The organism is Amycolatopsis bartoniae (assembly GCF_014191255.1).
Lineage (GTDB): Bacteria > Actinomycetota > Actinomycetes > Mycobacteriales > Pseudonocardiaceae > Amycolatopsis_E > Amycolatopsis_E bartoniae.
Genome location: NZ_JACHWH010000002.1, coordinates 228081 through 337633, shown reverse-complemented (window position 1 = coordinate 337633; position 109553 = coordinate 228081). Strand labels below are relative to the sequence as shown.

111 protein-coding genes, 2 pseudogenes and 1 riboswitch (2 of these 114 cut by a window edge) are annotated in these 109553 nt (G+C 71.5%); of the genes and pseudogenes, 67 read left to right on the top strand and 46 right to left on the bottom strand.

Features of this window, described 5'->3' with window-relative positions; translation table 11 throughout:
• On the top strand, positions 1-473 hold the 3' portion of the coding sequence (locus tag FHX82_RS13430; protein WP_145937642.1) for a class I SAM-dependent methyltransferase. 379 nt of this gene lie to the left of the window's left edge; only the last 473 of its 852 coding nucleotides appear in the window; its start codon lies off the left edge, out of view; it ends in the stop codon at positions 471-473.
• A 19-nt stretch (positions 474-492) separates the two neighbouring features.
• Here the strand turns inward: FHX82_RS13430 and FHX82_RS13425 are convergent, their stop codons facing one another.
• Positions 493-1902 (bottom strand): amino acid permease, encoded by a 1410-nt coding sequence (locus FHX82_RS13425; RefSeq protein ID WP_145937643.1) that lies wholly within the window; start codon positions 1900-1902, stop codon positions 493-495.
• 121 nt (positions 1903-2023) lie between these two features.
• On the opposite strand from FHX82_RS13425, the gene FHX82_RS13420 reads away from it, so the two are divergent.
• Positions 2024-2698: a response regulator transcription factor gene (locus tag FHX82_RS13420; RefSeq protein WP_145937644.1), complete on the top strand. Its 675-nt coding sequence runs from the start codon at positions 2024-2026 to the stop codon at positions 2696-2698.
• Between the two features lie 9 nt (positions 2699-2707).
• The gene (locus tag FHX82_RS13415) at positions 2708-4096 is read left to right on the top strand and encodes a sensor histidine kinase (protein ID WP_145937645.1); all 1389 of its coding nucleotides are present in this window, start codon (positions 2708-2710) and stop codon (positions 4094-4096) included.
• Here the strand turns inward: FHX82_RS13415 and FHX82_RS13410 are convergent.
• Positions 4084-5034, bottom strand: a complete 951-nt coding sequence (locus FHX82_RS13410) for a TAXI family TRAP transporter solute-binding subunit (RefSeq protein WP_229880866.1) — start codon at positions 5032-5034, stop codon at positions 4084-4086. The two genes, FHX82_RS13415 and FHX82_RS13410, sit on opposite strands and share 13 nt — an antisense overlap.
• Before the next feature lie 180 nt (positions 5035-5214).
• Between FHX82_RS13410 and FHX82_RS13405 the strand changes: the two genes are divergently transcribed.
• The 6 genes from FHX82_RS13405 to FHX82_RS13380 all read left to right on the top strand — a co-directional run bounded on the left by FHX82_RS13405 (position 5215) and on the right by FHX82_RS13380 (position 11287).
• On the top strand, positions 5215-6372 hold the full coding sequence (locus FHX82_RS13405; RefSeq protein ID WP_229880864.1) for a 4-hydroxybenzoate 3-monooxygenase: 1158 nt from the start codon (positions 5215-5217) through the stop codon (positions 6370-6372).
• A 72-nt stretch (positions 6373-6444) separates the two neighbouring features.
• Positions 6445-7425 (top strand): Gfo/Idh/MocA family protein, encoded by a 981-nt coding sequence (locus FHX82_RS13400; RefSeq protein WP_145937647.1) that lies wholly within the window; start codon positions 6445-6447, stop codon positions 7423-7425.
• The gene (locus tag FHX82_RS13395; RefSeq protein ID WP_145937648.1) at positions 7422-8432 is read left to right on the top strand and encodes a zinc-dependent alcohol dehydrogenase; all 1011 of its coding nucleotides are present in this window, start codon (positions 7422-7424) and stop codon (positions 8430-8432) included. The genes FHX82_RS13400 and FHX82_RS13395 overlap by 4 nt, the downstream gene beginning before the upstream one ends.
• Entirely contained in the window at positions 8429-9535 is a 1107-nt protein-coding gene (locus tag FHX82_RS13390) for a Gfo/Idh/MocA family protein (RefSeq protein ID WP_229880861.1), read from the top strand. Before FHX82_RS13395 ends, FHX82_RS13390 begins: the two co-directional genes overlap by 4 nt.
• The gene (locus FHX82_RS13385; RefSeq protein ID WP_145937649.1) at positions 9535-10563 is read left to right on the top strand and encodes a T6SS phospholipase effector Tle1-like catalytic domain-containing protein; all 1029 of its coding nucleotides are present in this window, start codon (positions 9535-9537) and stop codon (positions 10561-10563) included. The genes FHX82_RS13390 and FHX82_RS13385 overlap by 1 nt, the downstream gene beginning before the upstream one ends.
• On the top strand, positions 10538-11287 hold the full coding sequence (locus tag FHX82_RS13380; RefSeq protein ID WP_145937650.1) for an enoyl-CoA hydratase-related protein: 750 nt from the start codon (positions 10538-10540) through the stop codon (positions 11285-11287). The genes FHX82_RS13385 and FHX82_RS13380 overlap by 26 nt, the downstream gene beginning before the upstream one ends.
• 188 nt (positions 11288-11475) lie before the next feature.
• Here the strand turns inward: FHX82_RS13380 and FHX82_RS13375 are convergent.
• Positions 11476-11928, bottom strand: a pseudogene (locus FHX82_RS13375) (2'-5' RNA ligase family protein); the annotation flags it as partial.
• A gap of 780 nt (positions 11929-12708) precedes the next feature.
• Between FHX82_RS13375 and FHX82_RS13370 the strand changes: the two are divergent.
• Positions 12709-13332, top strand: a complete 624-nt coding sequence (locus FHX82_RS13370) for a TetR family transcriptional regulator (protein WP_145937744.1) — start codon at positions 12709-12711, stop codon at positions 13330-13332.
• Positions 13333-13372: 40 nt separating this feature from the next.
• Here FHX82_RS13370 and FHX82_RS13365 read toward each other — a convergent pair whose 3' ends face one another.
• The 3 genes from FHX82_RS13365 to FHX82_RS13355 are packed head-to-tail and all read right to left on the bottom strand — an operon-like array spanning position 13373 to position 15681.
• Positions 13373-14254: an NAD-dependent protein deacetylase gene (locus FHX82_RS13365; protein ID WP_145937743.1), complete on the bottom strand. Its 882-nt coding sequence runs from the start codon at positions 14252-14254 to the stop codon at positions 13373-13375.
• Positions 14255-14272: 18 nt separating this feature from the next.
• Positions 14273-15223: a phage baseplate protein gene (locus FHX82_RS13360; protein WP_145937742.1), complete on the bottom strand. Its 951-nt coding sequence runs from the start codon at positions 15221-15223 to the stop codon at positions 14273-14275.
• 41 nt (positions 15224-15264) lie between these two features.
• A complete protein-coding gene (locus FHX82_RS13355) occupies positions 15265-15681 on the bottom strand; it encodes a hypothetical protein (protein ID WP_145937741.1) in 417 nt (138 codons plus the stop codon).
• 149 nt (positions 15682-15830) lie between these two features.
• Here FHX82_RS13355 and FHX82_RS13350 point away from each other — a divergent pair, with 149 nt between their 5' ends.
• Complete coding sequence (locus FHX82_RS13350; RefSeq protein ID WP_183176624.1) at positions 15831-15977, top strand: hypothetical protein; 147 nt, start codon at positions 15831-15833, stop codon at positions 15975-15977.
• 153 nt (positions 15978-16130) lie between these two features.
• On the opposite strand, the gene FHX82_RS13345 is transcribed toward FHX82_RS13350, so the two are convergent.
• On the bottom strand, positions 16131-16589 hold the full coding sequence (locus FHX82_RS13345; protein WP_145937740.1) for a hypothetical protein: 459 nt from the start codon (positions 16587-16589) through the stop codon (positions 16131-16133).
• A gap of 92 nt (positions 16590-16681) precedes the next feature.
• Between FHX82_RS13345 and FHX82_RS13340 the strand changes: the two genes are divergently transcribed.
• Together FHX82_RS13340 and FHX82_RS13335 are read left to right on the top strand one after the other, a co-directional pair.
• Positions 16682-17416 (top strand): TetR family transcriptional regulator, encoded by a 735-nt coding sequence (locus FHX82_RS13340; protein WP_145937739.1) that lies wholly within the window; start codon positions 16682-16684, stop codon positions 17414-17416.
• Positions 17417-17453: 37 nt separating this feature from the next.
• Positions 17454-19052 carry an amidohydrolase gene (locus FHX82_RS13335; protein WP_229880858.1) on the top strand — a complete coding sequence of 533 codons (1599 nt, stop codon included), beginning with the start codon at positions 17454-17456 and terminating at the stop codon, positions 19050-19052.
• On the opposite strand, the gene FHX82_RS13330 is transcribed toward FHX82_RS13335, so the two are convergent.
• Entirely contained in the window at positions 19037-19840 is an 804-nt protein-coding gene (locus FHX82_RS13330) for a DUF1295 domain-containing protein (protein ID WP_145937738.1), read from the bottom strand. The two genes, FHX82_RS13335 and FHX82_RS13330, sit on opposite strands and share 16 nt — an antisense overlap.
• A gap of 49 nt (positions 19841-19889) precedes the next feature.
• Here FHX82_RS13330 and FHX82_RS13325 point away from each other — a divergent pair, with 49 nt between their 5' ends.
• Positions 19890-20687, top strand: coding sequence for an MEDS and STAS domain-containing protein (locus tag FHX82_RS13325; RefSeq protein ID WP_229880855.1), 798 nt, complete (start codon positions 19890-19892; stop codon positions 20685-20687).
• Positions 20684-21643, top strand: coding sequence for an anti-sigma factor RsbA family regulatory protein (locus tag FHX82_RS13320; protein ID WP_145937737.1), 960 nt, complete (start codon positions 20684-20686; stop codon positions 21641-21643). Before FHX82_RS13325 ends, FHX82_RS13320 begins: the two co-directional genes overlap by 4 nt.
• A 12-nt stretch (positions 21644-21655) precedes the next feature.
• Here FHX82_RS13320 and FHX82_RS13315 read toward each other — a convergent pair whose 3' ends face one another.
• Positions 21656-23713 (bottom strand): DUF6351 family protein, encoded by a 2058-nt coding sequence (locus tag FHX82_RS13315; RefSeq protein WP_145937736.1) that lies wholly within the window; start codon positions 23711-23713, stop codon positions 21656-21658.
• Positions 23714-23840: 127 nt separating this feature from the next.
• Between FHX82_RS13315 and FHX82_RS13310 the strand changes: the two genes are divergently transcribed.
• A complete protein-coding gene (locus tag FHX82_RS13310; RefSeq protein WP_229880853.1) occupies positions 23841-25052 on the top strand; it encodes a HEAT repeat domain-containing protein in 1212 nt (403 codons plus the stop codon).
• Here the strand turns inward: FHX82_RS13310 and FHX82_RS13305 are convergent.
• Positions 25049-25246: a hypothetical protein gene (locus FHX82_RS13305; protein WP_221216129.1), complete on the bottom strand. Its 198-nt coding sequence runs from the start codon at positions 25244-25246 to the stop codon at positions 25049-25051. The genes FHX82_RS13310 and FHX82_RS13305 overlap by 4 nt on opposite strands.
• Positions 25247-25369: 123 nt before the next feature.
• The gene (locus FHX82_RS13300; protein WP_145937735.1) at positions 25370-25738 is read right to left on the bottom strand and encodes an STAS domain-containing protein; all 369 of its coding nucleotides are present in this window, start codon (positions 25736-25738) and stop codon (positions 25370-25372) included.
• 343 nt (positions 25739-26081) lie between these two features.
• Between FHX82_RS13300 and FHX82_RS13295 the strand changes: the two genes are divergently transcribed.
• Positions 26082-26516, top strand: a complete 435-nt coding sequence (locus tag FHX82_RS13295) for a hypothetical protein (protein WP_145937734.1) — start codon at positions 26082-26084, stop codon at positions 26514-26516.
• A gap of 746 nt (positions 26517-27262) precedes the next feature.
• On the opposite strand, the gene FHX82_RS13290 is transcribed toward FHX82_RS13295, so the two are convergent.
• The gene (locus FHX82_RS13290; protein WP_145937733.1) at positions 27263-28156 is read right to left on the bottom strand and encodes an isocitrate lyase/PEP mutase family protein; all 894 of its coding nucleotides are present in this window, start codon (positions 28154-28156) and stop codon (positions 27263-27265) included.
• Between the two features lie 123 nt (positions 28157-28279).
• On the opposite strand from FHX82_RS13290, the gene FHX82_RS13285 reads away from it, so the two are divergent.
• The 3 genes and pseudogenes from FHX82_RS13285 (at position 28280) to FHX82_RS13280 (ending at position 29970) form a co-directional block, all read left to right on the top strand.
• Positions 28280-28552 carry a hypothetical protein gene (locus FHX82_RS13285; protein ID WP_229880851.1) on the top strand — a complete coding sequence of 91 codons (273 nt, stop codon included), beginning with the start codon at positions 28280-28282 and terminating at the stop codon, positions 28550-28552.
• Positions 28553-28866: 314 nt separating this feature from the next.
• A pseudogene (locus tag FHX82_RS36955) lies at positions 28867-29079 on the top strand (universal stress protein); the annotation flags it as partial.
• 120 nt (positions 29080-29199) lie between these two features.
• Positions 29200-29970 (top strand): universal stress protein, encoded by a 771-nt coding sequence (locus FHX82_RS13280; RefSeq protein ID WP_229880937.1) that lies wholly within the window; start codon positions 29200-29202, stop codon positions 29968-29970.
• Between the two features lie 62 nt (positions 29971-30032).
• Here the strand turns inward: FHX82_RS13280 and FHX82_RS13275 are convergent, their stop codons facing one another.
• Genes FHX82_RS13275 through FHX82_RS13265 form a run of 3 tightly spaced genes read right to left on the bottom strand, consistent with a single transcriptional unit; the run spans position 30033 to position 33573 of the window.
• Positions 30033-32111 carry a xanthine dehydrogenase family protein molybdopterin-binding subunit gene (locus FHX82_RS13275; RefSeq protein WP_145937731.1) on the bottom strand — a complete coding sequence of 693 codons (2079 nt, stop codon included), beginning with the start codon at positions 32109-32111 and terminating at the stop codon, positions 30033-30035.
• The gene (locus FHX82_RS13270) at positions 32108-33082 is read right to left on the bottom strand and encodes an FAD binding domain-containing protein (protein WP_145937730.1); all 975 of its coding nucleotides are present in this window, start codon (positions 33080-33082) and stop codon (positions 32108-32110) included. Before FHX82_RS13270 ends, FHX82_RS13275 begins: the two co-directional genes overlap by 4 nt.
• A complete protein-coding gene (locus tag FHX82_RS13265) occupies positions 33079-33573 on the bottom strand; it encodes a 2Fe-2S iron-sulfur cluster-binding protein (protein ID WP_145937729.1) in 495 nt (164 codons plus the stop codon). The genes FHX82_RS13270 and FHX82_RS13265 overlap by 4 nt, the downstream gene beginning before the upstream one ends.
• A gap of 48 nt (positions 33574-33621) precedes the next feature.
• On the opposite strand from FHX82_RS13265, the gene FHX82_RS13260 reads away from it, so the two are divergent.
• The 5 genes from FHX82_RS13260 to FHX82_RS13240 all read left to right on the top strand — a co-directional run bounded on the left by FHX82_RS13260 (position 33622) and on the right by FHX82_RS13240 (position 37782).
• A complete protein-coding gene (locus FHX82_RS13260) occupies positions 33622-34392 on the top strand; it encodes an enoyl-CoA hydratase/isomerase family protein (RefSeq protein ID WP_145937728.1) in 771 nt (256 codons plus the stop codon).
• A gap of 76 nt (positions 34393-34468) precedes the next feature.
• Positions 34469-34837 carry a YciI family protein gene (locus FHX82_RS13255; protein ID WP_145937727.1) on the top strand — a complete coding sequence of 123 codons (369 nt, stop codon included), beginning with the start codon at positions 34469-34471 and terminating at the stop codon, positions 34835-34837.
• A complete protein-coding gene (locus tag FHX82_RS13250; RefSeq protein WP_145937726.1) occupies positions 34834-36033 on the top strand; it encodes an RNA polymerase sigma factor in 1200 nt (399 codons plus the stop codon). Before FHX82_RS13255 ends, FHX82_RS13250 begins: the two co-directional genes overlap by 4 nt.
• Before the next feature lie 73 nt (positions 36034-36106).
• Entirely contained in the window at positions 36107-36352 is a 246-nt protein-coding gene (locus tag FHX82_RS13245; RefSeq protein ID WP_145937725.1) for a hypothetical protein, read from the top strand.
• Positions 36352-37782, top strand: a complete 1431-nt coding sequence (locus FHX82_RS13240; protein ID WP_145937724.1) for an MFS transporter — start codon at positions 36352-36354, stop codon at positions 37780-37782. The genes FHX82_RS13245 and FHX82_RS13240 overlap by 1 nt, the downstream gene beginning before the upstream one ends.
• On the opposite strand, the gene FHX82_RS13235 is transcribed toward FHX82_RS13240, so the two are convergent.
• The gene (locus FHX82_RS13235) at positions 37769-38596 is read right to left on the bottom strand and encodes an MBL fold metallo-hydrolase (RefSeq protein WP_145937723.1); all 828 of its coding nucleotides are present in this window, start codon (positions 38594-38596) and stop codon (positions 37769-37771) included. The genes FHX82_RS13240 and FHX82_RS13235 overlap by 14 nt on opposite strands.
• Before the next feature lie 31 nt (positions 38597-38627).
• Here FHX82_RS13235 and FHX82_RS13230 point away from each other — a divergent pair, with 31 nt between their 5' ends.
• The gene (locus FHX82_RS13230) at positions 38628-39263 is read left to right on the top strand and encodes a hypothetical protein (RefSeq protein ID WP_145937722.1); all 636 of its coding nucleotides are present in this window, start codon (positions 38628-38630) and stop codon (positions 39261-39263) included.
• On the opposite strand, the gene FHX82_RS36950 is transcribed toward FHX82_RS13230, so the two are convergent.
• Positions 39260-39607, bottom strand: a complete 348-nt coding sequence (locus tag FHX82_RS36950; RefSeq protein ID WP_145937721.1) for a VOC family protein — start codon at positions 39605-39607, stop codon at positions 39260-39262. The genes FHX82_RS13230 and FHX82_RS36950 overlap by 4 nt on opposite strands.
• 81 nt (positions 39608-39688) lie before the next feature.
• Here FHX82_RS36950 and FHX82_RS13220 point away from each other — a divergent pair, with 81 nt between their 5' ends.
• The gene (locus FHX82_RS13220; RefSeq protein ID WP_145937720.1) at positions 39689-40162 is read left to right on the top strand and encodes a hypothetical protein; all 474 of its coding nucleotides are present in this window, start codon (positions 39689-39691) and stop codon (positions 40160-40162) included.
• Positions 40159-40473 carry a winged helix-turn-helix domain-containing protein gene (locus FHX82_RS13215; RefSeq protein WP_145937719.1) on the top strand — a complete coding sequence of 105 codons (315 nt, stop codon included), beginning with the start codon at positions 40159-40161 and terminating at the stop codon, positions 40471-40473. The genes FHX82_RS13220 and FHX82_RS13215 overlap by 4 nt, the downstream gene beginning before the upstream one ends.
• A gap of 188 nt (positions 40474-40661) precedes the next feature.
• Here the strand turns inward: FHX82_RS13215 and FHX82_RS13210 are convergent, their stop codons facing one another.
• Together FHX82_RS13210 and FHX82_RS13205 are read right to left on the bottom strand one after the other, a co-directional pair.
• Positions 40662-41204 carry a hemerythrin domain-containing protein gene (locus FHX82_RS13210; protein ID WP_145937718.1) on the bottom strand — a complete coding sequence of 181 codons (543 nt, stop codon included), beginning with the start codon at positions 41202-41204 and terminating at the stop codon, positions 40662-40664.
• A gap of 56 nt (positions 41205-41260) precedes the next feature.
• Positions 41261-43906: a helix-turn-helix domain-containing protein gene (locus FHX82_RS13205; RefSeq protein WP_145937717.1), complete on the bottom strand. Its 2646-nt coding sequence runs from the start codon at positions 43904-43906 to the stop codon at positions 41261-41263.
• A gap of 141 nt (positions 43907-44047) precedes the next feature.
• On the opposite strand from FHX82_RS13205, the gene FHX82_RS13200 reads away from it, so the two are divergent.
• Together FHX82_RS13200 and FHX82_RS13195 are read left to right on the top strand one after the other, a co-directional pair.
• Entirely contained in the window at positions 44048-45262 is a 1215-nt protein-coding gene (locus FHX82_RS13200) for a PucR family transcriptional regulator (protein ID WP_229880849.1), read from the top strand.
• A complete protein-coding gene (locus FHX82_RS13195) occupies positions 45252-46283 on the top strand; it encodes a PucR family transcriptional regulator (protein ID WP_145937716.1) in 1032 nt (343 codons plus the stop codon). The genes FHX82_RS13200 and FHX82_RS13195 overlap by 11 nt, the downstream gene beginning before the upstream one ends.
• Here FHX82_RS13195 and FHX82_RS13190 read toward each other — a convergent pair whose 3' ends face one another.
• Entirely contained in the window at positions 46284-46937 is a 654-nt protein-coding gene (locus FHX82_RS13190) for a cutinase family protein (RefSeq protein WP_145937715.1), read from the bottom strand. It abuts the gene before it with no gap.
• A 135-nt stretch (positions 46938-47072) separates the two neighbouring features.
• On the opposite strand from FHX82_RS13190, the gene FHX82_RS13185 reads away from it, so the two are divergent.
• Complete coding sequence (locus FHX82_RS13185) at positions 47073-47444, top strand: YidH family protein (protein WP_145937714.1); 372 nt, start codon at positions 47073-47075, stop codon at positions 47442-47444.
• Positions 47441-47719 carry a DUF202 domain-containing protein gene (locus FHX82_RS13180; RefSeq protein ID WP_145937713.1) on the top strand — a complete coding sequence of 93 codons (279 nt, stop codon included), beginning with the start codon at positions 47441-47443 and terminating at the stop codon, positions 47717-47719. Before FHX82_RS13185 ends, FHX82_RS13180 begins: the two co-directional genes overlap by 4 nt.
• A gap of 191 nt (positions 47720-47910) precedes the next feature.
• Here FHX82_RS13180 and FHX82_RS13175 read toward each other — a convergent pair whose 3' ends face one another.
• Positions 47911-48648: a GntR family transcriptional regulator gene (locus tag FHX82_RS13175; protein WP_222425987.1), complete on the bottom strand. Its 738-nt coding sequence runs from the start codon at positions 48646-48648 to the stop codon at positions 47911-47913.
• Positions 48649-48770: 122 nt separating this feature from the next.
• Here FHX82_RS13175 and FHX82_RS13170 point away from each other — a divergent pair, with 122 nt between their 5' ends.
• Genes FHX82_RS13170 through FHX82_RS13160 form a run of 3 tightly spaced genes read left to right on the top strand, consistent with a single transcriptional unit; the run spans position 48771 to position 51582 of the window.
• Positions 48771-49604 (top strand): HTD2 family dehydratase, encoded by an 834-nt coding sequence (locus tag FHX82_RS13170; RefSeq protein WP_145937712.1) that lies wholly within the window; start codon positions 48771-48773, stop codon positions 49602-49604.
• 8 nt (positions 49605-49612) lie between these two features.
• The gene (locus FHX82_RS13165; protein WP_183176623.1) at positions 49613-50395 is read left to right on the top strand and encodes an HpcH/HpaI aldolase/citrate lyase family protein; all 783 of its coding nucleotides are present in this window, start codon (positions 49613-49615) and stop codon (positions 50393-50395) included.
• Positions 50392-51582: a CaiB/BaiF CoA transferase family protein gene (locus FHX82_RS13160; RefSeq protein ID WP_145937710.1), complete on the top strand. Its 1191-nt coding sequence runs from the start codon at positions 50392-50394 to the stop codon at positions 51580-51582. Before FHX82_RS13165 ends, FHX82_RS13160 begins: the two co-directional genes overlap by 4 nt.
• Positions 51583-51648: 66 nt before the next feature.
• Here FHX82_RS13160 and FHX82_RS13155 read toward each other — a convergent pair whose 3' ends face one another.
• Both FHX82_RS13155 and FHX82_RS13150 read right to left on the bottom strand, forming a co-directional pair.
• Complete coding sequence (locus FHX82_RS13155; protein ID WP_145937709.1) at positions 51649-52179, bottom strand: DUF6069 family protein; 531 nt, start codon at positions 52177-52179, stop codon at positions 51649-51651.
• 66 nt (positions 52180-52245) lie between these two features.
• On the bottom strand, positions 52246-53817 hold the full coding sequence (locus FHX82_RS13150) for a PucR family transcriptional regulator (RefSeq protein WP_145937708.1): 1572 nt from the start codon (positions 53815-53817) through the stop codon (positions 52246-52248).
• 61 nt (positions 53818-53878) lie between these two features.
• On the opposite strand from FHX82_RS13150, the gene pruA reads away from it, so the two are divergent.
• The 4 genes from pruA to FHX82_RS13130 all read left to right on the top strand — a co-directional run bounded on the left by pruA (position 53879) and on the right by FHX82_RS13130 (position 59891).
• A complete protein-coding gene (gene pruA / locus FHX82_RS13145; protein ID WP_145937707.1) occupies positions 53879-55504 on the top strand; it encodes an L-glutamate gamma-semialdehyde dehydrogenase in 1626 nt (541 codons plus the stop codon).
• Positions 55505-55517: 13 nt separating this feature from the next.
• Positions 55518-56438, top strand: coding sequence for a proline dehydrogenase family protein (locus FHX82_RS13140; protein WP_145937706.1), 921 nt, complete (start codon positions 55518-55520; stop codon positions 56436-56438).
• A 661-nt stretch (positions 56439-57099) separates the two neighbouring features.
• The gene (locus FHX82_RS13135) at positions 57100-58128 is read left to right on the top strand and encodes an IS110 family RNA-guided transposase (RefSeq protein ID WP_183176622.1); all 1029 of its coding nucleotides are present in this window, start codon (positions 57100-57102) and stop codon (positions 58126-58128) included.
• Positions 58129-58502: 374 nt separating this feature from the next.
• A complete protein-coding gene (locus FHX82_RS13130) occupies positions 58503-59891 on the top strand; it encodes an OFA family MFS transporter (RefSeq protein ID WP_145936759.1) in 1389 nt (462 codons plus the stop codon).
• A 20-nt stretch (positions 59892-59911) separates the two neighbouring features.
• Here FHX82_RS13130 and FHX82_RS13125 read toward each other — a convergent pair whose 3' ends face one another.
• The gene (locus FHX82_RS13125) at positions 59912-61342 is read right to left on the bottom strand and encodes a bifunctional phosphatase PAP2/diacylglycerol kinase family protein (protein ID WP_145936760.1); all 1431 of its coding nucleotides are present in this window, start codon (positions 61340-61342) and stop codon (positions 59912-59914) included.
• Between the two features lie 95 nt (positions 61343-61437).
• Between FHX82_RS13125 and FHX82_RS13120 the strand changes: the two genes are divergently transcribed.
• On the top strand, positions 61438-61674 hold the full coding sequence (locus FHX82_RS13120; RefSeq protein WP_145936761.1) for a KTSC domain-containing protein: 237 nt from the start codon (positions 61438-61440) through the stop codon (positions 61672-61674).
• Between the two features lie 263 nt (positions 61675-61937).
• Entirely contained in the window at positions 61938-63131 is a 1194-nt protein-coding gene (locus FHX82_RS13115) for a CoA transferase (protein ID WP_145936762.1), read from the top strand.
• On the opposite strand, the gene FHX82_RS13110 is transcribed toward FHX82_RS13115, so the two are convergent.
• Positions 63103-64593, bottom strand: coding sequence for an MDR family MFS transporter (locus tag FHX82_RS13110; protein ID WP_145936763.1), 1491 nt, complete (start codon positions 64591-64593; stop codon positions 63103-63105). The two genes, FHX82_RS13115 and FHX82_RS13110, sit on opposite strands and share 29 nt — an antisense overlap.
• A gap of 76 nt (positions 64594-64669) precedes the next feature.
• On the opposite strand from FHX82_RS13110, the gene FHX82_RS13105 reads away from it, so the two are divergent.
• From FHX82_RS13105 to FHX82_RS13095, 3 genes are read left to right on the top strand one after another with little or no spacing between them, the layout of a single operon-like run.
• On the top strand, positions 64670-65179 hold the full coding sequence (locus FHX82_RS13105) for a winged helix-turn-helix transcriptional regulator (RefSeq protein ID WP_145936764.1): 510 nt from the start codon (positions 64670-64672) through the stop codon (positions 65177-65179).
• Between the two features lie 32 nt (positions 65180-65211).
• Positions 65212-65721: an SRPBCC family protein gene (locus FHX82_RS13100; protein WP_145936765.1), complete on the top strand. Its 510-nt coding sequence runs from the start codon at positions 65212-65214 to the stop codon at positions 65719-65721.
• On the top strand, positions 65721-66761 hold the full coding sequence (locus tag FHX82_RS13095; protein WP_145936766.1) for an LLM class flavin-dependent oxidoreductase: 1041 nt from the start codon (positions 65721-65723) through the stop codon (positions 66759-66761). The genes FHX82_RS13100 and FHX82_RS13095 overlap by 1 nt, the downstream gene beginning before the upstream one ends.
• Here FHX82_RS13095 and FHX82_RS13090 read toward each other — a convergent pair whose 3' ends face one another.
• On the bottom strand, positions 66762-67400 hold the full coding sequence (locus FHX82_RS13090) for an HD domain-containing protein (RefSeq protein WP_145936767.1): 639 nt from the start codon (positions 67398-67400) through the stop codon (positions 66762-66764). It lies immediately after the preceding gene.
• Positions 67401-67481: 81 nt separating this feature from the next.
• Between FHX82_RS13090 and FHX82_RS13085 the strand changes: the two genes are divergently transcribed.
• From FHX82_RS13085 to FHX82_RS37680, 3 genes are read left to right on the top strand one after another with little or no spacing between them, the layout of a single operon-like run.
• Positions 67482-68438 (top strand): GlxA family transcriptional regulator, encoded by a 957-nt coding sequence (locus tag FHX82_RS13085; RefSeq protein ID WP_145936768.1) that lies wholly within the window; start codon positions 67482-67484, stop codon positions 68436-68438.
• A gap of 35 nt (positions 68439-68473) precedes the next feature.
• Positions 68474-68770, top strand: coding sequence for a hypothetical protein (locus tag FHX82_RS37685; RefSeq protein ID WP_308431611.1), 297 nt, complete (start codon positions 68474-68476; stop codon positions 68768-68770).
• Positions 68743-68994 (top strand): hypothetical protein, encoded by a 252-nt coding sequence (locus FHX82_RS37680; protein ID WP_308431610.1) that lies wholly within the window; start codon positions 68743-68745, stop codon positions 68992-68994. Before FHX82_RS37685 ends, FHX82_RS37680 begins: the two co-directional genes overlap by 28 nt.
• Before the next feature lie 9 nt (positions 68995-69003).
• Here FHX82_RS37680 and FHX82_RS13075 read toward each other — a convergent pair whose 3' ends face one another.
• The 4 genes from FHX82_RS13075 to FHX82_RS13060 form a co-directional block, all read right to left on the bottom strand.
• Positions 69004-69498, bottom strand: a complete 495-nt coding sequence (locus FHX82_RS13075) for a hypothetical protein (RefSeq protein WP_145936769.1) — start codon at positions 69496-69498, stop codon at positions 69004-69006.
• Between the two features lie 32 nt (positions 69499-69530).
• Positions 69531-70007, bottom strand: coding sequence for a hypothetical protein (locus tag FHX82_RS13070; RefSeq protein ID WP_145936770.1), 477 nt, complete (start codon positions 70005-70007; stop codon positions 69531-69533).
• A 231-nt stretch (positions 70008-70238) separates the two neighbouring features.
• On the bottom strand, positions 70239-71780 hold the full coding sequence (locus tag FHX82_RS13065; protein WP_145936771.1) for a purple acid phosphatase family protein: 1542 nt from the start codon (positions 71778-71780) through the stop codon (positions 70239-70241).
• A gap of 243 nt (positions 71781-72023) precedes the next feature.
• Positions 72024-72737, bottom strand: coding sequence for a GntR family transcriptional regulator (locus tag FHX82_RS13060; protein WP_145936772.1), 714 nt, complete (start codon positions 72735-72737; stop codon positions 72024-72026).
• A gap of 100 nt (positions 72738-72837) precedes the next feature.
• On the opposite strand from FHX82_RS13060, the gene FHX82_RS13055 reads away from it, so the two are divergent.
• From FHX82_RS13055 to FHX82_RS13010, 10 genes are read left to right on the top strand one after another with little or no spacing between them, the layout of a single operon-like run.
• Positions 72838-74163, top strand: coding sequence for an MFS transporter (locus FHX82_RS13055; RefSeq protein WP_145936773.1), 1326 nt, complete (start codon positions 72838-72840; stop codon positions 74161-74163).
• A complete protein-coding gene (gene manD, locus FHX82_RS13050) occupies positions 74160-75374 on the top strand; it encodes a D-mannonate dehydratase ManD (RefSeq protein ID WP_145936774.1) in 1215 nt (404 codons plus the stop codon). The genes FHX82_RS13055 and manD overlap by 4 nt, the downstream gene beginning before the upstream one ends.
• Complete coding sequence (locus FHX82_RS13045) at positions 75371-76297, top strand: PfkB family carbohydrate kinase (protein WP_229881304.1); 927 nt, start codon at positions 75371-75373, stop codon at positions 76295-76297. The genes manD and FHX82_RS13045 overlap by 4 nt, the downstream gene beginning before the upstream one ends.
• On the top strand, positions 76297-77607 hold the full coding sequence (locus tag FHX82_RS13040; RefSeq protein ID WP_145936775.1) for a mannitol dehydrogenase family protein: 1311 nt from the start codon (positions 76297-76299) through the stop codon (positions 77605-77607). The genes FHX82_RS13045 and FHX82_RS13040 overlap by 1 nt, the downstream gene beginning before the upstream one ends.
• The gene (gene eda, locus FHX82_RS13035) at positions 77594-78157 is read left to right on the top strand and encodes a bifunctional 4-hydroxy-2-oxoglutarate aldolase/2-dehydro-3-deoxy-phosphogluconate aldolase (RefSeq protein ID WP_145936776.1); all 564 of its coding nucleotides are present in this window, start codon (positions 77594-77596) and stop codon (positions 78155-78157) included. Before FHX82_RS13040 ends, eda begins: the two co-directional genes overlap by 14 nt.
• The gene (locus FHX82_RS13030; RefSeq protein ID WP_145936777.1) at positions 78154-79437 is read left to right on the top strand and encodes an MFS transporter; all 1284 of its coding nucleotides are present in this window, start codon (positions 78154-78156) and stop codon (positions 79435-79437) included. Before eda ends, FHX82_RS13030 begins: the two co-directional genes overlap by 4 nt.
• A complete protein-coding gene (locus FHX82_RS13025) occupies positions 79434-80423 on the top strand; it encodes an alcohol dehydrogenase catalytic domain-containing protein (RefSeq protein ID WP_145936778.1) in 990 nt (329 codons plus the stop codon). Before FHX82_RS13030 ends, FHX82_RS13025 begins: the two co-directional genes overlap by 4 nt.
• A 20-nt stretch (positions 80424-80443) precedes the next feature.
• Entirely contained in the window at positions 80444-81721 is a 1278-nt protein-coding gene (locus FHX82_RS13020) for an MFS transporter (RefSeq protein WP_145936779.1), read from the top strand.
• A complete protein-coding gene (locus FHX82_RS13015) occupies positions 81718-82341 on the top strand; it encodes a cyclase family protein (RefSeq protein ID WP_145936780.1) in 624 nt (207 codons plus the stop codon). The genes FHX82_RS13020 and FHX82_RS13015 overlap by 4 nt, the downstream gene beginning before the upstream one ends.
• Positions 82338-83105 (top strand): alpha/beta fold hydrolase, encoded by a 768-nt coding sequence (locus FHX82_RS13010; protein ID WP_183176621.1) that lies wholly within the window; start codon positions 82338-82340, stop codon positions 83103-83105. The genes FHX82_RS13015 and FHX82_RS13010 overlap by 4 nt, the downstream gene beginning before the upstream one ends.
• Positions 83106-83139: 34 nt before the next feature.
• On the opposite strand, the gene FHX82_RS13005 is transcribed toward FHX82_RS13010, so the two are convergent.
• The 10 genes from FHX82_RS13005 to FHX82_RS12960 all read right to left on the bottom strand — a co-directional run bounded on the left by FHX82_RS13005 (position 83140) and on the right by FHX82_RS12960 (position 93225).
• Complete coding sequence (locus FHX82_RS13005) at positions 83140-83421, bottom strand: virginiamycin B lyase family protein (RefSeq protein WP_186382249.1); 282 nt, start codon at positions 83419-83421, stop codon at positions 83140-83142.
• Between the two features lie 72 nt (positions 83422-83493).
• On the bottom strand, positions 83494-85911 hold the full coding sequence (locus FHX82_RS13000; protein ID WP_145936783.1) for an alpha-L-rhamnosidase-related protein: 2418 nt from the start codon (positions 85909-85911) through the stop codon (positions 83494-83496).
• 134 nt (positions 85912-86045) lie between these two features.
• Positions 86046-87254, bottom strand: a complete 1209-nt coding sequence (locus tag FHX82_RS12995) for a cytochrome P450 (RefSeq protein ID WP_145936784.1) — start codon at positions 87252-87254, stop codon at positions 86046-86048.
• Positions 87251-88423: an NAD(P)/FAD-dependent oxidoreductase gene (locus FHX82_RS12990; RefSeq protein ID WP_145936785.1), complete on the bottom strand. Its 1173-nt coding sequence runs from the start codon at positions 88421-88423 to the stop codon at positions 87251-87253. Before FHX82_RS12990 ends, FHX82_RS12995 begins: the two co-directional genes overlap by 4 nt.
• The gene (locus FHX82_RS12985) at positions 88420-88614 is read right to left on the bottom strand and encodes a ferredoxin (RefSeq protein WP_145936786.1); all 195 of its coding nucleotides are present in this window, start codon (positions 88612-88614) and stop codon (positions 88420-88422) included. Before FHX82_RS12985 ends, FHX82_RS12990 begins: the two co-directional genes overlap by 4 nt.
• Entirely contained in the window at positions 88611-89267 is a 657-nt protein-coding gene (locus tag FHX82_RS12980; protein ID WP_145936787.1) for a TetR/AcrR family transcriptional regulator, read from the bottom strand. The genes FHX82_RS12985 and FHX82_RS12980 overlap by 4 nt, the downstream gene beginning before the upstream one ends.
• A gap of 2 nt (positions 89268-89269) precedes the next feature.
• Entirely contained in the window at positions 89270-90475 is a 1206-nt protein-coding gene (locus FHX82_RS12975; protein ID WP_145936788.1) for a cytochrome P450, read from the bottom strand.
• A gap of 256 nt (positions 90476-90731) precedes the next feature.
• A riboswitch (cobalamin riboswitch) is annotated at positions 90732-90850 on the bottom strand.
• 39 nt (positions 90851-90889) lie between these two features.
• A complete protein-coding gene (gene idi / locus FHX82_RS12970; RefSeq protein WP_145936789.1) occupies positions 90890-91486 on the bottom strand; it encodes an isopentenyl-diphosphate Delta-isomerase in 597 nt (198 codons plus the stop codon).
• Between the two features lie 83 nt (positions 91487-91569).
• Complete coding sequence (locus FHX82_RS12965; RefSeq protein ID WP_145936790.1) at positions 91570-92316, bottom strand: hypothetical protein; 747 nt, start codon at positions 92314-92316, stop codon at positions 91570-91572.
• 165 nt (positions 92317-92481) lie between these two features.
• Entirely contained in the window at positions 92482-93225 is a 744-nt protein-coding gene (locus tag FHX82_RS12960; protein WP_145936791.1) for an IclR family transcriptional regulator, read from the bottom strand.
• 154 nt (positions 93226-93379) lie between these two features.
• Between FHX82_RS12960 and FHX82_RS12955 the strand changes: the two genes are divergently transcribed.
• The 6 genes from FHX82_RS12955 to FHX82_RS12930 are packed head-to-tail and all read left to right on the top strand — an operon-like array spanning position 93380 to position 98740.
• Complete coding sequence (locus FHX82_RS12955; protein WP_145936792.1) at positions 93380-94162, top strand: ABC transporter ATP-binding protein; 783 nt, start codon at positions 93380-93382, stop codon at positions 94160-94162.
• Complete coding sequence (locus FHX82_RS12950; RefSeq protein WP_145936793.1) at positions 94149-94859, top strand: ABC transporter ATP-binding protein; 711 nt, start codon at positions 94149-94151, stop codon at positions 94857-94859. The genes FHX82_RS12955 and FHX82_RS12950 overlap by 14 nt, the downstream gene beginning before the upstream one ends.
• Positions 94860-94862: 3 nt before the next feature.
• Complete coding sequence (locus FHX82_RS12945; RefSeq protein WP_145936794.1) at positions 94863-95744, top strand: branched-chain amino acid ABC transporter permease; 882 nt, start codon at positions 94863-94865, stop codon at positions 95742-95744.
• Positions 95744-96763: a branched-chain amino acid ABC transporter permease gene (locus tag FHX82_RS12940; protein WP_145936795.1), complete on the top strand. Its 1020-nt coding sequence runs from the start codon at positions 95744-95746 to the stop codon at positions 96761-96763. The genes FHX82_RS12945 and FHX82_RS12940 overlap by 1 nt, the downstream gene beginning before the upstream one ends.
• Entirely contained in the window at positions 96760-98001 is a 1242-nt protein-coding gene (locus tag FHX82_RS12935; protein WP_145936796.1) for an ABC transporter substrate-binding protein, read from the top strand. The genes FHX82_RS12940 and FHX82_RS12935 overlap by 4 nt, the downstream gene beginning before the upstream one ends.
• Positions 98002-98056: 55 nt before the next feature.
• Entirely contained in the window at positions 98057-98740 is a 684-nt protein-coding gene (locus tag FHX82_RS12930; protein ID WP_145936797.1) for a DUF6218 family protein, read from the top strand.
• Here the strand turns inward: FHX82_RS12930 and FHX82_RS12925 are convergent.
• The gene (locus FHX82_RS12925; RefSeq protein ID WP_229881302.1) at positions 98721-99878 is read right to left on the bottom strand and encodes a YbfB/YjiJ family MFS transporter; all 1158 of its coding nucleotides are present in this window, start codon (positions 99876-99878) and stop codon (positions 98721-98723) included. The genes FHX82_RS12930 and FHX82_RS12925 overlap by 20 nt on opposite strands.
• 126 nt (positions 99879-100004) lie before the next feature.
• Between FHX82_RS12925 and FHX82_RS12920 the strand changes: the two genes are divergently transcribed.
• Together FHX82_RS12920 and FHX82_RS12915 are read left to right on the top strand one after the other, a co-directional pair.
• Positions 100005-100937 (top strand): LysR family transcriptional regulator, encoded by a 933-nt coding sequence (locus FHX82_RS12920; RefSeq protein ID WP_145936798.1) that lies wholly within the window; start codon positions 100005-100007, stop codon positions 100935-100937.
• 10 nt (positions 100938-100947) lie between these two features.
• Positions 100948-101913, top strand: coding sequence for a DUF2332 domain-containing protein (locus FHX82_RS12915; RefSeq protein WP_145936799.1), 966 nt, complete (start codon positions 100948-100950; stop codon positions 101911-101913).
• A gap of 259 nt (positions 101914-102172) precedes the next feature.
• On the opposite strand, the gene FHX82_RS12910 is transcribed toward FHX82_RS12915, so the two are convergent.
• The 3 genes from FHX82_RS12910 to FHX82_RS12900 form a co-directional block, all read right to left on the bottom strand.
• The gene (locus FHX82_RS12910; protein ID WP_145936800.1) at positions 102173-103873 is read right to left on the bottom strand and encodes a tannase/feruloyl esterase family alpha/beta hydrolase; all 1701 of its coding nucleotides are present in this window, start codon (positions 103871-103873) and stop codon (positions 102173-102175) included.
• A 102-nt stretch (positions 103874-103975) separates the two neighbouring features.
• Positions 103976-105592: an MOSC and FAD-binding oxidoreductase domain-containing protein gene (locus tag FHX82_RS12905; RefSeq protein ID WP_229881314.1), complete on the bottom strand. Its 1617-nt coding sequence runs from the start codon at positions 105590-105592 to the stop codon at positions 103976-103978.
• 44 nt (positions 105593-105636) lie between these two features.
• On the bottom strand, positions 105637-106134 hold the full coding sequence (locus FHX82_RS12900) for a CGNR zinc finger domain-containing protein (protein ID WP_145936801.1): 498 nt from the start codon (positions 106132-106134) through the stop codon (positions 105637-105639).
• 80 nt (positions 106135-106214) lie between these two features.
• Here FHX82_RS12900 and FHX82_RS12895 point away from each other — a divergent pair, with 80 nt between their 5' ends.
• A complete protein-coding gene (locus FHX82_RS12895) occupies positions 106215-107075 on the top strand; it encodes an alpha/beta fold hydrolase (protein WP_373308664.1) in 861 nt (286 codons plus the stop codon).
• 67 nt (positions 107076-107142) lie between these two features.
• Entirely contained in the window at positions 107143-108090 is a 948-nt protein-coding gene (locus tag FHX82_RS12890; RefSeq protein ID WP_145936803.1) for an AurF N-oxygenase family protein, read from the top strand.
• Here the strand turns inward: FHX82_RS12890 and FHX82_RS12885 are convergent.
• Complete coding sequence (locus FHX82_RS12885) at positions 108028-108897, bottom strand: class I SAM-dependent methyltransferase (RefSeq protein ID WP_145936804.1); 870 nt, start codon at positions 108895-108897, stop codon at positions 108028-108030. The genes FHX82_RS12890 and FHX82_RS12885 overlap by 63 nt on opposite strands.
• A protein-coding gene (locus FHX82_RS12880) for an AfsR/SARP family transcriptional regulator (RefSeq protein ID WP_183176619.1) crosses the window boundary here: on the bottom strand, positions 108894-109553 show its end. 2196 nt of this gene lie beyond the right edge of the window; 660 of the gene's 2856 nt are visible here — the last part of the coding sequence; its start codon lies off the right edge, out of view — the gene reads right to left on this strand; it ends in the stop codon at positions 108894-108896. Before FHX82_RS12880 ends, FHX82_RS12885 begins: the two co-directional genes overlap by 4 nt.

Here is a 109553-nt window from a genome sequence, read left to right as displayed (position 1 = left end):
TCCCCGCCCGGCTCACCTTCGTGCCGGTCGACTTCGAGACCGACCTCTGGTGGGAGAAGCTCGCCGCGGCGGGCTTCGACGCCACCGAACCCGCCGTCGTCGTATCCGCCGGGGTCAGCATGTACCTGACCAGGGCCGCCACCGAGGCCACCCTGCGCCGGGTCGCCGCCTTCGCCCCGGGGTCCACACTGGTCATGACGTTCCTGCTGCCCGCGGACCTGCTCGACGAGGCCGACCGCCCCGGTCTCGAAATGGCGATGCGCGGGGCGCGAGCGGCGGGCACGCCGTTCCTCAGCTTCTACCGGCCCGAGGAAATGCTCGCGCTGGCAAGGGAAACCGGTTTCCCGACGGCCGAGCACGTGTCCCTCGCCGAGCGCTACTTCGCAGGCCGGCCGGACGGTCTCGCACCGTCCACAGGGGAGGGTCTGCTGGTCGCCGGGACAGCGGGGCGGCAGGGGACAGCCACCCGGTGAATCCCCTGCCGCCCCGCCGTCACTCCGCCAGCGCGCGCACGCGGCGGCGGACGCCGAACCAGCCGGCGACCAGGACCAGCGCCAGCACCGGCAGGCTGTAGATCAGGATCCGGCCCGTGCTTCCGTTGAACCAGCTCATCGCGAGCACGAACAACAGGAACCCGAGCGTCACGTAGTTCGTGTACGGCGCGCCCGGCAGCCGGTACGACGGCCGCTCCAGCTCACCCCGCCGCGCCTTGCGGGTCATCGCCAGGTGGCAGATCACGATCATCGACCACATGCCGATGATGCCCAGCGCCGAGAACTCCAGCGCCACCTCGAACGCCTCGCCGGGCACCACGAGGTTCAGCACCACGCCCAGCGCGTAGACCGAGGCGGTCAGCAGCACGCCACCGTAGGGCACGCCGCTCCGGCTCATCCGCGCGGTGAACTTCGGCGCGGAACCGGCGACCGCCAGCGAGCGCAGGATCCGGCCGGTCGAGTACAGCCCGGAGTTCACACTGGACAGTGCGGCGGTGAGCACGATGAGGTCCATGATGCCGCCTGCGGCGGGCACGCCCAGCTTCGAGAAGAACGTGACGAACGGGCTTTCCCCGCTCTTGTACGAGGTCCACGGCAGCAGCATCACCAGCAGCACCACCGAACCCACGTAGAAGAGGCCGATCCGCCACGCCACGGAGTTCACGGCCTTCGGGATCACCTTGCGCGGTTCCGCCGTCTCGCCCGCGGTCACGCCGACCATCTCCAGGCCGGCGTAGGCGAACACGACACCCTGCAGGATCAGCAACGCGGGCAGCACGCCGGTCGGGAAGATGCCGCCGTGGTCGAACACGAGGCTCGGGCCCGTCGCCACCCCGTCGACGGGGTGACGGGTCACCAGCACCACGATGCCGACCACCATGAACGCCACCAGCGCCAGCACCTTGATGGCCGCGAACCAGAACTCCATCTCGCCGAACAGCTTCACCGACACCATGTTCACCGCGAGGATCGCGACCAGTGCGATCAGCGCGGGGATCCACTGCTGCAGGTTCGGCCAGAAGAACTGCGTGTACTTCGCGACCGCGGTGACGTCCGCGATGCCCGACGTGGCCCAGTTCAGGAAGTACATCCAGCCCGCGAAGAACGCCGCCTTCTCGCCCAGGAACTCCCGGGAGTACGAGACGAACGAGCCCGACGTCGGCCGGTGCATCACCAGCTCGCCCATGGCGCGCACCACGAAGAACGCGAACACCCCCGCCACCGCGTAGACGACCGCGAGCGCCGGGCCCGAGCTGTGCAGCCGGGAACCGGCGCCCAGGAACAGGCCGGTGCCGATGGCACCGCCGATCGCGATCATCTGCACCTGGCGGTTCTTGAGGCCGTGGTGGTATCCATCGTCCTCGCGGGCGAACCGGTTCGAGGCCGGTGCCGGAAGTTGAGTGACCATGGACAGCCATGGTGTGGGCGCGGTCACCGCGTTACAACGCCCTTGAGCAGGACTTGAGGTGGAGTTGATAGCTGCTTGATCGCCCGCCATAGTATGAGGCGTCACTTGAGGAGGACCGCCCGTGCGCTTTCTGTTGGTGGAGGACGACGGGCGGGTGGCCACCGCGGTGCGGTCGGCGCTGCACCGCCGCGGCGTCGAGGTCGAGTGGGCCGCCACGGGGCTCGAAGCCAAGGCTAAGTACTCCCACGCCGACGTGGTGCTGCTGGACCTCGGGCTGCCCGACCTGGACGGGATCGAGCTGTGCGAGCTGATCCGCCGGGGCAGCGACGCCGCGATCATCGTGGTTTCCGCGCGTGGTCAGGTGGACGACCGGATCGCGGGACTGCGCGCGGGCGCCGACGACTACCTCGTCAAACCGTTCCACGTGGACGAACTGCTCGCGCGGGTGCAGGCGGTGCTGCGGCGGCGCACGGCCCCCGCGCCGGAGCGGCCACGGACCATCCTCGTCGAGGACGTGCGCATCGACCCCGCCCGGTTCGAGGTCTCCGCGGGAGGGGAGGCGGTCGCCTTGTCCCGCAAGGAGTTCCAGCTGCTGTACAAGGTCGCGGTGGCGGCGGGTGACGTGTGCACGCGGCAGTCGCTGATCGCCGACATCTGGGGTGAGCCGTGGCCGGGGGCGAACCGGACCCTCGACGTCCACGTCGCGACGCTGCGGACCAAACTGGACCGTCCCGGGCTCATCGAAACCGTGCGCGGCGTGGGTTACCGGCTCGGCGGCCGGTTGCGCGAGGAGTGAGCCACTCCCGTGCGTTCCCGTTTGCTGCCCGTTGTCCTCGTGCTCGTCGTGCTCGTCCTGCTGGGGCTCGGCGTGCCGCTCGCGTCGAGTCTTTCGAGCAGTGCGCACCAGCAGATGTACCTCGACCGGCTCACGCTCACCGCGCGCCTGGCGTCCCTGGGGCAGCGCGCGCTGCTCGACGGCAGCGGCGGTGAGCTGGCCGCGACCCTCGACCGGTACCGCGAGGTCTACGACTTCACCTCCGCGGTGGTGAACCAGGACGGCCGTGCGCTGGCGCAGTCCTCGGTGCCCGTCTCGTTGCAGGACGACGACGTGCGCAACAGCGTCGCGGTCGCGCTCTCGGGGCGGGAACCGTTGCCCTCGGGCACGGTTTCGCCGTGGAACACCGCGCCGCTCGTGCTCGCCGAGCCCGTGCTGGTCGACGGCGAGGTGCGTGGCGCGGTGGTCACGGTGTCGCCGACGGACGGCCTGCGCTCGCACGTGCTGCTGCTGTGGGCGCTCGTCGCGGCGGGCGGACTGGCCGCGCTCGCGTTGGCGGTGCTGCTGTCCTTGCCTTTGGTGCGCTGGATCCTGCGCCCGATCGACCGTCTCGAACGCGCGGCGGAGGGGATGGCCGCGACGGCCACGGCAGGGGCGCCGTACGTGCCCGTGGCGGCGGAGGACAGTGGGCCGCCCGAGCTGCGCCGGCTGGCGCGGTCGTTCGACGAGATGGCGACCACGGTCAGCGAAGTCCTTGCGGCGCAACGCGCCTTCGTCGCCGACGCCTCGCACCAGCTGCGGAACCCGTTGACCGCCCTGTATGTCCGGTTGACCAGTTTGGACGGCACGGTGAGCGAGGAGGGCGCCGAGGACTACGCCGCCAGCGTCGACGAAGCGCGCCGCCTCAACGACGTCCTGGAGGAGCTGCTCACTCTCGCCAGAACGGAGGCGAGCCCGGTCAGCCCCGTGCCGACGGACGCCACCGCGGTGCTCGAAGACCGGGCCAGGGCGTGGGAAGCGGTCGCGGCGTCACGCGACATCGAGCTGCGGGCCGAGATCGAGCCCGGGCTGGTGGCCTCCGCGGTGCCGCGCGCGTTCGAGACCGTCATGGACGCCTTGCTGGACAACGCGGTCAAGTTCACCACCGGTCATGGGTCCACAGTGGAGCTTTCGGCCTGGAGCGAGGGCGAACAGGTGGTGCTGACGGTGCGCGACCACGGTCTCGGACTCGATCCGGCCGAGCTGGACCGTGCCACGAACCGGTTCTGGCGCAGCCCGCGGCACCAGAACGTGACGGGGTCCGGGCTGGGGCTGGCGATCGTGCACCGGGTGGTGGCGAGGTCGGGCGGCACCGTGCGACTGGACCTGCCGTCGGGCGGCGGGCTGCGGGTGACCGTCGAGTTCCCTCAGCTCGCGTAGTGCGCCGAGCGGTAGTAGTCGAGGGCGCCGGGGTGCAGGGGCACCGGCACGGTTTCGATCGCGGACCGCAGGTCGAGCGAGCGGGCGGACGGGTTGGCGGCGGCCAGGTCGGCCTGCGCCTCGAAGATGCCCCGCGCGAGCTCGTGGGCGACCTCGGCGGAGAGCCGGTCGGTGACCAGCAGGAAGTTCGGCAGCAGCAGGGTGACCACCGGTGAGGGCAGGCCGTAGCTGGACGCGGGCAGCGTGACCAGCCCGTACTCCGGGTACCGCGCGGACAGCCCGGGGAAGGTGTCGGACAGGTCGAGCAGGCGGACCGGGAGCTGCCGGGACAGCTGGGCCACCTGTTCGGTGGGCACGCCGCCGGACCAGAAGAACGCGTCGATCTCGCCGCGGGCGAGCGCGGCGGCGGACTGGTCGACCGAGAGGCGTTCGCGCCGCACGTCGGAGCCGCCGCCGAGGCCGGCGACGTCGAGCAGCCGGTCGGCGACGAGCTGCACGCCGGAGTCCGGCGGGCCGACGGACACGCGGAGCCCCCGCAGGTCGGCGAGGTGGACGGCGGGTGCGGACGCGGGGACGACCACCTGGATGTAGTCGTCGTGCATCCGGGCGAGCGCGCGCAGCCGGTTGCCGCCGGGCTGCGTGATGCGGTCCGCGGCCGCGTCGGCGGCGGAGAAACCGATGTCGGCGCGGCCGGTGAGCAACCGGTCGAGGTTCTCGACGGAGCCCGCGCTGGTGAGCACGGTGGGGGTGGGCATCCCGAGCTCGCGGGCCCACGACCGGGCGAGCGCGAGGCCGAGCTGGTGGTAGACGGCGCCCGCGCTGCCGGTGGTGAGGGTCAGCTTGGCGTCGGGCAGGTCGCTGCTGCAGGCGGTCAGCGCGCCCAGGGCCGCGAGCAGGCCGCCGCCCAGTACGAGCCGCCGTGTCAGGTCGACCTGCACCCGCCCTCCCGTCCTTTGACCGGACAGGGTAAGGGCATCGGCGCGGGAAGCCGGGAACCGGGGCCGTAATTGCCTGTTCTCCCCACGCTTTGCGCACGGAGGTCTCTGCCGGAAGGTTGGGCGGAATGTCTTTGTGATCCGGTTGCCGCTGGGCCAGGATGGGGGGCTGTGGAGACACGGGTGGCCGTCATCGGGGCCGGGCCCGCCGGGCTGGCTGTGGCGAACGTGCTGCTGCACCGGGGGATCGGCTGCGTGCTGCTGGAGGCGGAGAGCCGGGAGTTCATCGAGCAGCGGCCGCGCGCCGGGTTCGTTGAGGAGTGGGCCGTGCGCGGGCTGGAGGCGCGGGGGCTGGCGGACAAGCTGCTCGCCGTCGCCCCGCGGCATTCCACGTTCGAGTTCCGGTTCGAGGGCACGCGTCACCCGTTCGACTACACGGAACTGTCCGGGCAGCACCACTTCGTGTACCCGCAGCAAATACTGGTGACCGACCTGCTCGCCCAGTACCTCGACGGCGGCGGCGAGGCGGTGTTCGGCGTGCGGGACGTGGCGCTCGACGGGATCGAGTCGGAGCGCCCGGTGGTCACCTACCGCGACGCCGCCGGACTGCACGAGCTGGGGTGCGACTTCGTCGCGGGGTGCGACGGGGCGCAGGGCGTGACGCGGAAGTACGTCGGCGGAAGGACGTTCCGGCACGACTACGGCATCGGCTGGCTGGCGTTGCTCGCCGAGGCGCCCCCGAGCGCGGACGGTGTGCTGTTCGGCATCCACCCGCGCGGGTTCGCCGCGCACATGGCGCGCACGCCCGCGGTCACGCGGTTCTACCTGCAGGTTCCGCCCGGTGACGACGTGGACAACTGGTCACACGAACGCGTGTGGCACGAGTTGCACGCGCGGCTCGGCGTGCCCGGCGGGGCGATCACGGAGGGGCCGCTGGTCGAGAAGCGCGTGCTGGACATGCACAACTACGTGACCGAGCCGATGTCGCGGGGGCGGCTGTACCTGGCGGGGGAGTCGGCGCACCTGGTGGCGCCCATCGCGGCGAAGGGGCTGAACCTGGCGCTGAACGACGCGTTCCTCCTGACCGCGGCGATCGAGGCGCACTACGGTGGGGACGGCGAGCCGCTGGCGGCGTACTCGGCGACGTGCCTGAAGCGGGTGTGGCAGTACCAGGAGTTCTCGCAGTGGCTGTCGGACATCTTCCACAGCTCGACGCTGGACCCGCCGTCGGACCCGTTCCGCGCGCGCCTCGCGCAGGCCCGCCTGCGCCGCCTGCTGCACTCCCGCCCGGCGGCCACGGCGTTCGCCGAGATCTACATCGGCAAGGCGGCGGATTTCTGAGCACGCCGATTCCCTCGGCGTCCCGTTTTGTCGGACCCTGCCGGTAGTCTCCCCACGAACGGAAGGAGGCGCATGGTCCTGCGCATCGGGGTGCTGGGAGCCGCGACGATCGCGCCCGCGGCGGTGGTCCGGCCTGCGGTCCGCGAGGCGGACGTGGAGGTCACCGCGGTCGCCGCGCGGGATGTCGCGCGGGCGCGCGCCTTCGCGGGCAAGCACGGCATCCCCACCGTTCACGGCAGCTACGCCGCGCTCCTCTCGGACCCGGACGTCGACGCCGTCTACAACCCGCTCCCCAACGGGCTCCACGGCCGCTGGACGCTCGCCGCCCTCGAAGCCGGCAAGCACGTCCTCTGCGAGAAACCCTTCGCCGCCAACGCCGAAGAGGCCGAGGCCATCGCGGCGCGCACCAACGGACTCGTGGTCATGGAGGCGTTCCACTACCGCTATCACCCGCTCGTGGGACGGATGCTGCGTCTCCTCCCCGAACTGGGCGAGATCCGCCGCATCGACACGTGGTTCTCGTTCCCCCTGCTGCCGAAGAACAACATCCGCTGGGACCTGCGCCTCGCGGGCGGCGCCACGATGGACGCCGGCTGCTACGCCGTCCACCTCCTGCGCACGCTCGCCGGCGCCGAGCCCGAAGTGCGGCAGGCGAAGGCGAAGCTCCGGTTCCCCGGCGTGGACCGCTCGATGCACGCCGAGTTCCTGTTTCCAGACGGGCGCGAGGGGTCCATCAGCGTTTCCTTGCTCTCACACCGCCTGCTGACCGCCGGCGCGCGCGTGCTCGGTTCCCGCGGCGAGATGCGCGTGCTCAACCCCTTCATGCCCCAGGTCGCGCACAGACTCACGGTGCGCACCGGTGGCACGCGTCGCGTGGAATCGGTGCCACGACAGCCTTCCACGTACACCGCGCAGCTCCGCGCGTTCGCCGGAGCCGTGCTGCGTGGCGAGCCGTATCCCACCGGAGTGGACGACGCGGTGGCCAACATGCGTGTGCTCGACGCCTGTTACGCGGCCGCCGGGCTGCCCCGTCGGGAGCCGACGCCGGCATGAAAGCGTTCGTGGTCACCGCCCCCGGCGAAGCGGGCGTGCAGGAGGTCGAGCCGCCCGTCGCGCGGCCGGGCGAGGTCGTCGTCGACATCGCCCGCGTCGGCGTCTGCGGCACGGACGTCGAGTTCTTCACGGGCGAAATGCAGTACCTGCACGACGGCCACGCCCGCTACCCGCTGCGGCTCGGGCACGAGTGGGCCGGCACGGTGAGCGCGGCCGGCGACGGCGTCGACCAGGCCTGGCTCGGCAGGCGCGTCACGGGCGACACCATGCTGGGGTGCGGAAACTGCCTTCGCTGCGGTCGGGGGCAGCACCACGTGTGCGAGTTCCGCGAAGAGATCGGCATTCGCGGCGGACGGCCCGGCGCGCTGGCCGAACAACTGGCCGTACCCGTCACGGCGCTGCACGCCCTGCCCGACGACGTCGACGACACGCAGGGCGCGCTGGTCGAGCCGGGCGGCAACGCGCTGCGAGCCGTGCGGGCCGCGGCGCTCGCGCCCGGTGACCGGGTGCTGATCCTCGGCCCCGGCACCATCGGCCTGCTCGCCGCCCTGTTCGCCCGCGCCGCCGGCGCCGAGGTGCACTTGGCCGGCCTGCCGGGCGCGGAGAACTTCCCGCGCGCACTGGGTTTCCAGCACGTCTGGACAGCGGATTCGGTTCCGCCGCTGCCGTTCGACGCCGTCATCGACGCCTCCAACTCGCCCGGGCTGCCCGCGAAAGCCGTGGAGCTCGTCGAACCGGGCAAGCGTGTCGTCTACATCGGACTCTCCGGCAGCCCGAGTCTCGTCGACACGCGGAAACTGGCGCTGAAGGACGTCACCGCGGTCGGGGTGCTGAGCGGCTCACCGGGCCTGAGCGGAGCGATCGAGCAGTACGCGTCGGGGGCGGTCGACCCGCGCCCGCTGGTGGCCGCCACCGTGGGGCTCCACGAGGTTTCCGAGGTACTGGCCGGGGTGCGGATCGGCCCCGGCCCGAAGATCCACGTCGATCCACGCGAGGGGGACCAGTGATCAAGACGGCGATCGTCGGCACGGGCATGATCGCGGGCGTGCACCGCCGTGCCGCACTGCTCAATGGCGCGACCGTGACGGGCGTGCTCGGCTCACGGCCGGAACGGTCCGGGCAGGTGGCGGCGGAGTGGGGTGTGCGGGCCTTCCGGTCCTGTCAGGAGCTGGTGGAGTCCGATGTGGACGTTGTGCACGTCTGTTCGCCCAACGCGACGCACGCCGAGTATGCGATCGCGGCGCTGGAGGCGGGCAAGCACGTGGTGTGCGAGAAACCGCTGGGGCTCACGGTCGAGGAGGCCGAGCGGATGCTCGCGGCGGCCCGCGATTCGGGCCGGGTCGCCACCGTGCCGTTCGTCTACCGCTTCCACCCCGTCGTGCGGGAGATCCGCGCGCGCCGGATCGCGGGCGAGTTCGGTGACTGGAACCTGCTGCACGGCAGCTACCTGCAGGACTGGCTGCTCTCGCCGGACGCCGCCAACTGGCGCGTCGACGCGGCCGCGGGCGGGCGGTCGCGTGCGTTCGCCGACGTCGGTTCGCACTGGTGCGACCTCGTGGAGTGGGTGAGCGGGGAGCGCCTGGCGGAGCTGACCGCCACCACGTCGATCGCGTACCCCGAGCGGCCCACGGGTTCCGTCGCCGCGTTCGCGCAGGGCGGCGCCACCGGTCCGCTGGCCCCGGTCGGCACGGAGGACAGCGCGCTGCTGCTGTTCCGCACCGAGCGCGGAGTTTCCGGCAGCGCAACGATTTCCCAGGTGGCCGCGGGTCGCAAGAACCGGTTGTGGTTCGAGCTCGACGGTTCGCTCGGTAGCGCGGTGTTCGACCAGGAGCAGCCGGAACAGGCGTGGCTCGGCCGGGAAAGCGGGTCCCAGCTGGTCGTGCGCGACCCGCGGACGCCGTATCCCGACGCGGCCCGGCTGTCGTCACTGCCCGCCGGGCACGCGCAGGGGTACGCGCAGTGCTTCGAAAGTTTCGTCGCCGACACGTATGCCGCGATGCGCGGGGAGGAGCCCGAGGGGTTGCCCACGTTCGCCGACGGGCTGCGCTCGGTGCGGATCGTCGACGCGGTGCTGCGGTCGGCGAAAAGCAGGCGATGGGAGGACGTGTGATGGGCAAACGCGTTGTGATCTGCTGCGACGGCACGTGGAACTCGCTGAAGCAGCCCGCGACCACCAACGTCGTGAAGATCGCCCAGGGCGTCGCGAAGCGCGACGACCAGCTCGTCCACTACCACGAGGGCGTCGGCACCAGGCCCTTCGAGCGCGTGCTCGGCGGCGCGTTCGGGTTCGGGCTGTCGCGCAACGTCCGTGACGCGTACCGGTTTCTCGTCGAGCACTACGAGCCGGGGGACGAGCTGTTCTTCTTCGGGTTCAGCCGCGGCGCGTACACCGCCCGCAGCACGGTCGGTTTCGTGCGCAACTGCGGAATCCTGCGGCGGGACGAGATCGGCCGCGTCGACGAGGCGTACCGGCTGTACCGCGACTCGGACCCGCGCACGCACCCCGTCGCCACGCGGGCGGCGGAGTTCCGCCGGGCGTACGCGTGCGAGGAAGTGACGCCGGTCCGGTTCGTCGGAGTGTGGGACACGGTCGGCGCGCTGGGCATCCCGCTCAGCGGGTTCCGGTTCCTCAACCGGCGGTGCCAGTTCCACGACACGAAGCTCACCGGCACGGTCGCCGCGGCGTGCCAGGCACTCGCGGTCGACGAGCGGCGCGGCCCGTTCCGCCCGACGATCTGGGAGTCCGACGACGCGCCGCACCAGCTGCGCGAGCAGACGTGGTTCGTGGGCTCGCATTCCGACGTCGGCGGTGGTTACCCGGACCCGTGCCTGGCGTCGATCAGTCTACTGTGGATGGCCGAGCGGGCGCGCCGGAGCGGGCTGGTGTTCGAGCCGGACGCGTTCGCCGGGCTGGAGGTGGTCGAGGCTCCGGTGCACGACTCGCGCACGTCCTTCTACAAGCTCCTGCGTGCGTACGAGCGGCAGCTCGGCGTCGTCGACCCGGGGCACGAGGAGGTCGCGCCGGAGGCGGTGGCCCGGCTGGGCAGCGATCCGTCGTACGCGCCACGGAACCTCAAGGAGTTCCTGGCGAAGCGGGCAGAGGGGAGTGGGCATGTCGGTGCGCCAGGAGGTGCGTGACCGGATCCTGGTGGTGCACATCGAAAGGGAGGCGAAGCGCAACGCGATCGACGTCGAGACGGCGCTGGGCATCGACGCGGCGCTGAACCGGCTCGACGACGACCCGGAGCTGTGGGTCGGCGTGCTCACCGGCACGCGCACGGTGTTCTCCGCGGGCACGGATCTCAAGGACGGCCTGGACTTCCGCACCGAACGCGGCGGCGAGTACGGCGTGATCCGGCGCCGGCGCGTCAAACCGCTCGTCGCGGCGGTGGAGGGGGTGGCGTTCGGCGGCGGGTTCGAGATCGCGCTGGCGTGCGACCTCGTCGTGGCGTCGGCCGGCGCGCGGTTCGCGTTGCCGGAGACGTTGCGTGGTCTGGTGCCGACCAGCGGGGCACTGTTCCGGGTCATCCGGGCGCTGCCGTTGCACGTGGCGAAAGAGCTGTTGATCACCGGTGCCGAGCTGAGCGCGGAACAGGCGCGGCAGTTCGGATTCGTCAACCGCGTCACCGAGGCCGGTCAGGCGCTGGAGGGCGCGCTCGCGGTCGCCGAGGAGATCTGCGCGTCCTCGCCGGTCGCAGTGCGGGCGGTGCTCGACGCCGTGGCCGCGCAGCTGGCCGACGACGACCGGAGGGGGTGGGAGGAGACCGCGCGGGCGATGGAGACCATCCGCGGCTCGGCGGACAGCCGGGAGGGCATCGCCGCCTTCTTCGAGCGGCGGGAGCCGCGCTGGACGGGACGGTAGGCGCTCACACCCTCGGGTGAAACGGGACCGTGGTGCGGAACGACCACGGGCCACCCTCGTAGTGCCACACATCCACTCCGGTCGCGATCGCCTCCCACGGTTCGAAGGCTTCTTCGAGGAGGGCCAGTGTGCGGCACCTTGTTCTGGACGGTCACGTGGGCGTGCAGGGGCTGGTTGTCCTGCGGGGTGAGCCAGGGTCGCCAGCGGCGGCGCAGGCGGTCGTGGAGGCGGTCGAGGCGGGGCGCGTGCACGCGGAGGGCGACGCCGCGGCCGAGGAACCGCGGGCCGTCGACGTGCAGCGGAAAGGGCGGAATGCCCGCCGCGGCGCGGATGTGGGCCACCACGGCGTCCTCGTGGGCGCCGGGCAGGGCGTGGAAGAGCGTGAGGTGCGCCCCGACGACCAGCCGGCCGGGCGGGAACCAGCGTTCCCGCAGCTCGTCCCACGCCGCCTGACTACGATCGTCGACGGCGAGCGTGAGCACGACAGGTGACACGGCCCCAGTATCAGCCCCGGGACGGCGGATGGCAGGGGTTCCGCGGCCGGAGGTGGCTGCCGTCCGGGGTGGCGCGAGGAGTTGAACCCGGGGTGGTGGGCTGGAGTGCCGGAGCCGGTGGCCGAGGGGCTGCGGCCGAGATGTCATCGCCGAGATGCCTGGGACCGGGTGCCGCAGCCGGGAAGCCGCCGTCGGGGCGCCGTCGAGGTGCCGCGACCGCATGCCGTCGGCGAGGTGCCCACCGCTGAAGGCGGCCGTCGAGGTACGGCCACCGAGGTGCCGCCGCTGAAGCTGGTCGTGGAGGTGCGGCCGTCGAGATGGCCGGGATCGGATGCCGCTGCCGAGGTGCCTGCCGCTGAAGGCGGCCGTGGAGGTGCGGCCGCCGAGATGGCCGGGGCCGGATGCCGCTGCCGAGGTGCCTGCCGCTGAAGGCGGCCGTGGAGGTGCGGCCGCCGAGATGGCCGGGGCCGGATGCCGCTGCCGAGGAACCTGCCGCTGAAGCCAGCCGTCGAGAAGCCGCCGTCGAGACGCTCGGATCGGAGCCGCTGCCGAGGTGTCGCGGTCGGACACCGCGGCCGGATGCTGCCGCCGACATGCCACTGCGGGAGTCGGTCACCGGAGTCCGCGCGACCCTGCCCTGCCGCCGTGCTCCGCCCCGAAGCCCGCCACCGAAGCCCCCGTCGTGCCCCCCGAAGCGCGCCGCCGAAGCCCGCCACCGAAGGCCGCCCCCGAAGCGCGCCCCCGAAGCGCCGCCGGGCCTCGCCACCGAAGCCCGCCGCCGAAGCCCGCCCCGAAGCCCGCCGCCGTGTCCCGCCGCCGTGTCCCGCCGCCGTGTCCCGCCGCCGAAGCCCGCCACTGTGCCCCGCCCCGAAGCCCGCCTCCGGAAATCCACTTGCCTCCCTTACCCACCCGAGTTACTTTCAACTCATGCGAGTATCCGTCGATCTCCAGCCCGAGCTCGGGCTCAGTGTCACCGAGGCGGCGCGGCGGGCGCAGATCGTCTCCACGACCATCGCCACCATCGCCGAGCTGGGGTACCGCAAGGCGACGTTCGCCCGGATCAAGGAGCGCGCCGGGCTGAGCAGTACGCGCATCATCGGCTACCACTTCGGCACCAAGGCCGGTCTGATCCAGGCCGTGGTCACCACCGTGCTCGGCATCAAGGAGAAGTTCCTCCTGGAACGCGCCGCCGGCACCACCGACCGCGCCGAGATGCTGCGCGCCCACATCGAGACCGAGGTCGCGTTCCTGCGTGACTGCCCCGAGTGCGTCCGCGTGCTGCGCGAGGTCACGGCCAACGCCGGCGACCCCGACGGCTGGCACCCCGCCGGGCCGATGCTCAAGGACCTCCAGGCCGGCCAGTTCGAACGCCTCCTGCGCCAGGGCCAGCAGGAGGGCGCCTTCGGCACCTTCTCGCCTCCCGTCATGGCCCGCACGATCGCCCAGGCCATCGACGGCGCCGCCGAGGCCTACGCCGCCGATCCGTCCCTCGACCTCGACGCCTACGCCGCCGAGCTGGTGACCCTGTTCGTGCGCGCCACCGCGCGTTGACGTGCTTTCCTCACGGTAACCAGCCGGCCATGCTGACGGCTCAGGCCGCGCAGCCCAGCTGTGCGGTCACCGCCGTGAGCGCCTGGCCCAGCGGCAGGTCCACCCGGACGGCGGCGTGCGCGTCCCCACGGGTGTGGCCCTGGTTGACGATCAGCACGGGCTTGCCGGACTTCGCCGCGTGGCGCACGAACCTCAGGCCCGACATGACGGTCAGCGAGGAACCGAGCACCAGCACCGCGTTCGCCTCGTCCACCAGGCGGTAACACTCCTCGACGCGCGGGCGCGGCACGTTCTCGCCGAAGAACACCACGTCCGGCTTCAACACGCCGCCGCAGCCCACGCACGGAACCAGCCGGAACTCGCGCACCACCTCGTCGGGCAGTTCGACGTCACCGTCCGGGTTGATCCGCGTGACCTCCGCGGTGAACGACGGGTTCGCCTCCCGCAGCCGCCGGTCGAGGACCTCGCGGGCACTCGTGCCGCGGCAGCCCAGGCACACCACGCGGTCGAGACTGCCGTGCAGCTCCACGACGTCCGGCGCGCCCGCGGCCTGGTGCAGCCCGTCGACGTTCTGCGTGATGATCCCCGACAAATGCCCGTTCGCGTGCAGCGCCGCGACCGCGTGGTGCCCCGCGTTCGGCCTCGCCCGTGCGATCGTCCGCCAGCCCACGTGGCTGCGGGCCCAGTACCGGCGCCTGCCCGCCTCGCTGCCGGCGAACTCCTGGTACGTCATCGGCGTGTGCCGTCGCAGGCTGCCTTCGGCGCCGCGGTAGTCCGGAATCCCGGACTCCGTGGACAGCCCGGCGCCGCTGAGCACCACGACCCCGCCTTCGCCCAGCACGCGCACGACCTCGCTCAGGTCGGTGGTGCGCGGCGCGGGCTCGCCGGCGGGCGTCCAGGTCAGGGTCGGTCTCGTCCGCACCCGTCCAGCTTACGGCGCTCAGCCGAGCAGAACGTTCTTGTAGAAGACGTTCGCGTACCGGTCGACGCCGTCTCGCGAGCCGAAGCCGAGGAACAGCCGCGTCTCACCCGCGGCGGTCCGGTAGATCGCCATCCCTTCGGGCTCCCGGTAGGTCAGCGTCGAACCGGCCTTCGTCAGCGCGCGGCCGGCGACCGTGCCGGTGTTCAGGTCGATCCGCGTCACGTACGAGTCGATGTCGGCCGGGTCGTCGTGGCCGGTGCCGTCGAGGGTGTAGAGGTACTGGCCGAACACCGTGTAGCCCTGGAACGTCGGAGCCGGGTCGCTCAGCGCCGGCTGCGGGAAGTGGGCCAGCGGCGCCGAGAAGTCGCCCGCCGCCGCGTCGGCCAGTGAGTACAGGCTGAACCACATCCTGCCGCCCTCGTTGCGGCGCACCAGGATCCGCTCGTACACCGGGTCGGTGGCGCAGGTGATGGTCTTGCTGCCGGTGAGGAACTTCCTGACCGACGGCGTGCCGCCGCTGGCGAACTTGAACCGCGCGAGCGCCGTGCCGCGCCCGTCGGTGCCCGTGCTGTCCGAGTCGCACTCCATCCAGATGTAGGACGCCGTGCCGACGGGTTCGACGCCGATGGACACGCCGTGACCCGCGCCGTCGAGGTGCATCCAGCCTTCGAGCTCGCCGGAGAAGCTGACCTGGTTGACGCACAGGTCGTCGCCGGACGTGCCGTTCTGCGCCTGCACGATGAACAGCCTGCGGTTGACGTTGTCGAAGGCGAAGCCCTGCATCACGTGGTGCGACTCGTGCAGCATCGCGCCGCGGAACAGGTCGTACGAGGGCTGCGTGAGGTCGAAGTACGAGGAGGCCGGAACGGTCGCGGCGGCCGTGCCGGTGGCCAGCACGCCCGCGCCCAGCAGGACCGCGGTGGTGGCGCCGGCCCGCAGGAGCGTACGGCGGGAGAGGGGTTCGGACATGCCCCCAGCGTGCGCCGCGCCCGTACAAGGGCCGTACAAGCTCAGCCGTGCACGGGCATGGACTCGCCGGTGACGCGAGGACGTTCGGGTGGCGGCGGCAGGACGATGTCGGCCCAGACGAGCGCACCTTCGGTGCGACGGCGCACGCCCCAGTTCCCGGCCAGCGCGCTGAGCAGCTTGCCGGACTTGCCCAGGTCTTCGGCGAGCGCGGCCGGGCTTTCGGCCTCGGCGCGCAGGGTTCCGTCGCTCATTCGCACCAGCCGCACCCGGAACGCCCGCCGGTCCGCGAGCCACGCGATGGTGGCGACCTCGTTGACCACGAGCAGGGCGTCGACCAGGTCCTTCTCGGGCGCGCCCGTGAGCAGGGCCTGGGTGTGCCTGCGCAGCACGGCGAGGTCCTGCGGGCCGGCCAGCACGATCGCGACCTGCCGCGGAGGGCTGGAGAATGTTGTTGCCATGGAGCTGCCTCCGCTGGGTGCTCAACGTAGGAGCCTGGGGAGTACCCCCGCTCGTTCCGGTGAAACCACCAGGTGAAGCCCGTCACCGCACGTCCACTGTGGATCTTGTTCGCCGTGCGCCGGCCGCGGGTACGGGGGACAATATCGACATGGCAGTTGGGGAGAAGTCCGCGCAGGAGCCGACGCCCGTCTTCGACGCGGTGCTGGCGAGCGTGCAGGCGGCCGTCCAAGCGCAGGGGCAGGTCGACGGCGAGGCCGAGAGCCTGGGCCACACCGAGGTCGCGGCAACGGTCTGACCTGGGCCGACGGGGGTCGGGTCCAGTCGGCGAGGGGGCGCGCGGCTGCTTTTCGGCGCAGTCGCGGCCGCGGTGTGCCGTGCCCGCGAAACGTCAGTGACGCCGTCAGCGAGTACTCGACGCACAGGACAGGAAGCGCCGGACGGGAAGTGCTCAGGCCGCCGGGACCCGGGGCGGGGCGACGGAACGGATGCTGGCCAGCACGGATGTCAGGCTGGGGAGCCAGCGCTGGCGCGGGTCCGGCGGCACGATCCAGTGGGTCAGGTCGCGCGGGCTGCGCTCGTCGGGCAGCCGGATCGGCGTGCCCGCGGTCAGGACGCGGACTCCGCCGGGCAGGGACTCCTCGCCGGGGGCGAGCATGTCCGCCTCCACGAGGAGCACGACGACGCTGCCGCGCTTGGTCAGCACACACACCGCGGGGCCCTCGCAGCCCTGCCGCGCCACCGCCGCCAGCACGCGGTCGGCCAGCGCGCGCGGCACCGCCACGGCACCGATGCCGGAGCCGGTCACAAGTTGGAGTGCGTTCTCGTGCCAGCGGACCGGCCAGCCGAACACCCGCCGGTACTCCACGCCGTGGCCCGCGCCGGGCTCGAGTTCCTGCTGCACGCTCATCAGATACCTCCCGGCCCGCGACGCTGGATCGACCTGTTCACATCGTAACGGCACTGAGTGCCCTTAGCAACAGCGCCTGCTAGTTTCGAGGCATGTCCGTCGAGTCCCGGCAGCCGCCGCGAACCCGGGCCGGCCGCACCACGGCCGGCCGTCGCCGCCTGCGGCACGCGCTGACCGTCGCGGCCATCGACCTGTTCCTCGCGCAGGGCTACGACACCACGACGGTCGACGAGATCGCGGCCGCGGCCGGGGTCGGCCGCCGCACGTTCTTCCGCTACTTCCGGTCCAAGGAGGACGCGATCTTCCCGGACCACGAGGAGGTGCTGCGCGACATCGAGCGCTCGCTCGCCACCGCCGTGCCGGCGCAGGACCCCGTCGCGGTCGCGTGCACGGCCGTCGGCCTCGTGCTCGACCAGTACCTCGCCGACCCCGACGTGTCGGTGAAACGCTTTGCGCTCACCAGAACCGTGGCCTCGCTGCGCGACCGCGAGGTCGCCACCGTCGACCGGTACCAGCGAGTGTTCGCCCGGTACCTGCGCGAGCGGTTCGAGGCCGCCGGGGACCCGATGGCGGGGCTGCGCGCGTCCGTCGCGGCCGCGGCCGTCGCCGCCGCGCACAACCACGTGCTGCGCCAGTGGCTGCGCAGCGGCGGCCAGGACGACGTGCACGCCCACGCCAGGGAGGCCTTCCAGCTCGTGGTCGAGGCGTTCTCCGCGCCCGCCCGGCCCGGCGGCGAGGCCAAGACGGTGGTCGCGGTGCTGGACGCGTCCGCGCCCATGTCGGAGGTCGTGCGGCAGCTGTCGGAGGCGCTGCGCCCGGCCGACTGAGCAGTGGCACTGAGTGCCCTTAGCGGAAGGAACGCCTGTGCTCGACCTGCTCCTCGAGAACGCGACCGTGCTCACGATGGACCCCGCGCGCCCGCTCGCCTCGCGGATCGGCGTGTGGGGCGGCCGCGTCGTCGGCGTCGACGAGGAGGTCGACGGGCTGTCCGCCCGGCGCACGCTGAACGCCGGGGGCGCGACCGTGCTGCCGGGTTTCGTCGACGCGCACACGCACATGGTCTGGGCCGGGATGACCCTCGGCGGTACCGACCTCACCGGGCTGCGGGACCGCGCGCAGGTGCTCGAAATCCTGCGGCGCGCGTGCGAGAGCGCGGAGCCCGGCGACTGGGTCGAAGTCACCGGATACGACCAGCGCCCTCTCGGCGGGCACCTCAAGCGAGCCGAACTGGACGCCGTCTCGGGTGGGCGAAGGCTATGGCTGCAGCACACCTCCGGGCACGCCGCGGTGGTCAACAGTGCGGTGCTGCAAGGGATTGCGCTCGCCGAACTGGGCGCCGACGTCGGCTACGACGACGGTGAGCCGAACGGCCTGATGCTCGAACGCGCGCAGATCGCGGTGCGCCGGGCGCGGCTGCCGTACCGGCTGGACGAGCTCGTCGCGGCCATCGAGCGCGCCGGAAAGGCGTGCCTGGCGCAGGGCGTCACCGCGTGCGCGGAGGCCGGCATCGGGGGTGGTCTGATCGCGACCCCGCCCGTGGAGGTGGCGGCGTACCAGGCGGCGCGCGAGTCGGGGCGGTTGCCGGTGCGGATGCAGCTGATGGTCGCCTCCGACGCGCTGCGTGACCTGGCGGGACATCCGGAAGACGGCATCACCCGGGGCGTCGACCTCGGCCTGCGGTCGGGTTTCGGCGACGAGACGCTGTCGATCGGCGCGCTGAAACTGTGGCTCGACGGCGGCATGATGGCGCGCACCGCCGCGCTCACCGCGCCCTATGTGGACAGTGCCGAATCCGGTGAGCTGCAGGAGGATCCCGCGTTGCTGCGGCGGATCATCCTCGACGGGCACACCGCGGGCTGGCAGCTCGCGGTGCACGCGATCGGCGACCGCGCACTGGATCTGGCGCTCGACGCGATCGGCGAGGCACAGGCGAAGGCGCCGCGACCGGACGCGCGCCACCGGATCGAGCACTGTGGACTCGTGCGGCCGGACCAGCTGCCGCGACTGGCCGAGCTCGGGCTCACCGCCGTGCTCCAGCCGGAGTTCCTGTGGGACAACGGTGACGACTACTCCGACATCCTCGGGCCGGAGCGCGCGAACTGGTTGTACCGGGGCCGCGCGCTGCTCGACGCCGGGGTCGCCGTTGCGTCCAGTTCGGATCGTCCGGTGGTGACCGGGGCGCCGCTGCGGGCGGTGCAGTTCATGGTGGAGCGGCGGTCGAACTCCGGTCGCGTCGTCGGCCCCGAGGAGGGGATCACGGTTGGGGAAGCGCTTTCCGCGGCGACGATCGGGGCGGCGCGTGCCTGTCGCCGGGAACACCTGGACGGCAGCGTGACCCGGGGCAGGCTCGCCGATTTCGCCGTGCTGGAAGGGAATCCGCTCGAAGTGCCGACACCGGAGCTGGCCGGAACCGGTGTCCGCGCGACGATCCTCGGTGGCGAGGTGGTCTACGGCGAGCTGTGACGCGGCCGCCACGGGATCTGCGCGGACGTGCGGCGCTGGTAGTCGGCGTACTCCGGGTAGCGGCTCAGGCTGATGCTTTCGGTGAACCGCGTGGAGCCGAGGAACAACAGGGTCAGCAGCACCGCCCCGGCCACCGTCCACTGCCACGGCGAACGCGCGGCGGCCGCGCCGAAGCCGAACACCACCCACCACTGCGCCTGCTCGAAGAAGAAGTTGGGGTGGCGCGAGTAGCGGAACAGCCCGGTCTGCACGAACCGCCGTGCCGGCTCGCGCCCGGCGGCCAGCTCCGCGTGCTTGTGCCGCTGGAAGTTCCACTGCTGCTGGTCGGCGATCGTCTCACCGGCCAGCAGGGCCAGGAACACCACGGTGAGCACGACGTCCGCGATCCCGAACGGAGTCCGGTGCCGCAGCGCGGTGTACGCGGGCAGGGAGATCAGCAGCAGGATCACGTTCTGGTAGAGCGAAATGAACGCGAAGTTGAACACCTGGAACTGCCACGGCCGCATGCGCTCCCGCAGGATCGCCCACCGGTAGTCCTCGCCGCCGGGCGCGTACCCACCCTTGCGGGCGAAGTTGAACGTCAGCCGCGCGCCCCACAACGCCACCAGCACCAGCAGCACGTCCAGCCGCGCGTCGGCGAAACCCGCTCCGGCCGCGAACACCGCGACGTACGCGATCGGGACCAGCGACCAGATCCGGTCCACCCACGAGTACTCGCGGGTGACCAACGAGAGCAGCCAGGTGACGAGCACGACCCCGGCGAAGATGCCCAGCGAGACGACCAGCACGGAATCACCTTACGTGCCGGCCGCGGCGCCGGCCGCTACGCTGGTGAAGGTGAGACGAGTCGGCGCGTTCGCACACGCGCGTGGGTTCGCGTCCCATGACCACCTCTGCTGGTCCTACCGCGACCGGCACGAGTTCCGCGCCCGTGCCCGCGAGTTCCTCGCCGACGGGCTGGCCGAGGGCCAGCGGGTCCACTACCTGACGGCCACCGAGGACGCGGGGCTGGGGCTCGACGGCGTCGAGGTCTCGCTGGTGCACGAGAACTACACGCCCGGTGCCGTGGTCGACCCGGCCGCGCAGGCCCGCAGCTACGCCGAGGCGACGGACCGGGCGCTGCGCGACGGGTTCACGGGGTTCCGCGTGGCCGCCGACGTCACCGGGCTGGTGCGCACGCCGACGCAGCTGGCGGCGTTCGGGCGGTACGAGCACCTGGCCGACCACGTCATGGCGACCCGGCCGTTCACCGCCATGTGCGCCTACGACCGCCGCGCGCTCGCCGAAGACGTGGTGACCCACCTGGCATCGCTGCACCCGGCGAGCAACGCCGAGCCGCCGTTCCGGCTCTACGCGTGCGGCACCGACGGCGTGTCGCTGGCCGGGGAGCTGGACCTCGCCGGGCGGACGCTGCTGTCGCTGGCGCTGGAGCGCGCCGACCTGTGTCCGGGGCAGCGCTCGCTGTACGTCGAGGCGTCCGGCGTGAGGTTCATCGACCACCGGGCGCTGGTCGCGCTGGCGGAGCACGCCCGCGGGCGCGGGTTCGACGAGGTCGTGCTGCGCACGGGGCTGCGGTCTCCGGCGCGGCTGGTCGAGCTGCTCGGCCTCGACGGAATCCGGGTCGAGGCGGGATGAGGACGGGAGCAGCCGCCGGTCACCGTGGTTACTACCACGAGGCCGTGTACTACTCCTCGGACAAGGCCCTGCTCGACACCGCCGTGCCGTTCCTGCTCGGCGGGATCGAGGCGGGGGAGCCGACGGTGGTGTCGCTCGGCGAGCGCAAGACCGCGCTGCTGCGGGAGCGGCTCGGCGACCTCGACGGGCTCGTGTACCAGGGCGGCGGCGCGGTGTACGCGCGCCCGGCCGTCGCGATCCGGGCCTACCGGGACCTGCTGACCGGTTTCGTGGCCGAGGGGGCCGCGCAGATCCGCGTCATCGGGGAGATCCCGCCGGAGGGCCTCGGCGCGACGTGGGACTGGTGGGCGCGCTACGAGGCGACGGTCAACGTGGCCTACCGCGAGTTCCCGCTGTGGAGCATGTGCATCTACGACACGCGCAGCACGCCGGCACACGTCCTCGACGACGTGGCGCGCACGCACCCCCGCCGCGCCGGCCCCGGCGGCGACCACCGGCCCAACCCCGACTACGTGGGTGCGGCGGGGTTCCTCAGCGCGCCCCGGGTGGTCGAGCCGGATCCGGTCGAGGCCACGCCGCCGCTGGTGGACGTGACCGGCGTGGCGCCGTCCGCGGCGCGGCGGGCGTTGCTGGGGGTGAACTCCGCCGGGGTGGGGCAGGACGACTTCGAGGACTTCCTGGTCGCCGTCAGCGAGGTGGTGACGAACGCCATCGAGCACGGCGCGCCGCCGGTGCGGATGCGCTGCTGGGCCACGGACGGCCGGCTGGTGGTCACGGTGACCGACCGCGGCCCGGGTCCGGCGGACCCGTTCGCGGGCCTGCTGCCGGCGGCGAAGGCCCCGAACGGCGGGCTGGGCCTGTGGCTCGCGCACCAGCTGTGCAACCACGTGGTCTTCGGACGGAACCAGGAAGGCGACTTCGTGGTGCGCCTCACCGCGGGGCGGCCACCGGTTTAGTCCTTTGTGGACCTACCGCCGAACCGAGTAGTCCAGCCACGTCCCCACTGGCTCGCGTTGGCCCACTCCGGGCTTTCCGTAGTCGCACACGCCCGTCGGGAAGGCCGACCGCAGCTGCCGCTTCTCCGCGTCGGTGAAGGTCACCGGGTAGTCGCGGAAGTCGAGCGGCTTCAGGCGGCACTTCAGCACGTCGATCGCGATGCTCTCGCCCGCCACCGTGCGCGGGTTACCCGCCACCGGGTACTGCGTCGCGCACGGGCCGCTGTCCAACGCCGCTCGTACGCGCTGGCCCGACAGGTAGCAGCCGTCGCCCAGGTCCGCCGGGCGGTTCGCGAGCACCTTCTGCGCCTGGCCGCGGTGCGAGTGATCCGCCTCGATCGCGGTCAGCCAGCGGTCCATCGCGGACAGTTCGTACCGGCTCGCCGCGACGGCGTCGGTCACCTGGTTCTCGATGATCACCTGGTTGGCCGCCGTCCCGTTCGCGTCGAGCAGCCGCTGCCGCAGCGCGAACGACCACTCCGTCGTATGGATGTTCGCGTCCCGGCCGGCGAAGTCCAGGTCCGTGCGCTGGTCGATGATCGGCGTCTCGCGCAGCCCCTGGCTTGCCGAGTTCAGCAGGTCGTCGGCATAGGTGGCAGAAAGCGCTTTCAGATCGGCCTCGGTCCGCTGAGAAACCGCTTTCCCGGTGTAGTCGATCCCGCCGATCGACGCGTTCAGCTGCGCGAACTGGGCGGGTGTGATCGCGCCGGACCGCAGTGCCGCGAGCCCGTACTGCACGCCCACGTTGTCCAGCGGGCTGCGCACGAACCCGGTCCGCGGGTCGCGGCCGAACTGGTTGACCAGCTGCTCGTTGGAATTGCAGATGACCCCGTGTGGATTGGTCACCGGATCCCAGCGCGCCGAGACGGGGATGGCCGGGTTGCAGCTGCCCGTCGCGGTCGCGCGGCTGGCGAACGTTTCCGTCCACGCCGTGCACGTGGAGTAGTCGTGGTACCCGGAGACGGCCTGCTTCTGCGCGGCGGTGAAGGACGCGCCGCCGAAGAACTGTTCCAGCAGCCGGCAGTCGCTCACCGGGCCGCCCGTGCTCAGCGGGTCGGGGAACGAGATGCCCGGAATGATGCCGTCCACGATGCCCGGATACGCCTCGGCGATGTCGTACTGCTGGATCCCGCCACCGGACCCGCCCCAGCCGATCGTGTGGGTGATCGGGCCGTAGGTCTCGGCGAAGTGCTCCTTGACCATCATCGCGGCCTCGGCGGAGATGACCGGGCTGCAGTTGTTGTCCAGCACGTTGAGGCTCGACGACGCGACCGCGTAGCCCTGCGACAGGAAGAGGTCTTCGAGCACTCCGCCGGTCGTGGCGCCCTGGTGGTAGCCAGCGTTGCAGCCGCCACCAAAGGTATAGACCAGTCGGCCGTTCCAGGACCGGTCGGGCGCGAACGGCGAGGGCTGCCCGTCGTACAGCGCGGCGATCTCGTACACCGCGCGGTCGATCGTGCCGCGCTCGACCCGCACGACGTACGGCACGCTGCGGCCGTTCACGGTCGTCGTGGCCAGGTCGGCCGGACGCGCGGCCGGGTCGGCGAGCGACGCGAACGCGCCCGCCGTGGTGCGGTACTGGTAGGTCACCTGGGTGGGCGCGCCGCACAGCGGTTGCTGCGCCGGAGGCAGGCCGTACGCCGTGGTCTCGCAGTAGAAGGGCTGCTGCTGCGGGCCGGAGAACACGGGCCCGGTGATGGGGTGGTTGGTGACGCGGAGCTTCGCCGAACGACCATGCGTGGTGGCGACGACGTCGTTGCGGCCGTCGCGCAGCCCGGTGACCAGCCCGAGGTAACTGCCGTCGGAGCGCCGGTGGAACTCGGGCGTGACGTCGCGGCCGTTCACGGTGACCCGCGCGGCGGTGTTGACCGACAGGAGCACCTGGCCGCCGCTGACGAACTCGGGCCGGGGGTTGGAGACGCTCGTCAGCACGGGCTGCGGGGCCGGGTCGGCGGCCGCGGTGAGCGGCACGACGGCGGGCGCGGCGAGCGCGGCCAGCAGGATCATCGAGCGCCAGGTACGTCTCGCCATGAGCACCCCACTGCGGCAAGGGCGCCACTACCCCGTGGCACCGGCGTCAGCCGGTATAGCACGGAAGTGGCCCGTGAGGCGAGGAATTCGGTGGAGGATCCGGGTTCGCGCAAGGCAGACTTCCGGCGTGACTCCCGAGGAATGGCTCGCTTTCGACGAGTCCGTGCGCCGGAAGGGGCTCCAGGACAGGGGCCTCCTCTTCGACGCGTGCTCGCCGAACGGCTACCGGCGGGAAGCCGCGGTGGCGCGGATCGGCGGCGACCGGTCCCTTCTGCCGCTGCTCGCGGTGCGGGCGGCGGGCTGGGTGCCGCAGGTCCGGGAGCGCTCCCGGCGGGAGTGCCTGAAGGTCCTGTTCCAGGACCCGATGGTCGCGCTCGACCTGTTCCCGCTGGCCGCCCTGCTGCGGCGCCGCCTGGACGGCGGTTGGCTCGCCGCGCAGCTGGAGGCGAGGATCGCCGCGCCGGAACTGCTGCCCCTGGCGCTCGCGTCCGAGGACCGGGTCGTCCGCCGCGCGGCGTACGCGTCCGGCCGCGCGAGCCACGAGCAGCTCAAGAAGGCCCTGCGCGACCCCGATCTGGGCATCCGGCTGCTCGCGGCGAACGCGCTCGTCGGCAGCACCGATCCCGAGGTGCGGGACCTCCTGCGCACCAGCGGTACCGGCGCGCTGCGGGCGCTGGGCATCCAGGGTGACCGCGACGCGGCCGTGGCCGCGCTGGCCGACCCCAGCTCGATCGTCCGGGCCAACGCGCAGTGGGTGCTGCGGCGCAACGGCGAGGACGCCGCGCCGCACTACCGGAAACGGCTGCCGGAACTCGGCGCCGTCGCCGGGCTGGGTGAGACGGGCACGGCATCGGATGTGCCGCTGCTACTGCCCGTGCTGGCCGACGAACGGCCGAAGGTGCGGGCGGAAGCGGCCAGGGCGCTGGCGCGGCTCGGCGAGCTGCGTGCACTGGTGCCGCTGCTGGAAGATCCCGCGCCGAGGGTCGTGCGGCGGGTCCGCCGGGCGTTGCGGACGGATCCTTACCTGGTCGACGAGGGCACGTTGCTGCGCCTGCTGGAGCGTGACCGCTCGCCGGTCCAGCGCGGCGCGGCGCATGCGTTGCTGTGCGCCCGGAACGACTGGACGCGGCTGGTCGTGGACCTGCGGCTGCTGACCGCTCCGGACGAGCCGTTGGCCGACGACGCCCGGGAGGACCTGGACAACTGGTTCCGGCACGAGAGCGCGCGGCTCTACCGCGGGCCGCGGGAGGACCAGGCCCGTGAACTGCGGCAACTGCTCACCCGCGCCGAATCGCGGATCGGGCCCCATCGGGCACGGGAGCTGCGCGCCCGTCTCTAGATCCGCCGCTGGGCGGCATACAGGCAGGCGGCGGTGATGAGCGTGAGCACGGTCGCCGCCGCCCAGGCCCACCACGCGGTCATGCTCACGGCGAGGTACACCTGCATCCCGGCGGTGACGGCGAACACCAGTGCGCACAGCAGCCACCACCAGCGGCGGTTGCGCGCACCGGTGGCGCCGGAGTGGATGTGCACAACGCATCACCTCGGCCTCGGTCCCCACGGATGACCCACACCCGAACGAGGGCAGCCGCGGGTCCGAGCCACCGGTGGGGTCCTGCAGGGATATCGGCCCGGAGCCGGGGGACCGTTACGCGCTCAGCCGTCGGCGAGCGCGGCCTCGGCCGTCGGGTACAGCGCGAGCAGCTCGTCCAGGCCCGTCATCTGGAAGGCGCGCTGCGTCTCGCGGGCGGACGCGACGATGCGCAGCGACTCCCGCGACTCGACGCGTTCGTGGGCCGTGACCAGCGCCGCGAGCCCGGCCGAACCGAGGAAGTCGACCTTGGTCAGGTCCACCACGATCCGCCGCGGCGACCGCTCCAGCAGCTTCTGCAGGGACTCCGACAGCTGCGGCGACGTGAGCATGTCCAGGTCTCCGGCCACCGACAGCACCACGACGTCGGGCTCGGGCCAGTGCGTGGACAGGCTGAGCGAACCGGGGTGGGGAACAGGCGGCTGCGGCGTCACGCGGAGACCTCCCTGTGCCGGCGCCTCGCGGCGCACGTGGTGTCGGACCGGGCCAGGAAACGCAAGCGCGAGACACGCTCGAACCCACGCCTGACCCCCGTCTTTCCCGCGGAAAGACGTGCGGAACGGCTGTGGACTCAACCGTGGTAGTGCAGCGTAGTCGTGATCTTGGGACCCGCAAACGCGCGTCCCCGGTACGACTCGGAGCTAACAGTAACGTCCCGCTGCGGAGCGCTGTCGCCCGGTCGGGGTCTTGCGCGCCGGGGGTCGCTCTGCGTTTCCCTCCCGTCCTTCCGGGTATCCGGTCCAGACGAGACGCCAGGTCAGGCGGAGGTGGGGCCCCATGGGTGCGGCACGGCAGCACGGCGAGCGGCTGGAACGGCTCGTTCTCGGCGGACTGGCGGACCTGGGGAAGCTGAGAGAGGTCGTGCGGCTGCTCCTGCTCGACTGCGCGCAGGACGACGTGATCGACGCCGTGCTGGTCGCCGACGAGCTGGGCACGCTGGGCTGCGAGTACGGCACGCAGCCCGTCGACGTGAGCGTCAGCCGCTCCTACCGCCGGCCCGCGCTGCGGATCGCGGTGAACTCGCCGTACCTGGGCCTGCCGTTCTCGCCGAGCCGCTCGCGCACGAGCCGCCGCGTGCTGGAGGCGTGCGCCGCCGACTGGGGCATCGGGAACGAGCACGAGGGCACCACGCTGTGGGCGTGCGTCCAGCTGCCCAGCGCGGTCCCGGAGCCGGACGGGCAGCACTTTCCGGAACCCCGGGTCTCGGCTTGAGTCTTTTGGTCCGTTGTGGACAGTGCTCGCACGTTGAGGAGGACGTTCTCCGTCGTCTACTCTCGTGATGGCCAGGCGTCAATTTGGCAACCTCGGGGTGCTGGGCTCTGGCTATAGAATGGCCAGTGCGCGTTTCAGGAACTGCTGCTATGTTGGGTCCCAACCTTCCCTATGTATTGATCAACGATCATGCCGAATTTCTGTGGGGGAGGGATTGTGTCTCCTGGCAAAAACACGAGTGCATCTCCAAAGTCTGGCGAAAGTTCATCGGCGGCCGGACGCAACGTGTCGCTCCGGCAGTTGACGTTGAATCGTTGGGGCCTCGTCGTTGCGGTAGGAGTCGCCGTCGCGTGTGAGAACGGAAGCTCGGCACCCGCGTCGCAACAACAGGTGTCCGGTGCAGGTAATCAGGTGAACCAGGGGTCGGGGCCGCAGATTCAGGGCAGTCCTTGTGCTCAAGTTGCTGCGGGCGCATCCTGTGTTGCGCAATTGCAGAATGAGGTGCAGCAACTGGACAGTTCTACGGCGGCCGATGATGGCAAGTTCATCGAAGAGTTGAAGAAGAATACCAACAGTCCTCCGTCCGCAACTGGCCCCTGGCCGTACGTCGTCGTCAACACGGTGGTTTCAGATCTGAGGGGTATCACACGTCAGACCCGGGTGATCCCTATCGAGCCTGGATGTACCAGGGGTACCTCGTGCCGCTGAATCACAACGGCGCCATCCCGAACTGTTGATTCCGTTGCTCAGCCTAGGCCGAAGCGCTGGCCCAGTTCCGTCACCTCGGGTAGCCCGATGAGGTCCGTGAACTCGCCGAACGACGGCAGGTCCGTCATCGCTTCGATGGGAGTGCCGTCCGCGGCGATGCGCCCGTAGACGTTCCGCAGCGCGCGCGTCGCCGCGAGGAGGCCCGAGATCGGGCAGATGACGAGCCGGAAGCCCAGTTCCCGCAGGTGTTCCAGGTCCACCGGCGGGGTCTTGCCGCCTTCGACCCAGTTGAACAGCAACGGGAAACCCGCGAACTCGGTGGCCACGCGCTCGATCTCCGCCTCCGTCTCCAGCGCTTCGACGAACAACGCGTCGGCGCCCGCGTCGCGATACCGGTGGGCCCGCTCGATCGCCGCGTCCACGCCCTCCACCGCGCGGGCGTCCGTCCGGGCGACGAGCACGAAGTCCGGGTCGCGCCGGGCCGCGACCGCCGCCCGGATCTTGTCCACCGCGGTGTCCGCCGGGACCACCTGCTTGCCCGTCATGTGGCCGCACCGCTTGGGCGAGATCTGGTCCTCCAGATGGATCCCGGCGACCCCGGCCCGCTCGTACTCCTGCACCGTCCTGATCACGTTGAGTGCATTGCCGTAGCCCGTATCGGCGTCGGCGAGCACCGGTACGTCGACCGCGGAGGTGATGCGGCGGGCCGTGTCGACCATTTCGGTCATCGTCAGGAGCCCGACGTCGGGGCGGCCGAGGAGCGAGGCGGTGACGCCGAAGCCGGTCATGTAGACGGTCTGGAACCCGGCTTCCTCGGCCAGGCGGGCGCTCAGCGCGTCGTACGCTCCCGGCGCCAGCACGGGTTCGCTGCCCGCGAGCAGTTCCCGCAGCCGGGTGGGCCCGGCGTTGCCCCTGCTCAGGAAGTCACTCATCGCTGACCCTCCGTAGTCGTCAGGGACACACTATCTCGTGCCGCGGAAGCGCAAGGGTTTCACCGTTCCCGATTCCGGGCAGCAGAAGAACATCGGAAAAAGCCGGAAGGTGGGGAGGGAACCATGAGCATGACAGCGGACAGGCCGTGTCTTGCGTCCACCGCGGCCGAGGAACTGGCTGCGGCAGTCGCGGCGGCGTTGCGCCCGGACGACGCGCCACTGGACCACGACCCGTGCCGACGGGGGGTCGGCGCGGCGGTGGAACGGCTCGGCGCGGCGCTGCGGGACCTGATCACGGAACTGACCCCGAAATCCACGTCGCTCTCCGATACGGCCGTCGCCAGGGCAGCCGATCTGGCGGCGGACATCCGCTTCGTACGGCCGACGGACTTTTGATCGGTTGGGGTGGATCGCTGCCGGGGCCGGGGTGGCTCCGGTCGGTGCGGGGTTGCGGCTGGGATGGTGCGGTTGGTACGGCGGTGTGGGTGAGCGGCTGACGGTGGGGGCGTCGCCGGTTGGTGCGGTGGCGTCGGTGAGCCGCTGGGCTGGATGGCTTTGATCGCTGCGCGAGATCGATGACCGCCGCGGGTGGGTGGCCAGGGCTGGAGGTCCCGGGCAGGGTGGCCGAAAGTCCCTGGTGATCGGGGTCGAATGCCTGAGGCGGGTGAAGCGTTTCGCTTCGTACCTTCGTTGAGCGAAGGGGAGGCAGCATGACGCAGATGGCGAGCCAGAGCCCGATCGTGGTCGGAGCCGACCATTCCCCGGCAGCACTGCGCGCGGTGCACTGGGCGGCGCGGGAAGCGCGGCGGCGCGGTGTACCGCTGCGGATCGTGCGAGCCGGAGTCAACGGGGCAGCGCCTTCGGCGGCGAGTGGCGATGGGTCGGTCGCGGGCGTGTTGGCCGGTCGAAGCACCGCAGCCAGTGGAGCGGACAACGCCGCCGGGGAGGCGGCTGCAGGGGTTCCCGGGCACGGTGGAGTGGGTGGCCGGGGAGCTGTCGGCGGTCCGGTTTTCGAGAGGACTGAAGGCGCCGAGGCCGGTCAGATGGGCGGTGGATCGCTGCCGGGTAAGGCGGCTGCTGAAGGCGCGAACTCCGGTGGCGGCCCGGTCGCCGGGAAGGGGGCTGCCGAGGTCGCCCAGGTTCGCGGCGGCGTGTGGGCGGGAAGCCGGCCGTTGCCTGGTGATGTCGACCGGGTGCTGATGGGGGTGGCGGTGACCGAGGTGGTTTCGGCCGGGTCGCCGTTGAAGGTGTTGTTGGCTGAGGCCGAGGCGGCGAGGATGGTGGTCCTCGGGCCGGTGGGGGACGGTGAGGTGCCGGGCGTGCCGGTGGGATCGTTGCCCTCGCGGTTGGCCGGGTACGCGGCGTGCCCCGTGGCGGTGGTGCGTGACGGCGGCGACGGCCCGGTGGTGGTGGGGATCGACGGCGGCCCGGCATCCGAGGCGGTGCTCGACGCCGCATTCGACGAGGCCGCGAGCCGCCGGGTGCCGTTGGTGGCGGTCCACGCCTGGAGCGACGCGGAGTTCGAGGACGGCCCGCGCTACGTCGGCTGGGAACCGGTGGCCGAGGCCGAAAACCGCGTGCTCGGGGAGAACCTCACGGCCTGGCAGGAGAAATATCCCGATGTGACCTTGCGGCGCATCGCGGTCCGCGCCCGGCCGCGGCACCTGCTGCTGGAATGGAGCCGGCGGGCACAACTGGTGGTGATCGGCGCTCGTGGGCGCGGTGGGTTCGACGGGCTGCCTCTCGGATCGGCCGCGCAGGCGCTCGTGCAGTACGGCCATGGGGCGGTGCTCGTCGTGCCGTCAGCAGGCTGAAGCGGGCTGCAAAATTCGGGCGACCGTATGCGGCATACCGAAACCCGCAAACTGCATACCGCCTACAGGAGTTTGTCCAGGGTGATCGGCAGGTCCCGTACCCTCCGGCCCGTCGCGTGGTACACGGCGTTCGACACCGCCGCCGCGGTGCCGACTATGCCGATCTCCCCGATTCCCTTGCTGCCCATCGGGTTCACGTGCGGGTCGTGCTCGTCGAGCCAGTGTGCCTCGATCGAGCGCACGTCCGCGTTCGCCGTGATGTGGTACTCCGCCAGGTCGTGGTTCACGACATGACCTGTACGGATATCGAACACGCTCTGCTCGTGCAGTGCCATCGACAAGCCCATGGTCATCCCGCCGATGAACTGCGACCGCGCCGTCCGCGGGTTGATGATCCGGCCCGCCGCGAACACCCCCAGCAGCCGCGGCACGCGGACCTCGCCCGTATCGGCGTGGACTCGCGCCTCCGCGAACTGGGCGCCGAACGCGTACATCGCGTACTGCTTCATCGCCTCGTTCTTGCCCGCCGAGCCCTCCGCCTCGTCGCCGTCCTCCGGGTCGGTGCCGAACTTGTCCCGGAAGTTCCGCGCCGCCTCCACGACCGCCCAGCCCCAGCTCGCCATGCCGGACGAACCGCCCGCCACCGGCGCCTCCGGGTACTTCGTATCTCCAATTCGGACATCCACATCGGACAGTGGCACGTCCAGCGCGTCCGCCGCCACCTGGGGCAGCGCCGTCCACGTGCCCGTGCCGAGGTCCGCCGCGCCGATCTCCACCATGTACCGGCCGCGCGCGAACCGCACCGCCGCCTGCGCGCCCGCCTTGAAGTACGTCGGGTACACCGACGACGCGACGCCCGTCCCCACGAGCCAGCCGTCCTCCAGTCGCACGCCCGGGCGCGGATCCCGTGAAGCCCAGCCGAACCGGGACGCGCCCTCGCGCAGGCACGCCACCAGGTTCCGGCTCGAATACGGGTTCCCCGTCTCGGGATCGCGCTCCGGCTCGTTGCGGATCCGCAGCTCGATCGGGTCCATGCCCAGCCGCTCGGCGAGCTCGTCCATCGCCACCTCGGGCCCGAACATGCCGGGACACTCGCCCGGCGCCCGCATCCACGACGGCACCGGCACGTCCAGCGCCGCCAGCCGGTGCGTCGTGCGGCGGTTCGGCGAGGCGTACATCATCCGTGCCGGAATCCCCGTCTGCTCCGCGAACTCCTTGATCTTCGACGTCTGCTCCACGACGTCCAGCGCGAGGGCCGACAGCCGTCCCGAACCGTCCGCCGCCAGCCGCATTCGCTGGATCGTCGGCGTGCGGTACCCGGCGAGCGAGAACAGCTGCTGCCGCGTCAACGCGAGCTTCACCGGCCGCTCCGGCAGCGCCCGCGCGGCCATCGCGGCGAGCACCACGTTCGCGTGCGGCAAGCCCTTCGAGCCGAACCCGCCGCCGACGTACGGGCAGATCACCCGCACCCGCTCCGGATCGAGCCCGAACAGCTTCGCGATCGCCTGCCGCGCCGGGTGCACGCCCTGCGTGGAATCCCACAACGCCAACAGGTTCCCGTCCCACAACGCCGTCGTGGCGTGCGGCTCCATCGGATTGTTGTGGTACATCGGCGTCGTGTAAATCTCGTCCACTGTGTACTCAGCGGATGCCATCGCCGCGTCCACGTCGCCTTCGTCGGTGTCCGGCGGGAAGCTCGGGTTGACCTTCTCCGGCCGGTACAGGTCGTCGCGGTCGGCGGACAGCTCCGCGTCGTGCGGCTGCTGCGCGTAGTCCACACGCACCAGCTCCGCGGCCTCCCGCGCGATCTCCGACGTCTCCGCGACCACCACTCCGAGCAGCTGCCCGCGGAACGCCACGTCGCGGTCCTGCAGGATCGCGAGTTCCTTGTCCTCCAAGGAAGCCAGCCGTTCCGCCGCGCCCGCGACGATGACCGACAACACCCCGTCGAGCCGCTCGGCCGCCGAGGTGTCGAAGGACAGCACCCGGCCGCGCGCGATCGTCGCCTGCAACGGATAGCAGTAGGCGGGCTGGTCGACCGGTGCCTCGTAGGCGTACTGCGCGGTGCCCGTCACCTTCACGTGCCCGTCGCGGCGCCCGGTGTCGAGACCCATCGACCGCGGTTCCAGCAGGCCGGTCATGCGCACAACTCCTTCAACACCGCGACGAGGGTCCGGGTGAGCAGTGGAACCTTGAAAGCGTTTCCTTCGTCCGGTCGCGCGTCACGCAGCTCGGCTTCCGCGGCCGCCCGGAAGTTGTCCTCTGTGGACTCAGCGCCACGCAACACCTCCTCGGCCCGGTAGGCCCGCCATGGTTTGTGTGCCACGCCGCCGAACGCGAGCCGGACGTCGCGGACGATCCCGTCGGCGACGTCCACCGCCGCGGCCACGGACACCAGCGCGAACGCGTAAGACGCGCGGTCACGAACCTTGCGGTACCGGGACTTCCACGCCCGCGGCGGCAGCTCGATCGCCGTGATCAGCTCGCCGTGCCCGAGCACGGTGTCCAGGTCCGGCCGGTCGCCGGGAAGCCGGTGCAGTTCGGGGAACGGGATCGTGCGCTCGCCGTCCGGGCCCAGCACGCGGACCGAAGCGTCGAGCGCGGCCAGCGCCACGGCCATGTCGGACGGGTGCGTCGCGATGCAGTGCTCCGACGCGCCGAGGATCGCGTGGTAGCGGGTGTAGCCGCCGATCGCGGAGCAGCCCGAACCCGGCTCGCGCTTGTTGCACGGGGTCGTGACGTCCTGGAAGTACACGCACCTGGTGCGCTGCAACGGGTTTCCGCCCGTGGTCGCCATGTTGCGCAGCTGCCCCGTCGCCCCGGACAGCAGCGCCTGGGCGAGCACGGGGTAGCGTTCGCGGACGCGCCGGTCCGCGGCGAGGTCGCTGTTGCGCACCGCGGCGCCGATCGACAGGCCGCCGTCCTCGCGCTCGGTGATCTCGTCCGAGGTCAGCGACGTGACGTCGACCAGGACGTCCGGCCGCGCGACGCCCAGCTTGAGGTGGTCGACCAGGTTCGTGCCGCCCCCGAGGAATGTCGAGGACGGGTTCGCCGCGACGCTGCGCACGGCGCTCTCGGCGTCGGCCGGCGCTTCGTACGTGAACGGCTTCATCGTGTCTCCCCGGCCTGCTGCACGGCGGACACGATGTTCACGTACGCGCCGCAGCGGCACAGGTTGCCGCTCATCCGCTCCGCGATCTCCTCGCGGCTCAGCTCCGGTTCGGCTTCGAGGTCCTCCGTCACGTGGCTCGGCCACCCCGCGGCGACCTCGTCGAGCATCCCGACGGCCGAGCAGACCTGGCCCGGCGTGCAGTAGCCGCACTGGAAGGCGTCGCGGTCGACGAACGCCTGCTGCACCGGGTGGTCGAGCCCGGCCGCGGTGGTGACCTCGGCGCCGTCGTGCGCCACCGCCAGCGTGAGGCAGGACAGCACGCGGCGGCCGTCGAGCAGCACCGTGCACGCGCCGCACTGCCCGTGGTCGCAGCCCTTCTTGGGACTGAGGTTGCCCGCGCGCTCGCGGAGGGCGTCCAGCAGGGTCGTCCGGGGGTCGACCGCGATGCGGCGCTCCTGCCCGTCGACCCGCAACGTCGTCTCGACCTGCATGACCGCTGGCCTACCCGCGCCGCCCGGGGGCAAACGTAGGGTGCGGACGTGACCAAACTCGACCTCGACCCGTCCGGGCTCGCCGTGCTCACCATCGACGCCGGACCGCTCAACCTCTACACCCCCGAACTGCACGCCGACCTCGACGCGGCGCTCGATCAGCTGCCCGAGGACACGCGTGCGCTGCTGATCCGCGCCGACGGCAAGATCGTCAGCGGCGGCGTCGACGTGCAGCAGTTCGCGGCGCAGGAGACGCCGGAGCAGGCGAAGGCGCTGTTCGACCACATGCTCGCGCTGCCGGACCGGATCGCCGCGCTGGAGTTCCCGACCGTTTTCGCCGCGCACGCGCTGTGCCTGACCTGGGCCTTCGAGGTCGCCGTCGCGTGCGACCTGATCCTGGCCGCGGAAAGCGCCAGCTTCGGGCTGGTGGAGAAGGTCGTCGGGCTGACCCCGACGATGGGTGGCACGCAGCGGCTGGCCGCCCGCGCGGGCGTCGGCAGGGCGAAGGAGTTCGTGATGACCGGCGAGAGGTATCCGGCCGCGACGCTGGAGCGGTGGAACGTCGTGAACCGCGTCCTGCCCGACGACGGGTTCGACGAGGCTGCTCGTGCCTTCGCCGCGTCGCTGGCCGAGGGGCCGACGCGGGCGCACGCGGCGACGAAGAAGGTGCTCGACCACTTCCAGCACGGCGGTGTTCCCGAGGCGAACGCCCACATCACGACGATCGCCGCCGACCTCTACCGCACCGAGGACTTGAGGAAGGCCGTCCGGTCCTTCCTCGACGAGGGCCCCGGAAAGGCGACCTTCACTGGTCGCTGAAAAATTTTCCGCGGGGCGTGTAGAGACGCCGTCGGCGGCTCCGACCAGTGGGTGAGCCGACAAGAAGGAGCGAACCATGAAGTACCTGCTCATCATGCACCTGAACCCGCGGATCTGGGAGTCGCTGACCGAGGCCGAGCGCCAGGCCGTGGCGGACGGGCACGGGGCGTTCATCGAGACCGTCCGCGAGTCCGGCGAGCTGATCAGCACCGAGGCGCTGGCGGACCCGTCGGAGAGCGCGGTGGTGACCGTGCGCGACGGTGCGCGGGTGGTCACGGACGGCCCGTACCTGGAGACGAAGGAGTACCTCGGCGGGTACTACCTGCTCGACGTCGAGAACCGGGAGCGGGCGCTGGAACTGGCGGCGCTGATCCCGGACGCCTCGGTGGAGGGCATCGGCGTCGAGGTCCGCCAGGTGATGTTCTCGGCCGGTGTGGAGATGTGAGCGCTCCCAGGATCGAGGACCTGCTGCGCGAGTGCGCGCCGCAGGTCCTCGGCGCGCTCGTCCGTCGCTACGGCCGGTTCGACGCGTGCGAGGACGCCGTCCAGGAGGCCCTGCTCGCGGCGGCGACGCAGTGGCCTTCGGACGGCGTCCCGGCGAATCCACGTGGCTGGCTCGTGACGGTCGCGTCGCGGCGGCTCGTCGACCAGGTGCGCAGCGACGAGGCCCGAAGGCGCCGCGAGGAGACGGTCGCGGTGCAGGACGTGCCCGGCGAGCCGCCTCCGGACGAGGACGACACGCTCACGCTGCTGTTCCTCTGCTGCCACCCGGACCTGTCTCCGGCGTCGCAGGTCGCGCTCACCCTGCGCGCGGTCGGCGGCCTGACCACGGCCGAGATCGCGCGGGCGTTCCTGGTGCCGGAGGCGACGATGGCCCAGCGGATCAGCCGCGCGAAGCAGCGGATCAAGGCGACCGGGTTCTCCCCGCCACCCGAGGGAGAGTGGTCCGGCCGCCTGCGGGCCGTGCTGCACGTGCTGTACCTGATCTTCAACGAGGGCTACACGGCGACCTCGGGTGCCGAACTGGAGCGCGCGGACCTGACGGCCGAGGCGATCCGCCTGACGCGGGCGGTGCACGCGCTCCTGCCGTCGGAGGGGGAGGTCGCGGGCCTGCTGGCGCTGATGCTGCTGACCGATGCCCGCCGCCCCGCCCGCACGGACCCCGGCGGGAACCTGGTGCCACTGGCCGAGCAGGACCGCGGCCGCTGGAACGCGTCGTCGATCGCGGAAGGCGTGGCGCTGGTGACGGCGTCGCTGGCCCACTCGGAGCTGGGGGTGTACCAGCTGCAGGCCGCGATCGCGGCGGTGCACGCCGAAGCACCGTCCATAGTGGACACGGACTGGCCGCAGATCGCCGTGCTGTACCGGATCCTGGATCGCGTCGCCCCGAACCCGATGGTGACGCTCAACCGCGCGGTCGCCGTCGCGATGGTCGAAGGCCCCCGGGCGGGCCTGGCGCTGCTGGACACCCTCGACGGCCGGCTGCCGGAACACCACAGGCTGGACGCGACGCGGGCCCACCTGCTGGAGATGGCGGGCGAGACGGAGGAGGCGAAGCGATACTACGAGAAGGCGGCGAAGGGCACGGCGAGTCTGCCGGAGCGGCGGTACCTGGAGGGGAAACGGCGGGGTCTGGGCTGACGGGTGCATTGCCGGGCGGCGGTGACGCGGGGCACGCGGCGTAGGAACTTCTCCTGCTGGGTACTGCTGCGTCATGACCAAGGTGACCCCAGATGACCTCCGTGTCCTCCTCCGTTCCGGCGAGGGCAGCAAGCTGATGCTCGAAGCCGGGCAGATCATCCTCGTCCAGCCCGAGCAGGCGGCCGACCACCAGGGTGCCCTGACGGTCGCGTCCCGGGAGGACCTGCGGGAGCGGCTGGGATCCGATGAGCCGGACGAGCGGACGCTTCAGGAGCAGGCCGAGATCCTCAGCACCGAGATCACCAACCTGGGCGCGTGATGACGACCGGGGTCATCACCACCTCGATCCCCGCACGACTCGACCGCCTGCCCTGGGCGTGGTTCCACTGGCGCATCCTGATCGGGCTCGGCACGGTGTGGATCCTCGACGGGCTCGAGGTCACGATCGTCGGCTCGATCTCGTCGCGCATGACCGAGCACGGCAGCGGCGCGGCGATGAGCTCCGGCGACGTGGGCGTCGCCGCCGCGTTCTACGTGCTCGGGGCGTGCCTCGGTGCGCTCGTGTTCGGGCAGCTCACCGACCGGTACGGGCGCAAGAAACTCTTCCTCGTCACGCTCGGGGTGTACGTGCTCGCCACGATCGCCACCGCGTTCACGTTCGCGCCGTGGTTCTTCTTCCTCGCGCGGTTCGTCACCGGTTCGGGCATCGGCGGCGAGTACTCGGCGATCAACTCCGCGATCGATGAGCTGATCCCCGCCCGGCTGCGTGGTCGCGTGGACCTCGTCGTCAACGGGACCTACTGGGGCGGCTCGGCCGCGGGCTCCGCGCTGGCGCTCGCGCTGCTCGACACGTCGATCTTCCCGATGGCCGTCGGCTGGCGGATCGCGTTCGGGCTCGGTGCGGTGCTCGGCGTGCTGATCCTCGTGGTGCGCCGCCACGTGCCGGAAAGCCCGCGGTGGCTGTTCATCCACGGGCGCGGCGACGAGGCCGAGAAGATCGTCGGCTCCATCGAGGAGGAGGTCGAGCGCGAGACCGGCGAGGAGCTCGACCAGCCGGAGCAGACGATCCGGATCCGCCAGCGGCACGCGATCCCGTTCCGGGAGATCGCGCGCACGGCGTTCAAGACGTACCCGCGCCGGGCGGTGCTGGGGCTCGCGCTGTTCATCGGACAGGCGTTCCTCTACAACGGCATCACGTTCAACCTCGGCACGCTGTTCTCCACGTACTACGGCGTCTCGTCGGGTTTCGTGCCGGTGTTCGTGGTGATCTACGCCGTCGGGAACCTGCTCGGCCCGCTGCTGCTGGGACGGCTGTTCGACACCGTCGGGCGCCGGCCGATGATCGCCACGAGCTACCTCGGCGCGGCGGTGCTGACGGTGCCGCTGATCTTCGTGTTCGCCAGCGGGGCGGGCGGCCCGTGGGGTTTCCTCGTGCTGCTCGTGGCGACGTTCTTCCTGGCCTCGGCGGGGGCGAGCTCGGCGTACCTGACGGTGAGCGAGATCTTCCCGATGGAGACGCGTGCCCTGGCGATCGCCTTCTTCTACGCGATCGGCACCGGCGTGGGCGGCATCATCGGCCCGCTGCTGTTCGGCTCGCTCGTGGAGGCGAACGAACGCGGCCCGGCGGCGATCGGGTTCGCCGTGGCGGCCGTGGTGATGGCCGTCGGCGGAATCGCCGAGCTGCTGTTCGGCGTCAAGGCGGAGAACGCGCCGCTGGAGGAGATCGCGCAGCCGCTCAGCGCGCAGTGAGCTCCGACAGCAGGAAGCTCTCCCCGCGGTTGAGGGTGCGCACGGCCGTCGCCGGCTTCCGGTCGGCGACGGTCTGCAGGAAGTTCGACAGCGGCGAGTGGAAGTTGCCGTAGTCGTCGAAGTGCACGGGCACGGCGTGGGCGGGGCGCAGCAGCTCCAGCAGATCCACGCCCTGCCGGTCGTCCATCGTGACGAGCACGCCGAGCACGCGCGTGCCGCCGAGGTGCACGATCGCGAGGTCGATGTCCTGGGAGCGCTCCCGGATCTGGCGCAGCTCGTCATGCACGACGGTGTCGCCGCTGACGTAGATCCGCAGCGGGTCCGCGCCCGGCGCGGCGGTGTAGGTCCAGATGCTGCCCATCACCGGCGGCAGGACGCGCTGCAGCAGGCCGGGCGCGTGCCGCGCGGGCACGGCGGTCACCGTGAGGGCCGCGCCGCCGTCGGTGAGGGTCTCGCTCGCCCACGTCTCCAGCGGCACGGTCTCGCGGAAACCCTTGCGGCTCAGGCGGTGCGCGGCGTGGGACGTGGTCAGGATCGGCACCGTGGCGGCCAGGTCCCGGCGCGCGACGCGGTCGAAGTGGTCGCCGTGCAGGTGGGACAGCACGACGGCGTCGAGCGGGGGCAGCTGGGCCAGCTGCGCCGCGGGTTCGGTGCGGCGGCGCGAGACCAGCCCCTGCCCGAAGTAGCACCACTGGCCGCGGTGCAGGAAGTTCGGGTCGGTGAGCACCGTGAACGGGCCGAGCCGCAGCAGGACCGTGGCGGTGCCGATGAACGTCAGCGAATCCCCGTCGGGCAGGGGCAGTGGTTCGCGCATAGTGCGGGGGCTACCCGGCAATCCTGGCGCCATGCGACCACTGCGCACCGCGTTCGACGCGCTCGCCCGGGCCCGCGGCGCCCGCGCGTTCCATCCCCAGGGGATCCTGCTCGACGGCACCCTGACCCCGCTCCGTCCGGGAGCGTTCCCACTCGTCCCCACAGAGGTGCAGGCACGCCTGTCGAAGGGCGCGGGCGTGCCGCAGGGGTTCCGCGACGTGCTGGGCCTGGCGGTGCGCGTGCCGCTGGAGACCGGGCCGTGGGACCTGACGTTCTCGACGATCGGGCCGTTCGGGCGGGTGCTGCCGTTCCCGTCGGCCGGGTGGTGCGACCGGCCGTTCAGCAGCCTCGCGCCGTACCGGGTCGACGGGCAGCTGCGGTGGCTGCTCGCCCAGGCCGCCGCGGGGCAGCCGGATGTGGACGCTTCGCTGCGTGCCGCGCGGCGGCTCGTGCGTGGCGGCGGGTTCGAGCTGGTGGTGGCCGAGGCGAAGGCCGTCGGCGTGCCGGAGCCGATCGCGCGGCTGCGGCTGCACACCGTGTGCGACGACGCCGACCGTCCGGCCTTCGACCCGATGCTCAACCACCCGCCCGGGGTGACGTTGTCCCCCGGCTGGCTGGCGAAGGCGCGGGAGCTCGCCTACTCCGGAAGCCGTTCCGGCCGGTCCTAGCGGTGGTGGCTCAACACGTTCACGACGTGTCCGTGACTGGTTCGGAAGAAGAAGCGGCGAACGCCCCACTCCTCGTCCTGCAGCGGATGAACGATCTCGGCGCCGGTGGCCCGCACCTGCTCGAAAGCCGCGTCCACGTCGGGAACCTCCAGTGACAGCACCGGGTTGCACGGGGCGGTCCGGTCCTTCGACAGCACGCTGAACTGCGCGCCGGCGCCGGAACCCAGCGTGGCGATCCAGCCTTGGTCCATGAGCACGTCCAGGCCCAGTAGCGACGAGTACTCCTCGACCGCGGCGGCCACGTCCGGCACGGTCAGGATGGGAACGGCACGCTTCAGGTCCATGGCCCCACGATAAGCGACTACTTGCCTCAGCGGAAAGAAGCGACTACTTTCTCGGTAGGAAAGTAGTCGAAGGAGGCAGTCGTGGACGAGCAGCAGCGGGCGGCGGAGGCACTGGCGGCGATCGACGGGCACCGCGAGCGGGCGCGGCGGGCGGCACGCCTCCCGTGGTGGGTCTACGCCGTGATGTTCGTGCTGGTCGCGGCCGTGACGGCGGCCAACGACTTCGTGGACCTCACCGGTGCGAAGGCGATCTCGGCCGTGGTCCTGGTGCTGCTGGTGGTCACGCTCGTGGTCACCTTCGCGAGTGGTTCCGCGCCGCTCAGCAGGGTGCGGGGTGTGCAGCTGCGGCAGTCGTTCAACCCGCGCGCCTACGGTGCGGTGGTGCTCGTCGGCTGCGCCGGTGGCTGGCTGATCATGCGCTACGGCACCGGATTCACCCAGGCAGTCGCGGACGCGGTGGGTCTCCACGGCTACCCGAACACGGTGACCGGTGTGCTCTACGGCGCCGCGTTCACCGGGCTGTTCGCCCTGTCCCAGCTGCTGCGGCAACGATGACCTCGGGCCTGGACCGTCTGCTCGCGGACCCGACGCGCCTGGCGATCATGTCGGTGCTGGACGTGGCGGAGTGGTGCGATTTCGCCTTCCTGCGGGAGGCGGTGTCGCTGTCGGACTCGGCGCTGTCCAAGCAGCTGACGACGTTGCGGAAAGAGGGCTACGTCGAACAGCAGCGGACGTACGCCGGCCGGGTCCCCAAGACGACGGTGCGGGCCACCGACGAAGGCCGGCAGCGCTTCCTCGGCCACGCCGAAGCGCTGCGGGCCATCGTCGAGCGACCCCGCACCGGAAGTCCGGCGAAGTCCACCTGAGTTTGAGAAGTGGCGGAGCCGCTTGCTGTGGGCCGTCAGCTTGCACCGCTGCGGGTTCTGAGGTGGTTCCTCGCGAGGACAGCGCCGACGTGGTGACCTGGCGGTCATGAGGAGGCGATCCCGGAGCGAGGGGCCGCCTCAGGTTCCGCTACCCGCACCGGCCCGCAAGCCATCTCCTGTCACTACAGCTAACGGCCCAGGACCTTGCGGATGGCGTCGCGGGCGCGGTCCATCACGGCCGCCGGGGCGCCGGCGAGTACGTTCGCCGCGGCGCTCTCCACGCCCGGGTGCGGGCGGGTCGGGGCCACGGCCTCCGCCGCCTTGACGGTCTCCGCCATCGCCTCCAGGCGCTTCTGGTCGTTGCCCCGGCGCAGCAGCGGGAACTCCTCGCGCTCCTCGTGCTCGGCGTGCGCGAGGACGTCGTCGCGCAACTGGAGGAGCAGCGTGTCGAAGCCCTCCGCGTCCGGGCCCAGCTCATCCAAAGTGGACAGCAGCTCCTTGGCCCGGTGCTCCTCGCCGACCCGCGCGTCGACGACCGGGTCGCCGCCCTGCTGCTTGCGCACCTCGGGGTGCACCAGCTCCTCCTCGGCGGTCTCGTGCACCGACAGCAGGCGCACCAGCTCCCGGAAGGCGTCCTTGCGCTCGTCGCCCTTGGTGCGCTCGACCTCGCCGAAGAGCCGGCGGATCTCCTGGTGCTGCTGCTCCAGCAACGTGATGACGTCGTTCGCCACGGTTACTCCTCCTTCGGGGTGTCGGGAGGTGGGGTACCCGTCGCCTGCGGAGGTACTCACCGGAACAGCGTGGTCAGCTCCACGCGCGAGCGGATGCCGAGCTTGGCGAAGATGTTGCGCAGGTGGTGCTCGACGGTCCGCGGGCTGAGGAACAGCTGCGCCGCGATCTCCCGGTTCGTCGCGCCCGCCGCGACCAGCTTCGAGATCTGCGCCTGCTGCGGGGTCAGGTCCAGCCCGGCCGGAGCGGGGAGCTCGACCGCCTCGCCCGCCGCCCGCAGCTCCGCGCGCGCCCTGTCCGCCCAGTACGTCGCCTCGTAGCGCTGGAACGTCTGCCACGCGCTGCGCAGGTACTTGCGCGCGTTGCGCGGCTTGCGGTGCCGCCGCAGCCGTTCGCCGTAGAACAGCTCCGTCCTCGCCAGCTCGAACGGCCGGTCCGCGCGCCGGTGCAGGCGCAATGCCTCCCGGAAGTGCTCGTCGGCCTCCTCGCCCGCCGCGAGCAGGGCCTGGCAGCGCTGGGACAACGCGAGCTGCGCGGGACTGCCCGTGCTGCACGCCCACTCGTCGAAGCGCTCCAGCGCCTCCGTCGCCGCGGCGCGCTCGCCGCAGCGCACGGCGGCCTCGACCACCTGCGGCGTCGCCATGATCCGCACGAACGGGTTCGGCGCCACGGCCCGCAGCCGCTCCAGGGCGTCGGCCGGGCGGTCCTCCGTCAGCTCCAGGCAGGCCCGCGCCCACGCGTTCAGCGCCTTCGGCCCGGCGAGGTCCCGCGCGTCCTCCGTCACGTTCGCCAGCCGCAGCAACGCGGTCTCCCGGTCGCCGAGGCGAGCCGCGAGCAGCGCGAGCATCGCCAGGTGGTGCACCACGCAGTTGTGCTGCCCGGCGGCCTGCGCCAGCCGCAGCCCGTCCACGGCCGCGCTCGCCGCCGACGCGTAGTGGTCCAGCCGCAGCGCGGCGTGCGCGAGGAAGTCCAGCGCCCAGGGCGCGAGCACGCCGCTGCCGTCCCCGGTCGCCGCCGCGACGGCCTGCGCGGCCAGCTCCTGCGCCCGCTGGTCGTCACCCAGCACGAGAGCCGCGAGGGCGGCCCACGCCTTGGGCGCGCAGCCGGGCACGTTCGCCGCGGCGGTGACCACGCGCCGCAGCGGCTCGCGGGCCCGTTCGTGCTCGCCCCGCAGGACCGCCTCCAGGCCGCTGAAGTGGTCGGTCATCAGGTGCAGCAACGGTTCCGACGGTCGCAGCAGCGCATGCGCCCGTTCGGCGGTGGTGAAGAACCCGTGGAGGTTCCCGGCCGCGAACGTCGCCTCGCCCGCGCGCATCAGCGCGGTGACGGCGAGCGAGGGATCGGCGGACCCGAGGTCGTCGGCCGCTTCGAGCAGGCTGCGGTGCCCGGCCGCCGGTGCGCCGTCGCGCAGCTCGATCTCGCCCGCGAGCAGGGCGGCGAGGCCGCGGATCGTACGGTCGCAGGTCAGCGGGCGCAGCCGCCGCAGCAGTACACGGCTGTGCTGTGCCTGCCCGGCGAGCCACGAGTCGCGCGCGGCCGAGAGCAGGCGCAACGCCCTGTCCCGCGGTTCGGCCGTCAGGTCCGCGGCCTGCCGGTACGCGCCGGACGCCGCCTCGTAGTCGCTCGCCTGCCGCGCACGGGACGCGGCTTCGGCGAGTTCGTCGGCGAGCGTGGTGTCCGGGCGGGGCGCGATCGCCGCGCGGTGGGCGAGCACCTCCAGCGGGTGCTGGCCGTCGTCGAGCAGTTTCGCGAGCTTCTCGTGCGCCGCGTACCGGTCCGCCCACGACATCTCGGCAATAAGGCAGGAGCGCGTCAGTTGTCCGGCCACGGCGATCACGTCACCGTCCTCGTGCACGAGCCGCGAGCCCGTGACCTCGTCCAGCGCGCGCAGCTCGTCGGCGAGGATTCCTGACCGCACCCGCCCGGCGGCGACCACGAGACGCACGAGCCCTTGCGCGGCCGGGGAAAGCCGGTCGTAGCGGCACCGGAACCGCTGCCGCAGGCGGCTTTCCGCAGGTAGGGCCACGGGCGGCGGAGCCGTGCCGGCCAGTTGGCCGGGCGTCAACGCGTCGGCGAGCTCGGTGAGCGCCAACGGGTTTCCCGAGGCCAGCGCGACGAGTTCCTCGGCGAGGTCCGGCGGCAGGCCGTCGGGAACCAGGTCGTCGAGCAACCTCCGGCTCGCCTCCGCCCCGAGCGGATGCAGTGGCACGACGGGAAAATCGCCGGTCGACGGCGGACCACCCGCCAACAGGAACGCGATCGCGTGCCCGTCCGCCCGGCGGGCGCAGAACGAGATGCCCTGCCAGGACAGGGGATCCAGCTGGTCCACGTCGTCGACGCAGCAGAGCACCGGCCGCTCGCGTGCGGCTTCGGCGAGCGCTCGCGTGAAGTTCTGGTAGCGCGCGAAGTCCGTGTCGGCTGAATCACAGGCCGTGCCGAGCGCCTCGGACAGCTGCAGCAGTCCCGCTCCGGGAAGCGCTTTCTCGCCGGCGCTGCCGCGGAGCCGGAGCACGCGAAAATCGTCGGCGGCTCGCGCGGCGGCGTCCAGCAGCGCGGTTCTCCCCAGCCCCGGTTCGCCGCGAACCTCCAGCGTGCCACCGGTTTTGCCGCGGGCGCGGGCCAGCAGACCGGAAAGCGCGGCGAGCGCGGAATCCCGGCCGTGCAGACCGGTACCGGACAAGGCGGTTTCCCTTCCCGCGGTCATCTCGACAGTGTTGCGTCCGCGTAACGGTAACGGAAGGGACTGGTGATTTCACCGATTGCTTCCCCCCGCCGGACGATCCCAAGATGCGACCCCTGAGTTTCCCCGAACCGATCTGGGCGCGGATACGTGCGAGGAGACGTGATGTACGCGGAAAGGGTTGTCGTGGAAGGTGGTCGCCCGGCGGTGGGCGAGGAACGAAGACGCCGGCTGGCCGCGTTGCTGCGCCCCGAACTCCCCGGGCTGGTCGACGAGATCGCCCGCGAGATCCGGCGTGCGGTCCCGGAGTACGGGCGCCCGCTGGAGGAGGTGCACGGAACCGTGCTGCGCGACCGGGTGCAGTACGCGGTCAAGCTGTTCGTCGACCTGGTCGAGTACCCGCACCTGGCCCGCACGGACGCCGACCGCCGGTTCCGGGACATCGGCCGCGCGGAAGGGCACGCGGGCAGGTCGCTGGACCAGCTGCACGCGGCGTTGCGCATCGGCGGCCGGGTGGCGTGGCGGCGCGTGGCGCGGATCGAGCGGCAGCGGGCGCTGCCCGCGGTGGACGTGTCGTGGCTGGCCGACCGGCTGTTCGTGTTCCTCGACGAGCTGGCGGCGTTGTCGGCCAAAGGGCACCGCGAGGTGGGGGTGCAGACACAGGACGCCGGGCGCGCGTTGCGGCGGCGGCTGTTGCAGACGATCCTCAAGCGGCCGCCGGTCTCCCGCTCGGGGATCGCCGACCTGGCGCGCAGCGCCGGCTGGACCGTGCCCGAGCAGTGTGCGCTGGTGGCCGTCGACGTCGAGGCGAACGGGGCCGCGGACCCCGCGCTGGGCCCGGACGTGCTCGCTGACCTGCGGGAACCGGAGCCGTGCCTGCTGCTGCCCGCGCCCGTGACGAGCGAGGGGCTGCAGCGGCTGTCCGCCGCGGTGCACGGCGCGCACCTGGCCGTCGGGCCGACGGTGCCGCTGGGCGAGGCCGCGTCGTCGCTGCGCTGGGCCCGTCAGGCCCTGCGCCTGGTCGGCGAGGGCGTGCTGCCCGACGCGCCGGTGACGGTGTGCGCGGACCACTGGTCGACGTTGTGGCTGCTCAGCGACTCCGCGCTGCTCAAACAGGTCACCAAACGGCGGCTGGCCCCGCTGAACACGTTCCCACCCAAGCAGCGCACACGGTTGGCGGGCACGTTGTTCGCCTGGCTGCAGGCGCAGGGCAACGTGCAGGAGACGGCGAACGTGCTGCACGTGCATCCCCGCACGGTGCGGTACCGGATGCGCCAGATCGAGGACGCGTTCGGCCCCGACCTGCACGACCCGACGGCCCGGTTCGAGATCGAGGCGGCACTGCGGGCGCTCGACCTGCTCAGCCCGCATGAGCGCTGACCTCCTGGCGAACCTCCGCCAGGAGGTGCTGACCGCCGTCGGACGGGAGGCGCCGTGCGGGGTGGCCGAGCAGGTGCTCGCCGACCTGCTCGCCGCGGGCCCGGACGGGTTCGACTGGACCGCGACGCGACGGGAGTTCTACGCCCGGCACGCCACCGCGGCCCGGCTCGTGCTGCGGACCCTGTGGCGGCAGCTGCGGGTGAGCGGCACCGGGCTGCCGCGCGAAACGGTGTGGCAGCTGGGTGACGCGGTGCTGGCGATGGACGAGGAGATCACCGAAACCACCGCCCGCGCCCGGCGCCTGCTCGGCCAGCTGCTCTCGGACCGGGAGGTCGAGCGGCGGGCCGCGGCCGGTACTGCGAGGCAGCTGGGCTGGCGCCTGCCGGACAGCGTGTGCGTGGTGGTGCTCGACGGCCCGCCCGCCGAGCTGCCGGAGGGCGCACTGGCCGATCCGGCGCATCCCGTGCCGCGCGTGCTCGTGCCCGAGCCGCGCGGCCGGGACTGGACGAGCTGCTTCCGCGGCCGCCGGGCGATCGTCGGCCCGGCCGTGCCGCCCGGCGCGGCACCCCGCTCGCTGGAGCAGGCGCTGGAGATCCGCCAGCTCATCGGGTCCCGCTTCATCGCCGAGGCGCCGGTCGTGTTCGCCGAGGACCACCTGCGCGCGATCCTGCTGCTGCGCAACCGCGGGCTGGTGCGGCAACTGGGCGACCGCAGGCTCGCGCCGCTCAAGGACCTGGAGCCGAAGAAACGGGCGCGGGCCTGGGCGACTTTGCTCGCGTGGCTGCACGCCCGCGGCAACCTCGCCGAGGTCGCCGAGATGCTCGGCCTGCACCCGCAGACCGTGCGCTACCGCATGAAGGAGCTGCAAAGGCTGTTTGGCGCGGACCTCGACGACCCCGGCTTCCGGCTCGACCTCGAACTGGCGCTGCGCGGGCTGGCCGCGCTCTACGCCGGCCAGGACGGGGTGCCGCCACTGGCCGCCGTGGTGCGCGAGCGCGGCCTGTCCGACCTCGCCGAGTGATCAGGAACCCACCCGGTCGGCCGCGAACCGGGCCGCGCGCGTCGCGCCGCCGTCGGTGCCGTAGGTGAGGTGGGCGGCGATGTTGACACCGTTGCCGCACACCGGGTCACCGGTGTTGCACAGGTCGATCGCCTTGTCGCCGTACAGCTGGCTCGCGTCGGGAATGCTCTGGCGGAAAAGGCGCAGGGGATTTCCGAAAACGGCAACCGCGGCCACGCGCGGGGCCAGTGCGGGCGGAATGGTGCCACCACTGCCGAGCGCGGTGCGAATTCCGAGAGCGATGTCGACGACACTCGCGCCCTGCGAATACCCGCCGAGCACGAACTGCGTTTCCGGGCACTTCGCGGCGACGTCCTCGACGTGCTCGGACAGGTTGGTGGCGCCGAGGCCGTCACCGGCCTGCGCCACGTCCGCCGGGTAGTCCACGGCGAACGTCGAGACTGTTTTTCCTGGTAAATCGGCTGTCAAGGCGCGGGTGAACGGCGTACCGGTGATGCCGAGCCCGGCGGGCTCGCCGGTGCCGCGGGCGAACGACACGTCCACGTCGGGGCAGCCGGCGGCGTTCGAGACGGTGGTGGTCGCGACCGCGATCCCTCCGGAAACGGCAGCCGCGACGGCGCCGATCACCAGGGTGCGCACAAATCTTCGGGGCACGGTTTCTTCCTTCCGGGAAAACGAACCTTGTGCCCGGAAAGTACCCGCGCCGAAAAGGGGCGGCAAGAATGGCGGGATGACAAATCGCGGCGCTCGTTTTGTCAGCGGACCGCGAAGGCGGCTACCGTGCGGATCATGTCCGCACCACCGCGCCGCCCGCACTGGTACGAGGAAGGGGAGGAGCCCGACTACCGGTTCACCCTCGCGAACGAGCGCACGTTCCTGGCCTGGTTGCGGACCGCCCTCGCGCTGCTGGCCGGGGCGATCGCGCTCGCCCAGTTCGTGCCCGCGTTCCCGGTTCCCGGCCTGCACGCCGGGCTCGCCGCGCTGCTCGCGCTGGTCGGCACGGTGCTGGCGGCGTTCTCCTACCGGCGGTGGGCGCGGGTGCAGCGCGCGATGCGCAACGGCCGCCCGTTGCCGATGACGTGGCTGCCGTTCGTGGTGGGCTGGGCGGCCGCGCTGGCCGGGGTCGTGGTGCTGGTGCTCGTGCTGACGCACCCCCGATGACCTCACGTGACCGCGGGCTGCAGCCCGAGCGCACCGCGCTGGCGTGGCAGCGGACCGGCCTGTCCGCGGCGGTGGTCGCCGTGTTGTTGCTGCGCAGCGGCATCACGAGCGGCTCGGCGCTGGAACTCGCGGGCGGCGCGTGCGCGGCGGTCGTGGTGCTGCTGTCGGCAGCCGCGGCGCGGGCCGTGCCCGCACCCCGCCTCCGGCTGCGCCTGGTGACGGCGGCGGTGCTCGCATGCGGGTTGTGCACGCTGGCGTCGGTGCTGGCCCGTTAGGTTGTGTTTTGAAGCGGCGGAGCCGCTTGCTGTGGGCCGTCAGCTCGCACCGCTGCGGGTTCTGAGGTGGCTTCTCGCGAGGACAGCGCCTCCGTGGTGACCTGGCGGTCATGAGGAGGCGATCCCGGAGTGAGAGGCCGCCTCAGGTTCCGCTACCCGCACCGGCCGTCAAGCTGCTTTCCGAACAGTTCCTAGGCGGGTTGACGCTGCAGGCGGACGCGGTAGGAGTAGTGCTCCGGCAGGAAGTGGCTGATCGCGAGCTGCACCGGGCGCCCGGCCGACGACAGGTACAGCCGGTCGATCCGCAGCAGCGCGCGGCCCGGCTCGCAGCCCAGGTGAGCAGCGGTTTCCTCGGTCGCGAAGCCCACGGTGACGCTCTGCTCGGCCTCGGTGATCGGGTCGGACAGGCGCCCTTCGAGCAGGCCGATGACGGTCGCCCGGCTGCGGGCGCCCGGCTCGGTGACCTCGGGACACGACTCCAGCAGCCCGCCGACCTCGGGCGGCACGAACACGTTCGTCAGGCAGAACGGGACCGCTTCGTGCACCCGCAGGAACGCGAGCACGCCCACCCGGTCGGAGTGCAGCCGGAGCCGTCCGGCCGCGTCGACGTCGATCTGCCGCCGCAGCGGCGTGACCAGGCGCATCTCGGTGTCGATCGACAGGCCCATCAGGTCCTCGATCGACCCGAACTGCCGCAGGTACTGCTCCTCGGCGGGCGCCGCGAACGTGCCGCGCCCCGGCACCCGGTACACCATGCCCTCTGCGACCAGGTCCTGGAACGCGCGGCGCACGGTCTGCCTGCTCACCCCGTGCGAACCGGCGAGCTCGGCCTCGGTCGGCAGGCGCACGCCGTCGGGGAACTCGCGTCGCAGGATCGCGTCGCGCAGCTCGCGGGCGAGCCGGGCGTAGGCGCTGTCGGAGGTGCGCACCGGTTCTTTGTACGGCCATATCCGGCTCCCGGTCAATGGGCGCCTTGCTGGGGTTGTTGACGAGCGACGCGCCCGCGGCACACACTGACCCGAGCTTTGTACGGCCGAAACGAAGGAGTGGCATGGACCTGGGCGAGCACGTGGCGGGCTGGCGCCCGGGTCCGGTCAGCACGTCCGACGAGCTGCCGCCCGGCCCGGTCGCGGCGCTCTCCGCGGTGTTCGACCAGCCGCCCGCCGAGGGGGCGCTCCCGCCGCTGTGGCACTGGCTGTACTTCCTGGAGTGGCCGCCGGAGTCGGAGCTGGGCGAGGACGGGCATCCGCTGCGCGGGCACTTCCTGCCGCCGATCCCGGACCGCCGCCGCATGTTCGCCGGGGGCAGGCTGGAGGTGCACGCCCCGCTCATGCCCGGCACGCGCGCCGAGCGCGTCAGCACGCTCGGCGAGGTCGCGGTCAAGGAGGGCCGCACCGGCGAGATGGTGTTCGTGACGGTCCGGCACGAGATCAGCCAGGGCTCGCGGCTGTGCGTGGTCGAGGAGCAGGACATCGTCTACCGGTCGGGTGAGGACGAGCGGCGCCGCGGGGTGTCCGCGTACAGCACGGACGAGACGCCGCCGTCGGACGCGCCGTGGCAGCGGGCGTTGCGGCCCGACTCGCGGCTGCTGTTCCGCATCAGCGCGCTGACCGCCAACACCCACCGCATCCACTACGACGAGCCGTATGTGCGCGAGGTCGAGGGCTATCCCGGGCTCGTCGTGCACGGTCCGCTGCTGGCGTTGCTGATGCTGGAGCTGGTGCGTGACCGGCCCGTCCGGTCGCTGTCCTACCGCCTGCGCCGTCCCGTCTTCGCCGGGGAGCACCTGCGGGCGCTGGGTGATCCGGCGCCGGGCGGGGCGAGCCTGCGCATCGCGACCGCGCGGGAGGACCGCGCCGCCACGGCGGAGGTGAGCTTCGCGTGACTGTCCACATGGCACAGTTGACCGCCGCCAGGGCGTTGCTGTTCGTGCCGGGGGACCGGCCGGACCGGTTCGACAAGGCGGTCGCCGCGGGCGCCGACGCGGTGATCCTCGACCTGGAGGACGCCGTCGCGGACGCGGACAAGGACGCCGCCAGGGCACACGTCGACGAGTGGCTCGCGCGGGGTGGCGAGGCGCTGGTGCGCATCAACGGCGCCGGCACGCGTGAGTTCGAGGCGGACCTGGAACTGGTCGCCAAGCACGGCTGCCCGGTGGTGCTGCCCAAGGCGGAGGACCCGGCGGTGCTGAGCGGGATCGACGTGCCGCAGGTGCCGATCATCGAGACGGCGGCGGGGGTCGAGGCGGCCGTCGCGTTGTGCGCGGTGAAGAACGTCGCACGCGTGGCGTTCGGCAGTGTCGACTTGGCGACCCAGCTGGGCGTGCGGCACAACGACGAGGTCGCGCTCGGCTACGCGCGTTCGCGGCTCGTGCTGGCCAGCACCGCCAACGGGATCGCGCCGCCCGTCGACGGTGTGACGACCGACCTCGGGGACGAAACCGTGCTGGCGGCCGACATCCGGCACGCGCGGCGGCTCGGGTTCGGCGGGAAGCTGTGCATCCACCCGAAGCAGGTGGCCGCCGTGCGCGCGGGGTTCGCGCCGACGGAGGAGGAGCTGGCCTGGGCGCGGCGGGTGCTCAAGGCCGGCGATTCGGTGTCCGCTGTGGACGGTCAGATGGTGGACCGCCCGGTGCTGGAGCGGGCCCGGCGGCTGCTGGCGCTGGCGGACTCGTGACGCTGCCGCTGGAGGGGTTCACCGTCGTCAGCCTCGAACAGGCGGTGGCCGCTCCGTTCGCGACGCGGCAGCTGGCCGACCAGGGCGCGCGGGTGCTGAAGATCGAACGGGTCGACGGCGGGGATTTCGCGCGGGCGTACGACACTTCGGTGCGCGGCATGGGTTCGCACTTCGTATGGCTCAACCGCGGCAAGGAATCGGTGGCGCTCGACGTCAAGACCGGCGAGGGCCTGGCGCTGCTGCGGGAGCTGATCGGGCGGGCCGACGTGTTCGTGCAGAACCTCGCGCCGGGCGCGGCGGCGCGGCTGGGGTTGTCCGCTGCGGAGTTGCGGGCGCAGCGGCCGGAGCTGGTCGTGGTCGACCTGTCGGGCTACGGCTCGTCGGGCCCGTACCGCGACCGCAAGGCGTACGACCTGCTGGTACAGAGTGAAGGCGGGCTGGTGTCGATCACCGGCACGCCCGACGCGCCCGCGAAGACGGGCATCCCGACGGCCGACATCGGGGCGGGGATGTACGCGTACTCAGGTGTGCTCGCGGCGTTGCTGCGGCGCGGGCGCACCGGCGAAGGGGCGCACATCGAAGTGGCGATGCTCGACGCGGTGGCGGAGTGGATGGGTCATCCGCTTTATCTCGCCGCGTACACCGGGGAACAGCCGCCGCGGACCGGCCTGAGCCATCCGGTGATCGCGCCGTACGACGCGTACCCGACGGCGGACGGTGAGGTGCTGATCGGCATCCAGAACGACCGCGGCTGGCGGTCGCTGGTGACGGAGGTGCTGGGCCGTCCGGAGCTGGCGGAGGACCCGGAGTACGCGACGAACGCGGCGAGGGTGCGGAACCGGAGCGAGGTGGACGCGACGGTCGCGGCGGCCACGAAGGGTTTCGTGACGGAGGACCTGGTGGCCCGCCTGGACGCGGCGGGCATCGCCTCGGCGCGGGTCAACACGGTGCGGGAACTGATCGAGCATCCGCAACTGTCCGAACGCGACCGCTGGCGCTCCGTCGACACCCCGGTGGGCCCGATCCGAGCCGTGCTGCCTCCGGCGACCTTCGCGGACGTCGAGGCGAGGATGGGCGCGGTCCCCGCCCACGGCCAGCACACGGCGGCTGTGCTGGCGGAGCTGGGCCGCGACCCCGCGGCGGTGGCGGACCTGGCCGAGCGGGGCGTGGTGTTCGTGCCGGAGTGAGGCGCGGCTCGGGCTGCTCACGGCCGGAAAGCCGCCGTGAAGCGGCGGCCTTCGGGCGGGCAAGCGTCAGTAGTAGTGCGGGCCCTGGTCGTACTGGCGGGTCTGGTCGTACTGCCGTGTCTCGTCGTAGTCCCGGGCTCGCGCCGCGGTGGTCAGCTGGTTCGCCCGCTTGAGAGCGCTCCCAGCCAGGTTGATCACCAGCAGCGTGACCACGAGCCCGATCACGAGGTTGAGCAGCGCGGTCGCGATCTTGGTCTCGTAGCTCACCGAAAGACTCAGCGGCAGCACCACGGCGATCAACGTCAGCAGCACCATGATCCAGCCGAAGAACGTGGTCGGCTTCGGGGTCGCCACCGACAGCAGGTGCATCAGACCCGTGGCGGCCAGCGCGACGACCGCCGAGACGATCGCGTATGTGGCGGTGTTCGCGTTGCCCCACAGGCCCGAGCCCTTGGGCGCGAGGATCGCGACGTCGAAGAGGCCGCGCGCGATCAGGATGCCGACGATCGCCACCAGCGCCGCGACGAGCGCCGTCGCGACGCCCCCCGCCCACAGCCTCGCCGGATCGGGCCGGACCTGCTGGCTGTAGTCGCTCATCTCGTCTTCCCTCCCAGGGGTACCGGAGTTCAACGGCTACCCGTCGCCCCCGCGGCACAAACCCCGCTACCGGGTCACGAGCAGCAGCTGGAGGTGGCAGAACAGCCGCTCACGGGGGTCGTCGAGGTGCAGCCCGCCGACCGCCACCGCACGCCGGATCCGGTGCCGCAGCGTGTTCGGGTGGATGTGCAGCCCGTTGGCCGCCGCCCGCACGTCGCCGAGGGCGTCGAGGTACGCCAGCAGGGACGGCACCAGCTCGGTGCCGTGGTCGGCGTCGTGCGCCACCAGCGCAGCGACCGCCGGGTCGCGCAGCTGAGGGTTCGCCTCGATCAACGTGAGCGTCTCGTCGAGCAGGATCTCCCCGCGCAGGTCCGCGATCGTGGCCAGGTCACGGTCGGGGGTGCGGGCCATCGCATCCAGCACGCGGTCGGCCTCGGACCGTGACGTCACGACCTCCGCGAGCGTCGGCACCGCCGAGCCGAGACCGGCCTGCGCCCGCAGCCCCGCGCGGTGCAGCGCCGCGACGACCTGCCGGCCGAGGGGGACCGGGGACGTCCGCACCTCGGGCAACACCGCGTACACCCGCGAGCCGAGCGTGCCGACGAGGGCAGTGCGGCGGAAGGACGTGGCGTGCACCGACACGATGTTCGTGGCCTCCAGCTGGTGCAGCTCGTGCGCGGGCCGGTCACGCTCGACCTCGCGCGGCGCCACCGCGAGGACCACCGCGGGCGCCGCCGGGTCCAGCCCGAGCTGGCCCGCCACGAGATCCGCGCTGATCCGCCCTTCGAGCAGCCCGGCGACGAGGTCCTCCCGCGGCCGGACGCTGGGGGAGCGGCGCCGGAGCAGCCGCACCGCGGCGAGCCGGGCCGCGCCCAGGAGAGCGCTTTCCGCGCGCTCGGCGAACGGTTGCGCGCCCTCCTGCACCCAGATCGTGCCGAGGTGCTGGGTGCCCGCGCGGATGCCGACCGCCAGCCGCCGCCGGATGCCCAGCTCCGGCCGCTCCTCGACCCGCACGACCTCCTCGCTCGACCGCAGCCGCTGGTACACGCCCCACTCGCGCAGCAGCGAAAGGTACTGTTCGGGGCCTTCCCAGCCGAGGATCGACAGCCGCCGCAGCTCGTCGATCTCGTCGTCGGAGCGGGAGTAGGCGAGCACGCGGTTGCCGGCGTCCTCGATCGTCACGCTGCCCCCGGTGAGCACCGCAACCGTTTGCGCCAGGGCGAACAGGTCCCCGCCGTCGGTGTCGGAGGTCGCCGCGGCAGCCGCGTCCAGCACCTCGCGCAGCAGCGTCTGCAGCTGGTCCCAGCGCATGTTCGGACCGACCGTCAACAGGGCGATCCCGCTGTCCTCGGCGGCCGCGCGCACGTCGTCGAGCCTGCTGTCCGGCTTGACCACCGCGGCCACGGCTCCCGCCCGTGCCGCGGCACGCACCGACCGCACGGCCTCGCGCCCGCGCGCACCCACGACCAGGACCACCTCGCCGGGGTAACTCCCCAGGTCGTCGTCCGGATCGAAGATGCCCACGCCGCGGACCCGGGCGTCGAGGCTGCCCGCGACGGGTTCGAGGAGCGGCTCCCCGACGGCGAGCAGCAGCTGTCTCAAAGATGTTCCGGGGTTGGTGCGATCGGACAATGACATACCCCGAAAGGTAGCCGATCGGCCAACCCTGTCGACAGGGTTCGCGGCCTACTCTTCGGCCATGGACGCGATCACCTCTCCGCCCGCGCCGCGCAACGAACCGGCGCGCGACTACGCACCCGGCTCCCCGGAACGGGAGAGCCTGACCGCGAAGCTGACCGAGCTCGCCGGCCGGCGCTTCGAGCTCACTGCCACCATCGACGGCGAACAGCGGATGGGCGGTGGCGCGCCGATCGACGTCGTGCAGCCGCACAACCACGCGCACGTGCTCGGCACCATGCACAACTCGACGCACGAGGACGCGAAGGCCGCCGTCGCCGCCGCGCTGCGGGCCGCCGAGAGCTGGCGGACGCTGCCGTTCGACGAACGGGCCGCGGTCCTGCTGCGCGCGGCCGACCTGCTGTCCGGCCCGTGGCGCGACACGCTGAACGCGGCCACGATGCTCGGCCAGTCGAAGACCGTCGTGCAGGCGGAGATCGACTCGGCGTGCGAGCTCGCCGACTTCTGGCGCTTCAACGTGCACTTCGCGCGGCAGATCCACGCCGAGCAGCCGCGCAGCGGCGCGGGCACGTGGAACCGGCTCGACTACCGGCCGCTCGAAGGGTTCGTCTACGCGGTCACGCCGTTCAACTTCACCGCCATCGCGGGGAACCTGCCGACCGCGCCCGCGTTGATGGGCAACACGGTCATCTGGAAGCCGTCGCCCACGCAAACGCTCGCCGCGCACCTGACGATGCGGCTGCTGGAAGAGGCGGGTCTGCCGCCGGGCGTGATCAACCTGCTGCCGGGCGACGGGCTCGCGGTGTCCGACGTCGTGCTGGCGGACCCGGCGCTCGCCGGGATCCACTTCACCGGCTCGACGAAGACCTTCCAGCACCTGTGGTCGACGGTGGGCGCGAACATCGCGAACTACCGGACGTATCCGCGGCTGGTGGGGGAGACCGGCGGCAAGGACTTCGTGGTGGCGCACGCCTCGGCCGATGTCGACGTGCTGCGCACCGCCCTCGTGCGGGGCGCCTTCGAGTACCAGGGCCAGAAGTGCTCGGCCGCGTCGCGGGCGTTCGTGCCGCGTTCGGTGTGGGCGCGGCTGAAGGACGACCTGGCGTCCGAAGTGGACTCGCTGACTATGGGCGACGTGACGGACTTCCGCAACTTCCTCGGCGCGGTGATCGACCGCCGGTCGTTCGACAAGCTGTCCGGGGTGCTGCGGAAGGCGCGCGCGGCGTCCGATGTGGACGTTCTGATCGGCGGCACCGCGGACGACTCGGAGGGGTTCTTCGTGCGGCCCACGGTGTTCGTGGGCGAGGACCCGACGAACGACATCTTCACGACGGAGTTCTTCGGCCCGCTGCTCGCCGTGCACGTGTACGAGGACGGCGAGTACGAGCAGGTGCTGCGCAAGGTCGACCAGGGCGCGCCGTACGGGCTGACGGGCTCGGTGGTGGCGACGGACCGGCACGCCATCCGGCAGGCGAGCGAGGCGCTGCGCTTCGCGGCGGGCAACTTCTACGTCAACGACAAGCCGACGGGCGCGGTCGTGGGCCAGCAGCCGTTCGGCGGTTCGCGTGCGTCGGGCACGAACGACAAGGCCGGCTCGATCTACAACCTCCAGCGGTGGGTGAGCCCGCGCGCCATCAAGGAGAACCTGCAGCCGCCGGTCTCCTCGGGTTACCCGCACCAGCAGTAGAAAGGGGACCGGCATGCTCCGCTCCGCGTTGATCGCGGCTTCCCGTTCGGCCGGATGCCGCACGGCCGTCGAGCGCACTCCGTTGCTGCGCCCGATCGTCGACCGTTTCGTGGCGGGGTCCGATGTGGACTCCGCGCTCCGGGTCGCTTCCCAGCTGGCCGTGGACAGGATGGTGACACTGGACCACCTCGGAGAGGACACGCTCGACCGCGCGCAGGCGGAGCAGACCGTCGAGGCGTACCGCACCGTGCTCGCTCGCCTGGCCAGGGAGGGGCTGGGCGAGCGGGCCGAGGTGTCGGTGAAGCTGTCGGCGCTCGGGCAGGCCCTGCCGGTGGACGGGGACAAGATCGCACTGGAGAACACGCGCCGGATCTGCGAGGCCGCCGCCGCGGCGGGCACCACGGTCACGGTGGACATGGAGGACCACACGACGACGGACTCGACGCTGTCCATCGTCCGGGCGTTGCGGGCGGACTTCCCCGGCACGGGCACGGTGCTGCAGGCGTACCTCAAGCGGACGGAGGCGGACTGCGCGGACTTCGCCGGCGCGGGTTCCCGGATCCGGCTGTGCAAAGGCGCGTACGACGAGCCCGCTTCGGTGGCCTATCGTGATCGGTCCGAAGTGGACGCTTCGTACGTGCGGTGCCTGCGGGTGCTGATGAACGGGGACGGTTACCCCATGGTCGCCACACACGACACGCGGCTGATCGAGATAGCGGAACACCTGGCAGCGGGCAGGAAACGGGACTCGTACGAGTTCCAGATGTTGTACGGGGTGCGGCCCCAGGTACAGGACGAACTGGCCGCCCGCGGCCTGCGGATGCGCGTGTACGTGCCGTACGGCACGGAGTGGTACCCGTACTTCATGCGGAGGCTGGGAGAGCGCCCGGCGAACGTGGGGTTCTTCCTGCAGGCACTGGTGAGGAGGGGGTAAGGCACCAACCCCGAGAGTTGGGTGGTCATCCCGTCGCCTGAAACCGGGGCATCACTTTGAGCCAGGCCCGCAACCCTCGTGCTCGCGTGACCTGACATGCCAAGCTTGCGGGCCTGGGTCAAAGTGATATGCACAAACCGCAGGCGACGGGATGACCACTCAACTCGACCACCCACCCGAGGTGAGGTGGAGGGCTTTTCCTGGTTCATCCTGGAGCCTGCCCGCCGGCGAGGCATCTTTTGATCTTTGAAGCCGCGCCTATGCGCTTGACGCGCGCAAAAGCCCGCGTGGTCCGGTAGGGCAAGAACTTGACCGGGCGCTGGGCGCCCTCGTTCCGCCCGGCCACCCCCGCTCCTTTCCCTTGATCGTTTAACGGTTGGCTCGCCGCGTCAAGGGCGCCTCAGTGGTGGGGTGTTGGTGCCGTCGTGTGGCGGTTAGGGTCTGGTCCTCGGTTGCGTGGTGACTCTCAAGGGCGCTGTCACCTGCGTGTTGGTGGTTGGCTTGGCGAAGAATTGTCCAGCGTGGCCGGGGTCCCGGGCCGGCTGGGCGTGACTTGATAGAAGCGTGGACGAGACGCCATCCATCAACTCGACTGAGGTGTGTCCGTCCAGCCTGGCCCGGGGTGCATGCCTGCCCTGGAGTGGAAGGACACGCGAGAACCATGGTGGTCATTGGGATTGATCCGCACAAGCACACCCATACCGCGGTCGCGGTGGACGAGGTGGGTCGCAAGCTCGGTCAGGTGACGGTGGCGGCTGACGAGGCCGGGGTGTTGCGGTTGTGGGTGTGGGCCGGGCGGTTCGGGCAGCGGCGGTGGGCGGTGGAAGACGGGCGTGCGGTGGCGGGTCGTCTGGTGCGCACGCTGATCGGGATGGGGTCGGCGGTGGTGTGGGTACCGCCCAAGCTGATGGTCGCGTGCCGGGCCAGTGCCCGCACCCGGGGCAAGTCCGACCCGATCGACGCGCTCGCGATCGCCCGGGCCGCGCTGCGTGAACCGCGTTTGCCTGCGGCGAGGTTGGATCAGGTCGCGTTGGACCTGCGGTTGCTGATCGACCGGCGGGAGACGGTGGTGGCGGCCCGCACCGCCGCGATCTGCCGGCTGCGCTGGCACCTGCATGACCTGGCACCCGGGCTGGACGAGGGGACGCGGACACTGACCGGGCGCCGCCGCCAGCACGCCCTCACCGGGATGGTTGCGGCCCTGCCCGCCAGTGTCCGCCGCGACATCGCCTTGGACCTGCTGGCCGACATCACCCGGCTGACCGAGCAGATCCTGATACTCGAGCGACGCCTGAGCGAGCTGGTCACCCCGATCGTACCCACCCTGATGGCGATCGTGGGAATCAACGTCCTCGCCGCGGCCAAACTGATCGGGGAAGTCGCCGACATCACCCGTTTCCGCAGCCCCGCCGCGTTCGCCATGCACACCGGCACCGCACCCATCCCGGTCTGGTCCTCCAACACACCCCAATACCGGCTCAACCGCGGCGGGAACCGGCAACTCAACACCTGCCTGCACCGCATCGCCCTCATCCAGCTCATCCACCACCCACCCGCCCAGCAATTCCGAGACCGCTGGACCCAGCAACACCCCCACGCCACCAAAAAAGCCGCCATCCGCGCCCTCAAACGCCACCTCACCAACGTCATCTACCACGCACTACAAACCGACCACCACCACTTGACATAGAAGCTTCTCGGCGTCGCTTCGCGATCGCTGCGCGACCCTTGACCCGGTGAGCCAACCGCTAATGCAGCTGGGGATCGGGGACGGGGGAGGCCTGGGCGTGTGCCGGGCTGTTTTCGTCGCCGGGTGGCAGTTCGTCGTCCACGCCCTCCTTGCCGGGTGATTCTTCGGTTCTGAAGATCTCCGTCGCTGCTGAATCCCTACCTTGGCCATCTAGACAGCGCTCGTTCTAGGGCGTATGCATGTAGGACCGCCCACATACGGTATACAGCCTACAGTGTCCAGGATCGCAGTGCCGGTCGGCGCGCGGGGCGCACTGAATGCTGTCCGGGCGGGACTGGAAGGGATGCCGGCTTCAGCGTCGAAAGAGGCTCTCAATGGAACCAAGCCCCGCAAGTTACAGCGAAATCACCGACGAGAACGGGCGGGTGTACCGCGTCGGCGAGACGTCGCATCAGCTGCTCGGGCGGTCCCGGGTGTGGATGATGTGGTTGCCCTGGGTGGCGATGTTCGCGGTCAGCTCCTTCGAGTATGGCTGGGGAGCCGTGGAGGAGACGCTCGAAGAACGGTACGGCTGGACGCTGACGGACGCGTTCTGGCTGGCCAGCATCTGGGCCGTTTTCCAGGCGGGCGTGGCGTTTCCGGCCGGGCGGTTGCGTGAAAAAGGCGTCGTCTCCGCCCGTGCGGCCATGATCACGGGTGCGATCTGTTGCGGCGTCAGCTGGTTCACGCTCGCGCACGTGGGCAACCTGGCCGTCGGCTTCGTCGGGTACTCGGTCCTCGGCGGCACGGGCGCCGGGCTGGTCTACGCGACCTGCATCAACATGGTCGGCAAATGGTATCCGGAAAAACGTGGCGCTCGCGTGGGTTTCGTGAACGGCGCTTTCGCCTACGGGGTCGTTCCGATCATCTACGTCTTTTCCTACGTCATGACGCCCGGAAACTACTCCTTCATCCTCGACGTCCTGGGCGTCTACATGCTGATCGTGGTGCTGGTGTGCGGATACTTCTTCCGCGACCCGCCCAAGAACTGGTGGCCCGAGTCGATCGACCCGCTTCGGTGGGCCGCGCGCGGGCGCGCCACGGCGGTGCGCAGTCTCGTCAAGAACCCGCCCGCCGTCCGGCAGTTCTCGCCGATGGAGGCCATCCGCAGCGGGATGTTGCCGCTGATGTGGGGAACCATGGTGGTCATCGGCATGGTTTCGCTGTTCGGCATCAACTTCGAGGTGCCGTTCGCCAAGCAGAGCGGCTTCGGGCCGTTCGTGGTGGCGTCTGCGGCGGGCGTGCTCTCCATCGTGAACGGTACCGGCCGCGCGCTCGTCGGCTGGGTCTCCGACCAGATCGGGCGGCGGCAGACGCTGACGATCGTGCTGCTGATCGCGGCGGTCGCGCAGTTCGGCGTGCTGTACGCGGGAAACACGCGCAACCTGTGGCTGTTCATGGTCGCCGCGTTCCTCACCGGCTTCGGCAGCGGCGCGTTCTACCCGCTGTTCGCCACGCTGGTTCCCGACTACTTCGGCGAGAACCACAACGCGACGAACTACGGCATCGTCTACAGCTCCAAGCTCGTCGGCGGGATCGGCGGCGGTGGTGTCGCCGCGGGAGTGATCGTGGCCTGGGGCTACACCGGCGCGTACCTGCTCGCAGGCGGTGCCGCGCTGCTCGCCGCGCTACTGAGCCTGTTCCTCCGCCAGCCCGGCCGCGGCCGCACCCACAGCACGGAGGCGGCGGCGGAAGTGGGTGGCACCGCCATCGCGGGAAACTGACGGGGGGTGGCGCTGACGGTCTACCGCCGCGGACGGTAGACCGTCAGCGCCCGCGGGCGTTTGGTGATCGTCACCTCGGGGTCGACGCGCGTGAACTCGCCGTCGAGCGTCAGGTACAGCAACCCGTCCGGCGCGCTGAGCTTCAGCTCCTGGGCCGTCGTGCCCTCGTACGGGCCGGACCAGCGCAACGTTCCCAGCAGCACGGACAGCGCGATGCGGGTGCGCGCGAGCGGGCGTGCGGCGTCCATGATCCGGATGTCGAGCAGGCCGTCGTCGAGACGGGGGCGGCTCGTGGGCGCGAAGCCGACCGGCAGGTACCGGCCGTTGCCCGCGAACACCATCCACACCCGCCGTGGCCGTCCGTCGACGACCAGGTCCTGCGGCTGGGCGCGGCGCAGCACGTGCACCAGGCCGACGAGCATCGCGGGCCACTTGCCCAGCCGCCGCTCCCACTTCTCCCGGTAGCGCACGAGATCCGTGTAGAGCCCGGTGCTGCACGTGTTCACGAAACCGCGTTCGTCGACACAGCCGAGGTCCACCTGGCTCGCCGCACCCGCCTGCAGCGCCGAAATCGCCTCGTGCGGGTCGTCGAGGCCGAGGTCGCGGGCGAAGTGGTTCAGCGTGCCCCCGGGGAGCGCGAACAGCGGAATCCCGTGGTCGGCGGCCGTCTTCGCGGCGACGTTGATCGAACCGTCACCGCCCGCGATGCCGAGGATCCGGCAGCGCCGGGCGGCGGCTTCGAGGACCTCGACCAGGTCCTCGCCGTCCTCGGGCTGCACGATCTCCGCCTCGGGCAGCTGTTCGCGCAGCAGGTCCAGCAGGCCGTTGCCGGTGCTGCCCGCGTGCGAGTTCACCACGACGACCACGCCTTCGCCGTTCGGCGCGGCGGGCGCGGCGACGGGGGCGGCTTCCGCGGGGCCGGCCGGCGTCGCGGGCCACCACCACGTGGTGAGCGCGCCCGCGCCGAGCCCGAGCGCGAACCCGGCGAGGACGTCGGTGGGGTAGTGCACGCCCGTCACCACGCGGGAGGCGCCGACGCCCGCCGCGAGCAGCCCGACCGGCACCGCGAGCAGCGGCGACTCGATCGCAACCCCGGCGGCGAACGCGGCCGCGGACGCCGAATGGCCCGACGGGAACGACGTGGTGACCGGTATCCGGGCCAGCCGTCGCGCCACGGGCGTGAGCTCGATGGGCGGCCGCGGCCGGCGCACGACCTGCTTGCTGACCACGTTCGCGGCGAAGCTGGCGGCCCCGAGCGAGATCAGGCCGCGCAACGCGGCCCGCCGCGCGCGGCGGTTGCCGGTCGCGGCGAGGGCGGCGCTGACGCCCCACCACAGCCGGCCGTAGTTCGCCGCCCGGCCCAGGGGCGGGAGCACGCTCAGTGCCCTCGTGTCGGTCGCACCGAGGTGCCGGAGAACCCAGCGGTCGGCCGCGGGCAGTCGTCGCCACATGGCGTGCAGCCTACGGAATCTCCCGGGGTGGTGATCCATTCGGCCGTCCGGCGGAACGCTGCGGGTCCTCCTACTTGTGGGGGACACTCAGGAGCATGAAGCACCGACGCCGGGCCCGGGTCATCCGCTGGCCGGTGACGTCGTCGGTGATCAAGACGGTGGGCTACGACCCGGCCCGCCGCATCCTGGACGTGGAGTTCCACAACGAGCACGTGTACCGGTACGAAGACGTCGACAATGCCGTGTACGCGGAGTTCATGGCCGCGGAGAGCAAGGGTCGCTACTTCAACGAACACATCCAGTACGGCTACGAGTTCGAACGGCTCACGTGAGGGCGGTCGACGATCTGCCGCCACGCGTCACGGCCCTGTTCGGTGGGTGCGGTGCGAGTCTCGCGGCAGCCGCTGACGCCACTCACTTGAACGAGCACGAAGGAGCACACGCCAGGCGCGGCCCCGTGCTCCAGGTCGGCGCGAGGCTCGATGCGTGCCGAGTACCGCGGCGTGTCGCGCCCCGTAGTGGTCCACAGTGGCCCGGCCACCCGATGGCGGGACGGCGCGGCGGACGTGCCCGGGTTGGCGCAGAATCGACCCCTATGACCGGCTGGGTCGCGGAGGTCGCAGGTCCGCTGTGCGGGCTTCGCGTCGCCGTGTGCGGCACGGGGCCGGCGGTGCGCTACGCCGGCCGGCTGCTCGCCTCGCTGGGGGCCGTGACGGACTGCGGCGACCAGGGGTGGCGCGAGGTCGACGGGATCATCGACGCCACCGGCAGCGTGCCGTCCATTGTGGACGGCGTGGTGGTGCGTACGGTCGACACCACGGCGGCGGAGGACTGGGCCTCCTCGGGGGCGATGCTGCTCACCGGGCGCGCGGACGGGCCGCCGTTGCGGTGTCCCGGCCGACCGGCGAGCGTGGCGTGGGGTGCGCTGCTCGCGACCGAGCTGCTGGCGCGCCTCGGCGGCCGGGACGTGCTGCTGCCAGGGCCGCGGGTGCTCGCGGAACGGGCCGCGATCGCGGGGTTCTCGCGGCGAGCACCGGTCTCGGCGGACGGCACTTTCGTGGCTCCCTCGGTGAAACCGGGTAAGCCGGGCTGGCCCATCGTCCTCAATGGACATGAGCGTCGTGCCTCGCGGGTGGACCACCTGCCCGCCGTGCCGCCACGGCGTCTGCGGCTGGCGCCCACCCTGGTCGTGGACCTGTCGACGGGCTGGGCGGGCGCGCTGTGCGGGCACCTGCTCACGCTCGTCGGCGCGCGGGTGATCAGGGTGGAGAGCAGCGCGGAACCGGGCGAGTTCCGCGACCTGCTGCACGCCGGTCAGGAGTCCGTCGCGCTGCGAGGCGAGCAGTTGACGCGGTTGCTCGCGCGGGCGGACGTCGTGCTCGACGATTCGGGGCGGCCCCGCGGTGAAGCCGCGTGCTGGGTGCGGATCGGCCAGGGCTCGGGTGACGCGGCGGCCGCCGAGGCGGGTCTCGTGGCCTTCGACGCCGAAGCCGGCGTGCCCGCCCCGTGCGGGGACGCGATCGCCGAGCCGCTGGCCGGGGTGCACGCCGCGCTGACCGCGTTGGCCTGCCGCCTCGGCGGCGGGCGGTGGTTCGCGGAGCTGTCCCTGCGAGCCGCGGCCGCCGCGGCCCTCGACGGCGCGCTCGAACCGGGCCCGTGCCCCGCTCCGGCGCCCCCGGTGGCCCGCCGCCCGGCGGGACGCGCCCCGGCACCGGGCGCGGACACGGCACGCGTGGCCCGGGAGCTGGGGCTGGCCGCGCCTACCGCGCCTCCACCCGCCGGGGCATGAGCAGCAGTGCGCCCACCCCGAGCACGCTCAGCACCGCCAGTCCGAGGAACACGTGGTGCGTCGCCGCCTGGAGGGACGTGCGTACGTAGGCCGCGACGTCCGCGCGCTCCGGCGCACCGCCGAGCACGAGGCTCGTCGCGTCGGCGTTGCGCGGCAGCTCCTCCGCCACCCCGGCGGGCGGGTGCGCGAACCGCGAGGCCAGCGTCGCGTTCGCGACCGCGCCGAACACCGCCGCCCCGACCGCGCTGCCCAGCGAACGGCTGAACATGTTCGTCCCCGTCACCACGCCCCGCTGCGCCCAGCCGACCGTCGACTGCGCCGCCACCAACGTCGGGCTCGCGCACAGCCCCAGCCCGATCCCGAGCACGAACGCGGACCCCGCCGCGACCCACACCGACGTGCCCTCACGCAGCAGTGTCGCCGTCAGGACCGCTCCCGCGATCACGAACACGATTCCGATCAACGCCGTGTCCCGGAACCCGATCCGCAGGTAGATCCGCCCCGCCACGGACGCCGCGAGCGGCCAGCCCACGGTCAGCGCCGCGAGCGCGAACCCCGCCACCACCGGTCCCGTGCCCAGCACCCCCTGCGCGTACGTCGGCAGGAACGAGCTCAGCCCGATCAGCAGCGCCCCCACCACGAACGCGATCAGGCTGCTGCCCGCCAGCACCCGCCGCCCGAACACCCACAGCGGCAGCACCGGTTCCCCGGCCCGCCGCTCCACGACTGGGAACGCTCCCAGCAGCACCAGACCCAGCGCGAAGACCACCAGCGTCTGCACCGACAGCCACGGCCACGCCACGCCGCCCTCCAGCAACCCGAGGATGAGCAGCGAGAACCCGCCGGTCAGCGTCACGGCCCCGGCGTAGTCGACCCGGTGCTCGCGCCGCTCGACCGACTCCGCGAAGTGCCGCACCAGCATCCACACCGCGATCGCGCCCAGCGGCAGGTTGATGAAGAAGATCAGCCGCCACGACAGGTACTCGGCGAACAATCCGCCCAGCGTCGGCCCGAGCACCGACGCGATACCCCACACGCTGGCGACGTAGCCCTGCACGCGTGCCCGCTCTTCGAGTGTGTACAGGTCGCCGACCACCGTCATGCTGATCGGCTGCACCGCGCCCGCCCCGATGCCCTGCACCGCCCGCGCGACGATCAGCGCGGGCATGCTCCACGCCGCCCCGCACAGCACCGAGCCGAGCAGGAACACGCCAATCCCGAAGAACAGCACCGGCCGCCGCCCGAGCGAGTCGGCGAACTTGCCGTACAGCGGCACGGTCACCGCCTGCGTCAGCAGGTACACCGAGAACAGCCACGGGAACTGCGAGAACCCGCCGAGGTCGCGGACCACCGACGGCACCGCGGTCGCGATGATCGTCGAATCGAGCGCCACCAGCCCGGTGCTCAGCATGATCGCCACGAGGACCGGTCCCCGCTCCGAACGCAGTCCGACACCCGCCATTCTCGACCCCTTTCGCCGGTTCGGGACAACTCCCGGGAACAGCGAACCATTCCCGCGCCGCCGCTACCCTGCGAACATGAGGCGTACCTCCTTTTCGCGCTGGCCCTGCTCGATCGCCCGCACCATGGACCTGCTTGGCGACTGGTGGACCCCGCTGGTGCTGCGCGAGTGCTTCTACGGCATCGCGCGCTTCGACGACTTCCAGCGGGAGCTGGGCATCGCGCGCAACACGCTCACCGACCGCCTGCGCCGGCTCGTGGCCGAGGGGCTGCTGGAGAAACGCGCCTACCAGCGCGATCCGGTGCGTTACGACTACGTGCTCACCGAGAAGGGCCGGGACTTCTTCGGCGTGCTCGCCGCGATGTCGGCCTGGGGCGACAAGTGGCTCGCCGCGGAGGCGGGGCCGCCGGTCACGCTGCACCACGAGGAGTGCGGGCACGACACGTCCGCCGAGGTCGTGTGCGCGCAGTGCGGTGAGCCGCTGACGGCGGAGGCGACGCGGATGCGGATGGGGCCCGGTTATCCGCCGAAGCTGGCGGAGCGGCCGGACGTCCAGCGCAGGTTCGCCACCCAGGACCCTGCTTGACAAGCTGGGTTCATCTACGCAACTCTCCTGGCATGGAGTGGACGGGCGCACGGTACGCGGACAGGCCGACGGTCGAGGTGCGCACGCGGATCGCGGCGCCGCCGGAGCGCGTGTGGGCGCTGGTCACCGACGTGGGCCTGATGCCGTCGCTCAGCTCGGAGCTGCGGGAGGTCGAGTGGCTGGACGGCGCCGCGGGCCCGGCCGTCGGCGCCCGGTTCGTCGGCCGCAGCTCGCACGAGGCGCTCGGGGACTGGGAGACCACCTCACACGTCATCGAGTACGAGCCCTGCCGCACCTTCGCGTGGGCGGTGTCCGATGTGGACAACCCGTCGGCGGTGTGGCGGTTCACGCTCGCGCCCGCCGGAGGTGGCACGGAGCTGACCCAGTGGATGCAGCTGGGGCCGGGCCGCTCGGGGTTGTCGTTCGCGATCGACCGGATGCCCGAGAAGGAGCAGAAGATCGTGTTCGTCCGGCTGCGCGAGTTCGAACAGGCGATGACGAACACGCTGGCAGCGTTGAAGAAGCTCGCCGAGGACGCCTGATGCGCACCGCGACCACCATCGAGGCGTCGGGGCAGCCGTGGCGCGAGACCGTCGAATTCGTGACGGAGGCGGAAAAGCTGGGTCTGGACATCTGCTGGGTCGCGGAGGCGTGGGGCTCGGACGCACCGTCCCCGCTGGGTTTTCTCGCCGCGCGCACCGAACGGATCCTGCTCGGCTCGGGCGTCATCCAGCTCGGCACCCGCACGCCGGTGGCCATCGCGCAGACCGCGATCACGCTCGCGGAGCTGTCGCAAGGCCGGTTCCTGCTGGGGCTCGGTCCGTCCGGCCCGCAGGTGATCGAGGGGCTGCACGGCGTCCGGTTCGCGCATCCGTTGCGGCGCACGCGGGAGACGATCGAGATCGTCCGGCGGGCGGGCACGGGAGACAAGATCTCCTTTGCCGGCAAGGAGTTCACGATCCCGCTGCCCGGCAGTGTGCCGATGCGGTTGTCGGCCCGCACCGAGTACGACATCCCGATCTACCTGGCAGCCCTGTCGCCCGCGATGCTGCGGCTGACGGGCGAGGTGGCGGACGGCTGGCTCGGCACCAGTTTCGTGCCGGAAGGCGCTGGGGAGGCGTACTTTTCGCACCTGGACGAGGGTTTGGCGCGGGCGGGCCGGACGCGGGCGGAGCTGGACGTGTGCCAGGGCGCGGAGGTCGCGTTCGCCGCGGACGAGGACGCCCTGCGGGAAATGGTGGCCGGGCGGAAGAAGGAGCTGGCCTTCAGCCTGGGCGGCATGGGTTCGGCGAGCACGAACTACTACAACAGCGCCTACAGCAGGCAGGGCTGGGCCGAGGTCGCCGCCGAGGTCCGCCGGCGCTGGCAGTCCGGCGACCGCACGGGCGCGGCGGAGCTGGTGACGGACGAGATGGTGCTCGCCACCACGCTCATCGGCACGGTCGACATGGTGCGCGAGCGCCTGCGCGTGTGGCGCGCGGCCGGGGTGGACACGGTTCGCCTCTACCCGGCGGGGGAAACGGTCGCGGAGAAGCTGGACGTGCTGGGGCGTGCGCTGGAGCTGGTCCGCGAGGCGGGGTGATCACTCCGGCCAGCTGTTGCCCAGGATGACCTCCACGAAGTCGAGGTGGTGGAACGCGGGGTCGTCGTGTTCGAGGACGTCCGCGTTGACGGTGCCGAAGGTGCTGGCCGGGCGGTGGCGGAAGCCGTCGGCGAAAGCGGCGAGGATGCGGCGCTTGAAGCCGGGCCTCGGGTGCGCGGCCACGACCGCGGCGAGGTCGGCCTCGGCCAGCTCGTCCCGGCCGATGCCGAGCACGTCGGTCTCGACCCCGGCCGTCACGAGCGCCACCTCGGGCTCCAGGCGCCACGGCACCTCCGGGGTCGTGTGCAGCGCGATGCCCTCCCACACCTTCCGCACCGAGGTCTCGGGCACGCCGTGCGACTCCAGGAAGCGCCGCGCCTCGTCGGCGCCGTCCAGCTCGAAACGTTGCGTCTCGCCGCGGTACTTCTCCGTCAGGCCCAGGTCGTGGAACATCGCCCCGACGTACAGCAGTTCGGGGTCGGCGTGCAGGCCCAGCCGCCGCCCCTGCAGCGAGCCGAACAGGAACACGCGGCGCGAGTGGTGGTACAGCAGGTCGTCCGTGGCGTCACGGACGAGCTCGGTCGCCTCGGTGGCGAGAGCGGAGTCGGGAACGGGGATGCCGGCGATTTCCGTGGTCATGTCCCGAGACTCGCAGCCCGGCCGCGGCCGGGCCGCTCGGTTCCGGCCATAGACTCCACAGTTCGGGACGGAGGACGGGTGATGGGGAAGCGGCGCGTGGCGCTCCTGGTCTTCGACGGGGTCAAGCTGCTGGACGTGGCCGGGCCGAGCGAGGTGTTCGCCGAGGCCAACCGGTTCGGTGCCGACTACGAGCTGGTGCTGTGTTCCGTCGGCGGGCGCGCGGTGTCGTCGTCGACGGGGATGCGGATCCCGGTGGACGCCGAGGTCGAGGCGGCGGGCCCGGTCGATACGGCGTTGATCGCGGGCGGGGACGTGTTTCCCGCCCGGCCGGTGAATCCCGAGCTGGCGCGTGCCGCGGTCGCGCTGGCGGGGCGAGCGCGGCGCACGGCGTCGATCTGCACCGGCACGTTCGTCCTCGCGGCGGCGGGCCTGCTCGACGGGCGCCGCGCGACCACGCACTGGCAGCATGCGGACCGGCTCGCCCGCGCGTACCCGCGGATCGAGGTCGAGCCGGACGCGATCTTCGTCGAGGACGGGCCGGTGTTCACGTCGGCCGGGGTGAGCGCGGGCATCGACCTGGCGCTGGCGCTGGTGGAGCGCGACCACGGCGGGGAGCTGGCGCGTAGCGTCGCCCGGTCGCTGGTGGTGTTCCTGCAGCGGCCGGGTGGCCAGTCGCAGTTCTCGCCGTCGCTGCGGGGCCCGGCGCCGCGGGCCGCACCGCTGCGGAAGGTGTGCGACGCGGTCGTGGCCGACCCCGCGGCGGACCACACGCTGCCCAAGCTCGCGGCGGCGGCCGGAGTGAGCGCGCGGCACCTGACGCGCCTGTTCCAGGAGGAGCTGGGCACGACGCCGGCGAAGTACGTGGAGCTGGTCCGCTTCGACGCGGCGAAGGCGATGCTGGACGCGGGCGTCTCGGTGACCGACACGGTGCACGCGAGCGGCTTCGGCAGCGCGGAATCCCTGCGGCGGTCCTTCCTTCAGCACGTGGGCGTCCCACCGAAGGCGTACCAGCAACGTTTTCGGACGTCGGCGCGATGAGGATTTCCCGGCGGCCGTAACAGGGCGGATGAACGATGATTCCGGAGTTCACCGCGGATGCCGGAACGAAAAAGGGCGAGAAGATCGACTACGCGATCGTCCACGAGGGGCAGGTACAGGTCCTCGTCGAGGTCAAGAAGATCAATGACCCGCTGAAGATCGAGCACGCGTCGCAACTTTTCCGGTACTTCCCGGTCACCAACGCCCGGATCGCATCCTCACCAACGGCGAGACGTACGAGTTCTACACGGATCTCGACGCGCCCAACCGGATGGACTCCAAGCCGGGCGCGTTCACCCAACGCGTGCGCGACCAGTTCGTGCCGCTGGTGAACAAGGCGGCCCGGCAGTTCCTCAACGAACAGGTCAACGACCGGCTGAAGAACGCCCTCGGCGCACCCGACGCGTATGTCAGCGTGTCGAACGGAGCTGCGGAACCCGTGGCGGAGGAGACGTCCGTCGAGCCCGTCGGTGAGGTCGTCACCACCGAGGACGAGCTGGAGGGGTACCGGATCGTCCGTGCCATCGTGTGCAGCGAGGTCGCACCCGTGATCTAGCCGGTCTGATCACAGGCGGGCCTGGGCCTCCCGGATGATTTCCAGCACGTGCTCAGGTTCGGGAATCCGGTACAGCACGAGTGAGGCGATCACCCTGCCGTTCGGCCGGTGACCGGCGAGCTTGCCCGACTTCCGGTCCCCGAAGGCGACCGAGCCGTCGCGCAGCTCCGGAGTCCGCAGCTCGGCGAGGTTCTCGCTGCGCCGCACTGGAAAACCCGAGATCCGCCCCTCCACGACGATTCGCCGGTCGGTCACCGTGTACCGGCCGGTGCTCAGCTGTCGCCGGCCGAACAGCGGCAGCAGCAGGATGAAGCCGACGAGGCAGATACCGGCGTTGATCGTGATGCGGACCAGGTAGCCGGGGTCCTGGTCGAGGATCACGGAAATCAGGAGTTGCATGCCGTAGTACGCGAGCGGTACGAGGACGTACAGGAGCCACCGGCGCCGAGGCCGGGGTCCCGACTTCCCCGTCCACAGCACGACCTCGCCATCCCCCAGATCCACCTCAGGAAGATCGCCCCGGCGCGGGAAGTGTTTCACCGTGCCTGCCGGTGCGCCTCCCGCACGATTTCGAGCACGCGCTCAGGTTCCGGAATTCCGCGCAGGGTCAGTTCGAAGATGACGAGCCCGTTCGGCCGGTGGCCCGCCAGTACACCCTTCCTCGGGTTACCGAAGCTCACCGATCCGTCGTCCAGCAGCCGCGGCGGGGCCAGGGCCGCCAGGCGCTCGCTGCGCCGGATGCGGAACCAGTACACGCGATTTTCCACGAGGACTCGCTGGTTGGTGACGGTGTAGCGGCCCTCCGTCAGCTGGTTCCTGAACATGAACGGATTGATCAGCGAGTTGAACAGGAAGATCGCCGCCGCCTGAATGGCACCTTGGAGCAGGTAGTCGGGCTGACCCAGCAGGTAGCGAAGCAGTATGAGCAGTCCCGCCATGATGGCGAGGCCGAGCAGCCGCCGCAGCCACGCCTTCCAGGCCGCGCTCCTCGGGCTCTCCCCGGTCCACAGCACGACCTCGCCATCCCCCAGGTCCACCTCAGGAAGATCGCCCCGGCGCGGGAAGTGTTTCACCGCGCCTGGCGGGTTCGTCCTGCTGGTCGGTCACCTGCTGGGCTCGCCGGACAACCTGCTCCACGCGGCGGTCCAGTCCGCTTTCCGGACGGTCGCTTTCCCGGCGGTGACGTGGTTCTTCGCCCGACTGTGGGCGGCCACCAGGAAGATCGCCGGACCGTCGGAACCGTTTCAGCCGTCCGAGCGGCGGCGGTGCAGGGTGAACCGCTCGAAGACCGACAGTTCGCCCGACGGCTTGTTCACGTTGTAGTACGTCACGTACAGCGACGTCGTGTCACCCGGGTGGCGGCCCGGGTCCACGGTGAACGCCGCGAAGCCGTACGGGTGGTCGAGGTCCCGCACGGCGCTCCACACCGCCTCCTCCTTGACGTACACCGAAGTCCGCTTGCCCGTCGCCGGGTTGGCCGTCGGCGACACCGCCGTGATCACCTTCGCCGTGCCGTCCTTGAAGAAGCTCTGGTTCGTCGTTCCGGAAACGCCGCCACCGCCCAGGATCATGTGCACCGTGCCGTGCGTCGTGTCGATGTCGTCCGTCCGGGTGGACACCGGGTTCGGCGTCAGCGTCTCGCTGCCCGACACCACACCGCGGACGGCCAGCGACCGTTCGTAGTCGTGTTCGTGCCCGCACAGCACCAGATCCACGCCGTACCGGTCGAACAGCGGCCCGTACTTCTCGCGCAGCCCCAGGTCGGCGCCGTTCGCGTCGGACGAGCTCACCATCACCTGGTGCATCGCGACGACCACCCAGTCGACGTCCCGCGACGAGCGCGCCGCGCGCAGCTCCCGCTCCAGCCACGCCAGCTGCCGCCCGCCGGAGTAGCCGTTGACGTAGACGTCGCCGCCGTCCTGCAGGCAGTTGTCGTCGTTCTGCAGCACGATCACGTGCACCGAGCCGACCGTGAACGAGTACCACAACCCCGCCAGCTCGGGATCCGTTTCCGTCGACGGCAACTGGAAGTACGCCTGGTACGCCGAAAGGCCGATCGGCCCGTTCGAGCGCTCGATCTCGTGGTTGCCCGCCGCCGGCATCCACGGCCGGAACCGCGCGGAACGGGTGTTGTTGGTGAAGAAGTTGTTCCAGGTGCGGACGCGGTCCACGTCGAGGTTCGCGTAGCACAGGTCGCCGTTGAGCAGGTGGAACAGCGGCCCGACGGTCTCGATCCCGGTGACGATGTCCTTCGTCGCGGGCGTCGAGTTGGCGTCGAGGCCCACCGTGCCGTTCGCGGCCCACGTCACCTGCGGGGCGGACTGGTCACCGAAGCTGGTGAACGTGAACGGCGCGCGTCCGGCCGGGGCGGTGCGGAACGTGCCCGCGTCCGGCGTCGCGCCGTCGTGCGAGACGGCGTAGATGTAGTCGGCACCGGGGCGGAGCCGGTCGAGCTCGGCGTGGTGGACCCACACCGTGCGGCCGGACGTGCCGTCGACGTAGGTGCGGGTGTCGGCCTGCGCGACCGCGCCGAAGCCGCCTTCGAGCGTGCCGTAGGTGACGCGCGGGCGCTTCACCGCGGCGTCGGTGATCCACGAGGCGACCATCTGCCGCGCCGGGTCCTTGCCGAACTGCAGGTGCAGGCCCTGGACGGGGGTGGAACCGGTGCCGGTGACGGGCGAAACCGGCGCCGCGGCGGCGACGGCGCCACCGAGCAGCGGGCTCGCGGCGGCTCCGGCGCCGAGCAGCCCCAGCGCGCTGCGGCGGGTGACGGACGACTGGGACATGGCGCCTCCTCGGGGATCGGAGGAGAACGTAGTAACGCCCGGCGACACCGGGGTGAACGACGGCGGAATGCCGCGTTTTCCTTGCGCGACAAGGAGAATCGGACAATTGTGCCCAGGCGGTGACGGTCCGGCGAACCGGGCGCGGGGGGCGTGCGGCAGGGACTGCGGTTCACCGGCGGACGCGCAGGTGCCGCGGAGGCGCCCAGCCGGCGGGCGGCAGGCGCCCCAGACGGACCGGACCGGTCACGCCCAGGCGGTGATGGTCCGCCGGACCGGCCGCTGGTTGCCGTCGCCCGCGAACAGCTCCGGGGAATGGCTGCGGATCCGCTCGACGTCCTGGAACACCAGCCGCAGGTGGGCACGCATCGCCTCGGCCGACGCGTCGAGGTTCCCGGCCGCGAGCGAGTCCACGATCGCCTCGTGCTGGTCGATCAGCGACGGCACCGGGCTGACCATCCGCATGCCGAGCCGCCGGGCGCGGTCGAGGTGCGCCTTCGCCGAAACGACCGTGCGCCAGGCGTTCCCATGGCCGCCCGCGGTGAGCAGCAGCTGGTGGAACTCCTCGTCGAGCTGGAAGAACCGTTCCGCGTCGTCCTCCGCGGCACGTTGCCGGGCCAGGACGTTCCGCAGCCCCGTGAGCACGTCCTCGTCGAGCCGCTCCACCGCGTCGGCCAGCGAGGCGACCTCCACGGCCTCCCGGACGAACTGCGCGTCGGCCACGCGCTGCAGGTCCACGCGCGACACGAACGTGCCCAGCTGCGGGAAGACCTGGACCAGCTCCTCCTCGGCGAGCAGCAGCAGCGCCTCGCGGACCGGCGTGCGGCTGACCGACAGCTCCGCCGCCAGTTCGTTCTCCGACAGCGGCGCACCCGGCGGCAGCTTCAGCGTGATGATCCGGTTCCTCAGCTCCCGGTGCACGACCACCCGTGCCGACGGTTTCGCCGCTGCCTTCGCCATTCGCCCACCCTACCGGTCCTCCGACACTTGACAGCATATGCATGTCAGTACTTGTATGGCAGTACCTCCATGGCGGAGGTCCCGTCCCCGAGGAGTGTCGATGACGACCCAACTCACCCGAGCGTCCCTGCCGCGCACGGTCGCCGCGTCGGTGATCGGCACGGTGGCCGAGTACTACGACTTCTTCATCTACGGCACCGCGTCCGCGCTGGTGTTCAACAAGGTCTTCTTCCCGGCGGTCAGCCCGTTGCTCGGCACGCTGGCCGCGTTCTCGACTTATGCCGTGGGCTTCTTCGCCCGGCCGCTCGGCGGCATCGTGTGGGGTCATGTCGGCGACCGGCTCGGCCGTCGCCGGACCCTCGTCTACACGCTCCTGCTCACCGGGCTCGGCACGTTCGCCGTGGGTCTCATGCCCGGGTACGCCCAGATCGGTGTCTGGGCGCCGGTGGTCCTCGTGCTGGTGCGCCTGGTGCAGGGCTTCGGCGTCGGCGGGGAGCAGGGTGGCGCGGTGCTGCTGACCGCCGAGGCCGCCCCGGCCGCGCGCCGCGGCTTCTACGCGAGCTTCGTACAGCTCGGTTCGCCCGCCGCGTACCTGATCCCGAGCGCGCTGTTCGCCCTGCTCGACGCGCGGATGTCCGAACGCGACTTCGTGGCCTGGGGCTGGCGGATCCCGTTCCTGCTCAGCGCGGTCGTGGTCCTCGTCGGGCTGTACGTACGGCTGCGGGTGCGGGAGACCTTCCAGCCCGGGCGCGAGCACCGCGCCCCGCTCAAGGTCCTCATGCGCGACCATCGGCGCGAGGTCGTCGCGGGCACGCTGACGAAGTTCGTCGAGGCCGCCGTCTTCCCGTTCTACACGGTCTTCCTCGTCTCCTACGCCAAGAGCCAGGGCGTCGACAGCGGGACAGTGCTGGACGGCGTGATCGTCGCGATCGTCGCGGAGCTGGTGCTGCTGCCGGTCTGGGGCCTGCTGACCGACCGGGTCGGCCGCCGCCCGGTCTACCTCGCCGCCACCGTGCTCAACCTCGTCCTCGTCGTGCCGGGCTTCCTCGCGATCCAGACCGGCAACGCGGTCGTCATCACCCTGCTGCTGGTCGCCGGACTCGCGTTCGGCCACGGCGCGACCTACGCTCCCCAGGCGTCGTACTTCCCGGAGCTGTTCCCCGCCGGCGCCCGCTACAGCGGCGTGTCCATCGTCTGGCAGTTCGGCTCCATGATCGCCAGCGGCCCGTTCACCGTCGTCGCCGCCGCGCTGCTCGCCGCGTCGGGCGGTGGGTTCACGCTCGACGCGGTCTACGTCGGGGTCCTCATCCTGATCAGCCTGGTCGCGCTGCGCTGGATGCCGGAGACCGCACCCCGTGCCCGCGGCGGCGAATACGCCGGCTGGGCCACCGATTCCCGTCCCGCAACCGAAGGGCAGCCCGCATGACCAAGATCGTCGGAGCAGAGGTGCTCGTCACCGCGCCGGGCCGGAACTACGTGACCCTCAAGGTGACCACCGACGAGGGTGTCGTCGGCTGGGGCGACGCGACCCTCAACGGCCGTGAGCTCGCCGTCGCCGCATACCTGCGCGACCACGTGTGCCCGCTGCTGATCGGCCGCGACGCACACCGCATCGAGGACGTCTGGCAGTACCTGTACAAGGGCGCGTACTGGCGCCGGGGCCCGGTCACGATGACCGCCATCGCCGCCGTGGACGTCGCGCTCTGGGACATCAAGGGCAAGATCGCCGGGCTGCCGGTCTACCAGCTGCTCGGTGGCGCGGCGCGCGACGGCGTCATGGTCTACGGGCACGCGAGCGGCCGCGACGTGCCCGAGATGCTCGACGACGTGGCCCGCTACCTCGACGAGGGTTACCTCGCGGTGCGCGCGCAGTCCGGGGTGCCTGGGCTGGACAAGACCTACGGCATCCCCCACGAGGGGCAGACGGTGTACGAGCCCGCGGCGGGCGCGCGGCCGCAGGAGGACCTGTGGGACACCGCGCCGTACCTGCGGTTCGCGCCGGAGATGCTGGGCGCGGTGCGGGAGCGGTTCGGTTTCGGCTTCCACCTGCTGCACGACGTGCACCACCGGCTGACCCCGATCGAGGCCGGGCGGCTGGGCAAGGACCTCGAACCGCACCGGATGTTCTGGATCGAGGACCCCACCCCGGCCGAGGACCAGGAGGCGTTCCGGACGATCCGGCAGCACACGACGACGCCGCTGGCCGTGGGCGAGGTGTTCAACTCCATCTGGGACTGCCAGCACCTGATCACCGAGCGGCTCATCGACTACGTGCGCACGTCGGTGTCGCACGCGGGCGGGATCACGCACCTGCGCCGGATCTTCGCGCTCGCCGACCTCTACGGCGTGCGCAGCGGTTCGCACGGCGCGGGTGACCTGTCGCCGGTGTCGCTCGCGGCGGCGCTGCACGTGGACCTTTCGGTGCCGAACTTCGGCATCCAGGAGTACATGGGGCACGCGGACCCGGCGGGCGAGGTCTTCCGCACGTCCTACACGTTCAAGGGCGGCTACCTGCATCCCGGTGACCTGCCGGGGCTCGGGGTCGAGGTGGACGAGGAAGCCGCGGCGAAGTTCCCGTACGACCCCAAGTACCTGCCGGTGAACCGCCGTCGCGACGGGTCGGTGCACGACTGGTGAGCGCGTACGACGTGGTGCTCCTCGGGGAGCCACTGGTGGAGTTCTCGACACTGGCGCCGTTCGGCGACGGGATTCCGGCTCGCATGGGTGTCTCCGGCGACGTGGTCAACGCGGCGGCCGCCGCGGCGGCCGCGGGCGCGCGGGTGGGCCTGGTCGCGCGGGTGACCGACGACGAGCTCGGCGACGCCGTCGCCACCCGGGTCCGGCAGCTCGGCATCGACGATGCGTTGCTGCGCCGGGTGCCCGGGCAGCAGGGGATGTACGTGCAGTACAGCGATCCGGACGGCGACCGGCAGTTCTGCTACGCGCGAACGGGATCGGTGGGTTCGCAGCTCTCGCCCGAGGATCTGGACCGCGACGTGCTCGCGAACGCCGGTGCCGTGCTCGCGAGCGGGATCACCTGCGCCATCTCGGCTTCCGCCCGCGCCGCCGTACTGGCCGCCGCGGAGTGGAGCCGCCGGTTCGTCTACGACCCCAACTACCGGCCGCGCCTGACCACGGCGGCTGAGGCGGCGGACGCGCTGCGCGCGCTGGCACCGTTCGCCACCCTGGTCACGCCGTCGGCGCCGGGGGAAACCAAGGCGCTGCTGGCCGCCCCGGATCCGGCGGCCGCCGCGGCGGCGCTGCGGGAGCTGGGTGCGCGGGCGGTCGCCGTGACGTGCGGCAGCTCGGGGGTGCACGTGTCCACCGCCGCGGGGGAGCGGTGGCACGAGGCGGTTCCCGCGCCGGAGGTGGTCGACCAGACGGGCGCCGGGGACGTGTTCGCCGGTACCGCCACCGCGCGGCTCGCGCTGGGCGACTCCGTGGCCGACGCCGCGCGGATCGGGGCCGCCGCGGCTTCGCTGTCCGTCGGCGGTCAGGGCGGCACGGGCCGGATCGCGCCACTGCCGGAGGTTCTCGCGCACGCGGGGGTGAGCGCGTGATGCGCCCCGAGTCGACCGGCATCGTCCACTTCGGACTCGGCGCGTTCTCCCGTGCGCACCAGGTGGTGTACACCGAGGACGCGATGCTCGCGACCGGTGACCGGTCCTGGGGTGTGCTCGGCGTGAGCAACCGCATGCGTGGCGTTCTGGAGCCGCAGGACTATCGGTACACGGTGCTGGAGCGAGGCGAAGGCGCGGCGGCGCCGCGCATGGTGGGGGCGCTCTCAGGTGTCGTCCGCGGCGAGGACGTGCCGGAACTGCTGGCGCGACCGCAGATCCGCGTGGTCACGCTGACGGTCACGGAGAAGGGCTACCGCCACGATCCGGCGACCGGGAAGCTGGACCTGGGCGACCCCGAGATCACCGGCGACCTGACGGGCAAGCAGTCGAAGACCGTCGTGGGCCAGCTGGTGCACGGCCTCCGGCGCCGCGTGGGCGGACCGCCGCTCACCGTGGTGTGCTGCGACAACCTGCCCGGCAACGGCGAGTTCCTGCGTGGTCTCGTGGAGTCGTTCTGCCACGCGGCCGGGCTCGGCGCGCTGGCGGACTGGATCGGCGACAACGTCACGTTCCCGTCCACCATGGTCGATCGCATCACGCCGGCCACCACGGAGGACGACCTGCGCGAGGCGGAGCGGGAGCTGGGCTACCGCGACGAGGCGCTGGTCGTCACCGAACCGTTCCGCCAGTGGGTGATCGAGGACTCGTTCGCCGGTGACCGCCCGGCGTGGGAGCGGGCGGGCGCGGTGTTCACCGCCGACGTCGAGCCGTGGGAGCGGTTGAAGCTCCGGGTGCTCAACGCGAGCCATTCGCTGCTGGCGTACTTCGGGCTGCTGCTGGGGCACGCGACGATCGCCGAAGCGGTAGGTGATCCGGTGCTGCGCGACGCGTGCTCCGGCATGATCACCGACGACGTGCTGCCGGTTCTGGACGCCCCGACCGACGCCGTGGAGTACGGGCGCACCACGCTGGCCCGTTTCGCCAATCCCGCCCTGCGCCACACGACGAAGCAGGTCGCGAGCGACGGCTCCCAGAAGCTCGGGCCGCGCCTGCTCGGCACGGCCACCGACCTGCGCACGCGAGGACGGGAACCGCGCTGGATCCCGTATGTGGTCGCCGCGTGGCTGAGGCACGTCGAGACCACCGAAGACCTGCGGGATCCGCTCGCCGAGGAGCTGCGAACCGATCCGTTGCGCCGCGTGCTGCCGGACGATCCGGACTTCCGCGGGCAGGTCCTCGCCGCACACCGGCAACTGGTGCACGAAGACCCGCGAGCGGTACTGAAGGAGGTGCTCGATGGACGCGCGTGAGCTGATGGGCCTGGGCGCCGTGATCCCGGTGGTCGTGCTCGACGACGCCGAGCGCGCGGTGCCGCTGGCGAAAGCACTGCTGGCCGACGGAATCCGCACGATGGAGCTGACCCTGCGGACCCCCGCCGCCCTGGAGAGCATCCGGCGCATCGCCGCCGAGGTGCCGGCGATCGTGATCGGTGCGGGCACGATCACCCAGCCGCGGCAGGCCGAGGAAGCCGTTGCGGCGGGGGCGAAGTTCCTGGTGTCACCGGGTTCTCCGGCCTCGCTCGTCGACGCGCTGGCAGCACAGGGCGTGCCGTTCCTGCCCGGCGTCAGCACGGTCACCGAGATTCTGACCCTGCTCGACCGGGACATCACGGAAATGAAGTTCTTCCCCGCCGAGGCGTCCGGTGGCGCGGCCTTCCTGCGCGCGGTGGCCGGACCGCTGCCGCAGGCGCGGTTCTGCCCGACCGGTGGCATCTCCGAAGCCAACGTCGCGGACTACCTCGCACTGTCCACCGTGCCCTGTGCGGGCGGCACCTGGATCATCCCCCGGAGCTTCCGATGAAGAACCTGCGCTGGTACATGGCCGGGCTGTGCAGCCTGTCCTTCGTGGTCAACTACATCGACCGCACGACGTTGAGCGTGGCGCTGCCCTACATGTCGGAGGACATCCACCTCACCCCGACCGAGCAGGGCTTCGCGCTCAGCGCGTTCTTCCTGACCTACGCGCTGTCGCAGCTGCCCGCCGGTGCCCTGATCGACAAGCACGGCGTGCGGCGCGTGTTCGGCATCGGCGCGCTCGTCTGGGGTGGGGTGACCATGCTGGTCGGGCTCATCCGCAACGGCGCCCTGCTGATCGCCGCGCGGCTGGTGCTCGGCGTCGGCGAGTCCGTGGGCTACCCCGCGTGCGCCAAGGTGGTCAGCAACTGGTTCCCGCGTTCGGAGCGCAGCTTCGCGAACAGCGTCTGGGACAACGGTTCCCGCGTCGGCGCCGTGCTCGCGCTGCCGGTCGTGTCCACCGTGATCGCCGTGCTGAGCTGGCACTGGGCGTTCGTGTTCACCGGCGCGCTCGCGCTGCTGTGGGTGGTGCTGTGGTTCACCACCTACCGCGACCCGGACGAGCACCCGAAGCTGACCGACGAAGAGCGGACGAAGCTCGTCGAAGGCGGCGCGCGGTTCGCCGCGCAGGACGACGCCGGTCCGAAGGTGCGGTGGCGCACGCTGTTCCGCCACCGCACGGTGTGGGCGATGATGGTGGGCTTCTTCTGCCTCAACTACGTGTTGTTCTTCTTCATCACCTGGTTTCCCAGCTATCTGGTGTCCGCGCGCGGGTTCGACCTGCTCAAGCTCGGGATCTTCGGCACCATTCCCGGCATCGTCGCGATCGGCGGATCCGCGCTGGGCGGGTACACCTCGGACGCGTTGCTGCGCCGCGGCTGGACGCTGACCCGGGCGCGCAAGACGTGTCTCGTCGGTGGGTTGCTGGTGTCGTCGGTGATCGCCGGAGCGGTGTTCGTGGACAGCGCGGGGGTCGCGCTGGCGCTGCTGTCGATCAGCTACGCGAGTCTGGCGTTCACGGCCGCGTCGATCGCGTCGCTGCCCGCCGACGTCGCGCCGACGCCCCGGCAGGTCTCGTCGCTGGCGGGAATCCAGAACTTCGCGTCGAACATCGCGGGCGTGAGCGGGCCGCTGATCACCGGCGCGCTCGTGTCGCTCGCGGGTGGGTCCTACGTCGTCCCGCTGGTCGTCTCCGGCGCGGTCGCCGTCGTCGGGGCTCTCGTCTACGGGTTCGGTTTGCCGAAGGTCGAGCCGTTGCCGCTGCCGCGTTCGGAGGTTCTGGTATGACGCAGGACAAGGCCGTGCTGCTGCACGGTGCACGGGATCTCCGCGCCGGTCGGGTGCCGCGCGGTGAGGCCGGGCCGGGGCAGGTGCGCGTGGCGGTGCGGGGCGTGGGCCTCTGCGGCTCCGACCTGCACTACTTCGCCGACGGCCGCAACGGCACCAACGTGGTGCGGGCGCCGACCGTGCTGGGGCACGAGGGGTTCGGTGTGATCACGGAGACCGGTCCCGGGGTGCCCGGTGACCGGCTGGGGGAGCGGGTCGCGATCGAACCTGCCGCGCCCTGCTTGCGTTGCGCCGCCTGCCTTTCCGGCCGGTACAACGTGTGCCCGAACCACACCTGCCTCGGCTCCCCGCCGACCCACGGGCTGCTCCGTGAGAGCGCGCTCGTCCCGGCGCAGTTCGCACACCCGCTGCCGGACTCCGTGCCGGACGAGGTCGCGTCGCTGATCGAGCCGCTGGCCGTGGCCACGTGGGCGCTCGACCGCGGCGCGCCGGTGGCAGGACGGCGAGTGCTCGTCACCGGCGCCGGGCCGATCGGCCTGCTGGTGCTGCAGGCGGCGCGGGCACACGGCGCGGCTGAGGTCGTGGTCACCGACCTGTCGCCGGAACGCCTGCGAGCGGCCGCTGCCCTGGGCGCGACGACGGGAGAAGGCCCGTTCGACGTGGCCTTCGACTGCTCGGGTGCGCCCCCGGCGATCCGGTCGGCCGCGAGCGCGCTCGCGCCGGGCGGCACGCTCGTGCTGGTCGGGGTTCCGGGAGAGCCCGAACCGGCGTTCCCGCTGCAGCTCGTGCAGCGGTACGAGTTCGACATCCGTGGCTGCTTCCGTTACGGGCCAGGGGCTTTCGCCACGGCGATCGCCTGGGCCGCCGACGGGCGGGTGGATCTGGCGGCCCTGGTGACGTCCCGATTCTCGCTCGACGAGACCGCAGCCGCTCTCGAAGCCGCGCTCACCGACCGTTCCCAGCTCAAGGTCGTCATCGACCTGTAAAGGTTCAAAGGAGAACCTTCATGTCCAGGTGGAAGATCTCGGCCCACCCGGTGTCGTGGCTGACGCTGCTCGTCACCTCGCTGGCCATCCTCATCACCTCGCTCGACGCGGCCATCCTGCCGTCGGTGCTGCCGCAGGTGAAGGAGGCGTTCGGGCTCAACGACACGCAGGCCGGGGCGGTCAACTCGGTGTTCTTCGTGAGCACCATCGCCGGTGCGCTGCTGTTCGGCTGGCTCTCCGACATCGTCGGCAACGGGTACCGGCGCAGCTGGGTGTGGATCGCCGCGATGGCGCTTTCGGTGGTGGGCGGCGTGTTCACGTTCGTGCTCGCCTCCAGCTGGGTCGCGTTCCAGCTCATGCGCGTCGTGATGGGGATCAGCCGCGGCGGCAGCGAGCCGACGAACGTGGCGATCGTCGGCGAGTGGTGGCAGGTGGAGAACCGCGGGTTCGCCGTCGGGGCACACCACATCGGTTTCCCGCTCGGCCAGTTCTTCGCGCCCGCGCTCGTCGCCGCGCTGCTGGGGGCGACGAACTGGCAGACCACGTTCCTGGTGCTGCCGCTGATCGGCGTGCCGATCATGATCGCGCAGGCGCGCCTGGGCACCCGCCGCAACCAGCAGAAGGTGTACGACTGGATCAGCGAGCGCGGCCTGACGCCGCCGCTGCCGTCGGTCGAGCGCGGTGAGCGGGCGCCGAACCCGTTGCGGCTGCTGAAGGGCGTGCTGCGGGTGGCGAACGTGCGGCGCGCGATCCTGCTGAACTTCGGCTTCCTGTGGTGCGAGCTGGGACTGTCGACGTTCCTCGTGGTGTACCTGACCGACCACACGACGATGAGCACGGGCACGGCGATCCTCGCGTCGGGCGCGTCCGGGCTGACCGGCTGGATCGGGCAGATCGGGTGGGGCACGGTGTCCGACCACCTCGGACGCAAGCGCGTGCTGCTGGTGTGCGTCGCGGGCTGGGTGGTGACGGTGGTACCGCTGCTGGCGGTCGGTTCGGCGTGGCAGGCGTGGGTGCTGCTGTTGCTGTGGGGCCTGTTCCGCAACGCACCGTACCCGGTGATCTACTCGCTGGTGATCGACTCCGCGCCTGGGCAGGCGGGTTCGGCGATGGGCCTGATGATCGCGGTGACCACGGGTCTCGGCGGCGCGATCGTGTCCACTGTGGCCGGTTTCGCCGCGGACCACTGGGGCTGGGGCTGGACGTTCGTGCTGCTGGTCGCCGGTCCGGTGCTCGCGTTGGTGCCGTTGCTGCGGATCAGGGACTCGGCTCGGGCGCGCGTGGCGGTGCCGGCGTGAGTGTCGACCTGACCCATCCGCTGCGGCCGGGCATGCCGGTGTGGCCGGGACATCCGGAGTTCGAGCACGAGCTGGTGTCGTGCTACACGCGCGGCGACGCGTCGCGCGTGTTCCGGCTGGGGCTCGGCGAGCACACGGGGACGCACCTCGACGCGCCGGTGCACTGGGTGCCGGGTGGGGCGGACATCGCGTCGGCGCCGCCGGACGTGTTGTGGGGCCGCGCGGCGGTGCTGCACGGCACTTCCGTGGCGGAGCTGGCCGCGTTCGAGGCCGCGTACGGCCCGCTGAAGCCCGGCGACCGGGTGCTGATCGACTGCGGCTGGGCTGCCCGCTGGGGGAGCGCGGACTACTTCGCGGACTGGCCATCGGTTTCGCTCGCGCTGGCCCGAGCCCTGGTGGAGCGGGACGTGCGGGTGGTGGCGGTGGACACGCCGTCACCGGACCCGGTGTCGTCGGTGGAATGCCCCGTCCACCGGCTGTTGCTGGGGCAGCACATCCTGATCGGGGAGAACTTCGCGCGGCTGCCCGAGCTGTCGGGATTCGTGAAGCTGCTGCTGGCCCCACTGCCCATCGAAGGGGGTTCGGGCTCGCCGGTGCGGGCGGTAGCTTGGGGCGCATGAGGCTGGGGGAACGGCTGAACGACGGGCTGTCGGTGTTCGCCGTGGGGGAGGGGCCGCCGCTGGTGACCGTGCCCGGGCTGGGGCGGGGCGCCGACCTGTCGGTGCGCGTCCCTCGGTCAGCGGCACTGTCGACGGCGGCGCTCGCCCGCGGTTTCCGGCGCCGGGTGCACCTGGTCCACCGCCCGGTGCGCCCGCCCTCGGGTATGACGATCGCGCAGCTGGCCGGCTGGTACGCGACGGCGCTGCGGGAGCGGTTCGGCGAGCCGGTCGACGTGTGGGGCACCTCGGGCGGCGGCATCACGGCCCTGCAGCTGGCGCTCGACCACCCCGGCACCGTGCGGCGCCTGGTGGTGACCGTCGCCGCGAGCCGGGTCGATCCGCACGCGTCGCGGGAGCTGTTGCGCGTGGTGCGGCGCGGCTTCTCGCCGTCGGCCGCGAGCCGTCTGATCGCCCACGGCCCCCTGCGGCTGCTGGTACTGGCGACGTTCGCGGTGTCCTCTCGCAAGCCCCGCGAACCGGGTGAGGTGGCGCTGGTGGAGGCGGTGCGGGGCTGGGACGTGACCGCCCGGCTGGGCGAGCTCACCGTGCCGGTCCTCCTCGCGGGCGGCACCCGGGACCGGCTGGTGCCGCCGGACCTGCTGCGCGCGACGGCGGCCGGGATCCCGGACGCCCGCCTGGTGCTCCTCCCCGGGCGGGGGCACCTGTCGGTCCTCTACGATGGCCGCCTGAAACCCGCGGTCGGGGCGTTCCTGGGGGCGTCTTAGCGCGAGACCTTGACCACCTCGCCGACCTCCAGTGCTACCGCCACGGTTCCGTCTTCGCACACCACCAGGCGCCCCATTCCGTGAACCAGCAGCCGCCCGCCGGGTCGGCGGCGACGGCGTGTGGGCGGGCCGTCCGGTCCGGCAGCGGGAACTCCGTCACGCCGTCGTCGGTGATCCGCACGAGCGCGTCGGAACGGGAAGTGCACCACAACGACCCGTCCGGCCCGGTCGTGATCACCATCGGTCCTTCGCCCACGTCGAACAACCGCACCGGCTCACCGACCCGCGCTACTTGTCCACTGTGGACCAGTGTCACCCAGAGCGTGCCGCCCGGGCCGATCGTGACGTCGGCAGGGAGATCTCCACGAGACCACCCTGCCATCCAGCGCTACCGATTTACCACCGTGAACGAGTGCGTGCCACCTGAAACCATGAACCGCTTGCCGCCCAAGGTCACCGTGCCGGTCGTGCCCCGTGGGGCCGTCACGGTCAGCGAAATCGCCCCGCCGGTCTGCCGCCAGCTCACCGTCAGCGGTCCGTGCGGCGTCGGCACCTGGCCGCGTGCCCAGGTGACCGAACCCGGGTGTGGTTCGACCGTCCAGGTGGCGAAGCCGGGCGTCGCCGGGGTGACGCCGAGCAGGTCGTTCGTCAGCGCCGGCAGCACGCCCGTCGACCAGCCGTGCGCCGCGGACGTGTACGCGCCCTCGTACAGCGAGCCGCCCGGGCCGATGCCCTCCCAGTCCGTCACACCCGGGTCGTGGCCGGCCATCCAGCCGTACATCCGCTTGATCTCGTCGATCGCCGAGTCCGCCTTGCCGGTCTGGAACCGCGCCTGCAGCTCGGGATACGCCGTGAACGCGTACACGCGCTGCGAGCCGTCCGCGATGAGCGTGTCGTTGTCCATGAAGGAGTTCCCGTACGGCAGCGCGGTGTTCGACGCGAGGTAGTCCAAAGCGGACTCCGAACGCGCCTGATCCGCTACTCCGGCAACGACCGCGATGCCGTTCCCGTCCTGGCCATGGCGCACCGGCCCCGTCGCCGCGTCCAGGTACGCGCCCGCCGCCGGGTCCCACAGGTACGTGTTGATCGCGGTGGAGACAGCGGCGGCCCGTTGCTGCCACCGGTCGGCGTCCGCCGGATGGCCCAGCGCCTTCGCCAGCTGTGCCGCGTCGGAAAGCGCTTGCACGTACAGTGCGTTGTAGTACGTGACCTCGCCGTCGCGCGGCAGGAACGCGTAGTCGCCGTACCCGTTCGGCCGGGACAGCAGGCCACGCGAATCCGTCACCGTCGGGTACCAGCCGTCGAGCGTCTTCGTCAGGGCCCCGTAGTACTGCGCGCCGAAACCCGTGTCCCCGGTGTAGAGCACGTAGTCCCAGCTCGACGTGACCCACCACAGTGGATAGTCGAACAACGGAAGCGTGTAGTCGTTGATCGACGCGGGCGGGATCCAGCCGTCCGCGCGCTGGTGGTCCGCGAGGTCGGCCAGTACGTTCTTCGCCGCCACCGACGTGTCGTGCGTCAGGTACGTCGTCCGCCCGGACACGCCGAGGTCGCCGACGTACGGGTCACGGTCCCGCTTCGCGCCGTCGTGCAGGACGAGCTTGCCGTCCAGTGTCGGGGAGTCGGCGTTCCGCGGTTCGACATCGGTGCCGCGGAAGGTGTCGGTGACCAGCTCGTTGGTGTAGGCCGCGCCGTACCAGTACTGGTTCAGCTGCGGATCGGAGGACTCGAACCAGCCGGTGAAGGTGTCCGGCGTGCCGAGGAAAGCCGTGAACTGCAACGAAACCCCGTCGATGCGCACCTCACCGGAGGGCTGGGCGTCCGGTGCGTCCGCGGGCAGCGCGTCGAGGCTGATCCGCACGTACCGGAAGCCGTGCAGGCCGTCGGCACACACCTTCCCGTCGGGCAGGCAGCCCTTGGTGTCCGTCCACACCGACCGTCCACTCGGGACGGCGTGCTGGTCGGTGCCGGGGCCGCCGGAGAAGTCGGAGCGGGTGAAGTCCGAGCGGTCGCTCAGGTACTGCAGGGTCTCCGAGAACGCGAGCCGCACGCCGGGGTTGTCGGCCGAGGCGCCCGCGAAGCTGATCCGCGGATAGCCGACGACGACCTTGCCGAAGTCCACGACCACCGACGGCGCCGGCGGATCGGCGACCAGGCCGGGCCAGACCTCGTTGACGCGGGTGAACTCGCCCTTGTCCGTCGGCTGGTCCTTCGTCACCACGAGCCGCACCTGTGTGGTGGTCGTGGCCCGGTCGAAGGGCACCGCGAGCTGCGTCTTCGTGTTGCCGGTGACGGTGGCCGCGGTGTGCCAGGCGCTGCCGTCCCACGTCTCGACGGTGAAGTCCTGCGGGACGCCGTCGGCGTTCGACTGGATGGTGATGCCCGGCAGGTTCGTCGCCGGGGTGGTGATCGTGAGCGTGTCCGGGTAGGCGGCGAGGGTGTCGTCGTTCCAGAACGTCCCGGTGTCGCCGTCGATCGCGTTCGCCGCGTCGTAGGTGCGGGGCTGCCCGTCGTTGCCGCCGTTGGGGGCGTGGGCGCTGGACGCGGTGGCCGTCGTGCCCGCGGGCCACGCGGGCTTGGCCGGGGCGGGGTCGCGGCGCAGCACCGCGGTGCCCTTGCCCAGCACGCCCTGCGGGTGCGTGACGTCGCCGGTGGTCTCGACCACCCGCACCGGCTGCACGTCGCGGCTGTCCGGCGCCACGACGTACCGCTGCCAGGACGGCGCGGCGTCCGCCGGCGCGGCCACCAGTGCGGGCCCGAGCAACGCGACCACGGCAGCGGTCAGCCACCGGTGGGGACGTCTCATGCGAATGCCTCGATTCCTCGTCGAACCGGGTTGAATCGTTTCATGATCGGCCCGGGCAACGGGAGACGTCAAGGTCCTTTCGTCGCAAAAAGCGCCGCCGCCCCGCGGGAGGCGGGACGGTGGCGCTCAGGGAGTCACCACGTCACGGGCAGCTCGTACACCCCGTAGACGGAACCGTCGTGCTTGAACGGGACCTTCTCCAGCTCCGTGGCCAGCCGCAGCGTCGGGATCCGCTTGTACAGCGTGCTGTAGACCACCTGCAGCTCCAGCCGGGCCAGCGGCTGGCCGAGGCACTGGTGCACGCCGAACCCGAACGCGACGTGGCGCCGCGCGTCGCGGGTCAGGTCGAGGCGGTCCGGGTCCGGGAACACCGACGAGTCCCGGTTGCCGAGGTCGTTCGCCAGGATGATGCCCTCTCCGGCGCGGATCACCTCGCCCGCGATCTCGATGTCCTCCAGCGCAACGCGGCGCCGGCCGTTGTGCGTGATGTTCAGGTACCGCAACAGCTCCTCGACCGCCGACGCGACGAGCTTCGGGTCGTCCGAGTCCCGCAGCAGCGCGAGCTGGTCGGGGTGCTCCAGCAGCGCGAGCGTGCCCAGCGCGATCATGTTCGCGGTGGTCTCGTGGCCGGCGATGAGCAGCAGCACGCCCATCTGCGCCGCCTCACCGCGCGTCAGCTCGCCGGAGCGCACCCGCTCCCCGAGCCCGGACAGCAGGTCCTCGCGCGGGTTCTCCAGCTTCTCGGCCATGAGCCCGTCGAGGTACTCGTACAGCCCGCGGTGCGCCTTCTCGCGCTCCTCGGGCTTCGCGTCCCGCCTGATGATCGTCTTGCTGTTGTGCTGGAAGAAGTCGTGGTCGGTGTACGGAACGCCGAGCAGCTCGCAGATCACCAGCGACGGCACCGGCAGCGCGAACGCCTCCACCAGGTCCACCGGCTTCGGGCCCGCCAGCAGCTCGTCGATCAGGTCGTCGACGATCTTCTGCACCGCCGGGCGCATCGCCTCGACGCGCTTGATCGCGAACGGCGCGGTGACCATCCGGCGCAACCGTGCGTGCTCGGGGTCGTCCATGAGGATGAAGCTGATGCCCGTGCCGCCCGGGTTCCGCGGCGCGGGGCTCGGGTAGCCGGGGTTGTTGATGTCGGAGCTGACGCGCTTGTCGCCCAGCAGCGTGCGCTGCTCGGCGTAGCGCGTGACGAGCCACGGCGTGCTGCCGTCCCACAGGCGGACCCGCGTCAGCGGCGCCTCCTCCTGCTTCTCACGTCCCTCGGGCGGCGGGTCGAACGGGCAGCGCGGCGCCCTGGCCATGGGAAAGACCGGGAGCTCGCTCACGGTGCTGGTCATCGGGTTCCTCCAGGGATAGCGATTTCCGCCCGGCGCAGGCGGGCCTGCTTGGGCATGTTCCAGCCGAGTACGGCGGTGACGCGGCCGTCCGCCTCGTAGCGCGCGACGAACCGGCCGCCCGTAACGTAACCGTCCACAATGGTCACTTCAGCGGTGGGGGAGGGTAGGCCGTGCACCTGGATGCGGGCCTCGAACTGGTCGGTCCAGAAGTACGGCACCGGGCGGTACGCCTTGTCCTCACCGAGGATGTTGGCCGCGACGACCCCGGCCTGCTCGGTGGCGTTGGTCCGGTTCTCCAGCCGCAGCACCGCGCCGAGGTCCTCGTGCCGCCACCGCGCGACGTCGCCGACGGCGTAGATCCCTTCCGCCGCACGGCAACGCTCGTCGCACACCAGCCCGTTGTCGACCGGGAGACCGCTGCCGGCGAGCCAGCCCGTCTCCGGGTCGGCACCGATGGCGACCACGACGACGTCGGCGGGCAGCACCTCACCGTCGGCGAGCCGGACGCCGGTGACCCGGCCCTCCCCGGCCAGCCCCGCCACGCCGGTGCCCAGCCGCAGCTCGACGCCGTGCTCGATGTGCAGCTGAGCGAGCAGACCGGACACGAGCGGCCCGAACTGCAACGCCATCGGCGCGGGCTGCGGGCCCGCCATCGTGACGGCCAGCCCCATCGAACACGCCGTCGCCGCGATTTCCGCGCCGAGCACGCCGTCGCCGACCACGACCAGCCGTTCGGCACGCAGCAGGTCCTCGCGCAGGGCGAGCGAGTCGTCGAGCGTGCGCAGCACGTGCACCCCGGCGAGCCCGTCCTGTCCCGGCAGCACGCGCGGGCGGACGCCGGTGGCCACGACCACGGCGTCGGCGGACAGGCTCAGCCCGGCCGCGGTCCGCACCGTCCGGTTCGTCGCGTCGAGCGCGACGGCCGGGTCACCGAGGACGAACTCGGCGCCGAGCCCGTCGAGCACCTCCCGCGTGCGCAGCCGCGCGCGCTCGGGTTCCCACTTGCCCGCCAGGACCTGTTTGGACAGTGGCGGCCGGTCGTACGGCAGGTGCGCCTCGGCCCCCACCACCGTCACCCGGCCCTCGTGTCCCTTGCGGCGCAAGGCTTCCACCGTGCCGAGCCCGGCGGCGGCCGCACCGACCACGAGCACGTCGGTGCTCGCGCTCACTGGCTCAGCGCGATGACGGCGGCCGGGCAGACGTCGGCGGCTTCGCGGACCGCGTCGTGCAGCTCCTGCGGCGGCTCGGCGTCGAGCAGGACCACGATGCCGTCCTCCTCGCGCTGGTCGAACACGTCGGGCGCGAGCAGCACACACGACCCGGCGCCGCAGCACTTGTCCGCGTCGACACTGACCTTCATGATTCCTTCTCCTCTTCCGGGTTGGTGACGGGAGCCAGCCACAGGCCGGTGAGCGCGTCGACCATTCCGGTGGCCGCGTCGTGCCAGCTGGCCCGTGGGGTCGGGGTGCCCTCGGCGAGAGCGCGCTCCCGCTCGGCGAGCATGTGCACCATCAGCTGCCGGGCCATGTCCGCGCGCTCCGCGCGGACCTCGGCGGGCAGGTGGGGCAGGCAGCCGTGCAGGCCGTCGACGATCCGCTGCAGCGACGGCGAGGTCAGCGACTCCTCGACCATGATCCGGCGCAGCCCGGGATCGGTCATCACCTGCGCGCCGAAGCGGGCGAACCACGTCGGCGAGCCCAGCTCTTCGAGGTGCCGGGTGGACGGGCGCACCATGCAGGACACCCAGTCGCGCACGTCCCGCGAACCCGCCACCGCGGCCACCATCGGCACGCGCAGCCGCTCGGTTTCCGCGGCGTGACGCTTCGCGATGGCGCGCACGAGGTCGGCCTTCGTGCCGAAGTGGTAGCCCACGGCGGCGTTGTTGCCCTGGCCCGCCGCCTCGCTGATCTGCCGGTTCGACACGGCGAACACACCGTGCTCGGCGAACAGGCGCTCCGCGGTGATCAGGATCGCTTCGCGGGTTGCGCTGGCACGGGTGGTCTTCTCGGTCATGCTCACCATTGGACCGGAAGCTCCCGCAGCCCACCGACAACCAGGCCCTCGACGCGCCGCAGGTCGTCCACCGGCACGGCGAGCGCCAGGGTGGGCAGGCGCCGCAGCAGCACCTCCAGCACGGTCTGCAGCTCGGTGCGGGCCAGCGACTGGCCGAGGCACGAGTGCGCGCCCGCGCCGAACGCCAGGTGCGGGTTCGGGCTGCGGCCCAGGTCCATGTCGTCGGCGCCGGCGAACGCGGTCTCGTCGCGGTTGGCCGCCGCCATGCTGCACACGACCGTGGTGCCACCGGGTAGCGTCTCGCCGCCGATTTCGGCCGGTTCGCTGAGGTAGCGCGGCATGCCGAAGCCGGGGTTGGCGTCGAAGCGCAGGGCCTCCTCCACCGCGGTGCGCACGAGCGCGGGCTCGGCCAGCAACCGCTCCCAGCGCCGCCGGTCGGCCAGCAGCATCCCGACCATCTTGCCGATCATGTTCGCCGTGGTCTCGTGCCCCGCGACCAGCAGGGCGAGGCCGGTGGCGATCAGCTCGGCATCGGACATGCCGTCGGCCGTGGCCAGCTCGCTCAGCAGGTCGTCGCCGGGAGTCCGCCGCTTGGCGGCGATGTGCCTGCCCAGGTACTCGTGGAACTCCGCCTGCGCCGCGTCGATCTCCGCCTGGTCGTAGCGGGTGAGGTTGAGCAGCGTGTCCGACCAGTAGGCGAAGCGGTCGCGGTCGCTCTCGGGCACGCCGAGCAGGTCGCAGATCACCCACACCGGCAGCGGGAAACCGAGGCTCGCCTTGAGGTCCGCGGGGGCGCCGTGCGCCACCATCTCGTCGATCAGCCGGTCGGCCATCGCCGCGATCCCGGGCCGCAGCGCGGACATCCGCTTGGCGGTGAACCACTTCGAGACCGTCCGCCGCCACCGCTGGTGCTCCTCGCCGGCCTGCGGGAGGGTGGTGGCCATCGAGCTGTTGAACACGCCGCCGGACTCGTTCGCCGAGACGCGCGCCGCGCCCTGCGCCGACAGCTGCCGCGTGAACCGCGGGTCGGCCAGCACGCTCTTGACGTCCTCGTACCGGGTCACCAGCGACGCCTCGTCACCGCTGGGCAGCCGGACGCGCGCGACCGGGCACTGCTGCCGCAGCTGCTCCCACTCCGGGGGCGGCTCCAGCGCCGCCGGGCTCGTCAACGGGTAGTCCAGGACCTGCTCCTGCTCACTCGCGGTCACCGTGGAACTCCCTCCGGATGCGGCTCGTTCACGTGAGCAGTCAACCGGTGAGCTTCAATTAAGTCAAGCGACTGATTTAGGGATGTGGGCGGGAGAGGATCAGCAGGAAGGCAGGCACGCCGACACTCGATGTGCCACGACGAGACCGGCGAACCCGACGGCGCCCACCAGGGCGGCGGTGAGCAGGGAAGTCGCGCACGGCAGCACCAGCCGCGCCCACGCCGAGCGTGCGGGCGCCGCGGCGGTTGCGGGCGGGGGAGTGGCGGCGCAGGCGGCCAGCGGAACGCCTCCCGGACCTGGGGGTCCAGTGGCTCTCGTGTTCCGCCCGTCGCCGCTCACCGCTGCGCGTCAGTTCCGGTTTCGCACCGGATTCCCTCACGCCGGAGCGTGGGTACGACTGGCGCTGCGACGCTTTCACGCCATCGGATGAACACCGTTCCGCTGGGCGGCGGGCGGCAGCAGGCTCTCGTCGGCCGCGGGCCACGCCAGCGGGTCCGGGCCCAGGCGCACCAGCTCGGCCACCTGCTCGGCGCACCACGGCGAGACGTCCCGCCGTCCGCTCAGGACGTCCTCGGCGAACTCGGTCCAGTTCACCCATTCGAAACTGTCCACTTCGGACGGATCGGGAGCGGGGTCACCGGTGGCGCGGGCCCGGAAGACCGGGCACATCTCGTTCTCGACCACGCCGTCGGGCATCACGGCGCGGTAGCGGAACCGGGGCAGCACCAGCGTGATCTCCGTCGCTTCGACGCCCAGCTCCTGCCGGACCCGGCGGCCCACCGTGTCGACGATGTCCTCACCCGGCGCGGGATGCCCGCAGCAGGTGTTGGTGAGCACACCGGGCCAGGTCTTCTTCGACCGGGCCCGCGTGGTCAGCAGCAGCCGGCCCGCACCGTCGAACAGGTACGAGGAAAAGGCCAGGTGCAGCGGGGTTTCGCTGTGGTGCACCTCGGACTTCGCCAGCACGCCGTTCGCTTCACCCGTTTCGGTCAGCAGGATGACCTGTTCCATGCCACTCCGTTCGTCGCTCCCCATCAGCACTCTAGGTCCATCATGGAGCGGTGGCCGAACCGAGCGGGGTCGAGGGGCGCTGGTCAAGCGCTGCTGATGCGGGAGACCACCCGAGCCAGCTCCACCCGCCGCGTGGGGTCCTCGCGGACCGTGCGGTTCACCTCCACGTGCGCGAACACCGTGCCGAGCCGGGCGGCCGCACGGCCCTGGCGGTTGCGGGTACCGGCCAGCCGCCGGCAGTCGTCGGCCCACGCGCGGCGCGTCGCGAAGCCCGCGTCGGCCAGTTCCGCCGCCAAGGCGCGGACCGCGGGGCCGGGAGCACCCGCGCCGGGGGAGACGACGACCTCCGCGCCGGGCAGGGCGGCGTCCTGGAAGCCGTGCAGTTGCACCTGCGGCAGCGCGAGCCCGGTGGCGACGGCATGGAACACCGAGTCCTCGCGGTGCGCGACGTCCGCGGCGCCCCGGCCCGCCTTCCGGTGCGCGCCCGCCACCAGCAGCACCGACGGCGTCCGGGTGAACACGGCGACGCCCACCTTCTCCGTGTGCAGGTCGGAGTTCGGGTGCGGCACCTGGACCGCCAACCCGGGCGGCGCACCGCGGTCAACGGCGTACAGGCCCCACCCGCGCTCGTGCACCAGCACCGCGTAACGCCCGTACTCGGCGGTAGCGAAACCGCCCGGCGAAAACGACCGCCCCGCCACGAACGCCAGCACCGCTGCGGCCACATCGTCCCGCTCACCCGGCGTGGGCGGACGGTAGGGCGCGTGCGAAGACAACGACGCCGAGAACCCGGCGACGAACGTCGAGAGCTCGGCTGCCTGATCGATCACCACCCCCGAGCATACCGGCCCGGCCCCAGTACACAATGGACCGATGGCGTACCGCATCAACCTCTACTGTGCTGCAGGTGAACTCGGTGCAGCTGGCAGGCCGCGAAGACCCTGTGGCACGCCATTCCCCACGACGAAATGATCGACCTCGACGAGCTGTGACCCTCAGGACCCCAGCGCCGCCGAGATCCGGTGCGCCGTCTGCAGCGCGGTCTTGCTGAGGCGCTTCACGTTCGTCCTCGCGACCGGGCACACGAACAGGATCGCGCCCGCGAAGGCGCCGCGTTCGGCGAAGATCGGCGCCGCCACCGAGACCGTGCCCGCGAGCATCGAGTGGGGCAGCACCGACACCCCGGCCTCCCGCACGCGCGCCACCGCAGCCCGCAGCGCCGACGCGTCCGTGATCGTGTGCGACGTGACCGGCGGCAGCGGCCGGGCGCACACGACGTTCAGCAGCTCACCCGGCCCGAATGCCATCATCACGTGCCCCACCCCGGACGCGTGCAGCGGCAGCCGCTCCCCGAGGCCCGCCGCGAGCGCCACCGCCCGGCGCCCGCCGAGGTGCTCCACCAGCACGGCTTCGTCCTTGTCCAGCACGGCGAGCATCACCTCCGCGCCGGTCGCGGAGGCGGCTTCCTCCAGGAACGGCAGGATCCGCGCCCGGTGCCGGTAGGCGCGCGGCGCGAGCGCGCCGATTTCGAACATCCGCAGCCCGATCACGTAGTGCCGCTCGTCCCGTTCGAGCGCGCCCCACGTGACGAGCTGGGTCACGATCCGGTGCGCGGTTCCCTTGGGCAGCCCGGTGGCGCGCGAGATCTCGGACAGCGTCAGGTTCGGCCGCTCGCTGCTGAAGGCCGCCAACACGGAGAGGATCCGGGTGTGCACCGCCACGGCCGCAGTGTCACACATGATTTCGAGGCAAAACAGCCAAGTGTTCCACCGGGCGGAACATCACCGGAAATAGCGCGAAGACGGACATAGACTCCGACAGTCGTCGTGCGGATCGCAAAGGAGCGATGGTGCCGATCAACGAAAAGCGGGCGGGGGCCGGACGAGGTGTGCCGTGGCCGCGCGCCTGAGCCTGCGCGACGTGACGCTGCGCTTCGGCGGCGTCAAGGTGTTGCAGGACGTCACCTTCGACGTGGCGCCGGGCGTGATCCTCGGGCTCGTCGGTCCGAACGGCGCGGGAAAGACGTCGCTGTTCAACTGCATCAGCGGGCACTACAAACCCACCGGCGGCTCGGTCGCGATCGACGGCACCGAGGTGGTCGGCACCGCCCCGTCGAAGCTCGTCCGGCTCGGGCTGGCGCGCACCTTCCAGCATCCCGCGCTGCAGCTCGACGCGACGGTGCTGGAGAACGTGGTGCTGGGCGGGCACACCCGCCTTCCCGGCGGCCCGGTTTCGTGGTCGCTGCGCCTGCCGCACACCCAGCGCGCCGAACGCGAAATCCGCGGGGAAGCGCTTTCCCTGCTCGAACGCGCCAACCTCGGCTGGGCCGCGAACCTGCCCGCGGACGAGCTGTCCCACGGGCTGCACAAGGGAATCGAGCTGTGCCGCGCCCTGTTGTCGAAACCCTCGCTCCTCCTGCTCGACGAACCGGCCGCCGGGCTTTCGCACGGTGAGGTCGAGCAGCTCATCGACACGGTGCGCCGCGTGCGCGCCGACGAGGACATCACCGTCGTCGTGGTGGAGCACCACATGGGCCTCATCTCGGCGCTCACCGACCGGGTCGTCGTGCTCGACCACGGGCGCAAGCTCATGGAGGGCACGGCGGCGCAGGCGCAGTCCGATCCCCGTGTCATCGAGGCGTACCTCGGGAAGGACGCCGCGGATGACGCTGCTTGAGCTGACCGGAGTGACGGCGTCCTACGGTCCCGTGCGGGTGCTGGAGGGCGTCTCGCTGAGCGTGCCCGAAGGTGGGGCCGTGGGCATCCTCGGCGCGAACGGCGCGGGCAAGACGACCACCCTGCGGGCCATCTGCGGCACGGTCCGCGCGGGCGGGCGAATCACCTTCGACGGCAAGGACATCCGCGGGCTGCGACCGGACCGGGTCGCGGCGCTCGGCATCGCCCACGTGCCCGAGGGACGGGGCACCCTGGGCAGGCTCAGCGTGCTGGACAACCTCCGCGTCGGCGCCTACCTGCGCAAGGACCGCAAAGCGATCGCGGCCGACCTGGACTACTGCCTCACGTTGTTCCCGCAGTTGCGCGACCGCATTTCCTCGACCGCGTCCGCGCTTTCGGGTGGTGAACAGCAAATGCTCGCCGTCGCCCGCGCGTTCATGGCCAGGCCACGGCTGCTGCTGCTCGACGAGGCGTCGCTCGGGCTCGCGCCGGGTGTCGCGAAAACCGTCTACGACGCGATCGGCCGGCTGCGGCGGGAGTCGGGCATCGCGATGCTCGTGGTCGAGCAGAACGCCAACCTCGCCTTCACACTCGTCGACACGGCCACCGTTCTCGAGACCGGCCGCACCGTCCTCACCGGTTCCGCGGCCGAGCTGCGGGGACTGGACGAGATCCGGCGCGCCTACCTGGGGGGTTGATTCTTGGGCACCTTCATCCAGCTCGTGGTCGACGGGCTCGCCACCGGCTCGGTCTACGCCGCGCTCGCGCTCGCGATCGTGCTCGTCAACCAGGCGACCGGGCTCATCAACTTCGCGCAGGGCGGGATGGCCGTGCTGTCGGCGTACCTCGCGTACAGCTTCCTGCAGCTGGGTTTTCCGTTGCTACTCGCGATTCTCGTCGCCGTGGTGCTGTCGTTCCTGCTCGGCGCGGCGGTCGAGCGCCTGCTGATCCGCCGGTTCGAGCGGGGCGACCCGGACACCGCCATCGTCGTGACCATCGGGCTGCTGACCCTCGTGACCGGGATCTGCGGCTGGCTGTGGAGCTACAACAACCTCCAGTTCCCCTCGCCGTTCCCGCTGTCCAGCGTCGACGTCTTCGGTGCGGTGGTCAGCGTCCGCTCACTCGGCACGTTCCTCGCGACCATCGTGATCATGGTGCTGCTGCAGCTGCTGTTCCTGCGCACGAAACTCGGGCTCGCGCTGCGTGCCGTCGCCGACAACCCCGTCAGCGCGGCGTTTTCGGGTCTGCCGGTCGGGCGGCTCCTGATGGTCGGCTGGGGCTTCGCCGCGGCGCTGGGTGCCATCGCGGGCTCGCTCGTCGCCCCGCAGCTGAGCCTGACACCGGGAATGCTGGACCAGGCGCTGGTGTACGCACTGGCGGCGGTCATCCTCGGCGGGCTGGACAGCCCGATCGGCGCGGTGGTCGCGGCCTGGCTGATCGGGGTGCTCGAAAACCTCGCGGCCGTCTACGTGCCTTTCATCGGGCACGACCTGAAGATCGCGGTGCCGTTCCTGCTGATCTTCGTGATCCTGGTCGTCCGTCCTCAGGGCCTGTTCGGGCGGAAGGTAGTGGCACGAGTCTGATGAGCACGCTGACTTCCTTGTGGCGCAACAGATGGGTGCGCGTCGCACTCGTGGTGGTGGTCGTGGTCCTGCTGGTTGCCGCCCCGCTTTCGCTGCCGCTGTTCGCCAACCAGACGCTGGTGCGCATCGGCGTCTACGCGGTGGCCGTGCTGGGGCTGAACCTCGTGATGGGTTACGCCGGGCAGGTCAACCTCGGGCAGATCTTCTTCGTCGGGCTCGGCGCGTACGTCACCGCGTTCGGCGTCACGCACGGCTGGAACGTCGTGCTGGTGTTCGTGGCGGCCTGCCTCCTGCCGGGAGTCGCCGGGCTCCTCGTCGCGCTGGCCGCGGCCCGGCTCGGCGGGCTCGCGATCGCGATGGTCACGATCGCGCTGCCCATCGTCGGAGTGCCGCTGGCCAAACGGCTTTCGGACGTCACCGGGGGCTCGCAGGGGATGTCGGCGCGGTTCTCCGGTGCGCCGGACTGGAGCGGCCTCTACGACGACCAGTGGCAGTACTACATCCTGCTCGTCGTGACCGCCGCCGCGTTCCTGCTGGCACGCAACCTGGTCCGCGGCAAGTTCGGCCGTGCGCTCGCCGTCGTGCGCCGGAACGAGGCGGTCGCCGCTTCGGTCGGCGTTTCCCCTTACCGCTACAAGGTTCTCGCGTTCACGCTCGCCTCGGTCTTCGGTGGGGCGAGCGGTTTCCTGTACCTCGTCGCGGTGCAGTACACCTCGCCCGAGACGATGAGCTTCGGCCATTCGATCGAGCTCGTCGCCGCGATGGTCGTCGGCGGCGCCGGGAGCGTTCCCGGCTCGCTGATCGGCGGCGCGTACTACGTGTTCGTCCCGCAGTTCACCAACTCGCTCGACCCGAACCTCACGGCGATCGGGCAGGGCGTGATCCTCCTGGTGGTGCTGTTCGTCCTGCCGGGCGGGCTGGTGAGCCTGCCGCGGGTGATCCGCAGGCTCGTCCGGCGCCGGTCGCCGCAAGCGGCTTCCCCTTGGCCAGAAGAGACAGAGAGGCAGGCGCAAGCATGAAGGTTCGCAGGAGATTCACCGCCGTCGTCGCGGTGGTTTCGGCCGTCGCTCTCGTCGCGACGGGCTGCGGTCGGGGTACCAAGGGAGGGGAGGGATCCGCGAGCCCGGGCATCACCGACACGACGATCACGCTGGGGATCACGACTCCGCTCAGCGGCGCGACGGCCGGCCCGGGCACGTGCACGGTGGCGGGCGTGAAGGCGTACTTCGGCGCGGCGAACGCGGCAGGCGGGGTCAGGTTCGGCGACGGCAAGACGCGCAAGGTCGACATCAAGATTTACGACGACGCGTACGACCCGCAGAAGTCGCTGGCGAACTTCCAGCAGATGGTGTCGGACAACGTGTTCGCCGCGACCGCGGGGCTCGGCACACCGACCAACCGCGCGTTCCGCGAGGCCGCCATCGACGAGAAGGTCCCGCAGGTGCTGGTCATGACGGGCGACCCGTTGTTCAGCAACCGGAAGGACAGCCCGTGGCAGCTGGGTTTCGTGCCGATCTACCAGAACGAGGGCGCGGCGTTCGGCAAGCTGCTCGCGTCGTCGGGCGGGCAGCACAAGGTCGCGATCCTGGCGCAGAACGACGACTACGGCAAGGGTTACGTCGACGGCTTCAAGCAGGCGATCGCCGGTGCCGCGAACGTCCAGGTGGTGCGTGAGCTCAGTTACGAGGCCACGGACACGTCGGTGGACGCGCAGGTGACGGAGCTCGCGGCGACGGGCGCGGACGTCTTCTTCAACGCCATGTCGATCACACCGCTGGCGATCGCGTCGCTGCAGAAGGCGCAGCAGATCGGCTGGAAGCCCAGCTGGTTCCTGCCGTCGAACACCTCCAGCCCGACGGCGATCCTGCAACCGGGTGGAGCGACGGCGTTCCCGGGCGTGTACTCGGTGGCGTTCGCGAAGGCGCCGCAGAGCCCGGAGTTCGCGAAGGACGCGGATGTGGTGAAGTTCCTGTCGGACCTCAAGCAGTACGCGAACTACCCGGACACGCCCGCGTTCCCGCACTGCATGTGGAGCTACATGGTGGGGGCCACGCTGCAGCAGGCGTTCGAAAAGATGACGGAACCGACGCGCGACAGCTTCATGACGGCGCTGCGCGGGATTTCCGGGTACCAGGCCCCGCTGATGCTGCAGGGCACCTCGGTGAACACGACGACGGACGGCCAGCCGGCGGTCTCGTCGGTGGTGGTGCAGAAGTACAACGGCAAGGGCTACGCGACAGCGCAGACCTTCGGCTGAGGGCGAGGAAGCGGCGGTGCGGGCCGCCGCTTCCATTGTTGCTAGGGTCCACGCCATGACGTCCGCTGCCGAAACCGCCCTTCCCGCGCCGGTGGAGCTGTGGGCTCCGGGCAGCGCGGTGGTGGCGCTGGGGCAGGGCGACGGCGGCGAGGAAGCGGTCGCGGTGTGGCACGTGAGCCCGCAGGGCGCGCCGACCGGTGCGTGGCTGGTGCCGGCCGCCGAAGCCTTCGGCGAGGAGGAAACCGCCCGCCGGTTGCTGACGTCGCTGGAGCGAAGGGGCATCACCGGAGCGGTGCCCGGCGACGTCGAGCGCATCCTGGAGCAGCTCTCGAAGGCAGCGGGCGTCGACGAGTGGTGGCGGGAGCAGTTGTTCTCGCCGGTGCTGGCGTTCGAGGAGGTCGTCGCCCGCCGCGCCGAGATCGAGAAGGTCGTCGAGGACGCCCGGGCGACGAAGAACGTGGCGGTCGTCGAATGGCCTGCCGACGTCACCGGTTACGACGTCCGGGAGTTCGAGGACCTGCGCCGCGTGGCTCGCCTGAGCCGGACGACGGGCGAAGCCTGCGGAACGGCGATCCTGGTCTCCCGGGTGCTGCGGTGGCTGGTCCGGCAGTGGGCGGAGACCGAACAGGTGAAGAATCGCCGTCCCTACGTGCGCGACGCGCTGGGCGAGCCGCAGGCGCTGCCGCCGACGTGGCTGGCCGCGGTGCAGACGGGCAGCGTCAACGTGCTTCCCCTGTGAGGGGCTGAACCGGATCTTCCATCCGGTGCGGAAAACCCACCCGCAGGAACGCCGCCGCCACTGCGGCTGCCAGCACGATCACCGCGCCCAGCACCAGCGCCGGCTGGTACCCGTGCCGCAGGAGGGGCGCCGCGAGTAGGGGGCCGAGGATCTGCCCCGCCGAGTACCCGGCCGTGAGCAGCGCGACCGAACGCGGGAACCGCAGGTGTGTGCCCGTCCCGAGCGCGAGGTTGCTGACGCCCAGGAAGGTCGCGCCGAACAAGCAGGCCGCCACGAGCGCGGCCGCCACACCGCCCCACAGCGCGGGCAGCGCGATGCCCACCGCCTGCACGAGCAGCGCCGTCAGGAGGAGGCCGGGGCGCGTCCACCGTTTCCCGAGCCACGCCCACCCCACCGACGACGGCACCGCGGCCAGCCCGGCCAGGATCCACGCCGCGCCACCGAGCCAGCCGTGCCCGATGGCCGCCACCAGGAACGTGCCCGCGATGATGTACCCGACGCCCTCCAGCGTGTAGCTCACGAACAGCGTGGAGAACCAGCGATGGGTGCGGGGCCGGTCGAGGGCCGCAACCACGGACTCGGCCGCCGGAGGTAGACGCCACGCCGCCGCGGCCAGCGCAGCGCCCAGAACGGCCGCCGCCCACCAGGCCGCGCGCCAGTTCCCCAGCTCACGCACGACGAGCACCACGATGCCGGACAGGGCGATACCGGCCCCGACGCCGCTGAAGCTCCACCCCGGCAGGTGGCCGCGCAGGTGCCCCAGGACCGAGTTGACGGCGAACACGAACACCACCCCGCTGGCGGCTCCGGCGAGCAGCCGCAGGACGAACCACCCCGTCACGCTGGTGGTACACGGCATCGCGGCGAGCGTGACCACCAGCAGTACCAGCGCAGCGCGGTGCAGCACCACCGAGCGGCCGAGCCGGGGCGCGAGCATGCCGACGAGCGCGCCCGCCAGGTTGCCGACGTAGTTGGCCGTCGCCAGCGACGCACCCGCGGACGCGCCGAGCCCCGCCTGCGCCGTCATCAGCGGCAGGATCGGCGTGTAGACGAACCGCCCGACGCCCATCCCGGCCGCGAGCGCGGCCGCGCCCTGGGCGGCGTGGCGGAAGTCCGTGCGAATCAGTGTCCGTAGCACGAGATCCACTCAACGACTCGCGCCGGGGCGGAGTCCAGGTCGTACTGCCGACCACTGGTAAGCGCCGCTTCCCACCCCAGGTGGAGTCGTCCCCGGTGTCGGGCAGGTAACACCTAAGCTCGGCACATGGAACTACGGCAGCTCCGGTACTTCGTGGCCGTCGCGCAGGAGCTCCACTTCGGCCGCGCCGCCGAGCGCCTGCACATCTCCGGACCGGCGCTGTCGCAGCAGATCATCGCGCTCGAACGGGACCTGGGCGCGCAGCTGTTCGCCCGCGACCGCCGCAGTGTCCGGCTGACCGAGGCGGGCCGCTCGCTGCTCGCGGACGCCCGGCAGATCCTCGCGCTGGCCGATGGCGCTCGGCAACGGGTGCGGGCCGCGGAGGTGAGTCCGCTCCGGCTGGGGTACGTCAGCTGGCTGCCCGACGGCGTCCAGGCCCTCGTGGCGCCGGCGGTGTCCCTGCGCATCGACGACTGGGTGCTGCCGTCGCACACCCAGGCCGACCGGGTCGCGGAGGGCACGCTGGACCTGGCGCTGGCGTGGATCGGTGCCGCCGACGCGGCGGCCAAGGGCCTGACCGCGCACCTGATCCGGGCGGAGCCGCTGCCCGCCGTCTTCCCCGGAGCGAGCTCCGCCGAGCCGGTGCCCGCCGCCCGCCTCACGGTGCTGGCCGACGCGGACGAGTCGGCCTGGTCGTCGTGGAACCGGTTCGCGCTCGAATTCGCGGACGATACGGGCGCCAAAGTGGTGCGAATCGACGATGGCGGCGTGACGGGAGAGGCGTTCTACGCCCACGTCAAGCGGATCAACGCACCGGTGCTCGCCTCGCCGAAACGTCACACCGCGGCGACCCCGCCCGGGCTCGGACACCGCCCGGTGGCGTCACCGAATCCTTTGTGGACGTGGTCGCTGCTGCACCGTGCCGACGACGAACGCCCGGGAGTTGGTCACGTGGTGGAGTCGCTGCGGGCGTACGCACATAGTCGCAAGTGGACGGTCGCTCCGCTGGACTGGTGGCTTCCCGCGGACGATCCGCATCGCGAGGCGCTCCAGCGGTAGGATCCAAGACATGGTTGCAGAGGTCTCCACTGCGGACAGGTATAGCCGTTTTGCTCATTTCGAGGCGAAAGGGCATTCGCCGCTCTATCAGGAGCTGGCCTCGGGAGTCGCGGCCGACGCCGAAATGCTGGCGCTGCTCGACGATTCGCTGCCCAAGCCGAAAAGGCAGCCGAACCTGTTGCTGGCGGCAGTCCGGCTGTGCCACGGTGTCGCGGCGGACTACGGGCAGTTCCGCGGCTGGGTGCTCGACGATCCCGAACCGGTGCTGGAGATCATGCGCACCCACTCGACACAGACGAACGAACCCGCCCGGACGGCGGCGATGCTCCCGATCCTGTCCCGGATCGAGGGCCCCGTCGCGCTCGTCGAGGTGGGCGCCTCGGCGGGGTTGTGCCTTTATCCCGACCGGTTTCATTACGACTTCGACGGGCATCAGGTCGGTCCGGAGTCGAGTCCGGTGCGTATCCGGTGTGCGGTCGAGGGTCCGGTTCCCCTGCCGGAGCGGCTGCCGGAGGTGGTGTGGCGCGCCGGGATCGACCTCAACCCACTCGACGTCCGGAACGAGGACGATGTGGCGTGGCTGCGGGCGCTCATCTGGCCGGAGGAGACGGAGCGGCAGGAACGGTTGTCGGCCGCGGTGGAGATCGCGCGAGCGGAGCCGCCTTTACTGTTCACCGGTGATTTGTTGTCCACTTTGGATTCGGTTGTGGCGCGGGCGCCCGAGGATGCGACGGTGGTGGTTTTCCACACCGCCGTGCTCAACTACCTATCGCCCGAGGGCAGGGAGTCGTTCTACCGCAAGGCGATGGACCTGCCGGTGACGTGGATCTCGCAAGAGGCGGGCGGCGCCTTCCCGGAGATCAACGCGAAGGTGCCGGAGCAGCGGAGCGACAAGGCCCTGTTCGTCCTCGCGGTCTCCGGCGAACCGATCGCACTCACCGAACCCCACGGCGGCTGGCTGCGCTGGTTCGGCTAACGGACCGGCGTCTCGATGACCTCGGCGAGGGCGGGGGCGGCCGATCCTGGTGTGCTCGGCGTGCTCGACCAGTCCTCCGGAAGGTGGCGCCTCCGTGGAACATCGAGATCGTCGCCCCAGTACTCGGGTGCGGTTGATTCGCCGGGTGCCGGGCCGCTGTGAACGTGAGTGCGCAGCAGGGCTTGGACGGCGAATCGCACTTCCACTTCTTCCAGCGGCCGACCGTCGCGCCCACGCTCAGCGCGTTTCCTAGATTCGGTTAACCCGCCATGCGCGTCAACCACGTCCGCGACGGGCGGCAGACCAGCGTCGTCCCGTCCGCCTGGCACCAGGTCTGGTACCCGTGCGAGTACAGGCGTTGGCCGACCCACCGGTAGTCCTCGGGCTGGGTGCGCGGCGTGTAGGGGCCGAAGTTCGCCGCGTCGTCGATGCTGCCCGTGCCGTCGTAGCGGGCGACCGTCGGGTACGGGTACACCGGGCGGCTGCGGGTGGCGTTCGACGCCACGATCCGGTTCGGTGCCTTGCCGCTCTCCACCCACGCCATGACGGGCGTGAGGACGTCGGTGACGTTCGGCCCGTCCCCGCCGCCGCAGTGCGCCATGCCGGGGAAAAGGTACAGGCGCGCGAAACTGTCGACGGTGCGCCCGCCCATCGTGTCGCGCATCGCGTCCCAGTAGGCGAGGGTCGACTGCGGTGAGATGTGCTGGTCACTCCAGCCGTGCCACAGCAGCAGTTTCCCCCCACCACGCCGGAAAGCTGTCAGGTCAGGGTCCATTGAGGACATGTAGCTGGACGACTGCACGGTCTGCCAAAACGAGTTCACGGTGAACTTCAGGTCCGGCAACCGGTAGTCCGGGTTCTGCGCGTTGGGGAAGGCGAGGTAACGCAGGTACGACTCGGCGAACCCGACGCTCGCCGGCGTCTGGTCCGGGGTCGCGGGGATGAACAGGGTCCACTCCAGTTCCGACCCCCATTCGTGCGCGATCGCCGGTTCCAGCCGGTTCCCCTGGGCGTCGACGGCGCCGTCGTGCAGGCGGCGGACCACGTCGGCTTCCGCGCGGGTCAGGCAGGTGGCGGGGTTGTCGCACACCAGCGTGCCCGGGTCGAAGTGGCAGTTCCGCGGATCGTCGAGCAGCCCGTCGCGCAACCCGTCGAGGGCGTCGCACGCGTTGAGGACGGCGTTGTGGATCAGTGGCAGCTTGTCGGCGAAGAGGATGTAGTGGCCCTGCGCGTCGAGGTTGGCCACGACGTTCCAGGCGTGGTGGAACGTGTTCTGCACGGCCTCGTCGTTGGCGGGGGCGCCGGCGGCGATGCCGTCGAAGTCACCGGGGTAGCGCTGGGCCTCCATGAGGGCTTCGCGGCCGCCGTCGGAGCAGCCGGTGAAGTACGAGTACGCCGGCGCGCGGCCGTAGAACCTGGTGATGATCGCTTTGGCGACCTCGGCGGTCACGTGCACGCCGCGGTAGGCGAAGTCGATCTGCGCCTGCGGGTTGTCCAGCGCCCAGGAGCCGTCGTTCTGACCTTGGTGGCCCATGTCGGTTGTGGCGCTCGCGACGGTCCCGTCGTTGACCGGCGGGCAGTCGGAGGCCTGGCCGAAGTCGATGTTCGCGCTCCCGCACAGCCCGCCGCAGCCGGTCTGCACGTAGCGTTGCGTCCAGCCGCGGACGGGCAGCCGCAGGACGATCGTGTCCGCCGGTGCGATCGTGCCGCGGACCTCGCAGTACGGCGCTGCTCCGGTGGTCACCAGCGCCGCGGACTGGACCGTGACCTGGGGAAGCTTGAGCGCGGGCACGTCGGCGCAGCTCAGCACGGGCGCGACGGCGGGCAGGTCCCGCAGCCCGTCAGCGGTCACCCGCGGCGGCGCCGACTGGGCGACCGGAACCTGCAGCAGGCCGGCGACGATGAGCACCCCCGCGACGGCGGTGAGGCGCCGAGTGGTGCGGACGAAGGACCAAGACATGGCTTCTCCCGTCGCCGGTCGACCCCGATGGAGGCGGAGCAACGCCCGACGCTAGAGCTTTGTGCACGAGATTGTCAACGATCTGGTCGACAGTGTCTTGCGTCAAAGATCGAGCACCAGATCCGTCTCCGGTTGGGCGCAGCAGATCAACGCCGTTCCCGGATCGGGGGATTCCAGAGGCTCCAGGCGATTCCGCACATCGCCCGAAAGAACCGGCGTCTGACAGGTGTGGCAAACGCCGGTCCGGCAGGACCAGCGGGCCGGGACATCGCACGCTTCCGCGAACTCCAGCACGCTCGAATACCGCTCGCTCCACGGCGCCGAAATTCCACTACGTGCGAAGGTGACCCGTGGCCCCGTGCCGGCCGGTTCAGGAGGCTGATGCGGCGGACGAGAACCACCGCGGACGACCCCGGGATTGATCGCCGAAAGGGAGCCGAACAGTTCGGTGTGAATGTGACCTTCGTCCAAACCGACGTCGACCAGTGCCGAGCGCATGACGTCCATGAACGCACTCGGGCCGCACACATAAGCAACCGCATCGGAAGGTAGCCCGGCCAGTGCCGCACGGTCGATGCGGCCCGAACCGCCACCGGTGTGGAACACCTGCTCGTGGCCGTGCGCGAGACCGGCCAGCAGTTCGTGTGCCTCAGCGGTGAAGGAGCCCGAACGCGTCGAATGGAACCACCAGACCTCACGAGAACTGCCTGCCGCGGCCAGGGAATGCAGCATCGCCAGCACGGGAGTCACCCCGACTCCCGCCGAGAGCAGGACCACCGGGACCGTGTCCTCCCCGAGCACGAAAGAGCCCCGGGGAGCGGCGACCTCGACGGAATCGCCGACCCGCAGGCGCGTGTGCAAATACGTGCTGACAACACCTTCGCGTTTGACGCTGATCCGGTACTCGTTCCCCGACGGAACGCCGGAAAGTGAATAGTTCCGCACCAGCGGTGGATTCCCGGGAATGCGCAGGGTGAGATACTGACCGGGCAGCGGTACTGGCGCGTCCTCTAGCGAGAAATGAAAAGACGTCTCGGTCGCGCTCTCCGGCACGATCCGGGAAACGCGCAGTGGCCGGAACCCCGTCCAACCGGGAGAACGAGAAACCCCGGCGCCGAGCAGTTCGCGAAACGAAGTCCGCCATCCCGGGCTGAGCGCCGGAATGTCCACCGCCTTGCGCAGCTCGGAAACCTCCCGGCCGGGCAGGTACAACAGCGTGTCGATCGCCGCCACTGTCATTCGGTGCTGGCCGACGCGGGTGCGCACGATTTCGTCGCCCGCCTGCACGGCACCCTCCGTGATGACGCGGAAGTAGAACCCCGGCCGCCGGTGGGCGACCAGCAGCGCGGGCATCCGCGGCTCGCCGAGCCGCATCCCCAGGCGGAAGCAGGTCACGCGTGGCTGCGTCACCTCGAACTCCGCCTCGCCGATGCGGTACCGGTCGCCGATGTGCACCTCGTCGTCGGGCAGCCCGTCGACCGTGAAGTTCTCCCCGAACCGGCCGTATTCGAGATCGTCACGCCCGAGGTGGTGCCGCCAGAAGTCGTACGACTCGCGCTGGTAGACCAGCACAGCCCGGATTTCGCCGCCGTGCCCGCCGAGGTCGCCCTGCCCGTCCCCGTCGATGTTCAGCCTGCGCACGAAGCGCGGGCCGTCGACCGGTTGCTTGAAGATTCCCGTGTGGACAGTCCGCCCCTGCCACGGCACGTCCTGGGGCATTCCGACGTTCAGCGAGAGCAGACGTGCCATCGAACCGGTCTCCTTCACTCCGCGCGCCGGGTGCGCTGGTAGTGCCGCCGCGCCTTCATCCGGTTGCCACACACCGCCATCGAGCACCAGCGGGCGCTGTTCGGCTTGCTGTGGTCGATCAGGAACAGGCGGCATTCCGGGTTGGCGCACGGCCGCAAGCGCCCTGGGCTGGAAACCCGCAACGCGTCCCACGCGAGCACGGCCCGCGCCGCGGCCGACCGTCCCTCTGGTAGATCCAGTGCCCAAGCTACGCCCTCGCCGTCGAACGAGGCGGTAGCACGCACGCCCTCGACGAAAGGCGCGAGCGAAGCCGGAACGTCGTCTCCGCGCACGACGTCCTGCAGAGCCGCACGTGCGTCGACCAGCGCCCGCCATTCGTCGTCGGAGGCGGGCAGGTCGTGCTCGGCGAGCCACCGCCGTCCCGCCTTGGCGTCGGCCAGTGCGTCCTGGGGCGCCCCGTCGATCACCGGCGTCGTGTTGAGCAGGTCCAGTAACAGTGCTTCGGCGCCCATCTAACCTCCCAACCTTGCCTTGACAGGTTACATCATGCATGCTTACTTCTAACCATCAAAGCAATCGAAAGGAGTTAGACGTGGTTCACCACCGCTACGCGACAGTTCGAGGCCGGCGGATCTTCTACCGCGAAGCCGGTCCCGCCGACGCCCCCGCCGTCGTGCTCCTGCACGGCTATCCGACCAGCTCGTTCATGTTCCGCCACCTGATCCCGGCGCTGGCTGACCGCTACCACGTGATCGCCCCCGACCACCTCGGCTTCGGCCTCTCCGACGCCCCGTCCGCCGACGAGTTCGACTACACCTTCGACGCGCTGACCGAGCTGACCGCCGGCCTGCTCGACCAGCTGAACCTGTCGCGCTATGCCCTCTACGTCCAGGACTACGGCGCCCCGATCGGGTGGCGCCTCGCGCTGACCCACCCGGAGGCCGTCACCGCGATCATCACCCAGAACGGCAACGGCTACGACGCCGGTTTCGTCCCCGGCTTCTGGCAGACGGTATGGGACTACCAGCGCGAACAGACCCCCGAGACCGAGGCCGGCATCCGCGGCGCGCTCACCCGCGACGCCATCAGGTGGCAGTACGTGACCGGAGTTCCCGACGAGTCCCTCGTCAGCCCGGACACCTGGGAGCACGACTTCGCGCTGCTTTCGCGGCCGGGCAACGACAAGATCCAGCTCGCGCTGTTCCGCGACTATGCGACCAACCCGCCGCTGTATCCCGCGCTGCACGAGTACCTGCGCCGCAACCGCCCGCCTGTGCTGGCCGTGTGGGGGAAGAACGACCCGATCTTCGCGCCCGAGGGCGCCCACGCGTTCGCCGAGGACGTGCCGGACGCCGAGATCCACCTGCTCGACGGCGGCCACTTCCTGCTGGAAAGCGCCGGTGACGAGGTCGCCGGACTGATCCGCGCCTTCCTGGGCCGCGTCTGTCCTTGACGCGCCGGACCGCGCCGGGGGAACCTCGGGTCGGACGAACACCAGCGGCCGCGGGAGAAGGGCGAGGATGAGCCAGGAGCCGACTGCCCGGCGGTTGCTGCGGTCGTCCGCCGAGTGGTCGTACGACCCGCGGGTGGACATCGACTGGTCCGCTCCTCGGCGCGAAGACGCCGTCCTGGCGCTGACACACCGGCTTCCCTTGTACGGCACCGAGTTGTGGAACTCCTTGACCCCAGGGCAACAGGCGGAGCTGGCCCGGCAGGAGGCGGTCACCTCGCTGTCCGTGGTCATCCACGCCGAGCTGAGCCTCATGCGGTCGCTGCTGCGCGCGGTGCAGGAGGGCGACCCGGCCGCGGACAACGCCCTGTACGCGCTCACCGAAGTCGGGGACGAGTGCCGGCACTCGACCATGTTCGCGAGAACCATCGCGTGGCTGGGCGGCAGCGTCGTGCCGCAGTCGAGGCTGACCACCCGGCTCCTGAACGTCGTCTCGGCGTTGCTGCCACAGGGCCCGTTCTTCTGGGCCAGCGCGCTCTTCTTCGAGGAGCCGGTCGACCGCCTGCAGCGCGAGGCGATGGCCGACGAACGCCTGGACCCCCTGCTGCGGATGGTGTACCGGATCCACGTGCTCGAAGAGGCCCGACACGTCGCCTACGCGCGCGAAGCGGCGGTGCGCACCATGCGGAAGGCCGGGCCGGTGTCCCGTCGGCTCAACCGCCTCGGCGTCGCTTTCCTGGCCTGGTCGCTGGGACGAGCGCTGATCAGGCCGCAGACCTACGCGCGGGCCGGGCTCGACGCGCGGGCCGCCTACCGCTGCGCGCTCGCCAACCCCCACTACCACGAGTCCCTGCGGTGGATGTCCGAGCGGCTGGTGGCGTTCTGCGCCGAGGCGGGTTTCCTGAGAGGCCGCGTCACGATGGCGCTCTGGCGGAGGTCGCACCTGCTCGGCGACTCAGCCCGCCGGCACCCGGGCGTGGACGAAACCCCCGAAGAACCAGACCGGTCCCTGGACTGACCCGTCGGGCCGCGTCAGGTACCGGCGTTGTGCCTCGGCGACCTCCAGGTCTTCGACCAACTGGAGCCCGAACGAGGTCAACAGGTCGTCAGCGCGCCCCCGGGGAATGCCCCAGCGCCACGGTTCGCCGCGGGCGGCCACGTCCCGCATCGCCGCACGCGCCTCCGGAATCGTCCCGTCGAGGGCCTCCTGCCAGCAGTAGTCGAACACCAGGGAGCTGCCGGGCGCCTGCCGCGCGAACCAGCGCAAGGTCGCCTCGACCCCTTCCGTCCGCAGGTACGGCGTCACCCCCGACCACACGACGACCGTCCTCGCGGTGGGCTCGAAACCCCCGCCCGCCAGAGCCTCCGCCAGATCGTCGTCGTGGAGGTTCGCGGCCAGGTACCGGATATCGGCACCGGGCAGGTGCCGCGCCCGGTGCCGTTTCCACGCCGACATCGGCGCCTGGTCGACCTCGAAGACCCGCGCGTCCCCGAGCCGCAGGCGGTGCGCCCGGCTGTCCAGACCGGCGCCCAGCAGCACGACCTGTGCCGCCCCCGTGGCCAGTTCCGCGGTGAGCACCTCGTCCAGGTGGATGGTCCGGACCACCTCGTACCACAACGCCGCGGGCCACTTCCGCAGCACCGCGCGGCGGATGAGCAGCCGCAGCCCCGGAACCTTGACCAGGGCACGGGCGGAGGGCGACCACGGAAGCAGCCGCGCGGCGAGCACATCGGGGTTGCGCGGCCCGGACTCCGGGAGCAGCGCGCCGACGGCCCTGAGCAGGGCCGCCGTCTCGGCGGTGGAGGACCCCGGCACGGCGCTCATCCCTTCACATCGGCGAGGCCGCTCAGCAGCGCCCGCACCCGGTCGCGTTCCGGCACGCCCAGCTCGTCGAACAACGCCAGCGCCTGCGTCCAGTGCACCCCCGCCGAACGCGGATCGCCCTGGGCGTACCGGGTCTGCCCGGCACCCTCGTGGGCACACGCTTCTTCGTAGCGGTTGCCGGTTTCCTTCGCGAGCCACAGCGCTTCCTCGAACCTGCGGTAGGACTCGTCGTGCTCGCCGAGGTGGCGGTGGACTTCGCCGAGGGTGCGCAGCGCGCGGTTCTCGATGTTCCGGTTCCGGCTCTGCCGCGCGAGTCGCAGCGCGCGCAGGCACTGTGTAAGCGCTTTCTCGTGCTGGTTCTCGCTGGAGTAGATCTCGCCGAGGGCCCGCAGCGCGTAGCCCTCGATGGTGCTGTTGCCCGCCGAACGGGCGACGGACACGGCCTCCTCGTACCTGGCCACCGCCTCCCGCCGCCTGCCGAGGTGGAGGTACACCTCGCCGAGCCCGCGCAGGGCGTAGCCCTCCAGGATCCGGTCCCCCGTGGCGCGTCCGGCGTCCAGCGTGCGCTGGAGCGTCCGCTCGGCGTCCTCGGTGGCGCCCATCCGGGTGTGGATCAGGCCGAGCGCGTGCAGAGCGCGGCCTTCGAGGCTGCGGTC

Excerpts from the sequence above, each read along its gene's own strand:
- FHX82_RS13280 (WP_229880937.1), top strand. The coding sequence starts at position 29,200 with ATGGGCGGTGGATCGCTGCCGGGTAAGGCGGCTGCTGAAGGCGCGAAC.
- manD (WP_145936774.1), top strand. The coding sequence starts at position 74,160 with ATGACCAAGATCGTCGGAGCAGAGGTGCTCGTCACCGCGCCGGGCCGG.
- FHX82_RS13385 (WP_145937649.1), top strand. The coding sequence starts at position 9,535 with ATGGGCAAACGCGTTGTGATCTGCTGCGACGGCACGTGGAACTCGCTG.
- FHX82_RS13255 (WP_145937727.1), top strand. The coding sequence starts at position 34,469 with ATGAAGTACCTGCTCATCATGCACCTGAACCCGCGGATCTGGGAGTCG.
- FHX82_RS13150 (WP_145937708.1), bottom strand. The coding sequence starts at position 53,817 with ATGTCATTGTCCGATCGCACCAACCCCGGAACATCTTTGAGACAGCTG.
- FHX82_RS12950 (WP_145936793.1), top strand. The coding sequence starts at position 94,149 with ATGACGCTGCTTGAGCTGACCGGAGTGACGGCGTCCTACGGTCCCGTG.
- FHX82_RS13130 (WP_145936759.1), top strand. The coding sequence starts at position 58,503 with ATGGAACCAAGCCCCGCAAGTTACAGCGAAATCACCGACGAGAACGGG.
- FHX82_RS13400 (WP_145937647.1), top strand. The coding sequence starts at position 6,445 with ATGGTCCTGCGCATCGGGGTGCTGGGAGCCGCGACGATCGCGCCCGCG.
- FHX82_RS13320 (WP_145937737.1), top strand. The coding sequence starts at position 20,684 with ATGAGGACGGGAGCAGCCGCCGGTCACCGTGGTTACTACCACGAGGCC.
- FHX82_RS13295 (WP_145937734.1), top strand. The coding sequence starts at position 26,082 with ATGGGTGCGGCACGGCAGCACGGCGAGCGGCTGGAACGGCTCGTTCTC.
- FHX82_RS12985 (WP_145936786.1), bottom strand. The coding sequence starts at position 88,614 with ATGAAGGTCAGTGTCGACGCGGACAAGTGCTGCGGCGCCGGGTCGTGT.
- FHX82_RS12995 (WP_145936784.1), bottom strand. The coding sequence starts at position 87,254 with ATGACCAGCACCGTGAGCGAGCTCCCGGTCTTTCCCATGGCCAGGGCG.
- FHX82_RS13270 (WP_145937730.1), bottom strand. The coding sequence starts at position 33,082 with ATGAAGCCGTTCACGTACGAAGCGCCGGCCGACGCCGAGAGCGCCGTG.
- FHX82_RS13120 (WP_145936761.1), top strand. The coding sequence starts at position 61,438 with ATGAAGCACCGACGCCGGGCCCGGGTCATCCGCTGGCCGGTGACGTCG.
- FHX82_RS13285 (WP_229880851.1), top strand. The coding sequence starts at position 28,280 with ATGAGCATGACAGCGGACAGGCCGTGTCTTGCGTCCACCGCGGCCGAG.
- pruA (WP_145937707.1), top strand. The coding sequence starts at position 53,879 with ATGGACGCGATCACCTCTCCGCCCGCGCCGCGCAACGAACCGGCGCGC.
- FHX82_RS12980 (WP_145936787.1), bottom strand. The coding sequence starts at position 89,267 with ATGACCGAGAAGACCACCCGTGCCAGCGCAACCCGCGAAGCGATCCTG.
- FHX82_RS12930 (WP_145936797.1), top strand. The coding sequence starts at position 98,057 with ATGACGTCCGCTGCCGAAACCGCCCTTCCCGCGCCGGTGGAGCTGTGG.
- FHX82_RS13275 (WP_145937731.1), bottom strand. The coding sequence starts at position 32,111 with ATGACCGGCCTGCTGGAACCGCGGTCGATGGGTCTCGACACCGGGCGC.
- eda (WP_145936776.1), top strand. The coding sequence starts at position 77,594 with ATGGACGCGCGTGAGCTGATGGGCCTGGGCGCCGTGATCCCGGTGGTC.
- FHX82_RS13100 (WP_145936765.1), top strand. The coding sequence starts at position 65,212 with ATGGAGTGGACGGGCGCACGGTACGCGGACAGGCCGACGGTCGAGGTG.
- FHX82_RS13170 (WP_145937712.1), top strand. The coding sequence starts at position 48,771 with ATGGACCTGGGCGAGCACGTGGCGGGCTGGCGCCCGGGTCCGGTCAGC.
- FHX82_RS12910 (WP_145936800.1), bottom strand. The coding sequence starts at position 103,873 with ATGTCTTGGTCCTTCGTCCGCACCACTCGGCGCCTCACCGCCGTCGCG.
- FHX82_RS12890 (WP_145936803.1), top strand. The coding sequence starts at position 107,143 with ATGAGCCAGGAGCCGACTGCCCGGCGGTTGCTGCGGTCGTCCGCCGAG.
- FHX82_RS13110 (WP_145936763.1), bottom strand. The coding sequence starts at position 64,593 with ATGGCGGGTGTCGGACTGCGTTCGGAGCGGGGACCGGTCCTCGTGGCG.
- FHX82_RS13065 (WP_145936771.1), bottom strand. The coding sequence starts at position 71,780 with ATGTCCCAGTCGTCCGTCACCCGCCGCAGCGCGCTGGGGCTGCTCGGC.
- FHX82_RS13055 (WP_145936773.1), top strand. The coding sequence starts at position 72,838 with ATGACGACCCAACTCACCCGAGCGTCCCTGCCGCGCACGGTCGCCGCG.
- FHX82_RS13195 (WP_145937716.1), top strand. The coding sequence starts at position 45,252 with ATGAGCGCTGACCTCCTGGCGAACCTCCGCCAGGAGGTGCTGACCGCC.
- FHX82_RS13105 (WP_145936764.1), top strand. The coding sequence starts at position 64,670 with ATGAGGCGTACCTCCTTTTCGCGCTGGCCCTGCTCGATCGCCCGCACC.
- FHX82_RS12940 (WP_145936795.1), top strand. The coding sequence starts at position 95,744 with ATGAGCACGCTGACTTCCTTGTGGCGCAACAGATGGGTGCGCGTCGCA.
- FHX82_RS13235 (WP_145937723.1), bottom strand. The coding sequence starts at position 38,596 with ATGCGCGAACCACTGCCCCTGCCCGACGGGGATTCGCTGACGTTCATC.
- FHX82_RS13010 (WP_183176621.1), top strand. The coding sequence starts at position 82,338 with ATGAGGCTGGGGGAACGGCTGAACGACGGGCTGTCGGTGTTCGCCGTG.
- FHX82_RS13245 (WP_145937725.1), top strand. The coding sequence starts at position 36,107 with ATGACCAAGGTGACCCCAGATGACCTCCGTGTCCTCCTCCGTTCCGGC.
- FHX82_RS13350 (WP_183176624.1), top strand. The coding sequence starts at position 15,831 with ATGGCAGTTGGGGAGAAGTCCGCGCAGGAGCCGACGCCCGTCTTCGAC.
- FHX82_RS13155 (WP_145937709.1), bottom strand. The coding sequence starts at position 52,179 with ATGAGCGACTACAGCCAGCAGGTCCGGCCCGATCCGGCGAGGCTGTGG.
- FHX82_RS36950 (WP_145937721.1), bottom strand. The coding sequence starts at position 39,607 with ATGGACCTGAAGCGTGCCGTTCCCATCCTGACCGTGCCGGACGTGGCC.
- FHX82_RS13185 (WP_145937714.1), top strand. The coding sequence starts at position 47,073 with ATGTCCGCACCACCGCGCCGCCCGCACTGGTACGAGGAAGGGGAGGAG.
- FHX82_RS13095 (WP_145936766.1), top strand. The coding sequence starts at position 65,721 with ATGCGCACCGCGACCACCATCGAGGCGTCGGGGCAGCCGTGGCGCGAG.
- FHX82_RS13230 (WP_145937722.1), top strand. The coding sequence starts at position 38,628 with ATGCGACCACTGCGCACCGCGTTCGACGCGCTCGCCCGGGCCCGCGGC.
- FHX82_RS13395 (WP_145937648.1), top strand. The coding sequence starts at position 7,422 with ATGAAAGCGTTCGTGGTCACCGCCCCCGGCGAAGCGGGCGTGCAGGAG.
- FHX82_RS12885 (WP_145936804.1), bottom strand. The coding sequence starts at position 108,897 with ATGAGCGCCGTGCCGGGGTCCTCCACCGCCGAGACGGCGGCCCTGCTC.
- FHX82_RS13040 (WP_145936775.1), top strand. The coding sequence starts at position 76,297 with ATGCGCCCCGAGTCGACCGGCATCGTCCACTTCGGACTCGGCGCGTTC.
- FHX82_RS13425 (WP_145937643.1), bottom strand. The coding sequence starts at position 1,902 with ATGGTCACTCAACTTCCGGCACCGGCCTCGAACCGGTTCGCCCGCGAG.
- FHX82_RS13140 (WP_145937706.1), top strand. The coding sequence starts at position 55,518 with ATGCTCCGCTCCGCGTTGATCGCGGCTTCCCGTTCGGCCGGATGCCGC.
- FHX82_RS13265 (WP_145937729.1), bottom strand. The coding sequence starts at position 33,573 with ATGCAGGTCGAGACGACGTTGCGGGTCGACGGGCAGGAGCGCCGCATC.
- FHX82_RS12960 (WP_145936791.1), bottom strand. The coding sequence starts at position 93,225 with ATGTGTGACACTGCGGCCGTGGCGGTGCACACCCGGATCCTCTCCGTG.
- FHX82_RS13200 (WP_229880849.1), top strand. The coding sequence starts at position 44,048 with ATGTACGCGGAAAGGGTTGTCGTGGAAGGTGGTCGCCCGGCGGTGGGC.
- FHX82_RS12900 (WP_145936801.1), bottom strand. The coding sequence starts at position 106,134 with ATGGGCGCCGAAGCACTGTTACTGGACCTGCTCAACACGACGCCGGTG.
- FHX82_RS13060 (WP_145936772.1), bottom strand. The coding sequence starts at position 72,737 with ATGGCGAAGGCAGCGGCGAAACCGTCGGCACGGGTGGTCGTGCACCGG.
- FHX82_RS13165 (WP_183176623.1), top strand. The coding sequence starts at position 49,613 with ATGGCACAGTTGACCGCCGCCAGGGCGTTGCTGTTCGTGCCGGGGGAC.
- FHX82_RS13090 (WP_145936767.1), bottom strand. The coding sequence starts at position 67,400 with ATGACCACGGAAATCGCCGGCATCCCCGTTCCCGACTCCGCTCTCGCC.
- FHX82_RS13205 (WP_145937717.1), bottom strand. The coding sequence starts at position 43,906 with ATGACCGCGGGAAGGGAAACCGCCTTGTCCGGTACCGGTCTGCACGGC.
- FHX82_RS13030 (WP_145936777.1), top strand. The coding sequence starts at position 78,154 with ATGAAGAACCTGCGCTGGTACATGGCCGGGCTGTGCAGCCTGTCCTTC.
- FHX82_RS13135 (WP_183176622.1), top strand. The coding sequence starts at position 57,100 with ATGGTGGTCATTGGGATTGATCCGCACAAGCACACCCATACCGCGGTC.
- FHX82_RS12915 (WP_145936799.1), top strand. The coding sequence starts at position 100,948 with ATGGTTGCAGAGGTCTCCACTGCGGACAGGTATAGCCGTTTTGCTCAT.
- FHX82_RS13000 (WP_145936783.1), bottom strand. The coding sequence starts at position 85,911 with ATGAGACGTCCCCACCGGTGGCTGACCGCTGCCGTGGTCGCGTTGCTC.
- FHX82_RS13085 (WP_145936768.1), top strand. The coding sequence starts at position 67,482 with ATGGGGAAGCGGCGCGTGGCGCTCCTGGTCTTCGACGGGGTCAAGCTG.
- FHX82_RS13020 (WP_145936779.1), top strand. The coding sequence starts at position 80,444 with ATGTCCAGGTGGAAGATCTCGGCCCACCCGGTGTCGTGGCTGACGCTG.
- FHX82_RS13240 (WP_145937724.1), top strand. The coding sequence starts at position 36,352 with ATGACGACCGGGGTCATCACCACCTCGATCCCCGCACGACTCGACCGC.
- FHX82_RS37685 (WP_308431611.1), top strand. The coding sequence starts at position 68,474 with ATGATTCCGGAGTTCACCGCGGATGCCGGAACGAAAAAGGGCGAGAAG.
- FHX82_RS13180 (WP_145937713.1), top strand. The coding sequence starts at position 47,441 with ATGACCTCACGTGACCGCGGGCTGCAGCCCGAGCGCACCGCGCTGGCG.
- FHX82_RS13370 (WP_145937744.1), top strand. The coding sequence starts at position 12,709 with ATGCGAGTATCCGTCGATCTCCAGCCCGAGCTCGGGCTCAGTGTCACC.
- FHX82_RS13215 (WP_145937719.1), top strand. The coding sequence starts at position 40,159 with ATGACCTCGGGCCTGGACCGTCTGCTCGCGGACCCGACGCGCCTGGCG.
- FHX82_RS13290 (WP_145937733.1), bottom strand. The coding sequence starts at position 28,156 with ATGAGTGACTTCCTGAGCAGGGGCAACGCCGGGCCCACCCGGCTGCGG.
- idi (WP_145936789.1), bottom strand. The coding sequence starts at position 91,486 with ATGGAACAGGTCATCCTGCTGACCGAAACGGGTGAAGCGAACGGCGTG.
- FHX82_RS13115 (WP_145936762.1), top strand. The coding sequence starts at position 61,938 with ATGACCGGCTGGGTCGCGGAGGTCGCAGGTCCGCTGTGCGGGCTTCGC.
- FHX82_RS13025 (WP_145936778.1), top strand. The coding sequence starts at position 79,434 with ATGACGCAGGACAAGGCCGTGCTGCTGCACGGTGCACGGGATCTCCGC.
- FHX82_RS12920 (WP_145936798.1), top strand. The coding sequence starts at position 100,005 with ATGGAACTACGGCAGCTCCGGTACTTCGTGGCCGTCGCGCAGGAGCTC.
- FHX82_RS13340 (WP_145937739.1), top strand. The coding sequence starts at position 16,682 with ATGTCCGTCGAGTCCCGGCAGCCGCCGCGAACCCGGGCCGGCCGCACC.
- FHX82_RS13125 (WP_145936760.1), bottom strand. The coding sequence starts at position 61,342 with ATGTGGCGACGACTGCCCGCGGCCGACCGCTGGGTTCTCCGGCACCTC.
- FHX82_RS13315 (WP_145937736.1), bottom strand. The coding sequence starts at position 23,713 with ATGGCGAGACGTACCTGGCGCTCGATGATCCTGCTGGCCGCGCTCGCC.
- FHX82_RS13380 (WP_145937650.1), top strand. The coding sequence starts at position 10,538 with ATGTCGGTGCGCCAGGAGGTGCGTGACCGGATCCTGGTGGTGCACATC.
- FHX82_RS12905 (WP_229881314.1), bottom strand. The coding sequence starts at position 105,592 with ATGCCCCAGGACGTGCCGTGGCAGGGGCGGACTGTCCACACGGGAATC.
- FHX82_RS12935 (WP_145936796.1), top strand. The coding sequence starts at position 96,760 with ATGAAGGTTCGCAGGAGATTCACCGCCGTCGTCGCGGTGGTTTCGGCC.
- FHX82_RS13355 (WP_145937741.1), bottom strand. The coding sequence starts at position 15,681 with ATGGCAACAACATTCTCCAGCCCTCCGCGGCAGGTCGCGATCGTGCTG.
- FHX82_RS13345 (WP_145937740.1), bottom strand. The coding sequence starts at position 16,589 with ATGAGCGTGCAGCAGGAACTCGAGCCCGGCGCGGGCCACGGCGTGGAG.
- FHX82_RS13360 (WP_145937742.1), bottom strand. The coding sequence starts at position 15,223 with ATGTCCGAACCCCTCTCCCGCCGTACGCTCCTGCGGGCCGGCGCCACC.